We start from the raw sequence: 115,343 nt of genomic DNA on the forward strand, positions 1-115,343 counted from the left end.
GAAACCAAATAGTAAAAAAACTAAAGGATCTGCAAGGAAAAGGCACAATTCAGGAAATAGAACTCGGAAAATATATCCTTACTCCTTCACAAAATTATTACACCGGAAAGGTTGATATTGCCGGTCGTGGGCAGGGTTATATAATTGTGGAGGATTTAGAGGAAGATATTTATGTGAATAGCAAAAACTTGAACAAGGCCTTGAATGGCGATATTGTTGAAGTGTACGTCTTCAAACGTAAAAAGGGCGGGAAAACAGAAGGCGAGGTTACAAAAATTTTGGAGCGAAAACGCACCGAGTTCGTAGGTACCATTCAAGTTCAGGAAAATTTTGCATTTGTGGACGTTAGCGATTATAAAATGTACACCGATATTTTTGTTCCAAAGAATAAAATTAACGGTGCAAAAAACGGCGAAAAAGTTTTGGTGGCAATGGAAGATTGGCCCGAGAAGGCAGACTCCCCCTTGGGCAATGTGCTTAAAGTGCTGGGAATGCCGGGGGAACATAATACCGAAATACATTCAATTTTGGCGCAATATGGACTGCCCTATGAATTTCCAAAAGAAGTGGAGGATTATGCCAACAAACTCGATACCTCAATTAAGGCATCAGAAATTAAAAAACGTCGCGATATGCGACAGGCGCTTACCTTTACCATAGATCCCAAGGACGCAAAGGATTTTGATGACGCCTTATCCTTTGAAAAAATGGAAAATGGCAATTATGAAATCGGGATCCATATTGCAGATGTTTCGCATTATGTAACTCCCGGAAATGAGTTGGACGATGAGGCTTATGAACGTGCAACTTCTGTTTATTTGGTGGATCGCGTGGTACCAATGCTTCCTGAAATTCTTTCCAACAATGCCTGTTCCCTTCGTCCAAATGAAGAAAAATATACTTTTTCAGCAGTTTTTGAAATTACACCAAAAGCAGAAATAAAAAAGCAATGGTTTGGCCGTACCGTTACTTACAGTGACGCCCGTTTTTCTTATGAAGAGGCACAACATATAATAGAAAATCCAAAAGAAGAAATTCATATTATTCCCGCAAATATTTCAATAAAGGATGAATCATACCCCGTTAAAAATGAAATAGCCGCAGCCATTCTTGAAATGGATCGCTTGGCAAAAGTGCTTCGAAACAATCGGATGAGGGCTGGAGCCATATCCTTTGATAAGGTGGAGGTAAAATTTATTTTGGATGAGCAAAATAATCCGGAAGGAGTCTATTTTAAGGAAAGCAAGGATGCCAATAAATTGATAGAGGAATTTATGCTCCTCGCAAACAGAAGTGTGGCGGAGTTTATTGGAAAACAACAGCCAAAAAAAACCTTTGTGTACCGCGTGCATGATGAACCGGATGATGAAAAAATTGCCGCACTCGAGAATATCATTAAACGTTTCGGATATAAATTGAACACAAAGGACAAACATTCCACTGCCACATCAATGAACAAGCTTTTAAAGGATGTGCAAGGAAAAAAGGAGCAAAATTTAATAGATACCCTCGCCATCCGAAGCATGAGTAAAGCCATGTACACCACCCATAACATAGGCCATTATGGGTTGGCCTTTGATTATTATACCCACTTCACCTCGCCCATTCGTCGGTATCCGGATGTGATGGTGCACCGCTTGTTACAGCATTATTTGGATAACGGCAAATCAGCAAAGGAAGAAGAATACGAAGAAAAATGTGGCCACAGTAGCGACATGGAAAATCTTGCCACTAATGCAGAGCGGGACAGCATAAAATACATGCAAATTAAGTATATGCAGGATCATAAGGACCAAGACTTTTTGGGCGTTATTTCCGGCGTTACGGAATGGGGAATTTATGTTGAAATCATTTCCAATAAATGTGAGGGTATGGTGCGTTTACAAGATCTGACTGATGATCGTTATGATTTTGACCGTGAAGAATATGCGGTTATTGGCCAACGAACTAAAAATGTATATCAACTTGGTGATGAAGTTTATGTAAAGGTGAAAAATGCCGATTTGGTAAAGAAACACTTAGATTTTACAATGCTCGGCCATCGGAAGGATTATAAAAACTAAGCGCTATTCTGTTTTTGGGTAAAAGTAATTTGTATTTTTACCAACTATGTTTGACGGGTTACTCTACGCTACATTCTACGGGTTTCTATTGGCATTCGCCGTCGGCCCTGTTTTTTTCACACTCATAGAAACTGCTATAACAAAAGGTATCCGTGCGGCAATATTTTTTGATTTAGGCGCCATGTTTGCTGATGTCATCTTTATTCTGATTGCATTTTTCAGCACCAATCGTATCCTCGAAAAGGTAAAGCATGACCCTGGTTTGTTGATTTTTGGAGGCGCCATTCTTATTGCTTACGGAATCATTTCATATATCCGGACCAACAAATCTATTTTTAAAATTGTCAGGGAACATTATGCGGTGAAAGTGAAAAAGAATTTAGGAGGATTATTCTTAAAGGGCTTCCTTTTAAATTTTGTAAACTTTGGAGTCTTGGCGGGATGGATAGGGACATTGATAATGGCAAACGCACTTACCACTACAGATAACGGCGTGTTTCTTTTTATAGCTACGGTACTTGCCACTTTCTTTTTAACAGATATTTTGAAAATGGTTCTAGCCAAGAAATTAAAAAACAAAATGACCCCCCGATTCATTTTCAAAACAAAAAAATGGGTAAGCATCTTGATTTTGGGTTTTGGAATCTTACTTCTAATACAGGGCATTTTTCCCAAGGGAGTAGAGGCCGGACTTGAAAAAATTCCGGGCCACCAACCTGAAAAACCCATACCACCGGTTGAGGTACCGCAAGAAAAAAACCTTCAACTGTTACATTGAAGGTTTGGAGGTATCGAGCGGATTCGAACCGCTGTAGCAGCTTTTGCAGAGCTGAGCCTAGCCACTCGGCCACGATACCTTATTAGGCTTGCAAATGTAAAAAAATTAAACTTAAAATTCCTACTTAAAAAACATTTTACCGTTTCTGCTTCATTGTAACACTCACTTCGGCAACATCGCCACCAATTGGAGGGTTCCTTTTTGCCACGCTAACTTTCACTTCATTTACCATTTCAATTTTTGCAAAAATGGAATTTATAATCCGCTTTGCCACGTGTTCTAAAAGTTTCGCGCGCACCCCCATTTCTTCCCGAATAATCTGTTGCAATAAAACATAATCTACCGTATTTATTAGTTCATCAGTTTCCGCAGCCTGCTGTAAATCTGCCTTTACCGAAAGATTTACTATATAATCTGAACCAATTTGTCCTTCCTCAATTAGACAGCCGTGGAATGCGTAAATCCTTATATTTTTCAATCGAATGGTTCCCATAGAAAGTTTTTGGTAAAGATAGAAGAAGAACTTCGGTTGGCATTCCTGGAATCCTATTTTTGGCGAACATCCTTTTCAGTTAATTAATTACCTTTGTCCTTCTTAAAAAGAATTATATGACAAACGAAGCAGCGCCGCTGAATTTTATAGAACATATTATTGAAGATGATCTTTCCAATGGATATAAAACGGATCATTTGTGTTTCCGTTTTCCACCAGAGCCCAATGGATATTTGCACATTGGCCACGCGTCTTCAATATGCTTGAATTTCGGTTTGGGCGAGCGTTACAATGCTCCTGTAAACCTTCGTTTTGATGATACCAATCCCGCCAAGGAAGAACAGGAATTTGTAGATGCAATAAAACGTGATATTTCCTGGCTGGGCTACGACTGGGCTTCGGAATGTTATGCATCCGATTATTTTCAGCAATTGTATGATTGGGCCGTGCAAATGGTTAAGGATTGCAAAGCTTATGTCGATTCCCAAACTTCTGAAGCAATTGCGGAACAAAAAGGTACGCCAACTACACCCGGCCAACCAAGTCCCTTCAGAGATCGTTCGATTGAGGAAAATCTGGATTTGCTAGAAAAAATGAAAAATGGCGAAACAAAAGAAGGCGAGCATGTGCTTCGCGCCAAAATAAATATGGCATCGCCAAATATGTTGATGCGCGATCCCGTGATGTATCGCGTGTTGCACAAAAACCACCACCGCACGGGCGACGAATGGAAAATATTCCCAATGTATGATTGGGCCCACGGTGAAAGTGATTACATCGAACAAGTTTCGCATTCCTTCTGCACGCTTGAATTTTTACCCCACAGAGAGCTTTACGATTGGTTCTTGGACCAAGTGTATGATTCTGAAAAATTGCGTCCAAAGCAGCGTGAATTTGCCCGTAGAAATTTAAGTCACACTGTGGTTAGCAAACGTAAACTTGCACAATTGGTGAGCAGCGGGGTGGTTACGGGATGGGATGACCCGCGAATGCCTACAATTTCTGGCCTACGCCGAAGAGGTTATACACCAGAATCCATCAAAAATTTTGCCGATAGTATTGGGGTGGGAAAGCGTGAAAACTTAATTGATGTTTCCCATTTGGAATTTAACGTGCGGGAAGATCTAAACAAAAAGGCACCACGAATAATGGTTGTATTGGATCCTGTAAAGTTAATAATTGATAATTATCCGCATGGGCAAGCTGAAATGTTGGAGGCCGAAAATAATCCCGAGGATGAAAATGCCGGAAATCGTGAAATTCCTTTTTCAAAAGAACTCTATATTGAAAGGGAAGATTTTCTTGAATCAGCAAACAGTAAATTTTTCCGTTTGACGCTTGGCAAAGAGGTTCGCTTAAAGAATGCTTACATCATTAAAGGTGAAAGTGTAGTGAAAGATTCTGAAGGAAATATTACGGAAATTCATTGCACCTATGATCCTGAAAGTAAAAGCGGAAGCGGCACCGAAGCTTCTTTACGAAAAGTTAAGGGAACGCTTCATTGGGTTTCTGCGCAGCACGCGCTTCCTGTAGAGGTGCGTCTTTACGACCGCTTGTTTACCGAGGCATCGCCAGATACTAACAAGGAGAAGGATTTTATGGAGTTCATTAATCCCAATTCTTTGGAAGTAATTACTGGATATGCGGAACCGAGCATAAAAAGCACAAAAGTAGAGGACAAATTCCAGTTTCAACGATTGGGTTATTTCGTGGTGGATAGGGATTCAACTTCTGAGAAAATTGTTTTTAATAGAACCGTGCCTCTGCGCGACTCCTGGGCCAAGGTGAGTGAATAATTAACAGTATTTATTTCAAAAGGATGAATTTTTATGAAATTTTAGTAACTAATTTTTCCTTTTAAGAGAAATTTAAGTATTGAAATTTAACTATTAACCGGTTGTTAACAGCAAATGGAAAGACCCCTACCTACCTTTGAAATTATTAACTAATAAAACTCAAAGAAAATGGCATCAAATACAGGTCAAACATTATTTGCATTATTAACCGGAGCCGCCATCGGAGCGGGCTTGGGAATTCTTTATGCACCGGACAAAGGTTCGAAAACAAGAGAAAAACTTAGCAAAGATGCTAAGAATGCCCAAAGAAATTTAAGCAAACAGATTCAAGAAACCACCAGTTCGCTAAGTGAAAAAGCGCAGCAGGCACGTTTCAGCTTTGAACAAAAATTGAACGAGACACTTTCTTCCGCAAGTTATAAGGCCGATGATATTCTTCTGGCAATGGAAGATAAATTGGAGGCACTTCGGAAGCAGAATGCGAAACTTCAAATTGATAATGCTTTGGATAAAACCAATGCTACTGTCGAAAATGCTAAAACTACTGTTGCCAAAAAAGTAACATCCTAAAATATGGCATTTAAAGCGCTAACAGACAGCCTTCATAAGGTAACCGACAGGATTGAGGATTACGGCTTAAGTATGGCGGAGTATTACAAGCTCCGCCTTTTTAAGTCCGCAATGAAAGGTGCTGTTTCCCTTGTAAAACTATTGGTTTACGGAAGTCTTTTTCTGTTCGTTCTGCTATTTCTTTCTTTTGGAGCCGCCTATTGGTTAGGAACTTTCTTTGAACACAGCTTCGTTGGATTTTTCCTGATCGGTGCATTTTATGGTATAATCCTCATATTTATGTTTGTCTTCGGAAGAAAAATATTGGAGCGTAAGATGCTTTACAAGTTCTCGGGATTGCTTTATGATGAAGATGATTTGGACCCCAAAGTTATGGCCGAGGAGGAATTGAAAGAATATGAAGAAACGCTGGAAGAGGAAGCTCTTCGGAAGGCAGAAATGTGAAAATGGCATATATGAAGCGATATACTACTTTTGAAGAAATCGATAGAGATTTAAAATACCTTCGTCTAAAATCACAAATTGATTTGGAAGAAGTAAAATTGGGTCTCAACGCAGGCAGGGAAACTATTCGTGATACATTTTCGCCTATAAATTTAGTGGCGAGCACAGTGGGTTCCATACTTAAGAAAGCTTTTGTTTTGAAAATGGTGGATAAACTTATAGGAATAAAACCAGTGAAAAAGAAAGAATACTCGGATAAAAAGCATTTGTAAAAATGGATAAACCCCGATTAATTGTATTAAAAAAGCCCGCTGAATTTCAGCGGGCTTTTTATTGTGGAAAAGAAATTTTAATAATTTAGGTCCTCACCTTCCTCGGGGCGTGGGGGCGATTCACGGCGTACCCGTTTTTTTGGGACAATACCTTTTTCCTTGTTTTGTTTTTTCATTTGTTCGCCAATCTGGTTACTTGCAACGAAAGAGGCAATCATATTATTGAGCATATCGCTTCCTGCCTGAGGTGAATTGGGCAGAAGAATTAGGTTAGTATTTGTTTCCTCGCCGATGGATTGTAAGGTATCATAATGCTGTGTTACCACAATTAATGCAGAAGCTTCCTGTGAATTAATACCCACATTGTTTAATACATCCACGCTTTCTTCCAGTCCGCGGGCAATTTCCCGGCGCTGGTCTGCTATTCCTTGTCCTTGCAAACGCTTGCTTTCCGCCTCGGCGCGCGCTTTGGCAACAATTTTTATTCTTTCTGCTTCAGCTTCGAATTCCGCTGCAACTTTCTCCCTTTCGGCGGCGTTTATTCGGTTCATCGCTGCTTTCACTTGAATGTCTGGATCAATATCTGTTACCAATGTTTTAATAATGTCATAACCATAGGTGCTCATGGCTTCGTTAAGTTCGGCCTTTACCGCTATTGCCACGTCATCCTTTCTTTCAAAAACATCGTCTAATTTCATTTTTGGTACTTCGGCGCGAACTACGTCAAAAACATAAGATGTAATTTGGTCGTGCGGATTTTCTAATTTGTAAAATGCATCATAAACCTTTTGGTCCAACACTTGAAATTGTACAGAGATTTTTAGTCGGACAAACACATCATCCTTTGTTTTGGTTTCTACGATTACATCCAATTGTTGAATTTTTAAATTGATCCGGCCGGCAATTCTATCAATCAACGGAATTTTTAATTGAAGACCTGAATGCCTAATGCTATGAAACTTTCCGAAACGCTCTACAATTGCCGCAGTTTGTTGTTTTACAGTAAAAAATCCAGCCAAGAGTATAAAAAATCCAACAATCAGCAGTGGCACAAAAATAAACCCACCCATAATTTTTAATTATTAATGATTAAACGTTGTGGAAGATACAAAAAATTAAACCTATTTTCACGCCTTCAAAATCCCCAAATTATGAGTAATAGGCAATTGCTTACCGTTTCTTTTTTGTTTTTTCTATTTCAGCAAACATATGCCCAGCGCAACTATGAGGGGTATAATTTTCTTGGGATTCAAGGTGGAATTTCATTCTTTGATATTCAAACGGACGATTTGGTTACCGAACAAAGAGAAGGTTTTATTGCAGGATTTACCACTCGTGGCGGTTTTAGGAATAATTTCGATCTGATTTATGGAATAAGTTTTCAAAGTGAATCCGTGGGCGTGGAAGGTAGTGATCCGTTAGGAACGGATACTCAAAAAATCGGATATTCCGTTCAAGGAGTGCAGATTAACTTTATGGGTAGTTATAATATTATAATGAAGCATTTAAGTGTTGAACTCGGCCCCGTTTTCTCAATTAACGGTAAAATGAAACTGGACCGTGAGGAATATGAAGATTATATTTTAGCAGGCTACAACACTTTGACGGCTGCGGAAATTCAAGATATTTCCGTTTTCAACGTAAGGCTTGCAGCGGGTTTGACTACGGGATTGGAGCATTTCCGCATTAGTGCACAATACCAATATGGCCTTACCAATATGTTGGGAAAATTGAATGACCAAGGTTTGGAGAACAATGATTTTAAGGGCAATAGTTCCACCATTATTTTGATGGGGGTGATTTATTTTTAGCCCATAAAATCCATTGCTTTTTCAATTCGGGAAATGCTTTCTTCCCTTCCTAAAATAGAAATAATCTCAAAAACATCCGGTCCCTTCATTTCACCCACAAGCGCCAAGCGCAGCGGCATCATGACCTTTCCGAATCCGATATTCTCTGAAGTAATCCACCCTTTTATTTTTTCCGAAAGATTTTCTGCGGAAAAATCTTCTGCCGTTCTTAAAACAGAAATTACTTTTTGAAGCAATTCGTGTGTCTCAGCTTTAAAAGCTTTTTCAGTGGCTTTTTCGTCATAGCTTTTTGGGGCTTCAAAAAAGAAACTTCCCTGTTCCCATAAATCGCTAACGAAAGTTGCGCGTTCTTTCAAAAGTGAAACAATTTTTTTCAGATTAAGTGAATTGGAAATTCTTTTTTCTTGTAGCAATCTCGAGAAATCTTCTGCAAGCTTTTCATCATCCACTTTTTGAAGATATAGATGCTGAAACCATTTCGTTTTCTCGGGATCGAACTTTGCGCCTGCTTTGTGAACTCTTTCCAATTCAAAAGCGGCAATCAATTCCTCCAAACTGAAAATTTCCTGCTCCGTTCCCGGATTCCACCCTAAAAATGCGAGCATATTTACAACGGCTTCGGGCAAATATCCATCTTCCCGATAGCCTGAAAATAGGTCACCATCGGCCGTTTTCCATTCCAATGGAAATACCGGAAACCCCATTTTATCGCCATCGCGCTTGCTTAACTTTCCGTTGCCGGTGGGTTTCAGAATCAACGGCAAATGTGCAAATTGTGGCGCGTTCCATCCAAAAGCTCGGTACAACAAAACGTGCAGAGCCAATGACGGCAACCATTCCTCGCCACGGATTACATGGGAAATTTTCATCAAGTGGTCATCCACAATATTTGCCAAATGATAGGTTGGCATCCCATCACTTTTGAAGAGAACTTTATCGTCGAGAATATTGGTTTCAACTTGCATTTCGCCTCGAATAATATCGGTCAAATGAAGTGTTTCATTTTCCGGAGATTTGAAGCGAATTACGTATTCTTCGCCATTTTCAATTTTTTGCTGTGTTTCTTCCGCAGAAAAAACAAGTGAATTTTTCAGTTTTAATCGGTTGTGCCAATTATAAATAAAAGTTTTTCCTTTTTCTTCGTGGTCTTTTCGGTGTGCATCAAGCTCTTCTGCAGTATCGAAGGCATAATATGCATTTCCGGATTCAATTAACGTATCGGCGTATTTTCCGTAAAGATTTTTGCGCTCACTCTGGCGGTATGGACCGCAGTCCGCCTCTTTGCTGGGGCCTTCATTATATGGAATGTTTAGCCACTTCAACGCTTCAATTATATATTCTTCAGCGCCTTCCACATAACGGTTTTGGTCGGTATCTTCTATTCGCAAAAGAAAATCGCCACCGTGCTTTTTTGCGAATAAATAATTGAACAAAGCGGTGCGAACACCACCAATATGAAGCGGCCCAGTTGGGCTGGGAGCAAAACGAACCCGAACTTTTTGAGACATAATATGCATTCTTTTTGTGAAGGGGCAAAGGTACAATTATGCGAGCGCATTTTAAAGTTATTCCGAATTGTGGTTTTTTCTTTTTTTGGAGTAATATTTGCGGCGTGGACAGCACAAAATATTTATGTATTTTAGAAGTTTTCTTTATAGGAAGATAAATTTATGAGCACCTTCAAAATTATCCAGCAAAAACTGGAGGAATTTATTAAGAAATACTACACCAATGAGCTGATAAAAGGCGCAATCCTTTTTTTCGCCATTGGGTTGCTTTATTTGTTGGTTACGCTGCTCGTGGAATATTTTCTTTGGTTGAATCCGCTGGGAAGAAGAATTCTATTTTGGTCATTCATTTTTGTTGAATTGGCCTTATTTGTTCGGTTTATCGCCTTTCCGCTTGCAAAACTTTTCAAGCTTCAAAAGGGGATTAATTATGAAGAAGCTTCAAAAATTATCGGGAGCCATTTTCCGCAGGTGAATGACAAACTTTTAAATGTAATTCAGCTAAATCAAAATCAGCGTGAGAGCGAATTGCTTGCCGCAAGTATTGATCAAAAAGCGACCGAGCTACAGCCGATTCCTTTCCAAAGTGCCGTAAATTTTAAGAAAAACGCAAAATATTTGAAATACGCAGCAATTCCCGTTTTGGTTTTTGTGCTTTTCAGTGCTTTGGGCGGAATGGATATTTTTTCGAGCAGCTATAAACGCGTTGTGCAGTACGACACCGCTTTTGAACCGCCCGCACCTTTTTCATTTATTGTAATGAATGATAATTTGAATGCGGTGGAAAACAAGCCTTTCAATTTAAAAATCCGCACCGAGGGAACCGCAATTCCTGAAAATGCGAGCATCAATTACAACGGCGAAACCTATTACCTTCAGCAGACGGCGCCGGGCTTGTTTGAATATACTTTTCAGCAGCCCATGGAATCGATTGATTTTAGTTTGAGGGCGAATAAGGTTTCTTCCCGGAACTATACTCTGGATGTCGTAAAAACGCCTTCGCTGCTCAATTTTGAAATGGTTTTGGATTATCCTTCCTATACGGGAAAAAATGATGAAACGTTGAAAAGCACCGGAAACGCTACCATTCCTGAAGGAACAAAAGTGAGATGGAATGTTGTGACGAAAAATACTGACGCTGTGAGTTTGAAAACTGCCGATACAAGTTTTGTCTTTTCATCGAAGGAGGAAACCTTTAATTTTCAAAAAGGGGTTTACAGTAAATTTGATTACGCAATCACAACTTCGAATGAAAAGCTGAAGGATTATGAAAATCTTGCTTTTACGCTAAATGTGGTAAAAGATCAATTCCCCGAAATTGAAGTGCAGTCAAAACAGGACAGCACGGACAGCCAACGGGTTTTCTTTTTGGGGCAGATTTCGGATGATTACGGGCTTACCAAGCTTCGGGTGGTATATTTTCCCGAGGGCGACGAGAAGCAGCTTAAAACGCAATCCCTGCCGCTTAACAAAACTAATTTTGATCAATTCACTTTTACTTTTCCCGGAAATCTTCCGCTTGAAGAGGGCGCTGCTTATGAATATTATTTTGAGGTTTTTGACAATGACGCAATTCACAATTTCAAATCTTCAAAATCTGGGATTTATTCTTTTAGGAAATTCACAAAGGACGAATTGGAGAAAGAACAGCTTCAAAATCAACAAAATGCAATTAAAGGTTTGGACAAATCTTTGGAAGAATTAAAGGATAGAAAGCAAACTTTAGAAGAACTTTCGCGCACTCAAAAGGAAAAAAACGAACTTAATTATAATGACAAAAAGAAACTTGAAAACTTCATTCAACGCCAGCAGCAGCAGGAGGAAATGATGAAAAATTTTTCCAAAGAACTGAAAGAGGAGCTTGAGAATTTTCAGCCTGAAAATCAGGAAAAGGATCCTTTTAAGGAGCAACTAGAAAAGCGTTTAGACGAGAATGAAGAGCGTTTAAAAGAGAATGAAAAATTGCTGGACGAACTGGAGAAACTTCAAGATAAAATTGAAAAGGAAGAATTGACTGAAAAACTTGAAAAGCTCTCGAAGCAGAACAAGAATCAGGAGAAAAATCTTGAGCAATTGGTAGAGCTTACCAAAAGATATTATGTAGAAAAGAAAGCCGAGAAATTGGCTGAGGAACTTTTCAAATTGGGAGAGAAGCAGGAGAAACTTTCGGAGAAACCTGAGGATGAAAACACGAAAGAGGCACAGGAAGAATTGAATGAAAAATTTGAGGAATTCAAAAAGGAAATGGATGAGCTACAAAAGGAAAACGAGGGTCTAAAAAAGCCATTGGATATTCCGGAAGATAAAGCCACGGAGCAGCAAATTGACCAGGAGCAGGAAAAGGCAACTGATAATTTGGAAAAACAGCAAAAACAGAAAGCGAGTGAGAATCAGAAGAAGGCAGGAGAGAAAATGAAACAAATGGGCAAGGGCATGCAAATGCAGATGCAGTCCGGACAAATGGAATCTATTGAAGAGGATGTAAAAATGCTTCGACAAATTGTGGATAATCTGGTTGTATTTTCCTTTGAACAGGAGGATTTGATGGAAACTTTTAAAACTATTGAATACGGCAATCCAATTTTTGGAAAGAAACTGAATATGCAAAATGATCTCAAAACCAATTTCGAACACATTGACGATAGTATTTTTGCACTGTCGCTTCGCCAACCTATGATTGGCACGCAGATAAATGCATCACTTACTGAAATTCAGTATAATATTGATAAATCTTTGGAGCGATTGGCTGAAAATCAATCTAGACAAGGAATTGGTAATCAACAATATACCATAACTGGTTCTAATGACTTGGCAGTTCTTTTAAGTGATATCTTAAGCAATATGCAGATGCAAATGTCAATGGCTGCAGGTTCTGGATCTGGAAAAGGAAAACCGAGTCCCGGGGCAGGCAGTGGCGGATTTCAACTTCCTGATATTATACAGAAACAGGAAAGTTTAAGCGAAAAAATGAAGGAAGGAATGCAGAAAGGCAAGAAGGGAAAAGAACAGGGTAAGGAGGGCGAGGGTGAAGGTGAAGGAGAGGGTAGTGGTGACGGCAATGGTTCGGATGGTAATAATGGGCGAGATGGGAATAAAGGTAATAAAGATGGAAAGGGAGAGAGGGACGGAAATGGCATGAACGAAGAGATGAATGGCGAAATATTCGAAATTTATAAACAGCAACAACAATTGCGACAGCAACTCAAGGATCGACTGAGTAAAGAAGGCATCAATGGTGATGGAGGAAAACTTTTAAAGAAGATGGAAGGTATTGAGCAACAACTTTTGGATAAAGGGTACAATCAAAATACACTTCAACAAATGATGAACTTGAAATATGAATTATTAAAGCTCGACAAAGCCGATCTTGAACAAGGACAGGAGGAAAAAAGGGAATCACAAAGCAACAAACGAGATTTTCAAAATAGAATGCGCCTTTCTCCCGAAGATATTAGAATCTACTTCAATACCACCGAAATTTTGAATCGTGAGGCATTACCTTTACGCCATGATTATAAAATGAAGGTTCAGGAATATTTCAAGGAAAGCAATGATTGATTTTAATTTTGAAACCGACTTTGAGCTAAAAAATGAAACGAAGTTACAAGCTTGGATCGGCGATGTAATTAATGCGGAAGGTTTTGAGTTAGGGGAAATTTCATATGTGTTTTGTGACGATGAATATTTACACAAATTGAATTTGGAGTTTTTGGATCATGATACACTTACTGATATTATCAGTTTTGATTACGCCGTAGGGAAGCAAATAAATGGCGAAATATATATTTCAGTAGAACGCGTTTCGGATAATGCGGCTGATTTTGAAACAGCGTTCGATGAGGAATTGCATCGGGTTATGATACATGGAATACTTCATTTTTGCGGTTATAAAGACAAAACCGCTGAGGAGGCACAAAAGATGAGGGAGAAGGAAGACGATTGTATAATTACGCTAAGAAATTTCTTTTAAGCAACAATTAAAAGCCCTCCTTGATTTCTAGTTATTTATTGTATTTTTGCATCCCTTAAAATTTTACGATGTTCCACGTGGAACAATAGGTATAAAATATGTTTTTAAAAGAATATGATGTTATAGTCGTTGGTGCTGGTCATGCAGGTTCGGAGGCTGCGGCTGCGGCTGCGAATATGGGCTCCACAACTTTGCTCGTTACGATGAATCTTCAAACAATCGGTCAAATGAGTTGCAATCCAGCTATGGGTGGAATTGCAAAGGGACAGATAGTTAGGGAAATTGACGCTCTTGGAGGCTACAGTGGTATTATTTCGGATAAAACGGCTATTCAGTTTAAAATGCTCAATAAGTCGAAAGGCCCGGCCATGTGGAGTCCCCGTGTACAGAGTGATCGTATGCGCTTCGCGGAATGTTGGAGATTGATGTTGGAGAAAACTCCTAATTTGGATTTTTACCAAGAAATGATTTCGGGGATCCTCGTTGAAGGTGGGGTCATTAAAGGTGTCAGAACTTCCCTCGGATTGGAAATTAAGGGGAAAAGCGTTGTCCTTACTAATGGAACTTTTCTAAATGGATTGATCCATATTGGGGAAAAGCAGTTTGGGGGTGGCCGTGCTGGTGAAAAAGCTTCAACTGGAATCACACAGGATTTGGTGAACCTTGGTTTCGAAGCTGGAAGAATGAAAACCGGAACTCCACCGAGAGTAGATGGCCGTTCCTTGGACTTCTCTAAAATGATCGAACAACCTGGGGACGATATTCCTGAGAAATTTTCCTATTCTGACGAAACACAGTCATTAAAGCATCAACGTTCTTGCCACATGAGCTATACCAGTTTGGAAGTTCACGAGGTTTTGCGAGAAGGATTTGATAGGTCTCCTATGTTCAATGGCGCTATTCAAAGCCTAGGCCCAAGGTACTGTCCATCAATTGAGGATAAGATAAACCGTTTTGCGGATAAAGATCGACATCAACTTTTTGTGGAACCGGAAGGATGGGATACCGTCGAATATTATATTAATGGGTTTTCAACTTCCCTGCCTGAGGATATTCAGTTTAAAGCGTTGCGACAAGTTGCAGGATTTGAAAATGTCAAATTTTTCCGTCCCGGTTATGCTATCGAGTATGATTATTTCCCGCCTACACAGTTGAAACATACTTTGGAAACAAAATTGGTATCAGGATTATACTTTGCTGGACAAATAAATGGAACTACCGGCTACGAAGAAGCAGCATCCCAAGGATTGATGGCGGGAATAAACGCTCATTTAAAAGTTCACGAAAGGGAATCATTTATTTTGCAGCGAAATGAGTCATATATCGGTGTTTTGATTGATGATCTTATCACGAAAGGAACGGAAGAACCATACAGAATGTTTACTTCTCGGGCGGAATATAGAACTCTATTGCGGCAAGATAATGCCGATTTCCGTTTAACCCCAAAATCTTTTGAAATTGGCCTGGCGGGCGAAAAGCGTTTGCGAAAAATGGTAGAAAAGAAAGAAAAGGCACAGGCATTTGTGCAATTTTTCAAAGAAACAAGTGCCGCCCCTGAGGAAATCAATCCCATTTTTGAAACTAGGAATTCTGCATTAGTAGATCAAAGTGATAAAATGTTTAAATTCTTTTCTCGACCTGAGATTATGATGGTGGATATGCGGAAAATTGATTCAGTTGATAATTTTATTAAAGAAAATGAATTGGATGCTGAAATGATTCAACAGGCGGAAATTCAAGTGAAATATGCGGGGTATATTGAAAAGGAAAAGAATAATGCGGACAAACTTAACAGATTGGAAGGGTTAAAAATTCCCGCTTCTTTCGATTATTCCAAGCTCAAATCATTATCCTTCGAGGCACGTGAAAAACTTACGAAAATAAAGCCAGCCACAGTTTCACAAGCATCTCGCATAAGTGGTGTGTCACCTAATGACATATCTGTCCTTCTTGTATATATGGGGCGCTAAGAGAATTGTTTCACGTGGAACGCCCAATTTACGACAATAATTATTTTAATTATTCTAATACAACTTTTCGTCTTTTGAAGAATTCTGAAACCTTTATTACCACGAAGGATTACTTGATTTCTAAGAAATCTTTTGATTTAGTGTACAACGCGAACCTTGAAATGCTAAGAACGAATCCGCAGCCGAACACGGACGAACTTTATAAATATTATGAAAGTAGTGAATACATATCCCATACGGATGAAAGGCGGGATTTTTTTTCTAGAATATATCAGGTTGTAAAACAATGGTCGCTTCATAAAAAGACCAATCTTATTTATGAGTTAAATGGAAGTGCTGGTGATTTATTGGATATTGGTGCTGGAACGGGTGAATTTTTAAAATCTGCGGAAGAAAAAGGCTGGAAGGTTTTTGGGGTAGAACCAAACGAAGGGGCAAAAAAACGAGCAATAAATAAAGGACTGGATTTAAAATCTTCCATAAATGAATTTGAAGGAAAACGATTTGATGTCGTTACTCTATGGCATGTTTTGGAACACATTCCCAATCTTGAAGATACAATATCTCAACTTACGCATTTGGTGAAAACAGATGGCACTTTAATAATTGCCGTTCCAAATTACAGAAGTTTTGATGCCAAATACTACGGAAAATTTTGGGCAGCTTATGATGTTCCTCGGCATCTTTGGCATTTTTCAAAAAAATCGATAGAAAAACTTTTTCAGCCCGCTTTTATATTGAAAGAAATAAAACCAATGATTTTTGATTCGTTTTATGTAAGCCTTCTTTCAGAAAAATATAGAACCGGGAAAAAATTTTCGGTTAAGGGAATTTGGATTGGGCTATTATCAAATTTAAAAGGAATATTCACAAAAGAGTTTTCTTCCCACATTTACTGCTTTAAAAAAGGCGATAATTGATTTAAAGCGTTTTTAAGAGAGTTACACAGCGAAAAGTCCTAAAGCTTCGTTCCTTGGTATTAATTTCTTAAGAACGTTTATTTGGATCCATTTTCTATAACTCGGTGTTATGAATTTGCAGATCTTCATAATAATCTCTTATAACAATTCGGATTTATGAATCAGGCGCGTAAGCTTGATAGAAAGGTCAGTAAATATTATTTTGGCATTTCCATTTCTTTCAATATGATAGGCCGCATCTACCAGTGCCGAGTTTATTTCGAAAATATTATTTTGGTGAACATAAGGCGCAAATTTTGAAAGAGAGAATGATTTATCATTCGCCTCAAAAAATAATAAGGTGTCGGTGCCGTAATTTTTTAATAGGCCCTGTCTAAATATCTCAATGCAATAAATAAGAAACTTTTTTTGAGTTTCACGTCCTTGTGCTGCCAGTTCATCACTCCACTCCAATAAATTGTTGATGGCAATTTTGTTTCCTTTGGCCTTAAAAGCGGTTCGAACCCAATTAATAAACCATTTTTCAAAAACTTCCTCTTCACCGGTTTCTTCCAGTAATTGCAGCGCTTTATTGAAATCACCGCGCGATCTTCGGGCGGTTTGAAATGCCAATGTTTCTTTTATCTGAAACTTTTTAGTAAGTTTTTCGGCAATATCATTTTCGGAAAGCAATGGAAAAACCAATTTTTGACATCGCGATTTTATTGTGGAAATAATTTGTTCTTCTCGCTCAGTCAATAAAAGGAGCACCGTTTTATCTGAAGGCTCCTCAACGAGCTTGAGGATTTTATTGGCACAATCGCTGTTCATATTGTCGGCCATCCAAATTATCATCACCTTATGCCCGCCTTCAAAAGATTTCAGAGCAAGTTTTTTCGAAATATTTTCGGCTTCATGTTTACTAATGTTTCCTTGTTTATTTTCGATACCGATACTCTGAAGCCATTCAAATAGTGAACCATAGGGATTTTTCAAAACAAAATTTCGCCACTCTACAGAATAATCATCCGAGATGGCAACTTTTGCTGATTCCCCTCTTTTATTTACCGGATACACAAAATGTAAATCGGGATGCGAGAGTCTTGCCACCTTGTTTTTACAAGCAAGATATTCCGGACTTCCTTTTACATATGGGCTGCAAAGCAATTCCGAAGCGTAAGCAGTGGCCATTGGTAACAACCCGCTGCCATTAACACCCGTAAACAGCTGCGCGTGCGGAATCCGACCGTTTGCAATTGTCGTGGAAAGATGTGATTTTAAGTGCTGTTGCCCGATTACTTCTGAAAAATCCATTGGCAAATCTAATTAATATTTTTTATGGGAATTGAGAAAAAGGCTATTTAAATCTATTCATTGAAAGGAACAAGTGGAAAGTTTATAAATCTCAAAAAACCTATATTTGCACGATAAAATTTTAGCTATGAAAACTGTAAACGATATAAATTTTAAAGGAAAAAAAGCATTGATCCGTGTTGATTTCAATGTTCCATTGGATGACAATTTCAAGGTGACCGACGATACCCGAATCCGTGCCGCCAAACCTACAATTTTGAAAATTCTGGAAGACGGCGGAAGCTGTATTTTAATGTCGCACCTCGGAAGGCCAAAGAACAACGAAAAGGAATTTTCATTGCAGCATATCGTAAAGTCTTTATCGGATATTCTTGGAATACAAGTGAAATTTCTTGACGACTGCATTGGCACGAAGGTTTCAGAAGCGGTTTCAAATTTAAAATCGGGTGAAATTCTCTTGCTTGAGAATCTTCGTTTCTACAAGGAAGAAGAAAATGGGAATATGGAATTTGCAGAAAAATTATCAAAGCTTGGCGATGTGTATGTGAACGATGCGTTCGGAACCGCTCATCGTGCCCACGCTTCCACCGCTATTATTGCCGATTTTTTTGGGGAGAATAAGTGCTTCGGCTTGCTGCTGGCCTCAGAAATTGAAAACGTAAAAAAAGTTTTGGAGACAAACGAAAAGCCTGTAACAGCAATAATTGGCGGCGCAAAGGTATCCTCAAAAATTACCATAATTGAAAACATTCTCGATAAAATTGACCATCTCATAATTGGAGGCGGAATGGCTTTCACCTTTGTAAAAGCACAAGGTGGAAAGATAGGTAGCTCACTTGTCGAGGAAGACAAACAGGAATTGGCACTTGAAATTTTGGAGATGGCAAAGATGAAAAACGTGTTGGTCCATTTGCCTGTGGATGCCGTTATTGCCGATAGTTTTTCCGAAACCGCCAATACACGAACCGAGGATGTGAACAACATTCCCGATGGATGGATGGGGCTGGATGTGGGTCCAAAAACCAATGAACTTTTTGCAAATGTGATTGCAGCTTCCAAAACTATTCTGTGGAATGGACCTGTCGGTGTTTTCGAAATGGAGAAATTTTCAGAAGGAACAAAAGCATTGGGAAAAAATATTGCGAAGGCTACCGATAATGGGGCCTACTCCTTGGTTGGCGGCGGCGATTCCGTTGCTGCGGTGCAAAAATTTAAGCTTTCCGATAAAGTTAGCTACGTATCAACTGGCGGGGGCGCAATGCTCGAGATGCTTGAAGGAAATACATTGCCGGGAATAAAGGCCCTGATGTAGAAACGTTAAATATCTGTATATTAGTCTTTTGATTGGATTATTTGCATAAATTCGCAAAATCGTTATTTTTGACAAAATTTTATAATTTAAATTGCGTTACAGTTCCATAGAATTTCACTTCTATAAAATATTGAAATATTATTAATCAGGCGAACTTGCCAAAATCCCCACGCAATATATAAGCTGATGAAACTAAACAGAATCCTCCCTCTAATGCTATTGCTGGCCTGCAGTATTAGTTTTGCCCAACAGGGTAAAAAGAAAGTCAAAAAGTTGAATACCAAAAAAGTTCAAATGGTTGACTCTATTAAAGTTTCCAAAATTGCCGAAGAATTGCCTTCTACCGTAATTGCTACAACCATTAAAGACACCTTGATTTATGATTTAAAGGATATGGCCCTGGCCAGAAAAAAGGACAGTCTCTGGTTAAAAGAACTTTATAAATCTGATCTATTTGAAGACATTTACAATAGTGTTGCTAATCAAGATTATGAACCGGTTCAATATGACGAGCTACCGACCGAAGTGTTAAAGCAGCGTCTAAAAGAACTGGATGCGCGCACTCCTTTTAAGGTTGAATACAATACCTCCTTGGAAAGTGTGATAAAGCAATATTTGAAAAACCGACGAGGATCCATAGAGCGTTTGATGGGCTTAAGCGAATATTATTTCCCACTGTTCGAACAGGAACTTGATAAACACAACTTGCCTTTGGAATTGAAATATTTAGCAGTTATTGAGTCCGCCTTAAATCCGCGTGCACAATCCAGAGTAGGTGCTACCGGGTTGTGGCAGTTTATGTATCCAACGGGCAAAATGTTTGGTCTGGATGTAAGCTCTTATGTTGATGAGCGCTCAGATCCAATTATGGCAACAGAGGCAGCCTGCAAATATCTTAAAAGCTTAAATAATAGTTTTAATGATTGGGACTTAGCCCTCGCCGCCTATAATTCTGGCCCGGGCAACGTTTCAAAGGCAATCCGTCGTTCCGGCGGAAAAACCAACTATTGGAGCCTTCGTGACTTTCTTCCACGGGAAACCGCAGGTTACGTACCGGCATTTTTGGCAACGATGTATATTTTTGAATATGCCAAGGAACACGGATTTGCTAAACAAAGTGCACGAATTCCATATGTGGCCACTGATACCATAAAAGTGAAGCAGCAAATAACACTGGATCAAGTTGCAAAACTAACCAACCTTGATAAAGAAGAATTGGAGTTTTTGAATCCTTCTTATAAACTTGGTATAATACCCGTAGTGAAGGATGAAAATTATATGCTTCGTCTCCCACTTACGGCCGTTGGGACATTTGTAAACAACGAAGAGGCCATTTATACATTTGTGCAGGAGCAGCACCAAGAAGCGGAAAAACCAGCGCCGGAATTATATGAGCAACCTGAAAAAATTCGTTACCGTGTTAAAAGAGGGGACTATCTTGGGAGAATTGCCGAAAAATATGGTGTCGGGGTGAGCCAGATTAAATCCTGGAATGGAATGCGGAGCAACACCGTGAATGTTGGCCAAAATTTAATTATTTATCCTAAAAAGAATGCTCAACCGGATATTGCCAGCAATAACGTCCCTCAATCCAGTTCTTCAGAAAAAGTATATACCGTCCGCAATGGTGATTCGCTCTGGAGCATTTCCCAAAAATTTCCAGGAGTTTCGGTTCAAAATATCAAAAAATGGAACGATATTAGTGGCAATAACTTAAAGCCGGGAACTAAACTTAAAATATATAAGGGATAGTTCCAAAAAATATCCTTTTGATGAAACCCATTTACTTTGTACTGTTTTCGCTATTTTTTGCATTTACATCTTGCAACAATAGTGGAAAAAGGGATAAAACCCTTCTTCCAGATTCCGTCGGAAATATTAATGTTCTTCAAATAATTATTCCCAATGATTTATGGAATGGAGCGGTCGGTGAGGCAATTAGAAATAATTTTGCTGCTCCGGTGGATGGTCTTCCACAAGATGAGCCTTTGTTTTCGATGAACCAAATGCCGCCTGAGGCTTTTACTGGTTTTGCACGGAGCAACAGACTTTTTTTATACGTTGTGCTAAGCGAGGAAGATAAGGTAACCATTGCAACCGATGAATATGCAAAACCTCAAAAAGGTGCCGTCATAAAGGCCACTTCCGAAGAGAAACTTGTAGAGTTAATTGACCAAAATTCGCAAAAAATTATTGAGGCGTTCCATGAAACAGAGTTTAAGGAAAGACAGCGCCGCACTGCAGTTTCATTATTGAAAACAGATTCTTTAAGGAAAGTAATGGGCGTAAGTCTGCAAATCCCGAGTGCTTATAGAATTGCTACGGCTACGGATGAATTTTTTTGGATGCGAAAAGATTTAAAGGATGGCACCACAAATATTTTGGTCTATGAAGTACCGTTAACCATGATAGCGAACGATTCCACCGCTGTTGGCGATATTATTAAAATTAGGGACTCTATCGGGAGTAAATTGTTGCCGGTGGAGGACGAAGGACAATTTATTACCGAAGATGCCTACGCGCCATACATTTTTAAGATGGAAGTAGACGGGAAATTTACCTATAAAACAAAAGGAACCTGGGAGGTAAAGGATGCTTGGATGGGCGGTCCATTTATAAATTATGCCATTAAGGACGAAAAAAACAATCGCTTTCTAATTCTCGAAGGGTTTACCTATGCTCCCAGCGCCTCTAAAAGAGATTTACAGTTTGAACTGGAATCTATTTTGAACACCGCCAAGCTGGAATAATAAATATGATAGAAGTAATCTCTCAATAAAAAAATAGCCTTTCATTATGAAAGGCTATTTTTTTATTGAGGTTGAACGAACAACTATTTGTTCTCGTCTGTTTTTTTATCAGTTGTTTCATCTTTGGAAGCATCTTTGAATTCTTTAAGACCGCTGCCCAAACCGCGCATTAGCTCTGGAATTTTCTTTCCTCCAAAAAGTAGTAGCACAATAACTACAATCAAAATAATCTGCCAGGGGCCAATAACGCCTAATGGTAAAAATAATGCGTTCATGATTTATAAATTTAGTTACGCAAAGGTAACAAGAAATGTTTAGATACCACGTTTTCAGAATAACTTTAGCGCGATTGGCTATTCTTTATTTTATATTTGTAAAAACTTAATATACGCTATGTCAAGCAAAGAAAAAGGCGCCAAAAGGTTTAGACGGAAATTACTTCACAAATACCGATTGGTGATTCTCAACGAGGAAACCTTTGAGGAACGATTCTCATTTAAGCTCAATAGGTTAAATGTTTTTGTTTTTAGCACCCTTTTCGCCCTATTTCTTATTTTGGCTACCACTTTTATTATAGCTTTCACCCCCTTGCGGGAATATATTCCAGGATATTCATCCACAACCTTAAAAAAGAAGGCTACTCAATTAGCCTATCAAACTGATTCATTACAAAAAATATTGGACGTAAATGAACAGTATCTCGCTTCCATTAAAAAAGTACTCACTGGCGATGTGAAAACCATAAACTTCAATAAAGATTCCATTATTGAAGTTGCAAAAACAGATCCCTCCGTTCTTATAAGAACGTCAAAAAAAGATTCGCTATTGCGCCAGGCCGTTGCAAAGGAAGATAAATATAACCCACTGATTGCACCCCAAGTCCAGGAATATGCGCTCTTTGCACCAATAAAAGGATCCATTTCAGAGCCCTACAATTCCAAGACCAAGCATTATGCTGTTGATGTGGTAACGGCCAAGGATTCCCCAGTAAAGGCCGTAGCCGATGGGACCGTCATTTTTGCTGAATGGACAACCGCAACAGGCTATGTAATTATTATTAAACACAATAATAATCTTATATCCGCCTATAAGCACAACGCGATGCTAACAAAGGAACAAGGAGAAATTGTAAATGCGGGCGAGGTTATTGCCACAGTGGGCAATACGGGTGAATTGACCACCGGGCCCCACCTTCACTTTGAACTTTGGAGAGATGGATATCCCATAAATCCCACCAGTTTTATAGATTTTGATTGATAGCCTATGTCCATAAAATCAATTGCCGCAAAAATATTTTCGAAAATTGTCGTGTTCCAAATTCAAAGATGGGCTACCAAACCGGTTGAAACACAACGAAAGGTTTTTGAAGCATTGATCGCAAGTGCAAAACAAACTGTCTTTGGAAAGAACCACGACTTTCAAAACATCAGCTCCTATGAAGATTTTGCTGCTCAAGTTCCAGTTCGTGACTATGAGGCGTTAAAACCTTATGTTGAAGAGGTTATCTCTGGCAAGGAAAACATTCTTTGGCCTGGAAAACCGCGCTACTTTGCAAAAACTTCGGGCACAACCTCTGGCGCAAAATACATCCCGCTTACCAAGGAGTCTATGCCCTATCACATTGAAGCCGCCCGCAACGCAATTTTATGCTATATCAACGAAACTGGAAAAGCGGATTTTGTTGACGGTAAAATGATTTTCCTTCAAGGAAGCCCAGAAATGGATGAAAAAAACGGTATCAAAACTGGAAGACTTTCAGGAATTGTTGCTCACTATGTTCCCGCCTACCTCCAAAAAAACCGGTTGCCAAGCTGGGAAACTAACTGTATTGAAGATTGGGAGACCAAGGTAGATGCTATTGTGGGTGAAACCAAGAATGAGAATATGACCGTTATCAGCGGCATCCCTTCCTGGGTGCAAATGTATTTTGAAAAACTTCAGAAAAACACGGGCAAAAAAGTGGGCGATCTCTTCAAAAATTTCAATCTGTTCATTTACGGCGGCGTAAATTTCGAGCCCTATCGCGCTAAATTTGAAAATTTAATAGGAAGAAAAGTAGATAGTATTGAATTATTTCCGGCGAGTGAAGGATTTTTCGCCTTTCAGGATAGTCAAAAGGAAAAAGGAATGTTGCTGCTTTTGAATTCGGGCATTTTTTATGAATTTATTGAAGCCTCTACTTTTTTTGATGAAAATCCAAAACGCTTAACCATTGGTGAAGTGAAAATTGGGGTCAATTACGTAATGATTATTTCTACAAATGCGGGTTTGTGGGCCTATAATTTGGGTGACACCGTGCAATTTACTTCCACCAAGCCATATCGAGTAATTGTATCGGGCAGAATTAAGCATTTTATTTCCGCTTTTGGCGAGCACGTAATTGGCAAAGAGGTGGAAGAGGCAATGAACAAGGCAATTTCAGCATTAAATTTTTCGATTACAGAGTTCACCGTTGCGCCACAAATCACCCCTGCTGATGACAATCTTCCCTACCACGAATGGCTAATTGAATTTGAAACGCCACCCGAAAATTTTCAAAAAATGGCTGAATTTCTTGACGCCGAAATGCAGCTTCAAAATTCTTATTATTTCGATTTGATAAAAGGAAAAGTACTGCAGCCCTTAAAAATAACCGCTTTAAAGAAGGAAAGCTTTCAGCAGTATATGAAATCGCAGGGAAAATTGGGCGGCCAAAATAAGGTGCCACGCCTTGGGAATGACCGGAAGATTGCAGATGCACTTCATCAAATTCAAGCATTAAATTAGTATTATCTTTGCCCCAATGAACAATTTGAAATCACACACTAGAACACGCGCTCAGGAAAGCACCGGCGCCATTGAAAAACTATATATTACTATGCGTCACCTCTTCAACCGTGGGTTTTACAAACCTATGGGAATATCAGGGGAAACGCTCCGAGAATCACTTTTAACCCTTAGGCCGGAAATCTATGGTTCCATAACCGAAGATAAAATAGAACTTCAGGGCCTACTCTACGTTATGGACCGCTTACCTATTGGGATTGAAGAGTGTACTTTCATAAACCTTACTAGTGATGAGGGCTATAATAATTCTCATTTTGAGCCCATTATTCCTCTTAAACGACGAAGGAATTGCTACCGTATCGATTCTGAGCAGATGAATATTGAAATCACCCGGGGAAGATCTGAGATTTATGATATTCTAACCCACCTAACTTTTCTGTTTATAGAATCGCATAAAATAATGAAACAAGTGCTAATCACTGAAAACGGCGAAGTGATACGCGATTGGAAAAAACTGGAACAAGCGGTTCTTAAAAAGGATAAATTAACCCAAGAGGAAAAGGAAGTGGCCCTTACCCACACCGCGAATTTTCTTGGAAGAACTTTTGACGAGGTAAAGAGTGCCTTCCCATATTTTGCTACAGAAAAAAACGAAAATAGGTTTTTCAATATTATCTATTTCCTTGGTAAATTGGCCATAGAAGAAATTCTAGAGGATAAAAAACGCATTATTACGTTTAGTCCAGTGCTCCGGGAACGATTGGGACATCACATTCATGGCGAGCAGTGGGCATATCGCATCAAAAATTCATTGAAGGAGCATGGGTTGATTGAGCGTCCACTTCATATTATAAGCGCCAATATGCATAGCGTAATGAACAGTCTTTATGCATCAAAAGCATTGCCAGCAGAGTTCTCTAAAAAAAGATCTCTGGAAGTTTTCGAAGCTTTAAGTAGTCCCACGAATATGAAACTGCGGGAGAAAGTAACCAAAACAGCACTCTCTGAAGGAATGATTTTTATTGATGACACTAGTGGCACAAACATAGATGTCCAAATTATTGACACCGCCAAAATAACCAAGAACCCTTTCACGGCGGGATTGAAAGGGCTGGAGGATTCTAAAAAACCTGTCATCATAGTTATGGATTATGCCTTCGGCGAACAAGCATACGAAACTATGGACGAGCTGTTGAAACCTTTGGTTAACGCCGATAAAAGCCGACAATTCTTAAATGTAGTTTCCATTTCAATTATGGGAAAGGCTGGCATTCTTGAAGGCGGGAAAGGCGATATTATGATTCCCTCTGCCCACGTTTTTGAGGGCACGGCAGACAATTATCCTTTCAAGAACCAAATGGACAAATCCCTTTTTAAGGACGATGATGTAAAAGTTTTTACGGGAACAATGATTTCGGTACTTGGAACCTCGCTTCAAAACAGGGACGTGCTTAAATTCTTCCACAATTCCACGTGGAATGTAATTGGTCTTGAAATGGAAGGGGCGCATTACCAAAAGGCAATCCAGGCGGCGTCCAAGATTCGCAGAAGTATTAGCCCAAAAGTAAAAGTTCGTTATGCCTATTATGCCTCAGATAATCCCTTAGAAACAGGAAGCACATTAGCGTCCGGGGGCTTGGGCACAACTGGGGTAAAACCAACCTATTTGATTACTGAAAAGATGTTAAAACAGATATTAGACGCTTCTAAAAATTAATTTTGAAAAACGATAAAGTACTGATTACCGGTGGCGCAGGGTTTATAGGTTCCAATTATGTGGAATACGCCCTAAAAAATTCAGACGATGAAATTTTCGTGCTGGATAAGCTAACTTATGCTGGGAATTTAAAGAATTTGGAAACAGTTTCCCACAAAATTACATTTATAAGAGGGGATATTTGCGATGCCGATTTTATTCAGGATTTGTTCTCAAAATATGCTTTTCAAAAGGTGGTTCATTTCGCTGCGGAAAGCCATGTGGACAACTCTATTTCCGGACCTTCGGAATTTATTCAAACGAATATCGTGGGCACGTTTAACCTGCTTCAAAGTGCCTATACAACTTGGATGCATGGCCCCAATGACCTCAAATCCGAATTCAAATATGCACGTTTTCTGCACATTTCAACTGATGAGGTGTACGGAACATTGGGAGAAACAGGACTTTTTACGGAAGAAACATCTTACGCCCCAAACAGTCCGTACAGCGCTTCAAAGGCATCTTCAGATTTTATCGTGCGCAGTTATTTTCATACCTATGGTCTGCCCGTTGTAACCACTAACTGTTCCAACAATTACGGCCCAAATCAGCATAAGGAAAAATTGATTCCCACCATTATTCGGAAAGCAATTTCCGGACAGCCTATTCCTATTTATGGCGATGGGAAAAACGTGCGTGACTGGCTTTATGTCATGGACCATTGCAGCGGCATATATTTGGCTTTGGAAAAAGGAAAGTTGGGCGAAACCTACAATATTGGTGGCCGCAACGAACGTGAAAATCTTTATATTGCAAATGTTATCTGTGAATTGTTAAATGAAATGCTTCCGAAGAATTCATCTTACAAAGAGCAAATAACTTTTGTGAAAGACCGTCCCGGCCACGATTTTAGATATGCCATTAATGCGTCAAAAATTGAAAAGGAACTGGGTTGGAAAGCAAAAGAGAATTTTGAGACAGGCATACAAAAAACAATTGCTTGGTATTTAGAAAATAAAGAAAGATTATGAAGGGAATCATTTTAGCCGGAGGCTCTGGCACGCGGTTGCACCCAATTACTTTGGCAGTAAGCAAGCAATTAATGCCCGTATATGACAAACCCATGATCTATTATCCGCTGTCAACGCTAATGTATGCGGGCATAAAGGAAATCTTGATTATTTCAACCCCACAAGACCTTCCACTTTTTAGGCAACTTTTGGGAGATGGCGAAAAATTAGGATGTAACTTTCAATATGCGGAACAGGCCCATCCCAACGGTCTTGCGGAAGCTTTTATAATTGGAAGGAAATTTATTGGCAACGATAAAGTAGCGTTAATTCTGGGCGATAATATTTTTTATGGTTCGGGGTTAAAAGAATCATTGCAATCCAATAATAATCCCGATGGCGGGGTTATTTATGCTTATCACGTCTTGGATCCCGAACGATATGGGGTTGTGGAGTTTGACAAATCCGGTAAAGCACTTTCAATTGAGGAAAAGCCCAAGAATCCTAAATCAAATTACGCCGTTCCCGGCATCTATTTTTACGATAACAGCGTAGTAGATATTGCCGCAAATATAAAACCCAGTGCTCGCGGTGAACTAGAAATAACCGATGTAAACAATGTGTACTTAAAACAGGGAAAACTTAATGTTAGTATTCTCGATAAAGGCACGGCGTGGTTAGATACCGGAACATTTGCTTCCTTAATGCAAGCGGCACAATTTGTAGAGGTTATTGAGGAAAGACAAGGCCTGAAAATTGGCGCTATTGAAGAAGCAGCTTATGAAATGGGCTACATTTCAAAAGAAAAATTAATTGCTTTGGCCGAGCCTTTATTGAAAAGTGGTTATGGAAAACATTTACTTCAACTTGATTAAAATTAATTTTGGAACTACTAAAATCTCCATTAAAAGATTGTTTTATACTGAAACCTACTGTATTTAGGGATGAACGGGGAATTTTTTATGAAACCTACAATCAAAATGCTTTTGAAAAAGCCACAGGGCTTAAAATTGATTTTGTACAGGACAACCAATCTATTTCCTCAAGAGGTGTGTTGCGCGGACTTCATTTTCAAAAGGGCGCAATGGCGCAGGCAAAGCTGGTAAGGGTTGTAAGTGGAAGGGTGTTGGATATTGTTGTAGATATTCGAAAAGAGTCAGAAACCTTTGGGCAATCCTTTTCAGTTGTTTTGGATGATGTGAACCATCTCCAACTTTTCGTTCCCCGCGGGTTTGCTCACGGATTTATCACGCTCTCAGATCAATCGGTGTTTTCGTATAAATGTGATAATTATTACGATAAAGTTTCGGAAGGCGGTATTATATATAATGACGCAACCTTGGCGCTGGATTGGCATCTTCCGAAGGAAGAATTTATTATTTCAGAAAAAGATTTGCAACTTCCCAATTTCAGGGAAGCAATTACATGAAAAAAATATTGGTTACAGGGGCGAACGGACAATTGGCGAAATGCATAAAAAATGCGGCTCCCCATTTTCCCGACCTTCAATTTATCTTTGTTTCAAAAGAAGAGCTAGATATTCAAGATGCCGGTCTATTAAGGGAGTTTTTCCAAAAGAATAATTATTCACACTGTATTAATACGGCGGCATATACAAATGTGGAGAAGGCGGAAAGTGAACCGGAAATAGCTTTCACAATCAATGCCGAAGCAGTAAAAATCCTGGCAACCGTTTGCAAGGAAATGAATGTTATATTGTTTCATATTTCCACAGATTATGTTTTTGACGGGATTAAAAATTCTCCATACATTGAAACTGATCCCACAAATCCTATCAATGTTTATGGGGCTTCCAAATTAAAGGGGGAACAATACATCCAAGAAATTTTGGATAAATTCTTCATTTTCCGAACGTCGTGGCTCTATTCACAATATGGGCATAATTTTTTGAGAACGATCATCAAATACGCCGACGAAGGAAAACCACTAACCATAACCACGGAACAAACGGGAACGCCTACAAATGCAAATGATTTGGCAAATGCATTATTACAGCTAATTGAGCAAGATTCAATAAATTATGGCGTTTATCATTTCAGCAATGAGGGTGAAACCACATGGTATGGCTTTGCGGAAGAGATACTCCGGCAGAGAGGAAAATTAAAAGATACAAACCTTGCAAAAACCAACCATTACCGTACTTTTGCCGCTCGGCCGGAGTACAGTGTATTGGATAATGCAAAATTTAAAAATACATTTACAGTTCCTGCCGTAAATTGGTTGGAAAGTTTAGATATAGTAATTAAAAACCTATTGGATAACAAATAGTTTCATTATGGCACAGAACAATCACGACGAGATAGATTTAGGATACGTTTTCAAAAAGATTTCAGCTTTTTTTAGATCTTTTGTTAAGCTTATCTTCTTAGTTGTAGCCTTTTTTGTAAAATATATTATTGTATTGATTATATTAATTCTTATCGGCGTAGGAATCGGATATTATGTTGACAAAAATGCAGTTAAAGTATACGATAACCATCTAATCGTAATCCCAAATTTTGAGAGTACGCAGTATCTATATGAGAAAGTGGAGGCCCTTTCATCTAAACTCAAAGATCGCGATCTTGATTTTCTTAAAACAACAATTGGCACCCACTACACAGAGCTTGTAAATTTAGAAGCGAAACCTATTGTGGATCTCTTCAACTTTGCCGCAACAAGTCGTGAACGCGTGGATCTATTCAAGGTTTTAACGGACAAACAGGATATACCTGACTATGTAAAAGATCCCCAAAACTTTCAGTATTTCAAATACCATCATATAACAGTTAAAATAAAAGGGAAAGCACATTCTAAAGAAATTGTTGCAGCTATAGAAAAGTACCTTAATGACAATGAACACTTTGGTGAATATATGAAAGTGAACAGAGAAAGCACCCAGTTTAGGATAGAAACTTCCAAAAAAACAATTTCACAAATCGATAGCATATTGAATTCCGCTGCTTCGATAGATAAAGGCAATAGCAATCTTCCATCTGTAATGGTAAGTGATAATAGCCAACTCAACGACGTAATTCAGTCCAAAGACCGTATGCTGTACAATCTTTTAAAATTGAATATGCAAAAGGTTGATGAGCAGAGTATAATAAAAATTGCAGCTATTAATTATAATGTTTCAGATTTTTCACGGTTTCGTTTAAATAATAAAGTTTTCTATCCACTGATGCTGGTTCTCCTCTTTTCCGGTTTTTTCTTTTTAAGACATCTTTATAGAAAAATGAAGCAAATTGCTGAAACCGATGAGAATTAGCAGCCATGAAGAAAAAAAATCTCATTGTCTTTGGAACAAGACCTGAAGCCATAAAAATGGCACCACTGGTGCGAGAATTTTTGAGAAATGAAAATTTCGACACTAAAGTTTGCGTGACTGCGCAACACCGCGAAATGCTCGATCAAGTTTTGAATTTCTTTGAAATTGTACCGGATTATGATTTAAATCTAATGCGGCCAAATCAAAACTTATTCAGCCTTACCGCCACAATCATCGAAAATATGAAACCGGTTTTAGATGAGGTAAAACCAGATTATGTGTATGTTCACGGAGATACCACTACATCTATGGCTGTTGGTATTGCAGCGTTTTACAGCGGCGCCAAAATATGCCACGTGGAAGCTGGCTTACGTACTTTTAATAGGCAATACCCTTTCCCTGAAGAATTCAACCGTCAACTCACCGGCAAAATTGCCGATTATCATTTTTCGCCAACAGAACTTTCCAGGAAAAATCTTTTGGCCGAAAACACCAAAGAAGAAAATATTTTGGTAACCGGAAACACTGTTATCGATGCCCTTCTTTATGGCATTGAAAAGGTAAACGCAGAAGATTTTGTGGATGCAGAAATTGAAAAGTTGAAAACTGTTCTAAATTTTCAGAAAAATGTAATACTTGTTACAGGTCATCGAAGAGAAAATCACGGAGAAGGACTTATAAATATATGTTCAGCACTGAAAACTATCGCAATGAACAATTCAGACGTGGATATAATATATCCCGTTCACCTCAATCCAAATGTAATAGGGCCTGTTAATGAACTGCTTGATAGTATTGCAAATATATATTTGGTGCCACCACTAGCATATCCAGCATTTATCTGGTTGATGGAAAAATCATATTTAATCATTACGGACAGTGGCGGGATTCAGGAGGAAGCGCCAAGTTTAGGAAAACCGGTCCTTGTAACTAGAACAACTACCGAACGCCCAGAGGCAGTTCAAGAGGGCACTGTAATTTTATTGGGAACTGATACTGATAGAATAATTAAGGAAACCGAAAAGCTATTAGAAAACACCGACTATTATAAAGGAATGAGCATGTTGCATAATCCATACGGTGATGGTAAAGCAACAAAACGGATCGTAAATTTTATAGAAGCTTTATAAAATGGAAAATAAACCCACAGTGGTAATGATGGGATTGGGCTACATAGGCTTGCCCACCTCAGCCCTGATAGCTAGTAAGGGAATAAATGTAACAGGAATAGATATTTCCCAACATGTAGTTAATACTATAAATGAAGGTAAAATCCATATAGTAGAGCCCGATCTGGATGGTTTAGTCCATCACGTGGTAAAGCAAGGCTATTTGAAAGCTTCTACACTGCCAGTAGTTGCCGATGTTTATTTAATAGCTGTTCCAACGCCTTTCAAGGAAAATTATCAGCCGGACCTCTTTTATGTGGAAAGCGCGGTTAAAAACATTATTCCTACTCTTCGAAAAGGAGCACTGGTTATTCTGGAATCAACCAGCCCCGTTGGAACAACGCATAAAATCCAAGAGATTATTTTCAAGGAACGGCCGGACATAAAGGACGAAATCTTCATTGCTTACTGTCCTGAGCGTGTACTACCGGGAAATGTAATTTATGAATTGGAGCAAAATGACCGTGCCATTGGCGGAATAGACGAAGAGTCCACAGAAAAGGCAGTTTGGTTTTATAAACATTTTGTGAAAGGGGAACTGCATAAAACAAATTCACAAACCGCAGAAATGTGCAAATTGGTCGAAAACTCTTCCCGGGACGTTCAAATTGCCTTTGCAAACGAACTTTCCATTATTTGTGATAAAGCTAATATAAACGTTTGGGAATTGATTCGACTGGCCAACAAACATCCCCGAGTAAACATATTACAACCTGGAACTGGAGTTGGCGGTCATTGTATTGCGGTAGATCCATGGTTTATTGTTTCCGAATTTCCAAAAGAATCAAGAATAATTCGTGCTGCTCGTGAAATAAATAATTATAAGACAGAATGGGTTATTGAAAAGGTAAAAAACGCAGCGCTACAGTTTAAAATAAATAGTGGAAGGGAGGCTGTAATAGCTTGTATGGGCCTAGCGTTTAAACCCAATATTGATGATCTACGTGAATCACCTGCCCTAGTGGTATCTGAGGCATTAAAAAGTGACGGATTCAAGACGCTGGATGTGGAACCGAACCTTAAGAATGAAACGGATCACGTATTTATACATATCGATAAAGCCATAGAGAAAGCTGACATCTTAGTGTTTTTGGTAGCTCACAACGAATTTAAGAATCTTACGTTACCCCAAAATAAAAAAATCCTGGATTTCTGCGGGGTTCTAAATTAATCGCGTTGTGGAAAGGCTCACGCTACTTTTTTTAAAACTAAAAGAAAGAGGTTTTTTCCATCTTATAATTTCAAATTATTCGGTTCAGTTCATCGTTTTTGGTTCCAGTTTGCTAATAGCAAAAATAATGTCACCCACTGATGTGGGAATTATAAAAACCATCGAAACTTTTGCCAATATGGCCATAGTCTTGGGTAGTGGGGGAGTTATTTTTGCAATCCTAAAAGTTATTCCGGAACATAAAGACAGCGCAATTAGGCGGCTTTCTTTAATTTTTTCTTTGAAATATGCACTAATTTTTTCATTTGCGGTTTTTTTGTTTTTCAATCTGCTGGCTTACTCTGGCTTTGTCTCAGAGGACCAGGCGCTTGTGTACTGGTTTCAGCAATATTCCTTTCTTATTATTCCTTCCGTTTTGACAATGGTTTTGATAAGATATTATCAAGCCATTGATAGGTTTAAGAGAATCAGTACCGTGGTATTTTATCTGAAGTTACTTTCCGCAGTCTTCGTTCTTTCCTTCACCTACTTTTTTTTTATACGAGGATATGTGCTTTCAATGGTTATCTCAACCGTACTGGCAACGCTTATACTACTTTATGATCTTCGTAAAGAAATTGGTGATAAATCTATCAGTGAACGACATTTAGAAATTCGTCAAAAAATTATCGCCCTGTCCAAAACTGCATTTATGGCACAGGTCATCGATCAGCTTAAACTGCAATCCGGATTCCTGATTGCAAATTATGTTATATTGGACCGGGAAATATTTGGTTTCTATGCGTTTGCACTTATTTTAACGCAGGGCATAAATATAGTTGCATCCAGCGTTCAGCAATTTATAATCCCTAAAATGTCTGAAACCTCGGGAAATCTTACTGTCTTTTTTCAAAAATATAAGATGTTCGAAAAGCGTTTCAATATTATAGCTGTGATAATATTTATTGGTGCACAAGTGTTTTTGCCAATAGCAGTTAACTTAGTTTTTGGGGATAAATATGACGGAGCAATACTAATTTTAAGAATCATGCTCGTTGGTTGGCTTATAGAAGCATTGTATGCCCTCAAAGGGGTTATCTTTCTTAGTTTGGGGAAAATGAAATATATAAGCTATGCCTCACTCACCATCTTTTCAATCTCCGTGCCTGTGATTTATTATTTGGATGTTAAATATGCAGCTATTGGTGCCGCCTGCGCCTATGTTTTCCAAAATTTGGTAAGTTTGGGAGTACTGAATTATTTTGTACGTAAAGTTTCAAAACATACGTGATAGCATAAAATTTTGAATTAGAATATGAAAATCTTTAATTTAAGGACTCAGGTAAATGAAATTCTAACGAATAGCCTCATCCTGTTCCCTTTTATCCTCATCTTTCTTTCAGAGATTTTGCTTCCTATTGTTCCAATGGTCTCGTCCGTTTTTAAGGTCGGAGCTGTGCTTTATATGTTTCTATTCGCCATTATAAGCTTAAAATTTCATGCAAGTTTTTTAATACTCCTTGGATTGTTTATTCCTTTATTTATCTACGGAATTTTACACTCCTTTAATATTTACGCAGCAATTTCCGAAGGAATCAGGTATCTTTTTCCTATTTCGGTTTTAATGTATGGATACGCCATAAGACGCCATTTTAAATTTCTTCTTATGGCATTTATCGTTTTTGTGATTATAAATGATCTATGGCAAATTGTGAACTATGTAAATTGGTATCGCGGGGTAACACAATGGTTTTATAATACGGACATATATGGAAATCGGTATTTTAACGCTTCTTCTGGAATTATACGGGCTACCGGCATCGTTGGGTTTTTTGGATTATTTGGATTTATCAATCTCATTGCTTTTTTCTTGACGCGACGCTATTATACCGGCAAATGGAAGACCCTGCTTCTCTCTAGTTTTCTAATTTCACTGTTTTTAAGCTTTTCCTATAAAACCATTGGCGCATTATTAGTGCTGCTTTTTTTACAGTATAAAAACAAACTAAAATTTTTTCAAATCGTTGGAATATTGTTTGTAATAGCACTAATCGCCATCCCCAAGGTTGTTGCAAGTATGGGGGAAAGTATTATTCTTCGATTGGAGCAATACGTAACAGAAGGCGATTCTGCTAGAGCGGAATCCTATCGGGTAATGTTTGCCGAAATATCCAACTTTAATCTTTTTGGTCGAGGAGTAGGTTCTTTTGGCGGGCCGGCTTCGGTAACTTACAACTCCCCCATTTATAGTGAACATCATTTTAATTGGTTCTATACAATTGATTTAACAACAACAGATACTTTTTTCCCCCATTTATTTGTTGAGATGGGCCTAATTGGCGGTCTACTCTATTTGTTGGTTCTTTTGGCGCCCTTAACGCTATCGTGGAAACGGGATAAGTTCAAACTCGTCTTCGCAGTCTATTTCGCCCTCTTTTTTGACGCTCTATTTTCGTACTCATTAAATAATATTGCCTTTTTAATAGTTTCAATAGGCTTTCTATATCCACTGTATTTTTATCGGGAAGAGGAACCAATATTAACAGAAGATGTATATAACCCTATTGATTCGTGAATTATGAATCAAATGCCACCACATAGAGCCGTTGTAATAATTTGGGGATTTTTATTGGTGTTTCTTGTGATTGATTTTATGAGAAAAGCAAATGTCAATTACGTCCAGTTCAATTATGAATGGGATATTTCGAAAGTTATAGGTACATTGGGCGTGGTTGAGGTGGATTCTCTTGCAAATGATTATATTTCCATTGAAAATAAATTTGGGCTACCACTAAACTTTACCCGAAATAATACCTTTTTGTTAAAAAATGGGCAAGAAAGTTATTTCAGGGCATCCGAAATACTCTCCGATAGTTCCAAGATTGTTTTTTCAGGAGTTAAATGGATTAACCAAATTCCAAAAAAAACAAGTGAACAAAACAGTATTGACATTATTGATTTGCCGCTCATACAACCCGAAGGCAAAACGACAGTTACAATTGGCGATTCACAAATAATATGGCGCGAGGCTCGCGAACTTCGTAAAAATTTACTGCAAAAAGAAAAACTGTTTTTTATGGGAACCGAGACCGATGCCTACGGCTATCCATATGAAGGGGGTACATTTGATACTTCGTCAGAAATTTTGCTAAAATCAAAAAACGCACCAACCGCGGCCTATTATATATTGTTTTTCGGTGCTCAGGATAAACGAACGGATATACATCTGTTGCATCAAAACATTTGTGATATTTTAGAAACTCTTCAAAATAAACCAACAACTGAGAACATTTTTGCCGTTACCTTACCGCCTTCAACAAATCCAATATTTGACGCTTATAATAACCTATTCAATACCCATTTGCAGGAATGTGTAACCCAATTTAAGAATGTTCAAATAGTGGACTTGCATCATTTCTTAATGGATAAAACAGACTATTTAGCCCAAGATGAAGTACATTTAAATACCAAAGGATATCTATATCTAAATAAACTTTTAATTCAAGAAATTCCGTGAGCAAATTGAACAATATACGCGAACAGTTTTTCTTTGGTTCCCTCATTTTAGTGGTTATAAGCTTGTCATTACCAAAGTATAGTCTTAACTCCCAAAGCATCATTGCCTGTGTATTTTGCTGGTTGTTTTATAGCCCGTTAAGGGAAAAATATAATAATCTAAGGAAGAATATTTGGCCTTTTTTGCTTCTCAGTTCCTTTTTTTGGATTTCGCTATTGGGGTTCCTTTATACCGAAAACATGAAGGAAGGCATCAGAAATTTTGAGATGCAACTTCCTTTTTTGGTATTCCCCCTGATATTTTTTTCGGTGAAGCTAACTGAAAAAACGAAATTGACATTACTAAAATATTTTTCCTACGGGATAGTTGTTTCAGCAATTTTCGCCCTTTTGAAGGCCGGTTATTTCAAAATGAATAATTTCGGCGACTATTTCTATTACGACAAGCTGGGTCAGTTGTTGGAAATACACACAACCTATTTCGCTATGTATGTAATAATTGCCTTGCTTTATTTTGTCAGTTTTATTTCCCGCAATACATTTAAAAAACGCTTGATATATGGATTGTGTATTGTCTTACTTTTATTTTTCCTCTACCTTTTGAGCGTTCGAATAAGCATCCTATCCTTGATGGTGAGCGGGTTAATATTGATTTACGGGAATAGAAAGGCAATAAATCCCAAAACTGTATTTTTGCTTGTTGTGGGCGCTTTGTTAACAATGCTATTCTACTTTACACCAAATTTCCAGAAAAGATTTAATGCAAAAACGCCTGAAGGCATCGCTATTTCTGATGTGGATGCTCGAACACGGCATTGGATTTCGGCGCTAGAGGTGATTGGACAGCACAATTTATTTTTTGGTGCCGGAACCGGAGATGGCCACGCACTTTTATATGACCAGTATCTAGAAAATGGGTTTGAGACGGGTTATATTTATCAATACAACGCTCACAACCAATTTTTGGAAACAACCTTATATTATGGTCTACTCGGGCTCGTATTTTTAATTACAATAATCCTTAGCATACTAAAAAAATGCTATTGTCTTAAAAATTATCTTGGAGGTGCAATAATACTTACCCAAGTCGTTTTTATGATTACCGAATCCACATTGGAAAGTCATAGCGGCATAGTTCTTTTTGCTTTCTTTACCGCTATGTTGGCTTCCCGAACCATTTCAGGGAATGAAAAACTAATTGATTTGAGCTATTAAAAAATGAAGAAGAATATATTAGTAATAGGGCCGTATTCTGCAATTGGAGGCGTAAGTATTCATATAAAGAGACTTGCCGCACTATTAAGCGAGAAGCATACTTTTACGTTTATCGATGAATCGCCCAGAACTAATACAGAAACAAATGTATTTAATTTAAGAAGTAAAAACTTGGCTGAATATTTCAGGTTATTAAAGGCAGCCGATATCGTTCACATACATACTGGAATTTTGTGGCTTCTGTACATACATGTTTTTTTGGCTTTTGTCTTTAGAAAAAAAATTATAGTCACAATTCATTCGTTAAGCAACCTTAACAAAAAAATGTCCATATTGATAGCGCAATTATTTTTATCCTTGGCCTCTAAAACAATAATCGTCAGTGAAGAAATTTCCAATAAATTTAAATTAAAAAATAAGATTGTTCTTCCCGCCTTCATCCCCCCGGATATATCACAGGAGGCTGATTTGCCGCCAGCGATTTTAAATATTTTAGAAAAAAACAGGAATAAAAAAATAATAGTAAATAATGCTTTTAAGCTAGTTTTATTCAAGCAACAGGATTTATATGGATTAGATTTACTAATAGATGTTGCGCGGATGATAAAAGGAAATAATAAGAACTATAAAATAATTTTTGTGATAGCTTCAATGGATGAAAAACTAAATCTTTATGACCATTATGCGCGTGTAATTCGAGAAGAAAACCTGGAGGAAGTAATTTCATTGATACCATATTCCATTTCCTTCGTAAAATTAATGTTGGAAAGCGATTTAGTAGTACGTGCAACAAATACGGATGGTGATGCAATAACAGTTAGGGAAGCGCTATATTTAAATAGGCCCATCATAGCATCTGATGTTACCTTCAGGCCTGAAGGGACAATTTTATTTGCAAATAGGGATAGTAAAGATTTATATTTAAAAATTAATGAAGTTTTGAATGAACCAACTAAGGAACCTAAAAGCTTTTTAAATAATCCGGTTTCAAATTATCTGGATAAGTATGAAAATATTTATTGATTTTGCTTTTTCGATTGCCTCAACCAAAAAAAGGCTCCCGGACAATACGTATGCTATGTATATAAATTTAAATGGCAAAAATGGGCACATGTTATTAAGCAAATTGACATATCGTTGTTTAGGATATTTCTCAACTTAAAATCAATTGGAGTACTACAAAATTTAATAAATTTTATTGATATACTCTTAATCAAATACATTAATGACCACTATTGTAAAATTTAAAGATATCGAATTTGACGAGATTGTTTCAATTGAGCAAGAAGATATTTTCATTCCAGATAGGCCAGAGTTTACCAATAAATACAGAAAAATGTTGTTTTTTGCTCTTCATGAGGGAATCTTTAGGTCCTACCATAAAATTAAATCTAAAACCGATAAGCGAGTAAATCTAAATAAACGATATACCTTGATCGTTATAAAACATAATAATTCTTTATATACTAATCTTAGTATCCAAACTTCAACCAGAACCGATGATTTCATAATCAATAATAAATTTAGACTAGTTTCTGTTCCACCAAAAATCAGTGATTTAATTCCCACACAAAAGTTTAATCAATTTGTTGAAGATGAGCAGACCCCAATGGATATATCCTTCAATCTTAAACCTACCCAAGATGATCCTAAAACTGTAAGATCGAAAAAAGGGGTGTTTCTATATGGGTTGGGAGATTACGCCCGGGTATATATAGCCCCAAATATTAAAAAGCTTTCTAAGGTTTTTTGTGTAGATTATAGCCACCGACTTGCGGAATATTATGCTACTACCTTCAAGTATCAAAACTTCGGAATAATTCCGGAAGATAGTTATTTATACCTTCAAGCAATAGAAAAACCCCTGGCCATTATTGCCACATATCATTCCGATCATACAAGAATTGCGGAAGAAATATTTAACATCAATCCCAACACATTGATTTTTATCGAAAAGCCGCCATGCGTTACGCTGCAGGACATAAAAAACTTGGCGGCCCTATATGATAAAAATGCATTAATTGAAGTTGGATATAATCGAAGATTTATAGCTGTGAATCAAGAAATTAAAGCAGCGACATTTCATCAACAAAAGGTTATTAATATATCGGTGAAGGAAATTTTAATAAATGAAAGCCACTGGTATTTCTGGAAAAATCAAGGTACCCGCATTACTGGAAACCTTTCTCATTGGATTGACTTAGCAGTATATTGGATTGACGGTTTTCCCGAGGAGATTACCTTACTAAGTAGTCCGTCAAAAGATGAGACCTTGACTGTCTCCATCCTGTTTTCTGAGGGATCTTTGGTGAACATAATAGTTTCCGATAAAGGAAATTCTTTGCGTGGTGTTCAAGAACAAATCGAGATTAGAACCAGGAATGAAACATTTTTTATCGAGGACTATCTAAGATATACCAGAATTAATGGCGATGGCTCCAAAGTCATCAAAAAAACCCTCAACAGAGATAAAGGTCATAATGCCATGTATGAACATCTAACCAAGATTTATATTAATGGTTCCGCAACATCGTATACCAAGACAGAATTAATGAAATCTGCATTAACAACATACCATATAGCGAGAATGTTCCAAGAAAATGAGCGAAATTTTAAATTAAACCCGTCGCTCTTTCAAATGGAGTAAATCGTATTTTCACAATTCATACGAACCGTGTGTGCGTTCCCAGGACAGTTTCGGAACGTTCCGTTGTATGGGAAAGAACATTTCTCAAATAAGCTATTTTTCAGCCACGATTCTAATTTGAGTAATGTCAGATTTATAGAATCTTTGAAATGTAGAGCGAAAAATGTGGTAAATATACCCAGACACATGAAACAGATTGCTGCCCAGGACCTTACGAAGGAATGTATAGCCTGGTGGGTTGGTAAACTTTAAATCTTTAACTTCTAAAACTGTAAATCCTGCATGATTAAAAAGATTGCCTAAGTTTATTTCTGCCCAAGTAAAAAAATGATTGTGAATATTCCCCTCCACATACTTTTTGCGCCGTTCATGGGGTACAACAAATACAATTTTTCCTCCACGTTTTAATTTCCTATTTAAATATTTAATTTCTTCGAGGGGATTCTCCACATGCTCTAAGGCGTGGTTCGAAATTATTACATCGGCCCAGCCGTCTTCAATAGCATCTGCATTTTTAAAGGAAGTTATACCAATTGTTTTGGCGAATTCACGGGCCGTATCGTTAATTTCTATCCCTATTTTATTTTTACATTTTAAATTTTTAAGTAAATACCCCCCTCCAGAACCAAAATCTATAACGTTATCGGTTTCTTTAATATAATCCTTGAATTTGAATATATTAGAAATTCCACCGAATTCACCTCGCGCTTTTTGCCATCTAAAATAATCTTCATTATAATGTTCCATTATTTAATATGTATAAGTATGTATGATTTGCAAATATAGCAAAGCGCATTATCCTAAGCTCTTGTGATGGTTAATAAAATCTTCAATTCTATTATATTCCTTACCAACAGGTTGTTTTCTTAACTTCATTTTCTTACAAAGCCTCACCTCAATACTCAAAAAACCTTACTTTTGCACAAAATCCGCAAAAATGAAACAAGTAATCCAAAACTTTAAAACGGGAGAATTATATGTCGATGAGGTACCAAATCCTTCAATTTCGGAAAACATGGTACTTGTAGAAAACAAATTTTCCCTTATAAGCGCAGGAACTGAAAGAGGAACCGTAAAAGTTGGGAAAGCAAGTCTTATTGGCAAAGCCAAGCAACGCCCTGATCTGGTGGCTCAAGTGCTTCAAAATATAAAAAAGGAAGGCTTAAAAGCCACGATTGATAAAGTTAAAACAAAACTTGATTCTCTAAAAGCATTAGGTTACAGTACGTCGGGGATTGTTGCCGCTTCAATGGACGGCAATAGCAAATTCAAACCCGGCGATCGTGTTGCCTGTGCTGGGCAAGATTACGCCTCTCACGCCGAGATGGTTTCCATTCCACAGAACTTGGTAGTTAAAATTCCTAACAATGTTTCTTTCGAAGAAGCCAGCTTTACAACTTTGGGAGCTATTGCCTTGCAAGGCGTTCGCCAAGCAGAGCCCCGATTGGGAGATAAAATTTGTGTAATTGGGCTTGGCCTCTTGGGTCAACTAACAGTGCAATTGTTAAAGGCAAATGGTTGCCGTGTTTTTGGGGTAGATCTATCCAAAAATTTGGTAGACCTCGCTATCAAAAGTGGTGCGGATGGGGCAATGTTACGAAGCGATTCAAATTTAAATACAGCCATAGACAATTTTACAGAAGGTCACGGTTTTGATAGTGTAATCATCACCGCCGCTGCCCCCAGTAATGACCCTATTGAACTTTCCGCAGTAATAAGTCGTAAAAAAGGCAAAGTAATAGTTGTAGGTGCCGTAAAAATGGATATTCCCCGAGATCCTGATTTTTACAGAAAGGAATTAGAGCTTAAAATGTCCACATCATATGGCCCTGGCAGATATGATAATTCATATGAAGAAGATGGCATTGATTATCCTTTTGCATACGTTCGTTATACCGAACAACGGAACATGGAAACCTTTTTGGACCTCATTTCTCAGGGAACTGTAAAATTGAAGAACCTTATAACCCACACATTTGATATTTCAGAAGCAGAAAAGGCATATGATATCGTTTTGGGAAAAGTAGAAGAACCCCACATTGGTATTCTGCTATCCTATCCGGAAAGTGAATCTAAAAAAACAACATTTGTTTCCGTTCAGTCCAATGCCGTTTCGGCTGTAAATATTGGATTTATTGGCGCGGGTAGTTTTGCCCAGAGTTATTTGATACCCTATACCAAAAAAGAGGGGGCTTCTCTGGATACCGTTGTTACCACCAAAGGGATTACTGCGAAAAACGTTGCTTCAAAGTTTGGTTTTAACAATGCCTCTTCCAATGCTCAGGACGTAATTAACAATACAAAAATAAACACGGTCTTCATTGCCACGCCTCACAATAGTCACGCCTCCTACACTATGGAGGCCTTAAAAGCAGGAAAAAATGTTTTTGTTGAGAAACCCTTGGCGATGAATTATGAAGAATTGGAGGAAGTTAAAAAGGTTTATTCGGAAAACAACCAAAAATTAATGGTAGGTTTTAACCGAAGGTTTTCCCCAATTTCGGAAAAAATTAAGGCTGAATTCAAAGGAAACGGTGAGCCAAAAGTGGTGAACATACGTGTAAATGCCGGCTTCATTCCAAAGGACCATTGGACCCAAAATAAAAATATTGGTGGAGGAAGAATCATTGGCGAAATGTGCCACTTTATAGATTTGATGCAATATTTCACGGAAGCGAAACCTGTGAAGGTGTATGCTGCAGCTATCAAAACCGACAACCAAAACCTAACTTCTGAAGATAATATTTCCATTACCATATCATTTAGCGACGGCTCAATAGGTAATCTACTGTATTTAGGGAATGGTGATAAATCCCTTCCAAAGGAATTGATTGAAGTTTTTTCCGGCGGAAAAGTGGGCAGGATTCACGATTTCAGGAAAGGTGATTTACATAAAGGGAACAAACAAATAAAACTGAAGTTGGACGGAAAAGGCCACAAACAGGAAGTTGAAGCCTTTTTGAAATCCTTAAAACAAAACATTGATGCGCCTATTCCTTTTGAGTCTATTTATCTTACAACACTAACCACCTTTAAAGTTTTGGATTCATTGGCAACAGGATTGCCGCAGGATATCTAGCACATAATATTATTCCAATCTAGACCTTTCAGGTTACAAAAACCTGTGAGGTCTTTTTCATTATATTGCTTTACTTTTGCAACTCCTAAAAATATATTGCAAAGGAACAAATGACAGATTTTAAAAACAGTTTCCAAAAACTGAAAACCTATTGTGAAAATGAAGGTTTTAAAGGTTGGGATCCTTATGATGGCCTTAACAGCAAGCTTTTTAATGCCCTTCCATTAATTTCCAAAACTCGTTTTTTCAGACTTGCTTGGATTCAAGTATTTAAGAGAAGTCCGATTAATTTTAGAAGAATCACTTCCGTAGAAAAGGGTTATAATGCTAAGGGATTGGGACTTTTTATAACCGGCTATTGTAATCTTTATAAAAATGACCCTAAGCCCGAATACTTAGAAAAAATAATTCAACTGTCAGATCAAGTTATAAAAATGCAAACCAATGGCTATTCTGGAGCTTGTTGGGGGTATAACTTTGACTGGCAGGCTCGCGCTTTCTTTCAGCCTAAAGGGACGCCAACAGTTGTTGCAACTACATTCATTGCGGAAGCTTTATTGGGGGCGTATAAAATCACCCAAAACAAATACTATCTGGAAGTGGCAATAAGTGCAACACAATTTGTTCTAAAGGATTTAAATAGAACCTATGATGAAAATGGCAATTTTTCCTTTTCCTATTCACCTTTAGATCAAACCCAAGTTTTTAATGCTTCGTTGCTCGGTGCGAAACTATTGAGTATGGTTTATGAATTCACCCAAGAAGAAAACTTATTGATCGAAGCAAGAAAGGCGGTTCAATACGCCGCTGATTTTCAACAGGAAAATGGAGCATGGGCTTATGGTACATTGCCATATCATCAATGGGTAGATAACTTTCATACGGGCTATAATCTTGAGTGTATTTATACATATCAAAAAATTTCAGGCGATACTTCATTTCGAAAAAATATTGAAAAAGGTCTCGATTATTATCTAAAAACCTTTTTTACCGAAGAAGGAATTTCAAAATATTATAACAACTCAATTTTTCCTATTGATATTCACGCACCCGCACAATTGATAGTAACTTTGAGTAAATTGGAAGTCTTTAATGAAAACAAGGAATTAATTGATCGGGTTTTGAAATGGACCGTTGATAACATGCAAGCCGAAAATGGTTTTTTTCAATACCAAAAGAATAAACACTTCAATTCAAATATCCCATATATGCGGTGGGCTCAGGCTTGGATGTTTTATGCCTTTAGTTTCTACTTTCTAAAGAAATAGGATATAAGGCTTATATTTTCTTATCTTAAAATGATATGCACTATGTCATTCATTATTTAACAATAGTCTTTACATTCTCAGCATAATATTGGAAACTATAAAAATACACTTTTCAAAAAGGTTTGGTATGTAGTGATGAAACTGCTTCTGGTAGCTTTGTATTGGTCGAAGATCCTAATTTAGATATTGAAGATTTTAAATCGAAAAATACAGTTTTAGGTCCCGATCTAAAAATGGGACTATTAAAATTAAACTCATCACAGGCACTATCATAAATTGATGTTTATAACATTATTGGTCTATTAAAAAGGGTGAAACCTGTTTTTATAGTTATTTATTTAGAATTTTTACCTCTTGGTGGTTATAGATCCTATAGGCCATTAATCGTACAACATGACAACCTTGCGCCAGTATTGTTAATGGTATAATTTATATGGTCTTCCAGCATTATTTTATTTTTTAGGATAATTAAAAAGTACCGGGAGGATTTTTTACACAGTTCTCCTGTTGCCCATTTTAATTTTTTATATCAATATAGTTCAGAAGATGAAACAAACAATGAATGTAAAAGAGTTGAAGCTTCCTCAACACTTCTTGTATATTACAATATCTTCCTCTAAAAGTTCTCTATAAGATGGAATTATGGAGATATAGTTATCTTATAATTTTTTCAGCAATCAAATATCGTGGACGGTTCTTTACCTGTAAGAAAATCTTACCAATATATTCCCCAATTATTCCAATAGCAAAAGTTTGTATTCCCCCAAAAAACATTATAGTTGCGATGACGGAGAACCATCCTTGTATAACATTGCCCAATAAAAGCTGTATCAACGCCCAAGAAAAAAATAGGATTGATAGCAAAGTGGAGAATAAACCGGTTATCAAAATAAAACGCAAGGGTTTTACTGAAAAAGAGGTAATGCCATCCCCTGCAAAGGAAGCCATTTTTTTAAGCGGATACTTACTTTCCCCTTCTTCTCGCTTCAACCTTTTGTAATATACTAAGGCATACTCCAAACCAATTGCAGGAAATATTGCGCGTAAAAAGAGATGGGTTTCCTGGAAGTTAAGGAAGGAATTCAAGGCCTTATTATTTATTAATCTGAAATCAGCGTGATTTACTATGGTTTTAACCCCTAAAAATTCCATAAATGAATAAAACTTTTGAGCCGATTTACGTTTAAAAAAACTGTCTGATGAGCGGTCATCACGAACCCCATAAACAATATCACAACCCTGTTGATATTTTTCGAGCATGTCAATAATTACCCTAAAATCATCTTGTAGGTCCACATCTAGGGTAACATACGCATCAAACTGATTATTAAAGGTTTCCATACCCGCAAGAAGAGCCTTTTGGTGTCCAAAGTTATTTGAAAGTTTTATTGCATTTACCCTATAATCATCTAAACTAGATATGATTTTCCAAGTGTTATCTGAACTTCCATCATCTACAAAGCAAATTCTACTTTCCTTAGCAATATAATTGCCAGCTAAAAGTGAATCAAAGAAATCGAAGAATTTTTGAATTGAATTGGTCAATATTTTCTCTTCATTATAACAAGGAAATATGACTAATAATTTTGGTATATTTTGATTAACCATGATTGCCAATTTGAGTGTTTCAAAGATATAAGACTTTTCTCAGGGAGAATCAATATGATTCTTTTTGTTAAAACCTGTATAGCATTTATAAGCTTCAAGCCGATATATGGAATTGTTTTATATTTGCTGGCTCTTTATAAACTGATTTTGGACAAAAAAAGAATTGCAATCCTAAATACAACCATAGACAACCTCTCCATGCAAGAAACCCTTGCTCTGGTGCAGCAAAAAATACGGGATGGAGAACAGCTACACCACGTGGTTGTAAATGCAGGAAAAGTTGTAGCCATGCAAAAGGATATGGAACTTCGCCATAGTGTAAATCAATGCCACATTATCAATGCGGACGGACAAGCGGTTGTGTGGGCTTCTCGTTTCTTAGGAAAACCTTTGAAGGAACGTGTGGCTGGAATAGATTTGATGGCCAATCTTGTGGAAATGGCACATAAAAACAATAACAAAATCTTCCTTTTTGGCGCCAAGGAAGAAGTTGTAAAGGAAGTGGTTGAAAAATATTCTGAAAATTACAGCCCAGAAATTATAGCGGGATACCGCAACGGTTATTTCACACCTGCAGAAGAAGAAGAAATTGCAAAACAAATTGCTAACAGCGGAACACAAATGCTTTTCGTGGCAATATCTTCCCCAATCAAAGAAAATTTTCTTTACAAATATCGCGACCTCCTTAAAAATGTGAATCTCATTATGGGCGTTGGCGGCAGTTTTGATGTAGTTGCCGGAAAAACCAAACGTGCCCCTTCCTGGATGCAAAAGGCTGGCCTGGAATGGTTCTATCGTTTTGCCCAAGAACCAAGACGCATGTGGAAGCGCTATCTGGTTGGAAATTCCAAGTTTATCTATTTAGTTCTAAGGGAACGTTTTTCTCATTAGGGTATAAGTGCCTCGACCTGAAAATAAGTCCCATCAGCGCACCCCTTATCATTACTATTTCAATCTAACATTCAACCATCTGATAATCCAACCATCTAAAAATCCAAAATCCTTTTCTCACAGATACTCAATAGCAAAGCCATAGCAAAGCCATAGCAAAGTCATTAAAACGTAAGAAAATCGCTCTTTTTTCTTACAAAATTAATTTCTCTTTAATTTGGTTCAAACTCTTCTAAAATAAGGCGTTCGAATTATTTACAAATATTGACGAATGGCCAGATATTGTATTATTCTAAATCTCTAGCTATCTCACCCTAAAATCTCCTTGCTATAATCTGATATCTCATAAGAGTTTTTTATCTTCCCCTGAAATTTATTAAACAAATCCTAATCCATGAGGATACTGCTTGCCGCCATATATCCCTATGCTTTTTTGTTGCTTTATCTAATAATTCCTTTTGATAATTACATCCGGGCCCTCCCGAATATTCTTTTGGCAATTTTACTGGTTGCTTTTCCATTTATCGTAAAAAAGGAAGATTTCAAAAAATTAAAACCGCTTCCCATTGCTATTTTCCTAATATTTTTTGTTTATCTCTGTGCAGATTCATTACTTAGCGGGCGATTGCCGGAAGACTTCTACATAATTAAGAAAGTGTTGATAGCGGTTGGCCTCGCTATTCTTTATATCCCCGTTGCCGATGTAAAAAAAATAAACAGTGCAATCATATTTTCTTCACTGGCGGCAATCATCTTTACGGTTTACAATTTTGTGCTTATTACTGACCAGGTCGGAAATTTTGCGTTGGGTGATTCTCCGCAAGTTATCGAGTCATTATTGATTGATAGGCTGTATCTCGGTTTGTTGAGTACTCTCAGCATACTCATTTCCGTTCAGGCCATCAATAAAAAGTACCATCCCAACAATAACTATTATTTAGCAAATATTTTGGTGAATGCCCTATTCATTATTCTCATTGCTTCAAAAATAGCGGTCATTTCGCTATTTGCCCTCCTGTTGCTAAGGCAATTCTACGGACAACGTCGTTGGGGTAAAACAATACTGGCTAGTATAGCGATAGTGGCCGTGTTGGGGCTTTTCTATGTTCTTAAAAACGAAGGTAAGATTCACTCCAGCCAACGAGCGGATAGTAGTAATGCCCACACTTTTATTGAAAATTCAATGACCTATGAATTAAGGGCAGTAGTATGGTCATGTGCCCAAAAAATAATAAGTACTGAGGGATTCAGCATGACGGGTATGGGTTTTGGGACAACCAAGGATAAACTCGTTTCCTGTTATCAAACTAACATTTCAAATCCGTTGAAAAAGGAAAGGTTTGTCCAAGAACGCTACAACACGCACAATCAATTTTTAGATTTTTACTTAAGTGCCGGCTTCATAGCATTGCTACTTTTTTTGGCATTTATCGTTTTCACATTTATTACAAACCGAAAACGGTTTTTTCCAACCGCAATATTGGCAACATTGTTAATGTATTGTTTGGTTGAAAATCTATTTCACAGACAGATTGGCGCATATTATATTGGGTTCATTTTAATTGTATTAATGACAAGCGCCAGGGCCCCACAAAACAACAGTATAAAAAAGTTATAAAAAGATTTGCAAATTGTACTTTTGCGCTTGAAAAAATTAAAGGGAAACATTTTCAGCCTTTGTTATATAGGAAAAGATAGATGAAAATTTCAGTAATAGGAACGGGATATGTAGGATTGGTAACAGGAACCTGTTTGGCCGAAACAGGAAATGAGGTGATCTGCGTGGATATAGACAAGGCGAAAGTTGAAAAAATGCGTAACGGCGAAGTACCCATCTATGAACCGCATCTAGACGTTATTTTTGAAAGAAACATAAAGGCAAATCGTTTGCGTTTCACCACCTCCCTTGAGGAAGGGCTTGACCATGGCGAAATAATTTTTCTTGCCCTGCCAACGCCCGAGGACGAGGACGGCTCTGCAGATTTATCCTATGTTTTAAACGTTTCCGAAGAAATCGGTAAAAAAATAAAAGGCTATAAAGTAATCGTGGATAAAAGCACCGTACCGGTGGGTACAGCAGAAAAAGTCCAAGAAATAATTGCAAAAAATGCTACCTGTGAATTTGATGTGGTCTCAAATCCTGAGTTTTTAAGAGAAGGTTTTGCGGTAGACGATTTTTTAAAGCCCGAGCGCATCATCGTGGGCTCAAGCAGCGAAAAGGCTACCGATTTAATGAAAAAACTATACGCACCGTTCGTGCGCTCCGGCAATCCAATAATCGTAATGGATGAAAAGTCGGCTGAACTTACTAAATATGCCGCAAACTCATTCCTAGCCACGAAAATTACCTTTATGAACGAAATAGCCAACTATTGTGAAAAGGTTGGCGCTGATGTTGACTTGGTTCGGGCAGGTATGGGTAGCGATAGCCGAATTGGCAAACGCTTTCTTTTCCCTGGAATTGGTTATGGCGGCTCTTGCTTTCCGAAGGATGTAAAAGCTCTTCGAAAGGCTGGAAAGGACAGGGATTACGATTTCAAGATTTTGAGTTCGGTAATCGAGATAAATTCCGCCCAAAAAACAATTCTACTTCCAAAAATAGAAGAATATTTCAACAACAATTTATACGGAAAAACAATAGCCGTTTGGGGATTGGCCTTTAAACCGGAAACGGATGACATTCGCGAGGCCCCATCAATTGATATGATGGAAGGACTGCTGTCCAAAGGAGCCAAACTTCAGGTTTTTGATCCTGAGGCAATTCCGAATATTCAAAAACGTTTTGGTGATAAATTGATTTATGCAGAATCCATGTACGCTGCCACTGAAAATGCCGACGCACTATTAATCTGTACCGAATGGAGCATATTCCGAACTCCAGATTATGAAAAGCTAAAAAAACAGTTGATAAATCCAGTGGTTTTCGATGGAAGAAATTTATACAATGTAAATGATATGGAAGCGGAGGGATTTACCTATGTTTCTGTGGGTAGAAAGTCAGTAAACTTATGAAACAGCGTGTTTTAATAACAGGTGCGGCTGGTTTTTTAGGTTCCCACCTCTGCGATAAATTTATAGCCGAAGATTTCCATGTAATTGCAATGGACAACCTCATTACGGGCGATCTTAAAAATATTGCCCATCTTTTTAAATTGGAATCCTTTGAATTCTATCATCACGACGTAACAAAATTTGTGCACGTTCCGGGAAAAGTAGATTATATTCTACATTTCGCCTCGCCTGCAAGTCCCATTGATTATTTAAAGATTCCCATTCAAACATTGAAAGTGGGTTCGTTGGGGACACACAATTTGTTGGGCCTCGCACGGGAAAAAAATGCACGCATCCTTATTGCCTCCACTTCGGAAGTATACGGCGATCCATTGGTGCATCCGCAAACGGAGGAATATTATGGCAATGTAAACACCATCGGGCCACGAGGGGTTTACGATGAAGCCAAACGTTTTCAAGAATCCATTACTATGGCCTATCATCGGTTCCACGGTTTGGAAACCCGAATTGCGCGAATCTTTAACACTTATGGACCAAGAATGCGGCTTAATGATGGCCGTGTTATACCCGCATTTATAGGGCAATCCCTTCGTGGCGAAGATTTAACCGTGTTTGGCGATGGCTTGCAAACCCGCTCCTTTTGTTATGTAGACGATGAGGTTGAAGGCTTGTATCGCTTGTTGCTCAGCGATTATCCATTGCCCATAAACATTGGTAATCCGGAGGAAATAACCATCCTCGATTTTGCAAATGAAATATTAAAACTAACCGGGACAGAGCAAAAAATAGTTTTCAAACCACTGCCACAAGATGACCCATTGCAGCGGGAACCAGATATAGCAAAAGCCAAGGAAATATTGGGCTGGGAACCAAAGGTTTCAAGACAGGAAGGAATGAAAAAAACTTTTGATTATTTTAAAAATCTTTCAAAAGAAGAGCTGTTTAAAAGTGAACACAAAGATTTTTCAAAACACAATAGATAAAAATGTTTAAAAGCGGAAGATATTCTGGTTGGTTGCGGCCCATTTCTTATGGAGTGGACCTCTTCTTTATCCATTATATTGCTTTTAAATTCTTTGGCTCACATTTTCCTTATTTTAACTATCTAGTCTTTTTGACCGTTGCGTGGCTGGTGCTCTCATTGCGTTCGGGTTTTTACGAAATCTACCGCTTCACCCATCTTTCAAAAATAATGTCATTGGTCGGGAAGCAGGGAGTTATTTTTATTTTGATCGTTTTTTCTTTTTTCGGTTTTTACAATGAATTGCCCACTTCTGCCTCAACCATATTTAAATATATTTTTTGGGTGATGCTCTGCATTTCTATAGTGAAACTGGGTATTTTCTTCCTTCTTAAAAAATATAGACTCCACCTTGGCGGAAATGTCCGAAAGGTGGTAATTATTGGGTTGAACCAAAAGACGGACCAGCTTCGTAAATTTTTCACCCACAATCCTGTTTACGGTTATAAACTCTATAAAACATTTGATCTAAAGGGCCCCGAAAAGGTTTCGATAGAAGCTTGTATGGATTATATTCTGAAAAATGACATTGATGAAGTCTATTCCTCCGTTGCGGAAATTGGGAACAAAGATCTAATTAAACTGATGGATTTTGTAGACAATAATCTAAAAATCCTAAAGTTCCTTCCCGACAATAAAGAAATTTATAGCAAGAAATTGGATTTTACGTATTATGGCGTTCTTCCCATCCTTTCCATGCGGAAAATCCCGATGGACGAACCTTTGAATAAATTTTTAAAGCGCAGCTTTGACGTGCTTCTTTCCTTGTTTGTTATTATTGGGCTTCTTTCTTGGTTAACGCCTTTACTTGGCCTGTTAATAAAGCTCGAATCAAACGGCCCCGTCTTCTTTAAGCAAAAGAGAAATGGCCTCGATTATAAGGAATTTTATTGCTATAAGTTTCGTTCGATGAAGCCGAACCCGATGGCGCATTTGGAACAGATAAAAAAAGGTGACGAACGCGTAACCAGAGTAGGAAGGATTATCCGTAAAACAAGTATTGACGAACTGCCGCAGTTCATAAACGTACTCAAGGGGGAGATGAGTGTCGTGGGTCCGCGCCCCCATATGGTTAGCCACACTCATATGTATGCTGAAAGAATTGACAAATTTATGGTGCGCCATTTTATCAAGCCTGGCATAACCGGGTTAGCCCAAGTAAGCGGTTTCCGAGGCGAAGTGGAAAGCGAGAGCCATATCATAAAAAGAGTTAAGTACGATATTTTCTATCTTGAAAACTGGAGTCTTTTTCTCGACATAAAAATTGTATTCCAAACCATTTACAATGCCCTTCGCGGTGAGGAAAAAGCATATTAAACATTTTCTATTGAAGTTATTAATGCCGCAAACTGCTTCTTAAAGTTAAAAGTGTGCATTGAATTTTGACTGACAGTTGCTTTTGGAAATCGTGTCAATTCCAATTCAGATATATTGTTTATAAAATCCTGTAAAGCCTCAAAATCGTTTACGGGAATAACCCATCCCAAGGATTCCGTTTTCACTATCTCGCCACCTTCCCCCCCAGCAAAGTAAAGTATTGGTATTCCCAAGCGGGAATATTCAAAAATTTTTGATGGAACGGAACCGTAGATTCTTTTGACCAACGGCACAAAAGCAATATCATATTTTTGAAGCTCAATGTGTAACCTTTCCCTCTCAAATTCCCCATAAAAGAAAATATTATTTTTTTGAAAAACTTTAAATTTTTCAGCTTCCGGTCCCGCACCGTAAATATGGAGACTTACACTTTTTGGGAAGGATAACCTTTGGCAGATTCCCAACAGTCCCTGTGCCATACCCAACAAGCCGGCGTAAACTATCTTTATTTCTGCGAATGGCGACCTTTCCCCTAAAGAATAAACTTCAAAATCTGGAATGTTTCGATATAAAAACAAAGCTTTTTCATTTTCGATATTCGATATATGTTGCAGAATTTCTTCCGATTGCCCCAGAATCAAATCTGCATTTCTATAACAGAACTTTTCCATTTTCTGTAATAGGTTATAATATGTTCCTTCCTGTAGAAGCCCCATTTCCAGTCCGGCCAATGGCCAAAGATCTGAAACGTTCAGAATTATTTTTTTCGATAAAACACGTCCTATCCACACCGCCGTAAATCCTACAAAAACAGGGGAATATTGAATAACTACTTTTTTGGGAGTTTTGGCAAAAAGGAAGTATAAAATCAAACTAAAGGAAAAGGAAACCATAGCCAATAACCTTACAAATTTATTTGCGGAATTGCTGGGCCATATCCACAGTCGTTTTATTTTTCCGAAAGATGCAGATTCAACAGCTGAAAGTTTACCCCTATATTCCCGAAAAACTTGCCCCGTGGGGTAATTGGGCAAAGGGCAAACAACTGTCACATTAAAACCGGCAGCGCCCATGGCTTCCGCCAGACTGGAAATACGATTGGCTGCTGCGCCCTTTTCAGGAGGGAAATAGTTGCTTATTATAAGAATTTCCTTTTGCACGTTTTGTGTGATTAATTTTCAACCAACGAAACAAACTGTTTCAATTTCCCACTTTCACTTCTATCCAATTGTACTTTTCGTTGGAATTTAAAAGTCAATCCTGGCTCCAAAAATTGCTCAAGAGTTTTTAAAATAACAGTCTTTTTTTCTTCCGTCAATTCTTCCAAACTCACATAATTGATTTCGAAAGTATCAATCTCTGTTTGAACCACTTTAAATTCCTGTATGTTTCCGCTCTCCTCCATTATCTTTTTGGTAATTACGTAAAAGGTCATTCCAGCAGCTTTCTTTCCGCTTGGCAGTATTGCGAAGTCATTTGTTCTCCCAACCAAGGTTTTAAGAATAGGTTTTTTAAAAGTGCTTCCTTCGCTTAAAGCGCCGTAATCGCCAATTTCATAACGGATAAATGTATGCGCTTTGTTGTGAAGTGAAGTTATCACAATTCGCCCTTTTTCTCCCAATGGAAGTGGCTTATCCGCTTGGTCCAAAATTTCAACAAATAGCGTTTTGGAATCTACCTGCCATTCTCCCTGAGGATTTGTAAAGGCAATGACCCCGGCTTCCGAGCAGCCATACTCGTTTACAATTGGAACTCCCAATTGGTTTTCAAGCAGTTTTTTGTCATCCTCAAATAGCATTTCAGAAGTAACAATGCACACCTTCAACGTTGGGCAGACATTTTTTAAAATTATATTTTTTCCCTTCAAATATTTCGCAAACAGTACAATACTGCTGGTGTACCCGTTTATATACTCAAAAGGTCTTTGTTTGTATATATTCAACATTCCATCCAGTGCCTTTTCCGAAAGATCATTTATTGAAAACCGATACCTTTTTGCTAAAAAATCTTTTAAGCGAACCGTTTTATTCTCCACCGAATCCAAAGGAATTCCGTAATAACGTGCCTGCAATGAGCTGTTGAAGTCAATGCCGTACCAGCCAAACCTTTCCATATGGTACGCCCAGGTAATGGCGTGGCTAAACTTATCTTTTGCAAACCGAATGGGATTTCCGCTTGAGCCCGAAGTTTTGTTGGTATAAATATTTTTATCTGAAAATCCTTTTGAAAGCCTTTCCCTCAACGGAATTTGGAAATCCTGTTTTGTCAAAATTGGAAGCGATTCCCAATCTGAAAAACCATTCGTCACTTTATTTTTATAAAACGGATTATTCCTTAAATGATACGCGACGATCTCGGTTTTTTTAGAATTCAAAAATGCCTCATAATCTGCGTCTTTTACTTCGGAAATTTGCCGCAATTCCTCCTTGGCTTCTTTTATGGGGAAGCGTTTTAAAAACAGTGAAAAATCGAAAAGTCTCAAAAGATAGTTTTTAATTTAAAATGAATCCCATAATGGCCAAAAGCCAAATTCGCATTAAATAAATTAGCGGTTCAAGGTACAAACAATTATTTTTGACTCCGAAAACAAAACATTCCAATCTTCCTCCAAGGTTGTCATAACTTATATAGATTTAAATAATTTAACTATGAATATCCTCATCCTAGGTTCCGGCGGTCGCGAGCATACATTTGCCTATAAAATTGCTCAGAGCAATCGCTGCGAAAAACTTTTTGTGGCCCCCGGAAATGCCGGTACTGCTTCCATCGCAACAAATGTGGAACTAAAGGTAACCGATTTTGAAGCGGTGAAGAAATGCGTTTTGGAAAACCTAATCGCTATGGTTATCGTCGGTCCCGAGGATCCCTTGGTCCACGGAATTGCCGATTATTTTTCAGATGATGCCGAATTGCAAAAGGTGATGCTAATTGGCCCTTCAAAACGTGGCGCATTGCTGGAAGGCAGCAAACAGCGCGCAAAGGAATTTATGGTGCTGCACAACATTCCCACCGCCGCCTATGAAACTTTTACGGCGAAATCCTTGGAAGCGGGAAAAATATTTTTGGAAAACCTGAAACCGCCCTACGTTTTAAAAGCGGATGGTCTTGCCGCCGGAAAAGGCGTTTTGATTTTAAACGATTTGAACGAGGCAAAACAAGAACTTGAAAATATGCTCGCCCACAGCAAGTTTGGCGAGGCAAGTTCCAAAGTAGTGATTGAGGAATTTTTGGACGGCATTGAACTCAGCGTTTTTGTGCTTACCGATGGCAAAAATTATAAAATCCTTCCCACGGCGAAAGATTACAAACGAATTGGGGAAGGCGATACCGGTCTAAATACTGGCGGAATGGGCGCCATCTCCCCAGTACCATTTGCCGATGAGGTTTTGATGGAAAAAATTGAAGAACGAATTGTAAAACCAACGGTAAAAGGTCTTTCCAAAGAAAAAATTGATTACAAAGGTTTTATTTTCATAGGCTTGATAAAAGTGGGCAACGAGCCCTACGTAATTGAATACAACGTACGCATGGGCGATCCGGAAACCGAAGTGGTGTTGCCCAGAATTAAAACGGATTTGGTGGATGTATTGGAAGCCACCTACCACCAAAAGTTGAATTCACTTTCAATTGAAATTGACCAAAGGGCTGCTGCCACGGTCATGCTAGTTTCCGGCGGATATCCCGAAGATTACGAAAAAGGAAAGGAAATTTCTGGATTGGAAAATGTGGAAGGATCACTAGTTTTTCACGCGGGTACAAAAACTGAAAATGGAAGAATCTTAAGCAATGGAGGGCGTGTTTTGGCGGTCACATCTTTGGATGATGATTTCAGAAAGGCACTAAAAAAATCCTATCAAAATATAGAAAAACTATCTTTTGACAGGATGAAGTATCGTAGTGATATTGGTTTTGACCTTTAAGCTATTTTGGATTTTCGTTGTAAGTATAAGTGCTCTCTTCGTTTTCATCAAATTTTTTCAATTGGATCATCCAATAAACGAAAGCAACCGACCCGATAATCAAAAATACCCAAGAGAAAAAATTGGCAAGCCACCAACTGTCCAATTCTAGGCTTCTTAAAGCATCATACGGGATAAACAGAACATTTTCAAAAAGGAAGGCGATTCCTTCCCAAATACCTTTCCAAGTCATATCTTTAATCTTTAGCCCACAAAAATATAAAATAACCACCTATGCTTACAAGCTTTTTTGGAAAATCTAGCCCGGTAAATTATTTGATTCTCGGTGTTTTTATTGTGGTTGGTTATCTTTTTGGTTCCATCTCGGGTTCTTCATTAGTAATTACACCCTATCTCCTCTTTGTTCATGGCGCTTTCATTTTGCTTAGTGTATTGATGCTGTTGCTCTTGGATTTTATAATTCGTAAAAATCATTTAACGAAGTCGAACACCTTCGCCATTTTCTTTTTTACCTGCTTTATTTCCATGTTACCGGTTATCTTTCTTCAGCACAACATTCTTTTGGCAAATGCTTTTCTAATATTGGCCCTGCGCCGGATTATGAGCCTGCGGAGCGATAGAAATTCATCAAAAAAAATTCTAGATGCAAGTGTTTGGATAACGATTGCTTCATTATTCTATTTCTGGAGTCTTTTGTTTTTTGTTCCATTGTGGTTCGCCATTATTCAAAAACCAAATTCCAACTATAAACAGATGTTGATTCCGTTTACGGGATTTTTGGCTATTTTTATGATGAATACAGCCTATCAACTTTTGATGTCAAATTCATTTGACTGGTTTTTTAACTGGAATAAACCCATAAGCTTTGACTTTTCAAAATACAATGCCGCGTCGGTATTAGTGCCTGCAACTGTAATTCTAGGTTTTTACATTTGGACCGGCGCCTATCGGATTATAAGGCTGTCCGCAGTATCTCTTAAGGAAAAATCCAATTATCTTTTAATGCTTTACCTGAGCATAACCAGTTTATTGGTGGCGCTGTTCGGGCCCCAAAAAACAGGCGCCGAATTACTTTTTGTCTTAGCACCCGTCTCCATTATTGCTGCCAATTATATTGAAGGTTTTGATACGGACCGATTTATGGAAAAAGACATGTCGGAATTTTGGTTTAAGGAAATTATGCTTTGGCTAATATTAATTTTACCCTTCGTATTTTTGTTTTTATGAGCCTACCGAATCTTTCAGAAATTGAACAAGAGTTAAAAAAGCGCCATCAATATCCGTATAAATGGTTTCAAAAGCAGAATGATTTATGGGACAATCGCACCAATTTTATATATAGCACGCCCTATTGGGAAGCGCTAATTCCCCAAATTGCCAACTTGGTAAAAACCCATAATTTTAACAAACAGCATATTTTTCAATATGCCGCAAACCGATGGTACAACTTCTGGAGCGCACAGGCCGTGGAACAGATTTTTGCAGAAATGGAAAACGTTGAAACACTTGCAGACCGAAAGGATTCCGAAAAGGATTTCTACCTATTTGGAATTCCCTTTGACCATAAAACTTCGGTGTTTCCTAGGCAATTTAATAAAAGGTTTGAATATGCCCAAACACACAAAGCTGAATTGATTACCTGGCTTTACGAAAATCAAAGCTCCCAAAAGCGGCATCATTCCAAAAACCGCCTTTTCATTGTGGTATATAATCACAACGGTGAACATTGGAAAATGAAGGCTGAAATTTCATTGCTGAAAAAAGCCATTAAGAAGTATGTGCAATCTTTCGATGAAGAACTATTATCAACCTTTACTTTTGCCGAAAATCAAATAACTTTGAGCGACATAATCTGGGTTTCAGAATGAATTACATTGGCAGCAAACATAAACTCTCTAACTTCATTTTTACAGCGGTGGCCAAAACCTGCGGAAATGGACTTTCACAAAAAATATTTTGCGACCTTTTTGCAGGAACCGGAATTGTGGGACGAAACTTTAAACCCCACGTCAAACAAGTAATCGCAAACGATGTTGAATATTATAGTTTTGTGCTGAACCGAAATTACATCGGCAATCACGTTTCTTTTGATTATGAAGATTTCTTAAAAGAATTGAATGCCCTTAGCGGAAAAAAGGGTTTCATCTTTCAGAATTATTCTCAAAGCGGAAAAGCTGGACGAAATTATTTCACCTCAGAAAATGGGCAGAAAATAGATGCCATCCGACTTCAAATTGAGCATTGGAAAAATGCTTCAACAATTACTGAAGACCAATATTTCTTTTTACTCGCTTCCCTTTTGGAGAGCGCCGATAAAGTTGCCAACACCGCTTCGGTTTATGGTGCATATTTAAAGCACGTAAAAGCTTCCGCGGCAAAAACATTGGTCATTAAACCCGCCATTTTTCAAACAACGGAAAATTCCCATCGGGTTTTTCAGCAAGACAGTAACGAATTGATAAAGAAAATTGAAGGTGACATCCTCTATTTGGACCCGCCTTACAATGCGCGCCAATACGGCGCCAACTACCATTTGTTAAATACTATCGCAAAATATGATACCTTTGTGCCACAGGGGAAAACCGGGCTGCGCGATTATTATAAAAGTGATTGGTGTCGCAAGGGTGAAGTGTTAAAAAGTTTTGGGGAATTGATTGAAAATGCCCAATTTCAGTACATCTTCCTGAGTTATAACAACGAAGGATTAATGGATCAAATGGAAGTGCAAACGATCATGGAACGTTTTGGAAATTACACTTTGGAAACAAAGAAATACCAAAGATTTAAAGCCGACAAAACCGAAAACCGAAACCACAAAGCCTCGGAAACTTTTGAATATTTGCACATTTTAGAAAAATTTTGAATAATAATAGCGTCACCTATTCCCCATTGTAGGGAGCAAGGGGGATGTTTACGAATAAAAAATAAAAGTATGTTCTCAGACAAAGCAAATAAAATCTTCGCAGAAGTAATTGAAAAATACCACGAAATCAACACCGTGGACCAATCCTTCGGCAATCCGTATGATAACGAAAGCAATTTAATTGAACATTTGCTTTACCGAAAATGCTGGATAGATACGGTGCAGTGGCATTATGAGGATATAATTCGCGACCCAAATATTGACCCAGTTGCCGCTTTAAAATTGAAACGCCAAATTGATGCTTCGAACCAAGATAGGACCGATATGGTTGAGTACATCGATAGCTATTTTCTCGAAAAATTTAAGGATGTAAAAGTAAGTGAAGAGGCAACCATAAACACCGAAAGTCCGGCGTGGGGCATTGACCGCCTTTCCATTTTGGCGTTAAAAGTTTTTCATATGAATGAAGAGGCAAACCGCACCGATGCTTCGCAGGAACACCAAATGGCTTGCCAAGCGAAACTTGATATTCTGTTGGAACAACGGGTGGATTTAAGTACCGCCATCAACCAATTGCTTGATGATATTGCGCACGGCAGAAAATATATGAAAGTATACAAGCAAATGAAAATGTACAATGACGATGAGTTAAATCCAGTTCTTCGCGGAAATAAAGCTCCTTAACCAACCCTAATGGGACAATTTCACAATGCCCAAAATTAATCACATATTAGTAATTCGCCTTTCCGCAATGGGCGATGTCGCTATGGCGGTGCCAGTGCTTCGGGTTTTTTCACAAACCTATCCCGATGTAAAAATCACAGTACTTTCGCGCCCGTTTTTCAAACCTTTATTTGAAGGAATTCCCAACATCAATTTTTTGGAAGCCGATTTGAAAGGAAGGCACAAACGCTTCGGGATTATTAAATTGGCAAATGAGGCGAAGGATTTGGGAATTGATGCTGTTGCTGATCTTCACAATGTTATCCGTTCCAAAATAATTACGAATTATCTGAAATTTAAAGATGTGAAAATCGCCACTGTCGATAAGGGGAGAGCCGAAAAGAAAGCATTGGTTTCTGCTAAGGGCGGGGCGATTACCCAATTAAAAACCACCCATCAGCGCTATGCCGAGGTGTTTGGAAAACTCGGTTTTCCCATAAATTTAAAGGAACATATCGCGCCAGCGAAGAAAAAATTGTCACCCAAACTTAACGCACTTTTGGGGGTTGAAAACAAAAAACTTATCGGCATCGCTCCTTTTGCTGCCCATCAGAGCAAAATGTATCCTCTCGCTTTAATGGCCGAGGTAATCCGTGAACTTGACAGAACTGAAAAATACCGAATCTTCCTCTTCGGTGGGGGGAAAAAGGAACTGGAGCTACTTAAAAAACTTGAGCATCCATTCGCAAACGTATTGAATGTTGCCGGAAAACTCACTTTTGAGGAAGAGCTCACCCTGATTTCGAATCTGGATTTAATGTTTTCCATGGACAGTGGCAACGGGCATCTGGCTGCAATATTTGGCGTTCCCGTACTTACGCTTTGGGGCGTGACGCATCCTTTTGCGGGTTTTGCACCTTTTAATCAGCCGGAAACCAACCAGCTACTTTCTAACCGCGAAAAGTTTCCGCTAATTCCTACTTCAATTTACGGGAATAAATTTCCCAGCGGTTATGAGGAAGTTATGAAGACTATTGCTCCTGAAACTGTAGTGCATAAAATTCGGGAACTTACTTACACATCATCATAATCCACAACAACCGTCGGCGTCGTGGGGTGCGCTTGACAGGTAAGTATCAATCCATCGGCAATTTCCGCTTCGGTAAGGATTTGGTTTTTGCGCATTTCAGCCTTTCCTTCTTTTAAGCGGGCGATGCATGTACTGCAAATTCCGCCCTGGCATGAATATGGTGGATCTAAACCTTCGTCCAATGCAGCTTCAAGAATGCTTTTGGTCTGCGGCATTTCAAACGTTTCCTCGTCATTGTCCAGAATAACTCTTACGGTTGTGTTGCCATCGTGTTTTTCAACCAAAAGCCCTTTTTCCGCTGTGGAAAATAATTCGTGGTGTACTTGTTTTGAATTGATGCCGTTGTGTTTCAAAGTTGCTGAAACTTCGTCAATCATTTCTTCTGGGCCGCATAAGTAGAACGCTTCAAAGGTAGTTTCGGCATATTTATTCTTTAGGAAAAAATTTACCATGGCACGGTCAATTCTTCCAAATCTGGCATTCTCCTCTTCCTTTCTGCTGAACACAAATTCGGCAAAAAACCGTTTGGGAAATTGTTTTTGAAGTTCTAGAATATCGTTGTAAAACATGGTTTCCGCAATATTCTGATTCCCATAAACCAACAAGAATTTACTTTGGGGCATATCTTCCAAAGTAGATTTTATCAAAGAAAGCACCGGCGTTATGCCACTTCCGGCGGCAAAGGCGGCATAATTTTTCAGATTTGGTTCAAGTATGAACTTTCCCGTGGGGGGCATCACTCGTAACGTATCGCCAGCTTTTAATTGATTATTGGCATACATTGAAAAAGCGCCCTTGTCCACTTTTTTTACTCCTACTTTCAAAATACCACTTTTGGGGGAGGAACAGATGGAATAGGCGCGGCGAATTTCCTTACCGCCGTCTAGATATTTTATGGTAATGTATTGTCCCGCCTTGAAGGCAAAGGTATTTTTTAAATTTTCGGGAAGGTCAAAACTGATGGAAACCGAATTGGGGGTTTCACTTTTTACTTCGGAAACGGTAAGCGTATGAAACTCGCTCATAATCTTAAATTTTTTTCGCAAAAATACAAAGGAATTCAGGGAAACAAAGTTTTATGGGCTTTTAATGCGTTCCAATTTTTCAGTATTTCAATTAGTAGATATTAAAAAGAAGTGTATTTTTACCGCTCTTTAGCGATTCTACATACTAAAAAAGAACCTTTTAAGTTACAATACTATATAAACTGAAACCATTTTGAAAGGCATATATAAAATTACCCTATTCACACTCGCTGTTGTTTTTTTGGCAGCCTGTTCCCGCAAAAAAAATACCTTTTTAAACAGAAATGTCCACGCCGTAACAACGGAATTTAATACCCTTTACAACGGCGATTTGGCCTTTGAGGATGGCAAGGAACAATTGGCTTATGGCTTTCGCGATAATTTCTGGGAAATTCTTCCGGTAGAGCGTATCAATATTGAGGAAGCTGATGCAAAAGCTCCCAACAACTCCAAAAATGCCGATTTTAATCGTGCTGAGGAAAAGGCCGCAAAGGCCATACAAAAACATAGCATGTATATCGACGGAAAGGAATATAATCCGCAGATTGACGAGGCGTATATGCTTTTGGGAAAGGCGCGATATTATGACGGTCGTTTTATTCCCGCGATGGATGCTTTCAATTTTATTCTGGACCGATATCCCACAAGTAACAACATCAATGTAGCAAAGGTTTGGAAGGCAAAAACAAATATTCGTTTAAAGAATGAGGAATTTGCCATTGAAAATCTTAAGAAAATGTTTGAGACCGCAGAATTAACTGAAGAAGAACTAGCCGATGGCTCAGCAATGATGGCGCAAGCATTTATCAATCTGGATTCGCTGCCCCCTGCTCTCGATTATATTAAAATTGCCGAAGAAAATGTAAAGGATAAAGAACTTAAAGGAAGATACACCTTTATAAAAGGCCAACTTTACAATCGCCTGGGCGAGAGAGACAGTGCCAACATTGCCTTTGATGAGGTTATAGCTATGAACCGCAAAACTTCGCGTACGTATTTGATTAGCGCATATTTGGAGAAGGGAAAAAATTTCGATTATGATAAGGGAGACCGTACTGCCTTTCTGGAATTGTTGCAGGATCTTGAAGCAAACCGTGAGAACCGTCCATTTTTGGACAGAATCTATAATCAATTTGGAGATTACTATCTGAATAGCGACAGTACCGAAACAGCGATTAAATATTATAACAAATCAATTAAAGCCTTTAAACAGGATAGAGTCCTTCAATCCGTGAATTACCAAACGTTGGCGGAAATAACTTTCAACAATGCCGAATATAAAAATGCCGGAGCGTATTATGACAGTACCTTAACCTTTTTAGAGGATAACAGCCGTCAATGGCGACGGATAACCAAAAAACGTGAAAATCTGGACGATGTTATAAAATATGAGGACATAGCAGCCACCAACGATAGCATTCTTAGAATAGCAAATATGACGGAGGCTGAGCAGTTGGCTTTTTTTACCAATTACACTTCAAGACTGAAAGAACAGGCCGTAAAGGATTCTTTGGAAGCCATTAAAGTGGAGCAAAAAATTGCCAACAAGGAATTTTATGAAAAAAGCACCGCTTCCGGCCCTAACAAAGGAAACAGCACTTTCTATTTTTACAATTCCTCCACGGTGGCCTACGGAAAAGGGGAATTCAGAAAAGTTTGGGGAGACCGAAAACTAGAGGATAATTGGAGACTTTCGAACAAACAAACCTCCTTAATAAATTCTGATGAACAAGCGGTGGCAATAACCCCAATAGCCACAAACGAGTTGTTCAAGCCGGAAACTTATATTGCGCGTATCCCGACGGACGAAAAGGTTATTGACAGTTTAGCCAAGGACAGAAATTTTGCGTATTATCAACTGGGATTGATTTACAAAGAAAAATTTAAAGAATATAATCTTGCTGCCAACAGGCTGGAAACATTGCTAACATACAATCCGGAAGAACGTTTGATTGTTCCCGCGAAATACAATTTGGTTAAGATTTATGAAGTTTTGGAAAATCCTTCCGAAGCCACTAAATACAAAAATGATATTTTGAATAATCATGGGGACACGCGTTACGCTGAAATTCTGCGCAATCCGAATTCACAATTGCCCACGGATGAGTCGAGTCCCGAATTTAAGTACAAAGAACTCTACAAGGAATTTGAAGCCGCCAAATATGCCGAAGTTATCCAAAAAGCTGAGGACTATATGATGGTGTATAATGGTAACGATATTGTGCCCAAATTCGAATTGCTAAAAGCAACCGCTATTGGCCGCCAACAAGGTTTTGAGGCATATAAAAAAGCATTGAACTTTGTTTCTTTGAATTATCCAAGTACTGAGGAAGGCAAACAGGCACAGTTAATATACAGCAATGTATTGCCTGTGGTTGCAGTGAAGGAATTTGTGCCTGATGAAAAGTCCGATAGTTGGAAACTGGTTTATAAATTCACAAAGGAAGAGGACGAAGCAGCTCAAAAATTGAAAGATCTTTTGGACAAGGCCATAGCGGACTACTATTACACCGATATGCAAACCTCGATAGATTATTATGATCCACAAAACCAATTGGTAATTGTTCATGGTTTAAAAACCAAACTTGGTGCCCGCGGCTTCGGTGAGGTTTTAAAGGAAAATAAGAAATATCTGATCAAAAATCCATTCTTTGAAATTTCCTCTCCAAATTACAAAATCATCCAAATCCATAAAAACCTGGATGAATATTTACAGAAGGAAGTAGTCCAGCAATAGTCCCATCAACAAAACGAATAACAGAATAGTAACCTTAAACCCCACTGCTATGTTTTCAGAAAAAAAGGAAAAGAAAATAACCGCCGAGCCAGGATCTGCCCAAAATCGAATTAACGAAGGCACAAATTTAAAGGGAGACATTACCTCCACAGGCTTTTTCAGAATAGATGGCACTGTTGAAGGCAATGTAAAAACTCCATCAAAAGTAGTTTTGGGAAAAACCGGGGTTATTATTGGTACACTTTCCTGTGAAAACGCGGATATTGAAGGAAGGTTTGAAGGCAATCTTCAAGTTTCTGGCACATTATCCCTTAAATCCACAGCCGTGATAGATGGTGATGTAATTGTCGGTAAACTAGCTGTGGAAACAGGTGCCACGATGAATGCCTCCTGCGTGATGCACAGTGGTACCTTCAAAAGCAATTCCGAAAAGGATCAAACCCACCTGGACAACACAAAACCTCATCCTTATGACCGTCAGCAGCGAGTTAAAAAAATAACCAGCCAACCCGAAACCGAATAATCAACGTCTTTCTTTAATGGCTAACAATAAAAAAAATGGCGGGAACAAATGGGTAGCGCTTTCAGGCATTGGAATACAAATGGGGCTTACCATTTTTCTGGGGAATTTGCTCGGCAAATGGCTGGACGCAACTTTCGATAAAAATTTCTTAGAACCCACTATAACCATTCTCGCTATTTTCATTTCAATTTTCAGTGTTATTAAGGGAGTAAACAATATCAATAAGTAAAATGCTTGCAAAAAAGGTTCTTCACTACACATTACTCAGCCTCCTAGTTCTAATAGTTGGATATTCCTTCCATTTTTTTATCCTCAATTATTTTGAAGTAATACACCCTTTTCAAATTTGGAAAATTTATATATTTCAATTTTTTGCAACGTTGATACTTTGTATTTCATTTGAAATAATTGCGAGAACCTCTGAAAAATATCGTGAACAGTTGGGTTTTCTTTACCTGGGCGCCATGGTTTTAAAAATCGCAGTTTTTTGCCTGTTTTTCAGCGACATACTTTTTTCTTCTCACGAACTCTCTAAAGTGGACAGTTTTTCTTTATTGGTTCCTATCTTCCTTTTCTTGTTTTTAGAGGTTATAATAATTGTAAGAATCCTAAATAATAAGCTTTAAAATATAAAAATCATTTTATAACAGGTTTTTATTGAGAAATTCCCTATTTTTGCGCCCGAATTAGAGAGGCGTTATTTTTTCAAGAAAAGCAATGGAAAGAGCATTATATTCAATTAAATTTTTTGGGTTATTATTTAGTTTGCTATTTACAATCAGCAGTGTTGCCAATGAGGTCAATGGCAACGAAGCTCAAAACGATGAGCGCATTAACACTGAGGGTGAAATAAGGGATTACATACAGCACCATATTAAAGATGCACATGATTTCCATTTGGTTTCCTATACAAATGATGCAGGTGAACGTGTTCACGTAGGCTTTCCGCTTCCGGTAATTTTGGTTGGGGAAAATGGCATCACAACTTTTATGTCTTCCGAATTCCATCACGACACAAACGGTGAAGTTGTGGTAGAGAAAAATGGCAGCCGTTTTGTGAACTTCCATGGTAAAATATATGAGTTGGAAAATGGCGCCGCATCAATGATTTTTGACGCCGAGCACCATCCAACAAATGCCTCGCGACCTTTGGATCTATCAATAACAAAAAGTGTTTTCGGAATTTTAGTAATAGGTTTGTTAATGTTATGGTGGTTTTCCTCATTGGCAAGACAGTATAAAAATAGACGTATTCCAAAAGGTTTCGGTCGTGTTTTGGAACCTTTGGTAATCTACGTTCGAGACGAAATAGCAAAACCAAACATTGGCGAAAAAAAGTACAGAAAGTTCACGGGCTATCTAATGACTGTGTTCTTCTTTATTTGGATATTGAACCTTTTGGGTTTAACACCCCTAGGTTTTAACGTTACAGGTCAAATTGCAGTAACTGCCGCATTGGCCATTTTCACCCTAATAATATATACGGCAAGTGGAAATAGGGATTATTGGATGCACATGCTTTGGATGCCTGGCGTGCCCATTTTAATTCGTCCCGTTTTGGCCGTAATAGAATTGGTGGGAGCCTTTATCATCAAACCATTTTCGCTGCTTGTTCGTTTGTTCGCAAACATTTCCGCAGGACATATTATTGTAATGAGCCTTGTGGCCATTATGATAACCTTAAAAGCCGAAATCACCCCGGTAGGATCAACCGCTCTTTCGTTTGTATTGGCGCTGTTTATATCGGTAATTGAAATTTTAGTTGCGTTCTTACAGGCGTATATTTTTACAATGCTTTCGGCCTTATTTATCGGTATGGCAGTAGCGGAACACGATCATGAACACGATTCTGACGGCACGCCTGAGCACACAGATGCCGAGGATGTTCGTGCCGATTTTATATAGTAGTTTAATTTTTTTGTTTAATTAATATTTATACATTTTTTTATGGAAGCAATGGTTCCAAATTTAGTAGGTGCAGGTCTAATCGTTATTGGAGCTGGTATTGGTTTAGGTAAAATTGGTGGTAGCGCAATGGAAGCTATTGCTCGTCAGCCAGAAGCAACCGGTAAAATCCAAACAGCAATGATTATTATTGCTGCCCTTTTAGAAGGTCTGGCATTTGGTGCACTTTTCTTAGGAAAGTAATCCAACCAAAACCTAATTCACTTTCCTGTAACGGTTGGTTGCAGGAAGTGGATTTTTTAAGACAATAAATAACAATCTTATTTTCCCTTTGGGTAATATTCATAGATATGGATCAATTATTAAATGATTTTTCTCCCGGACTGTTTATAATGCAAACGGTCATTTTATTAGTGCTTATTTTCTTAATGGTGAAATTTGCTTGGAAACCGATCCTGAATTCCTTAAACGAAAGAGAAGAAGGAATCCAAGGTGCATTGGATGCCGCTGAAAAAGCCAAGCTCGAAATGCAGAATCTTCAGGCAGACAATGAAAAACTGTTGCAGGAAGCCCGTTCGGAGCGTGAGGCAATGCTAAAGGATGCTCGCGAAATCAAAACAAAAATGATCGCGGACGCCAAAGAAGAAGCAAAGTCAGAAGCTGATAAAATGATAGTTCAAGCGCAAACTGCTATTGAAAGCGAAAAGAAAGCTGCAATTGCAGAAATGAAGCAAACAGTAGCAAGCCTTTCCCTTGAAATTGCCGAAAAAGTAGTAAAACACGAACTTTCCGACAAAGACAAGCAATTGGAATTGGTTGACCAAATGTTGGGCGACGCCAAATTAAACTAATACCTCAATGAGCAGAGCAGCGATACGTTACGCAAAGGCAATTTTGCAGAAAGCAAACGAGAACAATACGGAAGCGGTTGTTTTTGGCGAGATGCAATCTGTGCACAGCACCATTGAAAACAGCCGCGAATTACAAACCGTGCTTCAGAGTCCGGTTATAAAGGCAAATGATAAAAAGAACGCGTTGTTGAAAATTTTCAGCGGCCAGTCAGAAGCTACCCATTCACTTATTAAAATACTGGTGGATAACAAACGTATTTCCTTATTGGGAAATGTGGCCAAAAGCTACGTGGATTTATATAATGACCAACAAGGTGTAAAAGTAGCAACCGTTACCACTGCCGTCCCACTTTCTTCAGAATTGGAAGAAAAAGTAATGGCCAAAGTGAAGGAATTGACCGGAAGCGAAAAAGTAACGCTAAAAAATGATATCAACCCAGCAATTATTGGAGGTTTTATCCTCCGCGTGGGCGATATCCAATACAACGCGAGCATCGCAAACCAATTAGGAAATTTAAAAAGAGAATTTAGTAAATCAATATAATTTTTGTGTCACCCTAAGCGCAGTCAAAGGGTAAAATCATAAATAGAAATAAAAATGGCAGAAGTAAAACCAGCTGAAGTATCAGCAATATTGAAGCAACAACTCACAGGCTTTGAAGCTAGCGCTTCCCTGGATGAAGTAGGAACTGTGTTGACCGTGGGTGACGGTATTGTGCGTGCATACGGACTTTCAAACGCACAATATGGCGAATTGGTAGCCTTTGAAAGCGGCCTTGAAGGTATTGTATTGAACCTTGAAGAAGACAACGTAGGTATCGTACTTTTGGGTCCTTCAAAAGAAATTAAGGAAGGTTCAACCGTAAAACGTACCCAACGAATCGCCTCTCTTCAAGTAGGTGAAGGCATCGTTGGCCGTGTGGTAAACACATTGGGTCAGCCTATCGACGGTAAAGGTCCAATCACTGGTGAAACTTACGAAATGCCTTTGGAACGTAAAGCTCCTGGTGTAATTTACCGTCAGCCGGTAACTGAGCCACTTCAAACAGGTATTAAGTCAATCGATGCAATGATTCCCGTGGGCCGTGGCCAGCGTGAACTTGTAATTGGTGACCGCCAAACAGGTAAATCTACCGTTTGTATCGATACCATTTTGAACCAAAAAGAATTTTATGACGCAGGCCAACCGGTGTATTGTATATATGTTGCGGTAGGTCAAAAAGCATCCACCGTTGCGAACATTGCCCAAGTTCTTGAGGACAAAGGTGCAATGGCCTACACTACAATTGTTGCTGCAAACGCTTCAGATCCGGCGCCTATGCAGGTTTATGCTCCCTTCGCAGGAGCTGCAATTGGGGAATATTTCCGTGATACAGGCCGACCAGCTTTAATTATTTATGATGATCTTTCAAAACAAGCGGTTGCATACCGGGAGGTTTCCCTTTTGCTTCGTCGTCCACCGGGACGTGAGGCTTATCCTGGAGACGTTTTCTTCCTTCACTCCCGTTTGTTGGAGCGTGCAGCTAAGGTTATTGCAGATGATGATATCGCAAAGGAAATGAACGACCTTCCGGAATCATTGAAGGGAATCGTAAAGGGTGGAGGTTCTTTAACTGCACTTCCTATTATTGAAACACAGGCAGGCGACGTTTCGGCGTATATCCCAACCAATGTAATTTCGATTACCGATGGGCAGATTTTCCTTGACGGAGATTTGTTCAACGCGGGGGTTCGTCCAGCTATTAACGTAGGTATTTCGGTATCGCGTGTGGGTGGTAACGCACAGATTAAGTCGATGAAAAAGGTGGCAGGTACCTTGAAACTGGATCAAGCAGCTTTCCGTGAATTGGAAGCGTTTGCGAAATTCGGTTCAGATTTGGATGCCGCAACTCTTAACGTAATTGAAAAAGGAAAACGAAACGTTGAAATTCTTAAACAAGCACAAAACGATCCATACACAGTTGAAGATCAAATTGCGGTTATTTATGCGGGTTCAAAAAACTTAATGCGTAACGTTCCTGTTGATAAGATTAAAGAATTTGAAAGAGATTATCTTGAAATGTTGAACGTAAAGCACAGAGACACGCTTAATGATCTAAAAGCAGGTAAACTGACTGATGAAGCGATTGACGTAATGGCATCTGTTGCTGCAGATCTTTCGGCGAAATATAAAAAGTAGTTAGGAATTCAGAGTTCAGAGTTATGAGTTATGAGCGATTTGTATAAAAGCCAAATTCGAATTAAAAGTTTTGAGTTTGCTTGTGAAATTGTTCAGTTCTCCAGAATTCTGAAAGAAAAACGAGAGTTTGAAATTGCTTCCCAATTACTTAGAAGTGGAACAAGTATTGGCGCCAACGTTCGCGAAGCACAACGTGGAGTTAGCACCAAAGATTTTAAAAATAAATTTGGAATTGCTTTAAAAGAGGCAGACGAAACGGAATATTGGTTAGAGCTTATTGAGGCTACGACTATGGAAATTCCAAACAATTTGAAAGTAAAATGTGATGAGCTAATACGGATTTTGGTTTCAATAATCAAAAACTCATAACTCATAACTCATAACTCATAACTTGAGAAATGGCTAACTTAAAAGAAATACGTAACAGAATATCATCCGTAGGTTCTACGATGCAGATTACCAGCGCCATGAAAATGGTTTCTGCCGCAAAGTTGAAAAAGGCCCAGGATGCCATTACGGCAATGCGTCCCTATTCTGAAAAGCTTACCGAACTTTTGCAAAACCTAAGCGCCACGCTTGATGCCGATACCGGAAGCAAGTATTCAGACCAGCGCGAGGCGAATAAAATTTTGGTTGTTGCAATTACCAGTAATCGTGGTCTGGCTGGAGCTTTTAATACAAATATTATAAAGGAAGCGCGTAGTCTTGCAGCAAACACCTACGCCGGAAAGCAGGTGGATTTTATGACACTCGGAAAAAAAGGAAATGATATTCTGAAAAAATCCGGGACTATTCTAGAAAATAACAACGGCATTTTTGATGATCTTTCCTTTGAAAACACTTCTGAAATCGCTGAAAAGCTGATGAATCTTTTTTCCGAAGGAAAATATGATAGGATTATTTTAGTGTACAACCATTTCAAAAATGCGGCCATACAACTTGTGATGACCGAGCAGCTTTTGCCAATTATGCCTCCAAAACCAATTGAAGGCCAAGAAGCAAAAACTACTGAAACCTTCTACATTTTTGAACCTTCAAAAGAAGAAATTGTTGAGGCGCTGATCCCAAAAAGCTTGAAAACACAATTGTTCAAAGCGCTTCGCGATAGTGTTGCGAGTGAGCACGGAGCACGTATGACGGCGATGCACAAAGCAACCGACAACGCAAAAGAGCTTCGCGATTCATTGAAGCTTCAATACAACAAAGCGCGCCAAGCTGCCATTACAAACGAAATTCTCGAGATTGTGGGCGGTGCTGAGGCATTGGCTGGATAAAATTTATTAAACTTTTTTCAATGGAGCCTTTCGTTTTTTTGGAAGGCTTTTTTATTGGTTTAAATTTGTAATTTTAATGAATGAAAAATGCAAAAATATTTATATCGCTATTAATTGTTCCAATACTTTTACTCAGCTTTTCAAACTGTGGTGGCGCTCAGAATTCAGGTGAAAAGATTGTTTTGGAAAAAAATCCGCCTTTTAAAATTGCTGAGGCATATTATCAAAAATGGGTTGCCGGCGTAAAGGAGGGCGGTCGCGGCACAAATGTTTATATAAATTTCACTGATTTGGACACAGAAGTGTCTATTCAAGAAATCTATTTTCGCGATAAAGCGGCACCAGCCAAGGAAAATCAACCGTTGCAATATGTTGCCTATTTTAAAGACGCTAACAGCACGGATTACATTATGGACAGTGACCCAATGAAAGAGGCGCAAAATACGCCACAGATTCCATTCAAATTGGAAGAAAATGAGGCTGTAATCGGTTTTATGCGGAACGGCAAAAAGCATTTTTATAAAATATCAAATCTTTCCGAAAGGGAAATGACTGCCTATCCGCAGCAGAATCCAAATTCACACGAATAATTTTTGAAGATGAAAATCCTTCATATTGATAGCAACCATCCATTATTGCTGAAAATGCTTGAGGATGCCGGATTTTCAAATGATGAAAACTATAAAGCTTCAAAATCTGAAATTGAGGAAATCATTGTAAATTACGATGGAATTGTTATCCGAAGCCGTTTCAATATTGATAAGCAATTTCTCAAGGCTGCCAAAAACTTGAAGTTCATCGCTCGCGTGGGTGCCGGATTGGAAAGCATTGATGCGGAATATGCTGAAAAACGCGGCATCCAATTAATCGCCGCGCCGGAAGGCAATAGGAATGCCGTAGGCGAGCATACATTAGGAATGCTGCTATCGCTGTTTAACAATTTAAATAAGGCCGACAGCGAGGTTAAAAACGGTTTATGGAACCGTGAAGCAAACCGTGGCGTGGAGCTGGACCGAAAAACAGTTGGAATAATTGGCTACGGCAATATGGGCAAAGCCTTCGCTAGAAAATTGCGTGGCTTTGATTGCGAAGTTATCTGTTTCGACATAAAAGAAAACATTGGCGATCAAAAGGCCAAACAGGTTTCTTTAAAAGAATTGCAGCAAAAAGCCGATGTTTTAAGCCTTCACACGCCGTGGACCCCATTGACGGACAAAATGGTAAATGCTAATTTTATCAATTCATTTTCAAAACCATTTTGGCTTATAAACACCGCCCGTGGAAAAAGCGTTGTTACTGCCGATTTGGTGGCAGCTCTGAAATCTCAAAAAATTCTCGGAGCAGGGCTAGACGTGTTGGAATTTGAAAAAGGTTCCTTCGAGACCCTTTTCGATTCTGATAATCTGCCCATTTCACTAAAGGAACTTTTTGCGATGGATAATGTAATTTTAAGCCCACATATTGCTGGATGGACTCTTGAAAGCAAGGAAAAATTGGCGAAAGTAATTGCTGAAAAAATTATTCAAAACTTTACCGAACGATAAATAGTAAAAACTACTTTGATCGCATTAAATAGTATGAAACATTTACCCACGGACGGTCTTCCCTATTATCTGGAATTTGTGGAAAATTCAGATCTTTTATCACTTTTCACCTCTGAATCGATTTCAGATTTTTTGAATTCAATCGACGAGGAAAAGGCCGGCTTTAGATATCGGAGCGATAAATGGAGTATCAAACAAATTGTCGGCCACATAACTGACCACGAGAGGATAAAGATTTATCGCGCCTTTTTAACGAGCAGAAACCAGAAGGTGGAACTTTGGGGTTACGACCAAAATTTATTGGTGAACAACAGTCGCTTTGAAGAGTTAACGTTCAGTGAACTTTTGGATGATTACAATAATTTAAGGAAAGCTAGCATTAGTTTTATAAAAGGCTTATCTGAAAATCAATTGAATATAAAAGGATGGGCTGGGCGCGATGAAGTTACACTTGAAAATTTTTTAAAAACTATTGTTGGACACGAAATCCATCACATTAATATTATTAAAGAGAAATATCTTTACTAGATTAATATTAAAATAAAAAAATAAAAGTATGGAAAAGAGAGTAACAGGTATAGGCGGTGTTTTCTTCAAATCAAAAAATCCCGATGCAACTAAGGAATGGTACAAAAACCACCTCGGATTGAATACCGATAATTATGGCTGTACCTTTTGGTGGCAAAATGAAAAAGGCGAAAAATGTTCAACGCAGTGGAGCCCCTTTAAAGCCGATACAAGTTATTTTTCGCCAAGCGAAAAGGATTTTATGTTCAATTATAGGGTTGAAAATCTTGAGGAATTATTGAAAATTTTGAAAGAGGAAGGCGTAACAATTGTGGGTGAAATGGAGACTTATGATTACGGAAAATTCGGTTGGATTCTTGACCCCGAGGGAAATAAAATTGAACTTTGGGAACCTGTGGACAGCGCTTTTCTTTAAATTTTTATACTTTTAGGATCACTTAAACCAACTTTTAAATTATGGAAGAACATCAAAACTCTGGATATGACAGTACCAGAAAAGAAACGGGCGAGGCCGGTGAAAACTATGAGCAGCAGGCAAGGCACAGTGCCAATGAATTTAAGGAAGGATGGAATCAAGTCACCCGCACCGAGGAAAACAAGAAAATATTGGCTGGAATTTTGGCAATTGTCATTGGTTCATTGGGCATTCACAAATTCGTTCTTGGTTATACACAGGAAGGCATCATCCAAATTGTAATAACTATTGTTACTTGCGGAATTGGGGGTATTATTCCATTTATTGAAGGAATAATTTACCTTACAAAAAGCGATGAGGAATTTTACCAAACCTATCAAGTAGGCAAAAAAGGTTGGTTTTGATAAATCCCTATTTTAAAAGATAAAATCTAAAAAGGAAAATTATGAAAATCCCCTTTTCCATTATTGCCATATTAATGCTTTGCTTAAGCTGCAACAATGCTAAAAAGGATGAAACATCCACTGTTAATTCGGTAGTGGAAGAATTGTGTTTTCGCAATGAATATCCTTTTCCGGACAGCACGGAAAATATTGATGTCCTAAATCTTGACCTTAAAATAGAGGGAGATTCGGTAACGGGCAATTACAATTGGCTTCGGGCATTGAAGGACCAACGTAATGGAAAATTGAACGGGACAATTCAAAATAAAACCATTCATGCTACCTATCGTTATATGCAGGAAGGAATTGAGGAAACAGCGGAAATAACCATTGTACTTGAAGATGACAGGGCTATTGTAACGGGAGATAGCCCAGATTCTGGCTTAGATACGAAAGTTGCAAAAATTCCCTGTGATTAAAAATTTATAGCGGTGTTTGTCATATTATCAGTTCTCTTTTTTTAGTACCGCTACAATCTGCGGCACATTTTTATTTTCAAAAAAATAGATAGTTTTCACCAAATATTTCAACACCCAACTTTTGTGGGTTATCAATTTCTGCGCAAGGATTCCGATAGCAACATCCCTGTTATTTAAACATTCATTTTTGTTTCGTGAAAAGTGATATTCATTAGCAAAAAGCCACGCGCCGTCCCGTGCTATATTAATACTGAAGCTCACCAATTTGTCCTCTCGCCCTTTTCCAAATCTATCGAGTAATCCAAACAAAGGTGAAACTGAGATAATTTTCGCTTCAACATTCGCAATCATCGCGGCCAGAATTCCATTTATTTTGTTGAAATCGTTTTCAAAATCCATCAATTCGCCATCCTCGCCCACCGTTTCCGCAGCGGCAATCCCGAGATCGAGATTTATATGTGCGTTGATTCCCAAAAGCAAATGCTGCATGATTAAATACTTTCCATTTTGCGCGGCATCGAAGGCATTTCTCCAACTCTGCGTATAATGTTTTTTATTGCCCAAACACTCATATGCATCAATGTATCGGTTGGCAAAAAGAACATCCAGTTTTTCCATGCGCTGGTTGTTTTCAAATTCGTTTTTCAGAATTCCCTCTTTTATACGAACTGTTACTTTTCTGTAAAGAATTGGAAAATAAGCCATGCAGGAATTTTTGGCACATTCAGATTCTATTATCTGGTCCAAGCGAGCAATGACCTCATCAATAGTTGTTGCAGCCATAATCAAAATGTTTTTTGAAATGAATTAATCCGGAATTACCGCATCCTTTAAATTCTCGGTATCGCCATTTTTATCTGAATATTTTTTTTCCAATTCCGCCTGAAATTCCTCCATTACAGGTTTTACGGTACTTTCGGGTAAATCTGCAATGCGAATGTACATCAACCCATCCACAGCATTGTTGAAAAGCGGATCCACATTGAAGGCCACCACTTTTGCATTTTGTTTAATGTATTTTTTAATCAGCACCGGCAAACGTAGGCTTCCCGGCTCCACCTCGTCTATTATTTTATCGAATTTGTTGAGGTCGGCCTCGCTTTCGTCAAAAATAAAGTCCTTATCGGCATCCTTCAATTTTACTTTATATTCCTTCTTCGGATTGATGTATTGCGCCACATACGGATCGTAATAATTGGATTTCATAAATTCAATCATCAACCCTTTCGAAAATTCCGAAAACTTATTGCTGATGCTAACGCCACCAATTAAATAGCGATGTTCGGGGTAGCGAAGTGTGGTGTGTACAATTCCTTTCCAAAGAAGGAAAAGTGGCATCGGCCGCAATTGGTATTCCTTAATTATGAAAGCTCGGCCCATTTCTATGGATTTGCTCATCATTTCATATAGTTCGGGCTCAAAACGAAACAAATCCTGCAAATAAAAACCGTCTATCCCAAAGCGCGGAAATATTTCGGAACCAAGCCCCATTCGGTAGGCCCCAGCCATTTTTTGGGCGTCATTGTCCCATAAAAACATGTGGTGGTAATAACTATCAAACTTATCTAAATCCGTGCTATTGTTGGTGCCTTCGCCCACTTCGCGAAAAGTAATTTCACGCAATCTGCCAATTTCCTGCAGAATATAGGGAACGGAATTTGCCTCTGCCAAAAACACTTCGTAATTTTTACTTATAAGCAGTCGTTTATCGTTTTCGCGCAACAATTGAATTTCCGCCTCCATGGCCTTCAACGGAATGGGCCCAGCGATTTTCTTGGGAGGTTTTGGAAACTTGAGCGTTTTGGGAATATTGTCCAACAACTTTTTCTTTTGGAATGCATTGGAAAGCATATAGGTTTTCTTCCGAAGAAAATCTGTGAAAACGGGTAGCGATTCGTGTTCCTTTTGGTCTTCCACTGAAATGGCATTGCCAATTCTCACTTTTATCAAGCGCTCTTTTTGGGTCAATAATTCCGATGGCAATTTGGCGGTTCGCAGGGTATCGCTCATCTTAGCCAAACGGTAAAACAACTTGCTATTTTTTGCGTGAAAATAAATGGGAACGACGGGCACCTCAGCTTTCTTTACAAGTTTCATGGCCGCTTCTTCCCAAGGTTTATCCACTAAAAGTTTTCCGTCGCGATAGGTGGACACTTCCCCGGCGGGAAAAATTCCCAACGGATGTCCTTCCCGCAAATGCATAATGGCCGCTTTAAATCCCAAAACGCTGGACTTTACATCCTTCCGCTCCTCAAAAGGATTTACGGGCATTACGTAGGGCTTTAGAGGTTCTATTCTGTGCAGAAGAAAGTTGGCAACTATCTTGAAATCGGGACGATGCTCCAACAGTAATTTCAGCAATAAAATACCATCAATGCCGCCGAGCGGATGATTTGAAATTGTAATAAAAGCGCCTGTTTTTGGGATTCGGCGAAGGTCTTCCTCGGGAATTTCAAACTTTATCTCAAATTCCTCGATTAACGCATTTATAAATTCCAGTTCCTTCAGATGTTTTTGGCGGTCATAGATTTTATTGAGCGTGGTGATATTTAAAACCTTCATTAAGGACCATCCCATAAAAGTTCCAAAAACGCCGAATTTATCGACGTTTATTGCTTTTGCAACTTCCTTTGCATTAACGAGGCCCATTGAATTGTTTGGTTGTTTATGTGAACAAATATAACTAAAGCAATTGATTCTATTCCTTAATAACCAATTGCACAGTTTCCTTGCTTTCTTGCTTCAAAAGCACGTTTTTGTTTTCCGCAAGTGCCTTTACTTCAGTTGGGTTGAAATGCCGAATGGTGTAAAGCGTTACATTTTCGTTCCATTTCACACTGAATTTTTCCCGAAGTTTTGCCAAGAGCGGCTCCAAATTCTTGAATTTATCATTCACGCAAACCGAAAAACTGATGGCCGAATTTTGAATCAATTCCACTTTCATTTTGTATTTGTGAAGCCATTTAAAGACGTCGCCAATATTGTCTTCCATCATAAACGAAAAATCTAATGAGGAAAGGGAGATTAGCACTTGGTCTTTCTTTAAAATGAAACAGGAGGTCAATGGATCCAAATGTTTTCCCTTGCCCACGCAGGTTCCCGGGGCGGTGGGATTTAAAAATGATTTTACATAAAGCGGAATTTCCTTCCGTTGCAAAGGCTGTAGCGTTTTGGGGTGAATCACCGAAGCGCCATAAAATGCAAGTTCAATTGCCTCGCGATAGCTAATATGGTTTAACAATGTTGTTTGGGCAAAATAGCGCGGATCTGCATTGAGCACTCCGGGGACGTCCTTCCAAATGGTTACACTTTCTGCATTCAGACAGTAGGCAAAAATTGCCGCGGTATAATCACTGCCCTCACGACCCAATGTGGTTGTAAAGTTGTTTGTGGTTTCTGAACCTAGAAATCCCTGGGTTACCGTTATACCCGTAACGCTTGTTTTTTTCTGGATTTTCTTCTGTGTGGCATCCCAATCCACATTCGCATCGCGGTGATTGGCGTCCGTTTTTATGCATTTGCGTACATCCAACAATTCATTTTTTAGTCCAATTTCTGAAAGAAAAGTAGAAACTATCGCGCTGGAAACCAATTCGCCATAACTTACCACCTGGTCATAAACAAATGCATGGTTTTTTGATTTGTTGACATCCAAAAATGAATTCATTTTGTCGAACAATTTGTTTATTACCTGATAGATGGGATGGTTGTTGGCCTGAAAAAGACCGTTGACAATTTCGAGGTGATATTGCTTGAATTCGGAAACAATTTGCTTGCATTTTGTACTGTCATCCTTTAAATATTCCAACACCACATTTTCCAGCAAATTGGTTGTTTTGCCCATTGCCGAAACCACAATAACCAAATTTTTGTCATTGGTTATTTTAAGTACTTCGGCCACATTTTTTACGCCGTCGGCATCTTTAATCGAGGCACCCCCGAATTTGAAGATTTTCATTCAGATTTTATTTTTTATGAGTTGATATAATTTTTCAGGGCTTGTTCATCCATATGTACCACGCGCCAAGTTTTCAAAACACTCGCGCCGCTTCGTTCATAAAAGCGGATAGCGCCGGTATTCCAATCCAGCACATCCCACGCTACGCGTTTTAATCCACGATCAAATGCAAATTGCATTACCTTTTTGTAAAGGGCCTCTCCAATTCCTTGGCCGCGTTCGGCTTCTTTCACAATTAAATCCTCTAGGTGAAGTGTTCGGCCCTTCCAAGTTGAAAATCTGAAATAAACCAGCGCGGCGCCAACAATGTTTGTCCCAACACCCGTTTCAGAGGAATTTTCGGCAACGAAACAATGGAACAGCGGATTTTCGCCAAATCCTTCCCGTTCTAAATCTGCCACGGTAATTTCCACTGCGTGCGGTTCCTTTTCAAAAACGGCAAGTTCTTTTATAAGTTCCAAAACTTGCGGCATATCGTTTTTTTCGGCTTCTCTCACAATCATAGCTTTCTGTTTAAGTGGAAAAATTTGGATTTCCCTTTCAATTTCCTTTTCGATTTCCCCCCACAAATATCGGTTCAATTTCTTAAAAATCCCGATATTTGCGTCAAATTCAGGATACCACCCAATGGCAAAAATAAATCAATCCCTCGGCGAATTCATTATTGAAAACCAAAGCGAATTCAAATACTCTTCGGGAGAACTGTCGCGGCTCATCAATTCCATCCGTTTGGCGGCAAAGGTGGTAAACCATAAAGTGAACAAGGCAGGGTTGGTGGATATTTTGGGAACTGCCGGAAACAGTAACATTCAAGGGGAAGACCAACAGAAATTGGATGTTTTTGCCAATGAAGTTTTTATCAATACGCTTACCAATCGCGAAATTGTATGCGGAATCGCAAGCGAAGAGGAAGATGAGTTTATAACCATTAAAGGCCGAAACGAGCAAAATGACAATAAATACGTGGTGTTGATAGATCCGCTTGATGGCTCTTCCAATATAGACGTGAATGTTTCGGTGGGCACCATTTTTTCCATTTATCGAAGAATTACTCCGGAAGGAACCCCCGTTTCCATTAATGACTTTCTTCAGTCGGGCATCAATCAAGTGGCCGCCGGTTATATAGTTTACGGTACTTCAACTATGATTGTTTATACAACGGGCCATGGCGTAAACGGGTTTACTTTAAATCCGGCTATCGGAACCTATTATCTGTCGCACCCAAACATGAAATTTCCCGAATCGGGAAAAATATATTCAGTTAATGAAGGCAATTATGTCCATTTTCCGCAGGGCGTAAAGGATTATATAAAATATTGTCAAAAGGAAGAGGATGATCGCCCGTATACTTCGCGCTATATTGGATCGCTGGTTTCAGATTTTCACAGAAATATGATAAAAGGCGGAATTTATATTTATCCGAATACTTCAAAGGATCCCAACGGTAAACTCCGCCTTCTTTACGAATGTAACCCTATGGCAATGATTGCCGAACAGGCCGGAGGCAAAGCAAGCAATGGTTTTGAAAGAATTTTGGAAATCCAGCCCACTTCACTGCATCAAAGAGTTCCCTTTTTCTGCGGAAGCAAAATGATGGTTCAAAAGGCGGAAGAGTTTATGGCCCACGCGAAATAAAAAAACCCGAAGCTTAGCTTCAGGTTTATGTTTTTAAATATTGTGATTCTTGGCTCTTGGTTCCGGTTTCTATTTCTTATTCAAAAGATACCGATAATCCTCCAAATCAAGGCCGCCGCTGTAAATTTCAATGGATCGTTTTATTAAATGACGCGCAGTTTCAACATCATATCCCAAACCAATGGCGTATTTCTCAATTAAAAAACGTTCGTGGTCATCAATTTCATTATCGGCGAAAACCATTTCGAATAAATCGTGAATACGTTCCAAACGCCCTTCGGCATCATTCGGGGGATTGATGGGGTAGTTGCCCGGATTTTTTAAAATTGCTTCATATTCCTCTTCAACAATATCAAGTTTGCGCGCAAATCGCTTTAACAATTTTTCCTCCTCAGCATTAATTGAACCTTTTATTGAAGCAATGTTGGCAATAGATGCAAAATGCCCAATATTTCGCGAATGTTCCCCGCTTTCAAATAAATCTGTAAATGACATACACTTTGTTTTTTAGTATCCAGCAAATATAAAGCTTGTAATTGAATTGCGAGCAATGCCGAAAAAAGTGTTGCGGTTTTCTCACACATTCTTTTTGAAATTCCTTCACCCTAAACTTTTCTTAATTGTAAATGTTGAAAACCACGCTTTGAGTATTTTTAAACTGCTACTGAAAAAATTAAAATGAACCCACCGTTATTAGCCTTCAACGACAAAGGAATTTACTGTGAAAAAGCCGATGTGTACATTGATGCGTGGCGCCCGGTGGATAAGTGCATAGTCACCCACGGCCACGCAGACCATAGTCGGTGGGGGCATAAGCAGTATATTACGCATTACAATAATGTTCCAATTATTAGACATCGTTTGGGTGAAATTTCCGTTACCGGAAAAAACTGGAACGAAACCTTTTCAATAAATGGTGTAAAATTTTCATTGCATCCGGCCGGCCATATTATGGCTTCCTCCCAAGTTCGGGTTGAGTATAAGGGAGAAGTTTGGGTATTTACGGGCGATTTCAAAACTGAAGACGACGGCCTCGCCGAGATTTACGAACCCGTAAAATGTCACACCTTTATTACGGAATGCACTTTCGGTTTACCGGCTTTTAAATGGGAACCACAAGCCGATGTTTTTAGGGATATAAATGAATGGTGGGCAACCAACAAAAGTGAAGGAAGAACTTCGATTCTCTTCGGTTACAGTTTGGGAAAAGCCCAGCGTTTGCTGAAACATCTCGACACTTCCATCGGAAAAATCTACACCCACGGCGCGGTTGAAAATATGACGGATGTTGTTCGGGCCAATTACAATTTACCCGAAACTACGTTGATAACGCGCGATACTTCAAAAGAAGAAATAAAGGGTAATATTATAGTTGCCCCGCCAAGTGCCCACGGCAGCACGTGGATTCGCAGGTTTGTACCTTATGTAACCGCATCCGCAAGTGGGTGGATGACGTTTCGTGGCGCTCGAAGACGGCGCGCAATTGACCGTGGATTTGTACTAAGCGACCACGCAGATTGGGAAGGTTTGCTCTCAGCAATTGAGGCAACGGGTTGTGAAAAAGTAATAGCAACCCACGGATACACGGATATTTTTGCGCGCTATTTAAGGGAAGAATTGAGTTATGACGCAAGAACAGAAAAGACGCAATACGAGGAAGAAAATGCAGAAATCGATAAAAAAATCGAAAATGAAGATTAAGAATATAAAAGGTATAAAATCCCCCCTTCGGGGGCTAGGGGGCTTATGAAGGATTTCGCCCAACTCATCAAAAAGCTCGACAGCACCAACAAAACCAATGAAAAGGTTGCGGCGCTCACCGAGTATTTCCAAAATGCGAACGATGCCGACAAGCTTTGGACAATCGCAATTCTTTCGCACCGGCGTCCAAAACGTCCGGTGAATACTACGCTTCTCCGACTTTGGGCTACGGAAATCAGCGGGATTCCGCTTTGGCTTTTTGAGGAAAGTTATCACATTGTTGGCGATTTGGCGGAAACGATTGCTTTGGTTTTGCCAACTTCCGAAGAACATTCCGAGAAATCCCTTTCCCAATTTGTTTCGGAAATTATTGAACTTCGAACCCTTCCCGAAGAAGAAAAAAAGAAATACCTGCACGACAATTGGTTGGCGCTAAATTATTTTGAACGTTTCGTTTTCAATAAAATATTGACCGGAAGTTTCCGCATCGGCGTAAGCCAAAAATTGATGACGCGCGCACTTTCAAAGGCTACGGGAATTGATGAGGATATTTTGGCCTACAAATTAATGGGCGATTGGACTCCGGAAAAAACGACTTACAAAAAGCTGATTTTAGAACAAAATGAGGAAGATTACCTCAGCAAACCCTATCCATTTTATTTGGCGTATGCTGTGGAGGATAATTTTCAAGAGGATTTGGGTCCGATTACGGATTGGAGTTTTGAGCATAAATGGGATGGCATCCGCAGCCAGGTCATCATTAGAAATGATGAGGTTTTTGTGTGGTCGCGGGGCGAGGAATTGGTGACCGATAAATATCCCGAATTTCAAAATTTTCTGAAAGTAATTCCCAACGGAACCGTGATTGATGGTGAAATTCTTCCTTTTGGAGAAAATGAAATCGGCAACTTCAATGCACTCCAAACACGGATTGGGCGAAAAAATATTTCAAAAGCACTGCTGAAAAAAACGCCGGTAATTCTGAATACGTATGATTTATTGGAATGGCAGGGCGAGGATATTCGGCAAAAACCTTTTTCGGAAAGAAGAAATATTTTGGACGCAATGATTCAGAAAATCAATTCTGAAGAAATCGGTCTGTATTTAAGCGAAACAATGGGTTTTGAAACCTGGGAAGAAGCCGCTGCAGAGCGAAACCTTTCCCGAGAAAAACGCAGCGAAGGATTGATGTTGAAACGAAAGGATTCACCCTATTTAGTGGGAAGAAAAAAAGGCGATTGGTGGAAGTGGAAAATCGATCCGTTTACCATAGACGCGGTCTTAACATACGCCATGCGCGGCCACGGAAGGCGAGCAAATCTTTACACAGACTACACATTTGCGCTTTGGGACGAAGGTGAGTTGGTAACATTTGCAAAGGCATATTCCGGTTTGACTGATGCGGAATTTCGGCAAGTGGATGCGTGGATAAAACGAAATACCTTGGAACGTTTCGGCCCGGTGCGTAGCGTCACCCCACATCACGTTTTCGAAATTGCTTTCGAAGGAATCGCGGAAAGCAGTCGCCATAAAAGCGGTATTGCGACCCGTTTTCCTCGGATTTTACGCTGGCGGAAAGATAAACCTATTGAAGAAGCCAATACACTTTCAGACTTAAAAGCACTAATCCCAAAATGAAGCAGTCCGAACTTATTTCCGTTGCTGAGGATTGGTTTCAATCAAAAAATTGGAAGTCATTTCCATTCCAAAAAAATACTTGGAAAGCTTTCCTAGAAGGTAAACACGGACTTTTAAACGCACCAACGGGAAGCGGAAAAACCTATGCGCTTTGGGTGCCGATTGTACTTCAATATTTAAAGGAAAATCCAGATTATAAAACGAAACATCAAAAGGGATTAAAAGCAATTTGGATTACCCCACTGCGGGCACTTTCAGTAGAAATAAGTCAAGCAGCCCAACGTTTTGCCGATGATTTGGAAACAGGTTTAACCGTAGGCATCCGCACCGGCGATACTCCGCAAAGCGAACGGGCAAAACAAAAACGCCAAATGCCCGATTTGTTGATTACCACGCCCGAAAGTCTGATGCTTTTGCTGGCTTCAAAAGGATATGACAAAATTTTCAAAAATCTTACGGCGATTGTTGTGGACGAATGGCACGAACTTTTGGGCAGCAAACGCGGCGTGCAAATGGAGCTCGCACTTTCACGATTAAAAACAGTTTCGCCTCAATTGCGCATTTGGGGAATTTCAGCAACTATAGGAAATCTTGAAGAAGCGCAAGATGTGTTGTTGGGAATGGATTCAGAATTCAGAAAAAATGCCGTTTTAATAAAAGCGAACCAAAAAAAGAAAATTGAAGTGCGCTCCATTATTCCCAAAAAAATGGAAACTTTTCCGTGGCGGGGGCATTTGGGATTGCATCTTTTAGAGGAAATTATTCCCATTATAAAAGCGAGTAAAACTACGCTAATTTTCACAAATACGCGCGGGCAGTGCGAAGTTTGGTTTCAGAAAATACTTGAAAAACATCCTGAATTTGCGGGTGAAATCGCAATGCACCACGGCAGCATCGGGAAAGATACACGGCTGTGGGTGGAACAAGCAATCCGAAACGAATCGCTGACTGCGGTTGTAGCCACTTCGAGTTTGGATTTGGGGGTGGATTTTGCGCCGGTGGAAACGGTTATTCAAATTGGTGGACCGAAAGGAGTCGCAAAATTTCTGCAACGCGCGGGGCGAAGCAACCACAGGCCCGGCGAACCGTCGGTAATTTATTTTCTGCCCACCCACGCTTTGGAATTATTGGAAGCTTCGGCGTTGAAAAGAGCAGTGAAAGAAGAAGTGGTTGAAGATAGAATGCCATACTTGCTGAGTTTCGATGTACTGATCCAATATTTGGTGACTCTCGCGGTTGGCGACGGATTTTTTCCGAAGGAAATTTTCCCCGCAATACAAAAAACCTTCTGTTTTCAAGGAATTACGGAAGAACAATGGAAATGGTGTTTAAATTTTATAACCCTAGGAAGCCAAAGCTTGCAAGCCTATGACGAATATAAAAAAGTGGAAGTTACGCCCGAAGGTCTTTTTAAAGTTGAAAGTCGGCAGATTGCAATGATGCACCGGCTGAGCATCGGCACGATTGTAAGTGACTCAATGATGCACGTAAAATATGTGACCGGTGGCTTTATCGGGACGATTGAGGAATGGTTTATCAGCAAACTGAAAATTGGGGATAGCTTTGTGTTTGCCGGCCGCACTTTGGAATTGGTCCGACTTCGGCAAATGCAGGCACAGGTTCGAAAATCGACTAAAAAATCTGGAAAGGTCGCGAGTTTTTTGGGGGGCCGATTGCCGCTTTCTTCACAGATGAGTAAAATTCTTCGGGAAGAAATGCAAAGCGAAGCCGATCACAAACGAAACACTCCGGAATTAAAGGCACTCAGCGATATTTTTAATAGACAGGAGAAGGATAGTATTGTTCCCGGCGAAAATGATTTTTTGATCGAAACCTTTAAAACACGGGACGGCTATCACGCACTGTTTTATCCGTTCGAAGGGCGGTTTGTGCACGAGGCGATGAGCAGTTTGCTGGCGTATCGCATCAGTTTGCTGTCGCCCATTTCCTTTTCGTTGGCCTATAACGACTATGGTTTTGAATTGTTGAGCGACCAATATTTGGATATTCAAACGGTTTTGGACAACAACCTTTTTTCGGCGGAATATCTTTATGACGATCTTCAAAAAAGCTTGAATTCCACCGAATTGGCACGCCGGAAATTTCGCGATATCGCCGTTATCAGCGGAATGGTTTTTCAGGGTTATCCGAATAAAATTATCAAAACGAAACATCTGCAAAGCAACAGCCAATTGCTGTTTGACGTGTTTCGGGATTACGAACCCAACAATCTTTTATACCTTCAGGCCTATCGCGAAACTTTCGAGCATCAATTGGAGGAAGGCCGATTGCGATTGGCTTTGGAACGTATCAATTCACAAAAAATAATTTGGAAACAATGCGAAAAAGCCACCCCTTTCAGCTTCCCAATAATTACCGACGGACTCCGCGCGAAACTTTCTTCGGAAAAATTGGCGGACCGCATTAAAAGAATGACGTTGCAGTTGGAAAGGAATTAAAGATCGGTGCATCTTTCAAGTCTTTCGGTTGTTTTATCTTTGCAACCCATGAAAGAAATCCAAATCAATTCCCACCATTTTACCCTTCACCCAAGTGGCGCCATTTTCTGGAAAGACAAGGAAATGCTTTTGATAGCCGATGTCCATTTGGGAAAAGTGGCTCATTTCAGAAAGCACGGCGCGCCCGTTCCCGCAAATGCGGCATTTCAAAATTTGGAAAAACTCACCGAAATTTCAAATTACTTTGAGCCAAAAATCATCTGCTTTTTGGGCGATCTTTTCCACAGCAAATTAAATGAGGAATGGCAAGATTTTGAAAAATGGGTGGAATACACCAAAGCGGAAGTGATACTAATTTCGGGCAATCACGACATAATTCCACAGTATTTATACGAAGATTTGGGCGTAAAGGTTTATGATGAATTGTTGCTGGAAGGCTTTCATTTAACGCATCATCCTTCCGAAATTAAGGGAACTTTCAACTTTTCCGGCCACGTGCATCCGGGAATTAGAATGCGGGGAGTTGGCAGGCAATATTTACGGTTCGCGTGTTTTTATAAAACCCTTAACGGTTTAATTCTTCCCGCTTTTGGTAACTTTACGGGGAAGCACGTTTTAAAACCTTCAGTGAACGATGAGGTTTTTGCCATTGTGGAAGGGGAGGTGATTTGTGTTTCGAAGAAGATTCAGAATTAATTTAAAGAGATGGCTTCCATTATGAAAAAAACACTTCAAATAGCCAATATAATTATGTTCATAACCATGATTGTTGTGAACTATGCCGCCAGCAGTGGCGTAATAAACGGGACTACCATAGGTGAAGTTTCAGATTCCATGAAAAATCTTTTCACGCCGGCCGGGTATGCCTTTTCAATTTGGGGATTCATTTATTTGTTGCTGCTTGGTTTCATTGTTTACCAAAGCCGAAGTCTATTCACAAAAGTGCGCGATGACGCCTTTATCCTGCAAACTGGGTGGTGGTTTGCGCTTTCCTGTTTTGCGAATATTATGTGGGTTATATTTTGGATTTATGGATACATTGAATTTTCAATCCTTGCAATTTTCGTTCTGCTTTTTTCACTTTTGAGAATCGTATTAAAAAACCGAATGGAACTTTGGGATGCGCCCATTTCAGTAATCGCATTTCTTTGGTGGCCTTTCGTTTTTTATAGCGGATGGATTACGGTGGCCAGTATTACCAACGTCTCAGCATATCTTAAGAACATTGGGTGGGACGCTTGGGGCTATAGCGAAAGTTCGTGGGCGATAACCATGATTATCATTGCCGGAATTATAAATATGGTGGTAACATGGCGCAGAAATATGCGCGAATTTGCCTTGGTTGGCACTTGGGCTTTGGTTGCAATTGCAGTGGCAGATTGGGATGTAAGCCGAAGTGTGTCATATGCAGCAATCGCCGTGGCAGCAGTATTGTTCATCAGTAGCGGATATCACGCATTTAAAAATATGGCCACAAGCCCAGTGAATAAATGCAAGGAGTATTTAGGAAAAAAATAGTTTAAAATTGTTTCGTTCCCCGCAATTTAAACCATTCCTTTAATGTCATTTCCCCAGGTTGGGTACGCAAAAATCATTGCTTTTAAATTTTCCGTAGTTAGTTTTCCGCACATTGCAAGGACGAAAAGATTGATCATTTCGCCCGCTGCGGGAGCAATTATGTGTGCGCCCAAAATGATATTTCGTTTTTTGTCCACCAAGGTTTTATAGGCATACACTTCCGCATTCATCCGTTTTGCGTTGAACCAATGGGGCACGCTTTTATATTCCACCACAAAATCGTATCCTTTTTCCTTCGCCTCTTCCTCGGTCAAGCCAATGGAAGCAAGCTGTGGAATGGTAAAAACCACGGAAGGAATTGGCGGAAAATTGAGTTTTGTATGATTTCCATTTCTGATATTTTGTGAAACAATCCGCGCTTCCTGTGAAGAAGTAGGCGTTAATGGCAACGCACCACTCGCCGAAACATCACCACAGGCGTAGACATTTTTATTGGTTGTATTTTGCAGAAATTCATTTACGGAAACTCCCTTTTTTTCAAAGGCAACATTTCCCTTTTCCAAATCTAATTCGTCGATTGAGGGCACACGGCCTGTGGTGTTGAAAACCATTCGAGCCGTAACGCTTTCTGTTTTTGAATTTTTCTGAAAGGAAACCCGATAGTTTTTCTGAAGTTTTTCAACCTCGGACACCATAGCGTTGAAAATAAAATTTATACCCAAATCCTCCGAAACTTTTGTGAGGTGCGAAACAATATCCGCATCAAATTGCCCCAGCGGTCTTGGCTCCGTTTCAATCACGGTAACATTTGCTCCGCAGCGCGCTGCGATGTGTGCAAACTCCATCCCGATATATCCACCGCCAACAAATACGATGGTTTCGGGCAGTTCTTCCATTTCCAAAAAATCATCGCTTATTCTTAAATGTTCCCTTCCCGGTATTTTCAACTCCATTGATTTGTGGCCGGTGGCGATCACGATTTTCTTCGCCTTCACCGTTTTTCCCTCCACGGAAAGTGTATTTTCATCCAAAAATTTAGGGGATTGATGGTACATTTCGATACCGGCATCCTTCAATTTTTTTTCTGTTGAAAACGGTATCGCATCCGTAAAAGTCGATTTAAATTTTTGAAGATCTTTCCAACTTATTTCGGGAACTGAAACAATTCCTTTTCCCTTTAAATTCTGCGAAAGTTGCATTGCCTCCGTAATTCCGTACATCACTTTTTTCGGGTCGCAACCTCGAAGGGCGCAGGTTCCGCCAAATTTCTGGTTGTCCGCAATCGCCACTTTCATTCCTTCCGCCGCACAATCGTACGCCACACTTTTACCGGCAGTTCCGGTTCCAATTACGAAAACATCATACTCTTTTATTGCCATAACAATATCCGCGAAGGCCGGTAACTTTTGATTAAACCAAAGTTTTAAAAGTACCTAAAGCAATAGGGTTTCTATGTTAGTAAAATGATAAAGTTAAGTTTTGCGGTTTGAAAATTAAATCTGCGTATTATCTTTGCCGCTCGATGAGCAAAACACTCGTTACTTCACTTTATTCACAGTCTTCGCAAGCGCGAAAACTGGGGGAAACTATTGCCCAATCGCAACCAAATATTACTGTTTCAGGCCTTGTTGGGTCTTCGGTTTCGTTGGTTTTGGCTGAGGTTTTTACCAATTCGGAATTGCCTTTTCTTTTAATTTTGAATGACAAAGAAGAAGCCGCCTATCATTTAAACGATCTCGAAAATTTATTGGGCGATCAAAATGTGCTTTTCTATCCGGGAAGTTACCGCCGCCCGTATCAAATTGAAGAGACCGACAACGCGAATGTTTTGTTGCGAAGCGAGGTTTTAAACCGAATAAATTCCCGAAAAAAACCGGCGCTAATTGTTACGTATCCGGAAGCACTTTTTGAAAAAGTGGTCACGCGAAAGGAATTGGAGCGAAACACTTTGAAAATAAAGGTGAACGATCAACTTTCAATCGATTTTGTAAATGAGGTTTTGTTTGAATATCATTTCAAAAGAACTGATTTCGTTACCGAACCGGGCGAATTTTCAGTGCGTGGGGGAATCTTGGATGTGTTCAGTTTCAGCAATGATGAACCTTATCGAATTGAATTTTTCGGCGATGAGGTTGACAGTATTCGCACCTTCGACGTAGAAACCCAGCTTTCGTTGGAACAGGTAAAAAAAATCGCCATTATTCCGAATGTTGAAAACAAAATGGTCGATGAAAACCGCGAAAGTTTTCTGAAATATATCAATTCCAAAACTGTGGTTTTTCTTAAAAATGAAGAACTTTTCAGCAGCGCGATCGACAATCTTTTCAAAAAAGCAACTGAAGCTTTCAATGCAATTGATTCAGAAATAAAGCGAGCAAAGCCTTCGGAGTTGTTCTGTTCTTCGGAGTTGTTGAAAGAGCAATTGAAAGATTTTACAAAAGTTCAATTAAAGAATAACCCCACAAAAACTCCCCTCCCTTCGGAAGGGGCCGGGGGTGGGCTTTCTTTTACAACCAAACCGCAGCCGTCTTTCAACAAACAATTCAATTTACTGATTGAAAACTTGAATGATAATTCAAAAAAAGGCTATAAAAACTATATTTTCTGCAGCAGCGCACAGCAGGCAAAACGTTTTCATGATATTTTTGAGGATGCGCAACAAAATGTGGAACAGTTTGAAACCATTGTATTTCCGCTATTTCAAGGGTTTATTGATGACGATTTAAAACTTGTTTGCTACACTGATCATCAAATTTTTGAACGATACCATAAATTTCAATTGAAAAATGGTTATGCCAAAAAACAGGCGATCACTTTAAAGGAAATTACCAATCTTGAAGTGGGCGATTACGTAACGCACATTGACCACGGAATTGGGAAATTTGGTGGTTTGCAAAAGATTGATGTAGAAGGAAAAATGCAGGAAGCCATCAAACTTTTTTATGGCGACCGCGATATTTTGTACCTCAGCATCCATTCGCTTCACAAGATTTCAAAATTCAACGGCAAGGACGGAAAAGAGCCCAAAATCTACAAATTGGGCAGCGATGCATGGAAAAAATTAAAGCAAAAAACCAAGACGAGAGTAAAGGAAATTGCTTTCAATTTAATTGAATTGTACGCCAAACGCCGCACGCTGAAAGGTTTTGCTTTCGATCCGGACAGTTATTTGCAAGCAGAATTGGAATCTTCCTTCATTTACGAAGACACGCCGGATCAAAGCACCGCAACGGAAGATGTAAAAAAAGATATGGAAAACGAGCGTCCCATGGACCGTTTGGTCTGCGGCGACGTAGGTTTTGGAAAGACGGAGGTTGCAATTCGAGCTGCTTTTAAAGCGGTGGACAATGGAAAACAGGTAGCTGTTTTGGTGCCGACAACAATTTTGGCATTTCAACATTTTAAAACTTTTACCGAACGACTTTCGGAAATGCCCGTAAAAGTTGATTATCTCAACCGTTTTCGAAACACAAAGGAGCGAAAAACCGTTTTGGAAGAATTGAAAAATGGCAAACTCGATATTGTTATTGGCACGCATCAATTGGTCAATAAATCGGTTGAATTTAAGGATTTGGGTCTTTTGATAATTGACGAAGAACAGAAATTTGGAGTGGCCGTAAAAGATAAATTAAAGACAATCAAAGAAAATGTGGATACGCTCACGCTAACGGCGACGCCCATTCCGCGTACGTTGCAGTTTAGTTTGATGGCTGCGCGCGATCTTTCGGTTATCACAACGCCGCCGCCAAATCGTTATCCGGTGGAAACGCATGTGATTCGTTTCGGGGAAGAAAGTATTCGGGATGCAATTCGTTATGAAATTTCGCGCGGCGGACAGGTTTTCTTTGTTCACAATAGAATTGAGAACATAAAGGAAGTCGCCGGCATGATTCAGCGTTTGGTACCTGATGCGAAAATTGGTATCGGTCACGGCCAAATGGACGGAAAAAAATTGGAAGATTTGATGCTTCGGTTTATGAATAATGAATTCGACGTTTTGGTTTCCACAACCATTATTGAAAGCGGTCTCGACGTGCCGAATGCGAATACGATATTCATCAACAACGCCAATAATTTTGGACTTTCAGATTTGCACCAAATGCGCGGTCGTGTAGGCCGAAGCAATAAAAAAGCGTTCTGTTATTTCATAACTCCCGATTATTCCGCAATGACGGATGAAGCTCGAAAACGGATTACCGCATTGGAACAGTTTTCAGAACTGGGCAGCGGGATAAATATTGCGATGAAGGATTTGGAAATCCGCGGTGCGGGCGATTTGCTGGGCGGCGAACAGAGCGGATTCATAAACGAAATCGGTTTTGAAACCTATCAAAAAATTCTCGCGGAAGCTATTGAGGAATTAAAAGACAAAGAGTTCAAAAATCTATACGAAGAAACTGAAGGTCCGAAGAAAAATTTTGTAAAGGAAATGACAATCGACACCGATTTCGAATTGCTTTTCCCCGATGATTATGTGAACAATATTACGGAAAGGCTCAATCTGTACACCAAACTGAACGAGTTAAAAAATGAAGCCGAACTTCAAAAATTTGAAAGGGAATTGCTCGATCGTTTCGGCGAAATGCCAAAACAGGCAGAAGATTTGCTGAACAGCGTCCGCATAAAATGGATTGCAATTTCAATGGGCTTGGAACGCGTGGTAATGAAGCAGAAAAAGTTGGTCGGCTATTTTGTAGCGGATCAACAGAGTGCTTTTTATCAGAGTCCCGCTTTTATAAAAGTACTTCAATACGTACAAACCCACCCACAAAAAGTAACGATGAAGGAGAAGCAGACCCGCAACGGCCTGCGGTTGTTATTGACTTTTGAAGGCATTTCTTCCGTGGAAAAAGCGCTTCGGGCTTTGGAACCTTTTTCGGAATAAAAAAGCATTTCATTTTGTATATTTGAGTTATGTCCACAACAAATAATTTTACTGTTGAACAACTTGCCGAGGCTTTTCAGGAATTGACTATTTCTGAAAGGGCACAACTTGCATCACTTCTTCCAGAAAATTGGTTTAAAAATTCAAATGATTTGTCTGAAATTCAGAAACAAGCTTTGGATTTGGCATCAGAAAAAGAAAATGAAGGAAAAGCTCTTTTTCACACTTGGGAAGAAGTTGAAAATTATGTGAAACATCGCTCTTAATGAGTATCTATCGTATTTTGACAGAATAAGATGCTAAGTTTGACATCGCTGAAGGATATGATTGGTATTCAAAAATTTCAGAAAAAATAAGCGCTTCATTTCTTTTCGAAATAAAGAAAACATTCAATTTCTTGGCAGAAAATCCTTTTCTTTTTCAATTGGTTTATAAAGATTTTAGACAAGTTCCTGTCAAAAAATTTCCTTTCGTTATTCTATATAAAATTGACGTGGATAACGTAAAAGTGTATCGAGTTTTTCCAACAAATATGAATCCTAAAAGTAAATTTACAATTCTTCGAAAATAAAGCAATTCCTTTAAAATCAATAAATGTCGGGCAAATGTCGGGTGAAATTCCCTCCAAAATATTGCACTATATTTACTGCCATCGTACTATTGCTTCATAAATTTTTATAAAAATGAAACAACCGGAACTCGGCCGAAAAATTTTGGAACTCAGAAAGCAAAAAGGCTTTACGCAGGAGGAACTTGTGGAGCAGTGCAATATAAATGTGCGAACCATTCAGCGGATTGAAGCGGGGGAAGTGACCCCGCGCAGTTTTACGTTGAAAACCATTTTGGATGCGTTGGGCGAAGATTTAGCAAATCTGAAAGAAACAGAAGCCAATCCTTTTGCAAATTTCAATTTAAAGGAAATGGCATTCTCCGCATTTTATATAAAACTTGCGTGGATTTGCGGAATCATTTATTTCCTTTCAGGTTTTGTGGAATTTGCTGTGGATTATGCCCGATTCTATGAAAATGAACTTATAATTTCGAATGGTGCCTACATCAGTATGAAATTTATTGTGATGCTGAGTTATATTTATTTTTTATGGGGATTTGTTTTAAGCGGGAAAATATTCAATAATTATTTACTGAAAATCGGTGCGTTCTTTTTAATCGGAACGACTATTTTATTTTATGGGTATGATATGCTTTCGCTTTATTTTGAGCCATTTTACACCGAATACGTTTTAGTAACGCAATCTATTTTCTGCGGGATTGGAAGCTTTATTTTCGGTTTTGCAATTTTAAGATTGGACAAACCAATGGGTGTAATCGCCAAAGTTGCGGGGGGATTGGAAATCGTGTGCGGCGTGTTTTTTATCCTGGTTTTTATGGCTTGGTTGGGACTTATGTTTTTAATTCCCGCTGTATTTTTACAAATTATTCTCCTTTATAAAATTGGGGAATTAGCGAAAAAGGAAACTGCCTAAAAATGATAGAAGGCATTTTCGAAATGCTCCAGCTTTTCCATTTTTTGATTTTTTAAAACGGAAATAATATCGAATCGAACTTCAACATTCAGTTCGTTTGAAACAATATATTCATTGGCGGCTTTCACCAAAAGCTTGATTTTATTCTTAGTTACAAATTCTTGCGGATCGCCGAAAAACGCACTGTTTCGGGTTTTTACCTCTACCATTACAATTGTATTTTCTTCTTTTTGGGCGATGATATCGATCTCTGCCTTATCGAAAAAGAAATTTCTGCGAAGTATTTTATAGCCGTTTCGCAGCAAATATTGTTCTGCTATTTCTTCCCCAATTTTCCCGAGTTCGTTATGACTTGCCATTTTTCAAAAAGTGAAAAGCTTACGGCTTAAAGCTTAAAGCAATTTTGTTTTCTGTTATATCTAATTCAATTTTTCTTCCGAAAATTAAAGCCCTATTATCGTCAATATGTCCCGCGGGAAAGTTGAAACAAACGGGGTAATTATATTCTGAAACTATTTCGAAAACAATCTCTTCCGCAGTTTTTCCGAAAGGAATTTTACTGTCGTGCATATCCGTCATCCCACCCACAATCAAGCCTGCGAGATTTTTCAGCATTCCGTTGCGTTTCAAATTCATCATCATTCTATCAATGTGGTACAGATATTCGTCTAAATCTTCAATAAATAGAATTTTGTCATCTGTTTTAATCGCAGAATTACTTCCGCAAAGTGAATATAAAAGTGACAGATTTCCGCCCACCAAATGGCCTTTTCCGGTTCCCGGCCTATTTAATATTTCATTGTTTGCAACCTCGATTTCGTAACTGTTTCCAAATAGAATTCCTTTAATTGAAGCTGAAGTTTCCTCTGATTTATTTTCAAGATTTTGCAGGATTTGTGCGTGCAAAGTTTCAATCTCCAAAGTGTGAATGTGTGAATGCAGCGCTGTTACGTCGCTATAACCGATAACCCATTTCGGGGTTTTTTTAAATGCTGAAAAATTCAATTTGTCCAAAATCCGTACGGTTCCGTAACCCCCTTTGGCGCACCAAATGGCCTTTATTTTTGGATTATCCATCATTTGTTGAAAATCTTTCGCCCGCACAACGTCACTTCCCGCAAATTGATTTTCCTCAGCGCCGATGGTTTTTCCCAATACATATTTTAAACCCCATTTTTCCAATAATTGAAGCCCACCTTCAATTTCTTCTTTTGAAATTTTTCGCGCTGTGGAGACGACACCCACCAAATCACCTTTTTTTAAATATTCGGGAGCAATCAAAGTTTGGTGGATTTTGATGGTTCAAAAATTATTTTGTGAACGTAAAGCTCCAGTTTTGCTGCTTTTGCTTCCTCGAAAGTGTGGGGCGTGTCACCTATAAATTGATTGCCGTAATTTTTATCGGTTTTTACATAAACGCGGATTTTTTCGTTTTCCAATTGTCCATTATTAAATTTTACGGCACCACTAAAATCCCACTCAAAACCATAAAAATCCACAGGTTTTCTGTTTGCTGAATTCAGCTCATCTATCGTCATTCCTAATTTTACTCCCGTTTCGGAATGAAATTTATTTGCTTTTCCTTCCACCGCAACACGAAAAACTTTAGTGGAATCCTTTGGCATAAAATCAATTCGAACCTCATTTTGGGTATTTCGGTTTAGCCAAATTACTTTCACGCGGTCCATTCCTTCATTGATTGAAGCGATTTCCATTTCAATCTCCGAATTTGAAAATTCGTCGGAAAGATGCCCGCTATTGGCGAGTTGGGCTATTTTTTCAATGGTTGGGAATTCCTCTTTTTCAAGATCTTCGGAAGTTTCGTTCTCTACATTTTCAACTTCGGAACCTGGCTCCGTTATCTTTTTCATTTGATCGTTACAGCTCGAAAAAACACTGAGAACCAGCAAAATTAAAAGTGAATTTACTCTCATAATTTTTATTTTTTTTAAAGATATAAATCTTCGCTCTTTACCGAAACCCGATTTAAAAATTTCTTTCTGAAAACAGTACCTTTGCGCTTTAAAATTCTATTATGAATTCACCCGAAAGATATACTATTACCGCCGCATTGCCCTACACAAACGGCCCGGTTCACATTGGCCATTTAGCGGGTGTTTACGTGCCGGCAGATATTTATGCGCGTTACCAACGACTTCAAAACACAGATGTTGCCTTTATCTGCGGAAGCGATGAACACGGCGTTGCCATTACATTGAAGGCAAAAAAGGAAGGAATTTCACCCCAGGAAGTGGTCGATAAATATCACGCGATCATCAAAAAAAGTTTTGAGGATTTCGGGATTTCCTTTGATAATTATTCGCGCACTTCGGCCGAAATTCATCATAAAACGGCTTCCGAATTTTTCAAGAAAATGTACGATGCCGGTCAGTTTATTGAAGAAGTCACCGAGCAGTTGTTTGATGAAGAAGCCAATCAATTTTTAGCCGATCGTTTTGTTGTGGGAACGTGTCCAAAATGTGGTTTTGAGGAAGCTTATGGTGACCAATGTGAAAAATGTGGGTCCAGTTTAAACGCAACCGATTTGATAAACCCCCGTAGCGTGATTTCTGGGAATAAACCTGTGATGAAAGAAACAAAACATTGGTTTTTGCCATTGGATCGGTACGAAGATTTTTTAAGGGAATGGATTCTCGTTGACCATAAAAAAGATTGGAAAACCAATGTGCTCGGCCAATGCAAAAGCTGGATTGACGATGGTTTACGGCCACGCGCCGTTACCCGCGATTTGGATTGGGGCATTCCCGTACCCGTAAAAGGTGCGGACGGAAAAGTGCTTTACGTGTGGTTTGATGCGCCCATCGGTTATATCTCTTCAACTAAGGAATGGGCGGAGCGAGAAGGTAAAAATTGGGAGGATTATTGGAAGGACGAAAACACCAAACTCCTTCATTTTATTGGAAAGGACAACATTGTTTTCCATTGCATTATTTTTCCGGCGATGTTGAAAGCGGAGGGAAGCTATATACTGCCGAACAACGTTCCCGCAAACGAATTTTTAAATCTTGAAGGAAATAAAATTTCAACAAGCAAAAATTGGGCGGTGTGGTTACACGAATATTTGGAGGATTTTCCAAACCAGCAAGACGTTTTGCGTTACGCGCTAACGGCAAACGCACCGGAAACAAAGGATAACGATTTTACGTGGGCAGATTTTCAAGCCCGGAATAATAATGAATTGGTAGCAATTTTCGGAAATTTCATAAACCGAGTAATGGTTTTGACCGCTAAATATTACGAAGGAATTATTCCCGAACCAGCAACTTTTTCAGAAATTGATGAACAGGTTTTAAGCGAATTGAAAGCATATCCGGCCGTAATCGCAAGTTCATTGGAGCGTTACCGTTTCCGTGAAGCGCAGGCAGAATTAATGAACGTCGCCCGTTTGGGAAACAAATATTTAGCCGACGAAGAACCGTGGAAAACAATTAAAACCGATGAAGCGCGCACCAAAACTGTGATGTATGTTGCATTGCAGATCGCTTCAGCTTTGGCTATTTTAAGCGAACCGTTTTTGCCTTTTACAAGTCAAAAGCTAAAGCAAATGCTCGGTCACGCTGAGCTTGTCGAAGCGCTTTCTTGGAACGACGCTTCTTCAAAATCCGAATTGCTGAAACCCGGACATAAAGTAAATACCGCGGAATTGCTTTTCAGCAAAATTGAGGATGAACAAATTGAAAACCAATTGAATAAATTGAAACAAACTAAAATGGATAATACAGAAAATAAAGAGCAGATTGCTTCGGCGGAAGCCTCGCAATTAACTCCGCAGAAAGAAACCATTCAATACGACGATTTTGCAAAACTTGATATGCGCGTGGGAACAATTTTGGAAGCTGAAAAAATGCCGAAAGCCGATAAACTTTTGGTGTTAAAAATTGATACGGGAATTGACATTCGTACCATAGTTTCGGGCATCGCCGAAAGTTTCAAACCTGAGGAAATTATCGGCAAAAAAGTAACCGTTTTGGCAAATCTTGCGCCGCGGGCGCTTCGGGGCGTGGAAAGTCAGGGAATGATTTTGATGACTGAAAATGCCGACGGGAAACTTGTTTTTGTGAATCCGGATACTGATGGGGTTGAAAATGGGGTGACGATAAATTAATTCTTTTTTATAATTATAAATCCTTCGAGTTTGAGCAAATTTTGCAAAATCGAGGGATTTAATTTTTCTGCCAATGGATGCTATTTTAAAATACATAACCGCCCAAACCCAACTCCCCCAAAAAAGTGTTGAAAACACGGTGAAACTTTTGAATGAAGACTGCACCATTCCTTTCATTTCCCGCTATCGGAAGGAATTGACGGGAAATCTGGATGAGGTTCAAATTGGTGAAATCGTAAAATTCAAAGAGCAATTCGAAGCCTTGGAAAAGCGGAAAATTACCATTCTAAAATCTTTGGAAGAGCAGGAAGTTTTGACGTCGGAACTACGGAAAAAAATTGAGGAAACTACCGATTTATTCGCTTTGGAAGATTTGTATTTGCCGTACAAAAAGAAGCGAAAAACAAAGGCAGATACAGCTCGTGAAAACGGTTTGGAACCATTGGCGAAAATTATTATGGCGCAGTCCCGAAGTATGTCCAGTTCAGAAATATCTTCACTTGCTTCAAAATATATCAAAGGCGACGTGAATTCCGAAGAGGAAGCTTTGGAAGGCGCGCGCCACATTATTGCCGATTGGATCAACGAACGCACCGATATCCGAAATATGCTGCGAAATCAATTGGAGCGTTTTGCCATGATTTCAACTAAGGTTGTAAAAAAGTTCGAAGACGACGAAAAAGCACAGAAATTCCGGGATTATTTTGATTGGAATGAGGCATTGAATAAAATTCCTTCGCATAGATTATTGGCAATTCTTCGGGCAACTACGGAGGGATTTATTCGCCAAAAGATTGAAATTGATGATGAAAAAGCTCTTTTTAAAATTGAAGAACGCATCATAAAATCATTCGATTCCGCTTCAACACAAATAAAACTTGCTATTGAAGATAGTTACAAACGTCTTTTGTTTCCGGCCCTTTCAAATGAAACACTTTCCGCAGCAAAGGAGAAAGCTGATGAGACCGCAATACATGTTTTCGCAAAAAATTTGAAACAGCTTTTGCTTGGTTCGCCATTGGGCGAAAAGCGCGTTTTGGCAATTGACCCAGGTTTTAGAAGCGGTTGCAAAGTTGTTTGCCTCGATGCCCAAGGAAATTTGCAACACAATGAAACCATTTATCCGCACGCCCCAAAAAACGATACGAAAGGGGCGATGAAAAAAATAAGTTCGCTCGCCGATGCCCATAAAATTGAGGCTATTGCGATTGGAAACGGAACGGCTTCCCGCGAAACGGAACAGTTTATAAAACGAATCCAGTTTAAAAATTCAATTCAGGTTTTTGTGGTCAGCGAGGCTGGCGCATCTATTTATTCGGCTTCAAAAATTGCACGCGATGAATTCCCAAATTATGATGTTACCGTTCGTGGCGCGGTTTCCATCGGTCGCCGTTTGCAGGATCCGTTGGCGGAATTGGTAAAAATTGATGCAAAATCCATCGGTGTTGGGCAATATCAGCACGATGTTGATCAAACGAAATTGAAAAGTTCGCTGGACACTTCGGTGGAATTGTGTGTGAATTCCGTGGGCGTAAATATAAATACCGCAAGCGTTCCGCTGTTGAGTTATGTTTCCGGAATCGGTCCAAAATTGGCTGAAAATGTCGTAAACTATCGCGAGGAAAACGGTGCTTTTTCTTCACGGGAAGCAATAAAAAAAGTCCCACGTTTGGGTGGAAAGGCTTTTGAACAGGCAGCTGGATTTTTAAGAATTAAAAACGGTGAAAATCCGCTTGACGATTCTTCGGTGCATCCGGAAAGTTATGCGGTTGTTTCAAAAATGGCTAAGGATGAAAAAGTAAAAGTTTCGGAATTGATTGGAAATAAACCACTTCTTCAAAAAATAAATCTGGAAAATTACATTTCGGAAAAGATTGGGCTTCCAACTTTACAGGATATTTTAAAGGAATTGGAAAAACCGGGATTGGACATTCGCGAAGCCGCTAAAGTTTTCACATTCAATCAAAATATCAAAACCATTGCTGATTTACAGGAAGGCCAACTGCTGCCCGGCATTGTCAATAATATTACCAATTTTGGCGCTTTTGTGGATATTGGAATTAAGGAAAGTGGATTGATTCACGTTTCAAATCTTTCCGATTCGTTTGTTTCAGATGTTAATGAGTACGTGCATCTTCATCAACAAATTGTTGTAAAAGTTTTGGACGTGGATGTACCTCGGAAGCGTATTCAACTGAAGCTTCATAAACTGTAGCGCACGTTAATTATTTCCAAATGTTGCAATTTGTAATCGGCCAACGATTATTAAAGCCTAATTTCGCGGTTTTATTTTAATCTGCTCAATTTCAGTTTTATGACAAAGCCCAGAATTGCCCTTGTCATTGGAATAATTTGTATTTCCATTTTCCCAATTTTAGTAAAACTCAACTTGTCGCCGGGTGTTATTTCGGCATTTTATAGAATGGCGATTGCGGCGGCGTTGCTGGTTCCATTCACAGTTTTGGCTGGAAAACTGAAAATTCCATCTTTAAAAATCTTACTGCTCACAATTTTGTGCGGTGCCATTTTCGCGGGTGATGTTGCTGTTTGGAATATATCAATTCAGGAATCTACAGCTACGCAAGCAACATTACTTACCAACCTTTCACCCGTTTGGGTTGGGGTTGGCGCGTTTTTATTTTTAAAAAATAAACCTACTCTTAATTTTTGGATTGGTACTGCAATTGCCATTTTTGGAATGATTATGCTAGTAGGTTTTCACTTTTTTATGGAATTGGATTTCGACCTCGCCTTTGTGTTTGCAATACTTTCGGGTATTTTTTACGCTATTTATATGCTGTTGAGCAAATACGTGCTTTACGATGTTGAGGTGCTTCCATTTATAACAGTTAGCACCCTTTCTTCGGCTTTCTTTTTAGCGATTTTGAGTTATTTTCTTGGGGAACCTTTTTCGGGTTTTAGCGATATGGGGTGGATTGTTTTGGTTATTCAAGGCGTTGTTTGCCAATTATTGGCGTGGCTGCTTTTGGGGTATGCAACCAAACACATGCGGGCAACGAGGGTTTCCGTTAGTTTGTTGGGACAAGCCGTTTTGACAGCTATTTTGGCGTGGCTTTTTATTGGGGAAGAAATAAGTTTGCAGATGATTTTGGGTGGGGTAATTCTCTTATTCGGAATTCGAATTACTTTTTATTCGAAGAAATTGGGGTTTAATGCACTATTTAAAAAGCTGCCAAATTCTCAATGAGTAAAAATAAAAAAGAAAAGTCGGAAAAGAAGAAACACTTTAAAACCGAATGCTGCGAAAAATATCTGAAAAAAGGAGAACACAAACGTTGCAAGCGTTGCCCGTCATTTGATCTTTCGGAAGCAATACGGTTGCAGCGACTTCAAAAACTGCAGCTTGATATCAATACCGACGATTAAAAATTAAAGATAAAGTCCCAATTTAATTTTCCAATACGGAATTTTCCCGTCAAAATATTCGAAATAGGGTTTGAGCGCTTCCGGTTTCTCAAGGGTTTTTTCGGCCTTTTTTACTTGCTGAATTTCTTCGGAAGTAATGAATTGTGAAAAGTCGAAATCACTTCCCAATTGATGCATTTTGATGAAATGCCCATAAACTGAATCTTCGGAAAGTCCACGTTTTTCAGCAATTTCTAAAGGGGAATAGTTTTCTTCAACAAACATTCTAAAGCTTCTTTCGTGAGTGGGAATATTGGTATCCAAGCTATCCAAATGCCGATTGATTACTTTTAGAAAATCATCGGCATATTTTTCAAGCTTTGCTGCACCAACACCCGAAATAGCTGCAAACTCCTCTCGGGTTCGCGGTTGTTTATGTTCCATGTCCTCCAGAGTTGCATCGCTGAAAACCACAAATGCGGGCTTATTTATTTCCTGTGCAAGTTTTAAGCGAAGTTGCCGAAGTTTATGAAAAAGTTCGGCCCGTTTTCTTTTTACTTTTTCTATAGCGGGCTGTTCTTTTTCCTGAAGTAGATTTGCAAGCCTTACTTTTTTTTCTTCAAATAAAACTTTTTTTGCAAGTGGCGTGAGCAGTAGCCTGCCGTTTTCGTGAAAATAGATTTGCAAAACGCCTTGGTTTAAAAGTTGGATAGCATATTGTTGAAGGTCCCGCCACGGAATATCCTTCGCTGCGCCAAAGGTTTTGAGACGCTGATATCCTTTGTCAAAAACCTGCGCATTTTGCGAACCGCGGAGCACGTCCAACACCATCCCCAAAGCTTCCTGTTCCTGTAATCGGGCTACGGCAGAGCAAACTTTTTGGGCGATTAGTGTGCCGTCAAAATATTTGGGCGGGGTTTTGCAGATGTCACAATTGCCGCAGTCTTCGGTTATGTGTTCGCCAAAATATCCAAGCAGGGCTTTTCGGCGGCAACTCAATGCTTCGGCATATTGCTGCATACGTTCCAATTTCGCCAATTGATAAGTTTCGGTTTCGGAACCTTCAGCAAATTTCCGAAGCATAATTACATCGGCAAAACTGTAGAAGAGAATAGTGTCCGCCGGCGAACCGTCGCGACCGCTTCGGCCAATTTCTTGATAATATCCGTCAATATTTTTCGGCATATTATAATGGATCACCCAGCGAACATTGCTCTTGTCAATCCCCATCCCAAACGCAATAGTAGCAACGATTATAGGAGTGCTATCATTGAGGAAATTTTCTTGTATTTGGGTTCGCTCTTCGGAAGTCAATCCGGCGTGATAGGCTTCAGTTCTATATCCGTTTGCGGAAAGGGTCGCCGCAAGTTTTTCCGTGCTTTTTCGGCTCAGACAATAAATGATTCCATTTTCGTCGCGATGTCTTTTTAGAAAATCAAGTATCTGTTTATTGCGGTTTTGTCCGGGGCGAACATCCAAATATAAATTTGGGCGATCAAAGGAAGCAATGAAAATTTTTGCGTTTGGAATTGTAAGTTGGTTGGCAATATCTTCACGGGTGGCCCTATCTGCCGTAGCCGTCAAAGCGATTAAAGGAATCTTTGGAAATTGCTCTTTTAAACTTTTCAGTTGCGTATAGGCAGGGCGAAAATCGTGTCCCCAAGTGGAAATGCAATGCGCTTCATCAATGGCAAAAAGGCTGATTTTTATTGAATTCAGAATAAAATTCAATTGCGGTAGGCTTTCGGGCGCGACGTACAAAAGTTTTAATTCCCCGTTTTGAAGATTTTTTAAAATCTGTTGTTGTGCCTCGTAAGGTTGTGAACTATTGAAAAATGCAGCTGAAATTCCGTTGGCCTTCAATGCATCCACTTGATCTTTCATTAAAGCGATGAGTGGTGAAATAACAATCGCGGTTCCATCCAACGCCAAGGCTGGCAATTGATAACACAACGATTTTCCACCGCCTGTGGGCATAATGGCAATGGTGTCTTTTTGGTCTAATACATTATTTATTATTTCTTCCTGGTTTGGAAGAAATTGGTCGTAACCGAAATGCGTTTTAAGCAAATCGAAAATAGGGTGCTGGGTAGTTGTTTCCATTTTTGTAAAAATAACGATTCAAACTATAAATAAAATAAACCCCCGCCAAAAGCGGGGGTTTGGTTGGCCAGTCATTTATTTACTCCCCAGCATGACTAGCTCATTGCATACTACCTCGGTTATATATCTTTTATTTCCGTCTTTGTCATCATAGGAACGCGAAGTTAGTTTTCCTTCCACTGCCACTTCTTTTCCTTTGGTTACATAATTTTCAATAATTTCTGCGGTTTTCCCCCAGGCCACGATATTGTGCCATTGGGTATCCGTAACCTTTTCACCTTTTTGGTTTTTGTAGGTTTCATTTGTGGCGATGCTGAACTTTGCAAGTTTTCTCCCGCCATCAAGATTTGTAATTTCAGGATCCTTTCCTAAGTTTCCAATCAACTGTACTTTGTTTCTAAGTGTGCTCATGATTTCTAAATTTTACTGTTAAACAATTGATACTATCGAACTTCAAATTATTCGACAGGGCAAACTTACTTACAGCTTTAAATTTTAATCGGTAGTTACTTATTTACTTTCGTTTATAGTTGTTTGTAACCGTTTGTAAATAAATAAATGTCTGGAAATCAAAGTATAAAATTTATTCTTTTTAGGATTTGAAAATGGAAAATATTATCAATTGAAATAAAAAAATCCCGGCTTTACCGGGATTTTGTAAAATAATAATTGAAATAATTTGATTTAAGACACAATAAAAACGCCGGCAATGGCATTAACTTCAGCCATGGTTAATGGCTCATCGAACGCTTCAGTTACGGCATTATCTCCGCCGGCACTTCCAAACAACCCGGCAAGATCTACCCCACCTTGGATGAGATTTTGTTCCCCAGCGTAAATTCCGCTAAACGCATCGGGTAATGTGTTATTATTACGGGTAATCCAGCCCTTTTCTCCTCTCATTCTTCTTACCTGTGAAGCATGCCGTGCTTCCACGGAATGGATTTGAAGTGCATAGGTCAATAAGGTATTGTCATTTGCAAGTGCTCCGGCCTGTCCTTTGTAAGCGCGAACTCCGGTATCCTCAAAGCCTTGGGCAAGGGCCATAAAAGTTGGATAATCGTTGAAAGGGTCGAGCGACAATCCGCCGGGGGTGCCCGTAAAATCGAAATTTGGTTTATCAATGGCATCATCACCCAATGCGGCCAATAAAAATTGCACATGTGAATCCTCATGTTTTGAAATGGTGCTAAAAACTGTTTGATCTGCAGGGTCAATCACGCCGCTATCGAGACCCAATTGATAAAATTCCTGTTCCAAATATTCCAACGTAAGTGCAAAATTCAATACATCAATGTTTGAGGCTTGAAATGCCGCACCGGCCATAGTAGTGGTTGCAGCTTTTGTCTTTGAGCTTGTGGCCGCCAATCCGAAAGGAATTGAGGCCAAGGCTACTCCCTTTCCAACAGTTTTAAATTGTTGAAAGGAATCTCTTCGGGATCCTTTTTCATTTAAAAGATCCTTATTCGAAAGTATATCTAAGATTTTTATAAAATTCATGATTATGTTTTTTAGTTGATAATTAATTATTCAGTCGGCAAATTGTTGGCAGTGAATGGGGTTACCACAAAACCGGTTGCAATAACTGCAGCCAAGATTTCGGGCGGAAGTTGTGCTTTGTCATATGCTTTTTGCGTACCTCCGAGGCCGACTAGAATATCGTCACCTGCGAAATCCATGGAACCGGGATTTAATAAATCTCTAATTGCCGAGGCATGTCTGGCCTCAACCGAAACAATTTTACCCGCAAGTCCTAAATAGGTTAGACCCGCAGCGTCACCCACGTTTATCAACTGGCCAGCACCGTTATAAGCGCTTACGCCGGTATCTTCCAAAACTTTTGAAATTCCAAGTACGGAAGCTCTATCATCAAAATTTACGGAGGAGAAATCAAATTCTAGGGTGGGGAGCACCTGACTTGCATCAACAACAGAGCTGATTGCTGTTTTGAAAAATTCTCTGTGAATGACCTCGTGGTTATATAAATCCAACATTATTTGTTTTTCATTGGCGTTCGCCCCTGCATAATATCCACCGTCAAGAACCCTGGTATAAAAAGCCGCCTCAAGCTGCTCAAGCGCGTAGGCATAATTAAGAATTCCTAAATTTCCCGAACCCAGATCAAATACATCCGGATTTGGTTCAAAACCTGGGCCGTCGTCGTCATCACTACATCCGGTCATAAATAAAAGCCCGGAACCAACGATAGCCGCGCCACTTAGTTTAAGGAATCTTCTTCGATCATTATTGATCAAAGTTTGTAAATTGTTCTGTTTTAATTTTTTCATAGCGGGTTTTTTATGGGTTAATTATCAATATTTACGAATATTGGTGCGAACCGGTTTTTAATGAAAAGTTAAAGTTTTGTTAGTAGTTTTGAGAAAGTAATAAGAACAAAGCTTTTGATATGAAGAAAATTGAATTTTAGTTTTATTAGTTAGCGAAAACTATATTTGACATTATTCGTTTTAAATTTATTGTCGAGAATCTATACTCTAAAAATTTAATGATTATGAACAGTAACAGATTGGAAGCATTTAGTGATGGTGTTCTTGCCATTATTATTACTATAATGGTTTTGGAACTAAAAATTCCACACGGCACCGATATTGAATCGCTTTTGCCGGTGTTGCCTGTTTTCCTCAGCTATATTCTAAGTTTTATTTATGTGGGGATTTATTGGAACAACCACCACCACATGATGCACACCGTCAACACGGTGAGTGGCGGGATGCTTTGGGCGAATTTACATCTGTTGTTTTGGCTTTCTCTGATACCTTTTGTTACTGGTTGGATAGGCGAAAACCATTTCGCTGAACTGCCCATGGCAATGTACGGCGGAGTACTATTGATGGCTGCCATTGCTTACTTTATTTTGCAGAATAGAATTTTAGCAACGCAAGCAAAAGATTCACTGTTGGCAAAGGCTGTGGGAAAGGATTTGAAAGGAAAGGTTTCTCCAATTATTTATAGCGTGGCAATCTTATTCGCCTTTTACAGTCCGTTAGTTGCAGGTTCGCTTTATATTTTGGTGGCCTTGATGTGGTTAATACCCGACAAAAGAATTGAAATAATATTAAAATCAAAGGAATAACTACCAGGTTTGGCCCTTCAACTTCATTGCAGCACGCAAAACGTCACTTTGACTGATTTGCCCTACCAATTTTCCTTTTTCCAATATAGGAAAACGGCGGTGTTTTGATTCCAGAAATTTATTGGCAGCGTCCAATACGTTCATATCCCCATCAATAGTATCAACGTTCCTTATCATATGGTGCTCCACCTTTACATCTTCCATGGGATGATTGTGGTAGCGGGAGTCACTGAGTTGTTTCATACAGTCCCCCTCGGAAATAATCCCGACCAATTCATTTTTTTCATTTATAACGGGTCCACCTGAAATTCTCTTTTGCAAGAGTACTTCCATAACCTCCAAAATGGACTGTTCCGGCCTAAAGGTTATAAGTTTACGGGTCATATAATCTGAAACCTTTATTTTTTCCGAAGAACCTTTTTTGGGCTTCGCCCTTCTGCCAATAAAACTTTTAATTCCCATAGTTTCCAATTTTTGCGAACTTCTAATATAAACATTTTTATCAAATTAAAATCCTCGGCCTCCCACCTTCTTGGATTTAAGGGCTTGGCAAATGTTTTCTCCTATATTCAAAAAGCACCTAGCATTACTCAATTTATATTGTATTTTTAAACCCCTAAACTTTCCAACCATGAATAAATTCGGCGGTATTCTTTCGCTCTTGGTTATAGTTGCTATAATTTTTTACAGTTTTCACAGCTTGACTCCCCATTATGATGAGGATGAAACTGTACCTACCACAAAGTTTTCCGTTGAAAGAGCATTAAAGCCATTAATTGAAATTTCTAAAAGGCCGCATTATCTGGGTTCGCAAGGGCACGAAGAAGTAAGAAATTTTTTAATATCGGAATTACGAAATTTAGGCCTCAATCCACATATTCAAGAAGGCTTCAGCATAAATCCCGAATCCAAAACATTAACGAAGCCTATCAATATTATAGGACGCATAAAGGGTTCAGGTAATGGAAAAGCGCTATTGCTGCTCGCTCATTATGATAGTGCCCTTGTGCCTTCTTTTGGCGCGAGTGATGCCGGAAGTGGATTGGTCAGCATTCTTGAAAGCGTTCGCGCCTTTCGCGAATCCAAAAAAATACCGAAAAACGATATTATCATTCTCTTTTCCGATGCCGAAGAAATTGGGCTGGACGGGGCAAAACTATTTGTGAACGAACATCCGTGGGCAAAAAATGTTGGATTGGTTCTAAATTTTGAAGCACGTGGCACCAGCGGTCCCAGCAATATGATTCTCGAAACCAATGGCGGGAACGCAAATTTGGTAAGGGAATTCATCAACGCCAACCCAGATTTTCCGGTGGCGTCCTCGTTGATGTACAGCGTTTACAAAATGTTGCCGAACGATACCGATTCCACTGTTTTTAGGGAAGATGGCGATATCCCCAGTTTTTTCTTCGCCTTTATTGACAGCCATTTCAACTATCACACCGCCAACGACACTTATGAAAATTTAAGCCGAAACAGTCTTGCCCATCAAGGAAGTTATCTGCTTCCGCTGCTTCATTATTTTGCGAATGCTGATCTTTCAGATTTGAAGGCCGAAACAGACGATGTGTATGTAAATTTTCCGCTCTTAAAAATGATAAGCTATCCATTTTCGTGGATTTTGCCAATGCTGGTTTTAGCCGTATTGTTATTGATGGCGCTAATTGTTTATGGACTTTACCGAAGTAAATTAAATGGTAAAGCTATGGCTTTGGGTTTTGTTCCTTTTTTATTATCGCTTATTATTAGTGGCCTATTTGGTTTTTTTGGTTGGAAATTGCTTCTTACCCTGTATCCGCAATACGTCGAAATTCATCAAGGATTCACTTATAATGGTCATTGGTACATTGCTTTTTTCGTGTTGCTATCCTTGGCCATTACCTTTGGGATTTACAAAAAATTTTCAAAAAAATTCAGCGAGCCATCCTTTTATGTGGCACCGTTGGTATTTTGGCTATTGCTGAATACCGCTGTTTTTGTAGTGTTGAAGGGCGCGGCTTTCTTTATAGTTCCGGTATTTTTTGGATTAATTTCCTTTTTTATAATGCTTCGGCAGGAAAAACCGAATCTTTTGGCGATGGCACTTTTGGCAGCGCCTGCATTATTTCTTTGCGCCCCACTAATTCAGTTTTTTCCCGTTGGGCTTGGCTTAAAGATGTTGGTGATTAGTTGTGTTTTTGCGGTTATACTTTTTGCCCTACTCTGGCCAGTTTTTGGGTTTTATAAGAAAAAGGGGTTGCTTTCAGCTTTGTGTTTGCTGTTGGCAATTTTCTGCTTCATTCGGGCCCATTCAAAAAGTGATTTTTCAGAAGAAAGAAGAAAACCTAATAGTTTGGTTTATTACAAGGATGCGGATGCCAACAAGACCTATTGGCTGACCTATGATAAAAAAATTGATGAATGGACACAGCTTTATTTGGACAAGAATCCCGAGGTCGCTTCCAATGTTTTGGGTGATGCCGCCTATAATAAATATGGAGCCAATTTTAGTTTTGCCCAAGCTGCACCGGAAATAAATATCCCAGATTTTGAAGTTATCCTTGAAATGGACACCATAATTGAACCATATAGAAAAGTGAAGTTTACTATTGTTCCGAAAAGAAGCGTAAACAAAATAGATCTATACAACTTAGAAGAAACCAATTTTAAATATCTGGAATTTAATGGAAAGAATGCTTCAGGTTTGGATACGATTAAAGGCTATAGAGGCACCAAAAATAATGCGCTCATAAATTATTATGTCTCTAAAAATGACTCTCTTAAGGTGTATTTCACTGTTCAAAAGGACGCCCCCGTAACCTTTAAAGTGATGGAATATTCCTTTGATTTATTGAGCAATAATCATTTTGAAGTTAAAAGAAGACCGGCATACACCATGCCCAAACCTTTTGTGATTACTGATGCTGTTGCCGTAAAACGAACTTTTTCATTAGATTCGCTTAATATTAGAAAACAAGACACTTTAGAAGTCAATCCTCAAATTCCTCAAAAAAATGAATAAAACTATCGCCATTGCTGGCTTGGGCTGGCTTGGCCAACCATTGGCGTATCGTTTGGCATCTATGGGTTATATTGTTAAAGGTTCCGTCACAACAGTGGACAAGGCAACCTTATTGCAACAAAGCGGTTTTGATGCCTATCCTGTGGAAATATCTGAAAACGGAATAGCTGGTGAATACAAATCGCTGCTTAACAATACGGATTATTTAATTATAATGATACCACCCGGCCTTCGCAAAAACACCGGCGCAGATTACGTTTTAAAAATGGCGCATTTACTTATGGCTATAACCGAGTCCGATGTTTCGAAAATAATTTTGGTGAGCAGTACATCAGTTTACGATGATCTGCAGGGAAGAGTGACTGAAATGGACGATCCAAAACCGGCAACCATTGCGGGTAAACAATTGCGGCAAGTGGAAGAATTATTTATGAACTCTGATGAAATTGAGACCACCATTGTGCGTTTTGGAGGCTTGATGGGTGGCAATCGAAATCCTGCAAAATATTTAGCAGGCAGAAATGATTTGGCGGATGGCAATGCAGCTGTGAATCTTATTCACAGGGACGATTGCATCCAAATTTTGATTGAAATAATAAAACAGAATGCCTTCGGAAAAGTGTTCAATGCGGTAAATCCGAACCATCCCAAAAAAGCACCTTACTATATTCAAAAGGCAAAGGAACTTGGATTAAAGCCCCCAACATTTGCAGCGGCAAATCCGAACGAAACTTTCAAACAGGTTGATTCTGAGAATTTGGAATCGATATTAAAATATTCCTTTAAAACTTCCATATAAAAAAAAGGAGCTGTTAAAAGCTCCTTTTTCTTTTTATACAATAGAGTTCACTACCAAATACGAACCCTGTCCTCAGGAGCTAAATACATTGGGTCACCCTCTTTAATGTCAAAAGCTTCATAAAATGCATCAACATTCAATAATGGCTGTGTGGCACGTACCATTCCCGGGGAATGGGGATCCGTTTTCACTTGGTTGCGCAAGGCTTCGTCGCGTGATTTGGTGCGCCAAACTGTAGCCCAACTCATAAAAAATCTTTGTTCCGGTGTAAAACCGTCAATGTTTTCTGGGCGGCCATTTTCTTTGTAAAAACGTTGCAGTCCATCATATGCGCCAAGTAAGCCGCCAAGGTCGCCTATATTTTCGCCAAGAGTAAATTTCCCATTGATGAAAACGCTATCTAAAACTTCAACTTTACTGTATTGCTCTGCCAGTTTATTGCCGCGCTCTGTAAAGTTTTTAAGATCAGTCTCTGTCCACCAATTTACCAAATTTCCGTTGGCGTCAAATCGCGAACCACTGTCATCAAAAGCGTGGGAGATCTCGTGGCCGATCACGGCACCAATTCCGCCATAGTTTACTGCTTCATCTGCTTTGTAATCATAAAATGGGGGTTGGAGAATGGCCGCAGGGAAAACTATTTCATTATTGAACGGGTTGAAATAGGCATTTACCGTTTGCGGGCTCATGCCCCATTCTGTGCGGTCCACAGGTTCATCTATTTTTGAAAGATTGTCGTTAAAATTCCAGGTTTGTACTGCCACCATATTGTCATAAAATGTATTGCCAGACTTAACTTCCATTGCGGAATAGTCCTTCCATTTGTCTGGATAGCCAACCTTTACGGTAAACTTATCCAATTTTTCAATGGCTTTCACTTTGGTGCTGTCGCTCATCCATTCCAACGCATTTATACGGTCCTTATAGGCTGCGATAACGTTGGCAATCATTTTTTCGGCTTTTTGCTTTGCTTCCGGTGGAAACATTTCATCAACATACAATTTTCCCAAAGCTTCCCCAAGACTACCGTTAACAGTGGCAAGGGCTCGTTCATTTGCGGGTTTTTGTTTTTTGGTTCCGTTCAAGGTTTGACTGTAAAAATCCCAATTTGCTTTGTCAATTTCAGTAGTCAACATACTTGAGGAATTGTTTAAGGTGGACCAACGCATAACGGTTTTCCAGGTTTCAAAATCTGGCTTTGCAAACATCTGGTTTAAGGTTGCCATGTATTTTGGCTGCATCACGATAACGGTATCCATTTTTTTGGTAACGCCCATATCTTTAAATGTTGCTTCCCAATCTAGCTGTGGAAGCATTTTCTGTAATTCGTCAATGCTGCGTGGATTGTTGAAATTTCTAAAATCTCGGCTCGCAACTTTGTCCAATCTTGGGGTGGCAAGTTTTGTTTCGAATGCCAAAATAGTCTCGGCCTGTTTTCTGGCAGATTCCTCCGAATCGCCTAAAAACTGCAACATCCGTGCAATATGATCTACATATTGTTGTCTGATTTTTACAGAAGCCGGATCGGTATTAGTATAGAAATCGCGATCAGGAAGGCCCAAACCACCGGGTGTAATGTAAGCGGAATTGATTGCACTATTGTTGGGGTTGGAAAATGCTGCAAGGCCCAAAAAGGGTTGGGAAACGGCCACCGCGTCCTCGGAAAGAAGTTTTTGAAAGTCCTCCATGGAATTCATGGCTGCAATTTTCTCAAGTGTTGGTTTCAATGGGTCAATCCCTGCCTTATTTCTTGCAACAGTATCCATTTTGGATTCATAAATCATTAAAGCCTTGGCTTGATCTGTTTCGGGAGCGTATTTACCGTTTTCCTTGGCTTTTGCCAAAATGTTCAACATATCGGCATCGGTCTTTTTTCGTAAAATGGTGAATCCGGCCCAACTGGTTTGATCATCCGGAATTTCATTATTTTTCATCCAATTCCCGTTCACATAGTTGTAAAAATCTACTTTTGGACTAACTGTCGTGTCCATGTTTGCAAGAATAATCCCGTGGGGTTCGGTGTCCGCTACGGCCAAATCTGTTTTTTCCTTACAAGCGTTTGCCGCTACTACGATAACTGCTAGGGCCAACGCAGGTTTTAAAAAATTAGTTTTCATTATAAAAGTGATTGTTTAAGGTAATTATTTTGTGAAGTTTGTTTTGAATACTATAAGTTGTTCGTTCCAGTAATTTGTTACACTTTTTTGTTCTTTTTGTCCTGAAGTTCCAAGTTCAAAATGGAATCTTTATATCGCTGCTGATTTTTCAGTTCGTTTTGCTCATCTTCCTTTCTCAAAAAATCAATATTGTCCTTTTGGAATTTCTCGTTCAATTGAACAATTAAATTGGTTACGGCAAGATTCAATTCATCCATAGAATTTTGAACTTTCGAAGAATCAATACTCGGAAGATGCGCGGCCTGAAACAATAATGCAGAACGGGTTTTAAGAACCAAAAGGCGGCTATTTATGGGTTTGGTGTCCAACGTATCTGGAATGTTTTTGGTGAGCGAGTCGGAATATTGCTTGAGCAGTTCCGATCGGTTTCGTAAATCTTGATAGTTGCTTCCGTTCAAATTTTTAGCTTCAGATAAAAAATCCTCCAAAACACCCCAATGTACAGCTTGTTCCTTTGCCGGCGGGGAAAGAGGGGGAAATTGGTAATCTTCGCTACCAAAAATAATGGAGGAGTCAATGGAAGATGCAGGTTTTTGGTTTTCTTCGGAAGATTCTCCGCACGAAAAAGTGAAACCAATAATTATTATAACGGGAATTACAAATTTCATAAAAATCAAAAGTGGCACAAAGATACTGGTAATTAAACAAATGATGCACAAAATTTTTAGGCGCCCAAAGAACGCATAATATGTATATTTACACTTCCTTTTTGAAAAAACAAACGAATGAAAAAGCGGATTTTAATTATTGGTGCTTGCGGGCAAATTGGCACAGAATTGACAGTTTACTTACGGAACAAATTCGGGAAAACCAAAGTGATAGCGAGTGATATTCGCGAAGGCGATGATGCGCTTATGGCCAGCGGCCCTTTTGAAATTTTGGATGCAACAGATTATAATGCCGTAGAAGAAGTGGTGATGCGCCACGAAATTACGGATGTATATTTAATGGCGGCAATGCTTTCCGCAACGGCGGAAAAATTCCCCATGAAGGGGTGGAACCTCAATATGGATTCCTTATTTCATGTTTTGAATTTGGCAAAGGATAAAAAAATAGATAAAGTTTTCTGGCCTTCAAGCATTGCCGTTTTTGGCCCTTCAACCCCTAAAGTTGATACGCCGCAGCGAACCGTTATGGAGCCAAGTACGGTTTATGGAATTAGTAAACAAACAGGAGAACGGTGGTGCGAATATTATTACAACCGTTATGGGGTGGATGTTCGCAGCGTTCGCTATCCTGGGCTCATAAGCTATAAAACCCTTCCCGGCGGCGGCACTACGGACTATGCCGTGGATATTTACCATAAGGCCTTAAAGCATAAAAAATATATTTGTTTTTTAAAAGCCGAAACAACTTTACCCATGATGTTTATGGATGATGCCATTCAAGCCACCGTAAGCATTATGGAATCTGAAAGTGAAAAGATAAAAATTCGCAATTCCTATAATCTATCGGCAATTAGTTTCAATCCGAAGGAAATTACGGCAAGTATCCAAAAACATATACCGGAATTTACAATCAGTTATGAACCGGACTTTAGACAAGCCATTGCCGATAGCTGGCCGCAGAGCATTGATGATAGCGAAGCCCAAACCGATTGGGGCTGGAAAAGTAAAATATCACTGGATGAAATGACGAAAATAATGCTTGATAATCTACGAGATAAATATTGATTATAAGGGAACTTCTTAATTTGCTCAGTAGCCTCACCAAGAATCGAACTTGGATCTAAAGTTTAGGAAACTTCTATTCTATCCATTGAACTATGAGGCCTTATTAACTGGGCCAAATTTAAATATTTTTGAAGTTTTAAATAATTTTCTAAAGGAATATATTGATTAGAACGAAACGAAAAAAAAGGATAGGCGCCAATTTTCTCTTGGGTCTATCCTTTTTTTGTTTTGAATATCGTTGCTTTAATACAGTGTGATTCCGCATTTATGCCTCACAACTTGCACAGTCCTTTTTCTGCGCAAATTTTTGGGCCGCATTCATGCTATGCTGATAATAAAGCGATTTTAATCCGAGTTTCCACGCGGTCACATGTATTTTATTTATTTCTTTAACAGGCATTTCCGGATGCACGATAATATTTACCGATTGCCCTTGATCAATATGGTTTTGGCGATTTGCTGCCTGATAGATTAAATCTATTTGGTCTATTTCAGAATAGGTTTTAAAAACATCCTTTTCTTCATCGGTTAAAAAATCCAAATGTTGTACAGACCCGTCATAATCGCGAATATTTCGCCAAACCTCTAAAGTGTTCATTCCTTTCTCTTCCAGCAGTTGCTCTAAAAAAGGATTTTTTATGGTAGTTTTTATTTTCGCAATATCCTTTACGTAAACATTGGACCAAATAGGTTCAATTCCTTGCGAAACCTGCCCTAAAATAAAGGCTGATGAGGTGGTGGGGGCAATGGCATTTAGG

Annotated in this window: 106 protein-coding genes and 2 tRNA genes (2 of these 108 running past the window's edge); 78 read left to right on the forward strand and 30 right to left on the reverse strand. The window is 39.0% G+C overall.

Annotated elements, in window-relative coordinates; all coding sequences use genetic code 11:
- Both rnr and QRD02_RS01645 read left to right on the forward strand, forming a co-directional pair.
- A protein-coding gene (gene rnr / locus QRD02_RS01640) for a ribonuclease R (RefSeq protein WP_290253149.1) crosses the window boundary here: on the forward strand, positions 1 to 2,063 show its 3' portion. 145 nt of this gene lie to the left of the window's left edge; only the last 2,063 of its 2,208 coding nucleotides appear in the window; its start codon lies beyond the left edge, outside the window; the stop codon is at positions 2,061 to 2,063.
- A gap of 46 nt (positions 2,064 to 2,109) precedes the next feature.
- Positions 2,110 to 2,841: a LysE family translocator gene (locus QRD02_RS01645; protein ID WP_290253150.1), complete on the forward strand. Its 732-nt coding sequence runs from the start codon at positions 2,110 to 2,112 to the stop codon at positions 2,839 to 2,841.
- Positions 2,842 to 2,846: 5 nt separating this feature from the next.
- On the opposite strand, the gene QRD02_RS01650 is transcribed toward QRD02_RS01645, so the two are convergent.
- Both QRD02_RS01650 and folB read right to left on the reverse strand, forming a co-directional pair.
- A tRNA-Cys gene (locus tag QRD02_RS01650) sits at positions 2,847 to 2,920 on the reverse strand.
- A 57-nt stretch (positions 2,921 to 2,977) separates the two neighbouring features.
- Positions 2,978 to 3,334, reverse strand: coding sequence for a dihydroneopterin aldolase (folB, locus tag QRD02_RS01655; protein WP_290253151.1), 357 nt, complete (start codon positions 3,332 to 3,334; stop codon positions 2,978 to 2,980).
- Between the two features lie 116 nt (positions 3,335 to 3,450).
- Between folB and QRD02_RS01660 the strand changes: the two genes are divergently transcribed.
- The 4 genes from QRD02_RS01660 to QRD02_RS01675 all read left to right on the forward strand — a co-directional run bounded on the left by QRD02_RS01660 (position 3,451) and on the right by QRD02_RS01675 (position 6,416).
- Entirely contained in the window at positions 3,451 to 5,130 is a 1,680-nt protein-coding gene (locus QRD02_RS01660; protein WP_290253152.1) for a glutamine--tRNA ligase/YqeY domain fusion protein, read from the forward strand.
- A 168-nt stretch (positions 5,131 to 5,298) separates the two neighbouring features.
- The gene (locus QRD02_RS01665; protein WP_290253153.1) at positions 5,299 to 5,700 is read left to right on the forward strand and encodes a YtxH domain-containing protein; all 402 of its coding nucleotides are present in this window, start codon (positions 5,299 to 5,301) and stop codon (positions 5,698 to 5,700) included.
- A 3-nt stretch (positions 5,701 to 5,703) separates the two neighbouring features.
- Positions 5,704 to 6,144 carry a hypothetical protein gene (locus QRD02_RS01670; protein WP_290253154.1) on the forward strand — a complete coding sequence of 147 codons (441 nt, stop codon included), beginning with the start codon at positions 5,704 to 5,706 and terminating at the stop codon, positions 6,142 to 6,144.
- Between the two features lie 11 nt (positions 6,145 to 6,155).
- On the forward strand, positions 6,156 to 6,416 hold the full coding sequence (locus tag QRD02_RS01675) for a hypothetical protein (RefSeq protein WP_290253155.1): 261 nt from the start codon (positions 6,156 to 6,158) through the stop codon (positions 6,414 to 6,416).
- A 77-nt stretch (positions 6,417 to 6,493) separates the two neighbouring features.
- Here QRD02_RS01675 and QRD02_RS01680 read toward each other — a convergent pair whose 3' ends face one another.
- Positions 6,494 to 7,486: an SPFH domain-containing protein gene (locus QRD02_RS01680; protein ID WP_290253156.1), complete on the reverse strand. Its 993-nt coding sequence runs from the start codon at positions 7,484 to 7,486 to the stop codon at positions 6,494 to 6,496.
- An 81-nt stretch (positions 7,487 to 7,567) separates the two neighbouring features.
- On the opposite strand from QRD02_RS01680, the gene QRD02_RS01685 reads away from it, so the two are divergent.
- Positions 7,568 to 8,227 (forward strand): outer membrane beta-barrel protein, encoded by a 660-nt coding sequence (locus QRD02_RS01685; RefSeq protein WP_290253157.1) that lies wholly within the window; start codon positions 7,568 to 7,570, stop codon positions 8,225 to 8,227.
- Here QRD02_RS01685 and gltX read toward each other — a convergent pair.
- Positions 8,224 to 9,735 (reverse strand): glutamate--tRNA ligase, encoded by a 1,512-nt coding sequence (gene gltX, locus QRD02_RS01690; protein WP_290253158.1) that lies wholly within the window; start codon positions 9,733 to 9,735, stop codon positions 8,224 to 8,226. The two genes, QRD02_RS01685 and gltX, sit on opposite strands and share 4 nt — an antisense overlap.
- Before the next feature lie 162 nt (positions 9,736 to 9,897).
- Between gltX and QRD02_RS01695 the strand changes: the two genes are divergently transcribed.
- The 4 genes from QRD02_RS01695 to QRD02_RS01710 all read left to right on the forward strand — a co-directional run bounded on the left by QRD02_RS01695 (position 9,898) and on the right by QRD02_RS01710 (position 16,595).
- Complete coding sequence (locus QRD02_RS01695) at positions 9,898 to 13,293, forward strand: coiled-coil domain-containing protein (RefSeq protein WP_290253159.1); 3,396 nt, start codon at positions 9,898 to 9,900, stop codon at positions 13,291 to 13,293.
- Positions 13,286 to 13,705: an rRNA maturation RNase YbeY gene (gene ybeY / locus QRD02_RS01700; protein WP_290253160.1), complete on the forward strand. Its 420-nt coding sequence runs from the start codon at positions 13,286 to 13,288 to the stop codon at positions 13,703 to 13,705. The genes QRD02_RS01695 and ybeY overlap by 8 nt, the downstream gene beginning before the upstream one ends.
- A 98-nt stretch (positions 13,706 to 13,803) precedes the next feature.
- Positions 13,804 to 15,675 (forward strand): tRNA uridine-5-carboxymethylaminomethyl(34) synthesis enzyme MnmG, encoded by a 1,872-nt coding sequence (mnmG, locus tag QRD02_RS01705; protein ID WP_290253161.1) that lies wholly within the window; start codon positions 13,804 to 13,806, stop codon positions 15,673 to 15,675.
- 74 nt (positions 15,676 to 15,749) lie between these two features.
- On the forward strand, positions 15,750 to 16,595 hold the full coding sequence (locus QRD02_RS01710) for a class I SAM-dependent methyltransferase (protein ID WP_290253162.1): 846 nt from the start codon (positions 15,750 to 15,752) through the stop codon (positions 16,593 to 16,595).
- Positions 16,596 to 16,733: 138 nt separating this feature from the next.
- Here the strand turns inward: QRD02_RS01710 and QRD02_RS01715 are convergent, their stop codons facing one another.
- A complete protein-coding gene (locus tag QRD02_RS01715) occupies positions 16,734 to 17,888 on the reverse strand; it encodes a DNA polymerase III subunit (RefSeq protein ID WP_290253163.1) in 1,155 nt (384 codons plus the stop codon).
- 127 nt (positions 17,889 to 18,015) lie between these two features.
- On the opposite strand from QRD02_RS01715, the gene QRD02_RS01720 reads away from it, so the two are divergent.
- From QRD02_RS01720 to QRD02_RS01730, 3 genes are all read left to right on the forward strand, one after another.
- Entirely contained in the window at positions 18,016 to 19,200 is a 1,185-nt protein-coding gene (locus tag QRD02_RS01720; protein ID WP_290253164.1) for a phosphoglycerate kinase, read from the forward strand.
- A gap of 186 nt (positions 19,201 to 19,386) precedes the next feature.
- A complete protein-coding gene (locus QRD02_RS01725) occupies positions 19,387 to 20,952 on the forward strand; it encodes a lytic transglycosylase domain-containing protein (protein ID WP_290253165.1) in 1,566 nt (521 codons plus the stop codon).
- Between the two features lie 20 nt (positions 20,953 to 20,972).
- Positions 20,973 to 21,950 carry a DUF4837 family protein gene (locus tag QRD02_RS01730; RefSeq protein WP_290253166.1) on the forward strand — a complete coding sequence of 326 codons (978 nt, stop codon included), beginning with the start codon at positions 20,973 to 20,975 and terminating at the stop codon, positions 21,948 to 21,950.
- An 83-nt stretch (positions 21,951 to 22,033) separates the two neighbouring features.
- Here the strand turns inward: QRD02_RS01730 and tatA are convergent, their stop codons facing one another.
- Entirely contained in the window at positions 22,034 to 22,225 is a 192-nt protein-coding gene (gene tatA, locus QRD02_RS01735) for a twin-arginine translocase TatA/TatE family subunit (RefSeq protein WP_290253167.1), read from the reverse strand.
- A 118-nt stretch (positions 22,226 to 22,343) separates the two neighbouring features.
- On the opposite strand from tatA, the gene QRD02_RS01740 reads away from it, so the two are divergent.
- From QRD02_RS01740 to QRD02_RS01815, 16 genes are all read left to right on the forward strand, one after another.
- Positions 22,344 to 23,207, forward strand: a complete 864-nt coding sequence (locus tag QRD02_RS01740; RefSeq protein ID WP_290253168.1) for a M23 family metallopeptidase — start codon at positions 22,344 to 22,346, stop codon at positions 23,205 to 23,207.
- 6 nt (positions 23,208 to 23,213) lie between these two features.
- The gene (locus QRD02_RS01745) at positions 23,214 to 24,716 is read left to right on the forward strand and encodes a GH3 auxin-responsive promoter family protein (RefSeq protein ID WP_290253169.1); all 1,503 of its coding nucleotides are present in this window, start codon (positions 23,214 to 23,216) and stop codon (positions 24,714 to 24,716) included.
- A 16-nt stretch (positions 24,717 to 24,732) separates the two neighbouring features.
- Positions 24,733 to 26,433: a DUF6909 family protein gene (locus QRD02_RS01750; protein ID WP_290253170.1), complete on the forward strand. Its 1,701-nt coding sequence runs from the start codon at positions 24,733 to 24,735 to the stop codon at positions 26,431 to 26,433.
- 2 nt (positions 26,434 to 26,435) lie between these two features.
- Entirely contained in the window at positions 26,436 to 27,446 is a 1,011-nt protein-coding gene (rfbB, locus tag QRD02_RS01755; RefSeq protein WP_290253171.1) for a dTDP-glucose 4,6-dehydratase, read from the forward strand.
- Complete coding sequence (rfbA, locus tag QRD02_RS01760; protein WP_290253172.1) at positions 27,443 to 28,300, forward strand: glucose-1-phosphate thymidylyltransferase RfbA; 858 nt, start codon at positions 27,443 to 27,445, stop codon at positions 28,298 to 28,300. The genes rfbB and rfbA overlap by 4 nt, the downstream gene beginning before the upstream one ends.
- An 8-nt stretch (positions 28,301 to 28,308) precedes the next feature.
- Positions 28,309 to 28,854, forward strand: a complete 546-nt coding sequence (gene rfbC, locus QRD02_RS01765) for a dTDP-4-dehydrorhamnose 3,5-epimerase (protein WP_290253173.1) — start codon at positions 28,309 to 28,311, stop codon at positions 28,852 to 28,854.
- Entirely contained in the window at positions 28,851 to 29,714 is an 864-nt protein-coding gene (rfbD, locus tag QRD02_RS01770; RefSeq protein WP_290253174.1) for a dTDP-4-dehydrorhamnose reductase, read from the forward strand. Before rfbC ends, rfbD begins: the two co-directional genes overlap by 4 nt.
- Positions 29,715 to 29,721: 7 nt before the next feature.
- Positions 29,722 to 30,696, forward strand: coding sequence for a hypothetical protein (locus QRD02_RS01775; protein ID WP_290253175.1), 975 nt, complete (start codon positions 29,722 to 29,724; stop codon positions 30,694 to 30,696).
- Positions 30,697 to 30,701: 5 nt separating this feature from the next.
- Entirely contained in the window at positions 30,702 to 31,826 is a 1,125-nt protein-coding gene (gene wecB, locus QRD02_RS01780) for a non-hydrolyzing UDP-N-acetylglucosamine 2-epimerase (RefSeq protein ID WP_290253176.1), read from the forward strand.
- A 1-nt stretch (position 31,827) separates the two neighbouring features.
- The gene (gene wecC, locus QRD02_RS01785) at positions 31,828 to 33,036 is read left to right on the forward strand and encodes a UDP-N-acetyl-D-mannosamine dehydrogenase (protein WP_290253177.1); all 1,209 of its coding nucleotides are present in this window, start codon (positions 31,828 to 31,830) and stop codon (positions 33,034 to 33,036) included.
- 7 nt (positions 33,037 to 33,043) lie between these two features.
- Complete coding sequence (locus QRD02_RS01790) at positions 33,044 to 34,306, forward strand: oligosaccharide flippase family protein (protein ID WP_290253178.1); 1,263 nt, start codon at positions 33,044 to 33,046, stop codon at positions 34,304 to 34,306.
- A 375-nt stretch (positions 34,307 to 34,681) separates the two neighbouring features.
- Positions 34,682 to 35,590, forward strand: coding sequence for a hypothetical protein (locus QRD02_RS01795; protein WP_290253179.1), 909 nt, complete (start codon positions 34,682 to 34,684; stop codon positions 35,588 to 35,590).
- Between the two features lie 12 nt (positions 35,591 to 35,602).
- Positions 35,603 to 36,532 carry an SGNH/GDSL hydrolase family protein gene (locus tag QRD02_RS01800; RefSeq protein WP_290253180.1) on the forward strand — a complete coding sequence of 310 codons (930 nt, stop codon included), beginning with the start codon at positions 35,603 to 35,605 and terminating at the stop codon, positions 36,530 to 36,532.
- A gap of 332 nt (positions 36,533 to 36,864) precedes the next feature.
- Positions 36,865 to 37,746, forward strand: a complete 882-nt coding sequence (locus QRD02_RS01805) for an O-antigen ligase family protein (protein ID WP_290253181.1) — start codon at positions 36,865 to 36,867, stop codon at positions 37,744 to 37,746.
- Between the two features lie 3 nt (positions 37,747 to 37,749).
- On the forward strand, positions 37,750 to 38,769 hold the full coding sequence (locus tag QRD02_RS01810; RefSeq protein ID WP_290253182.1) for a glycosyltransferase: 1,020 nt from the start codon (positions 37,750 to 37,752) through the stop codon (positions 38,767 to 38,769).
- 202 nt (positions 38,770 to 38,971) lie between these two features.
- Positions 38,972 to 40,393 (forward strand): Gfo/Idh/MocA family oxidoreductase, encoded by a 1,422-nt coding sequence (locus tag QRD02_RS01815; protein WP_290253183.1) that lies wholly within the window; start codon positions 38,972 to 38,974, stop codon positions 40,391 to 40,393.
- 93 nt (positions 40,394 to 40,486) lie between these two features.
- On the opposite strand, the gene QRD02_RS01820 is transcribed toward QRD02_RS01815, so the two are convergent.
- On the reverse strand, positions 40,487 to 41,140 hold the full coding sequence (locus QRD02_RS01820; RefSeq protein WP_290253184.1) for a class I SAM-dependent methyltransferase: 654 nt from the start codon (positions 41,138 to 41,140) through the stop codon (positions 40,487 to 40,489).
- Positions 41,141 to 41,330: 190 nt separating this feature from the next.
- Between QRD02_RS01820 and QRD02_RS01825 the strand changes: the two genes are divergently transcribed.
- The gene (locus QRD02_RS01825; RefSeq protein WP_290253185.1) at positions 41,331 to 43,472 is read left to right on the forward strand and encodes a bi-domain-containing oxidoreductase; all 2,142 of its coding nucleotides are present in this window, start codon (positions 41,331 to 41,333) and stop codon (positions 43,470 to 43,472) included.
- A 110-nt stretch (positions 43,473 to 43,582) separates the two neighbouring features.
- Complete coding sequence (locus tag QRD02_RS01830) at positions 43,583 to 44,740, forward strand: delta-aminolevulinic acid dehydratase (RefSeq protein WP_290253186.1); 1,158 nt, start codon at positions 43,583 to 43,585, stop codon at positions 44,738 to 44,740.
- Between the two features lie 654 nt (positions 44,741 to 45,394).
- Here QRD02_RS01830 and QRD02_RS01835 read toward each other — a convergent pair.
- Entirely contained in the window at positions 45,395 to 46,348 is a 954-nt protein-coding gene (locus QRD02_RS01835) for a glycosyltransferase family 2 protein (RefSeq protein ID WP_290253188.1), read from the reverse strand.
- A 54-nt stretch (positions 46,349 to 46,402) separates the two neighbouring features.
- On the opposite strand from QRD02_RS01835, the gene QRD02_RS01840 reads away from it, so the two are divergent.
- The 5 genes from QRD02_RS01840 (at position 46,403) to QRD02_RS01860 (ending at position 52,589) form a co-directional block, all read left to right on the forward strand.
- On the forward strand, positions 46,403 to 47,239 hold the full coding sequence (locus tag QRD02_RS01840; protein ID WP_290253190.1) for a WecB/TagA/CpsF family glycosyltransferase: 837 nt from the start codon (positions 46,403 to 46,405) through the stop codon (positions 47,237 to 47,239).
- Positions 47,240 to 47,633: 394 nt separating this feature from the next.
- Positions 47,634 to 48,857, forward strand: a complete 1,224-nt coding sequence (locus QRD02_RS01845; protein WP_290253191.1) for an O-antigen ligase family protein — start codon at positions 47,634 to 47,636, stop codon at positions 48,855 to 48,857.
- Positions 48,858 to 48,937: 80 nt separating this feature from the next.
- Complete coding sequence (locus QRD02_RS01850) at positions 48,938 to 50,251, forward strand: UDP-glucose dehydrogenase family protein (RefSeq protein ID WP_290253192.1); 1,314 nt, start codon at positions 48,938 to 48,940, stop codon at positions 50,249 to 50,251.
- The gene (locus tag QRD02_RS01855; protein ID WP_290253193.1) at positions 50,248 to 51,234 is read left to right on the forward strand and encodes a UDP-glucuronic acid decarboxylase family protein; all 987 of its coding nucleotides are present in this window, start codon (positions 50,248 to 50,250) and stop codon (positions 51,232 to 51,234) included. Before QRD02_RS01850 ends, QRD02_RS01855 begins: the two co-directional genes overlap by 4 nt.
- Before the next feature lie 2 nt (positions 51,235 to 51,236).
- Positions 51,237 to 52,589, forward strand: coding sequence for an exopolysaccharide biosynthesis polyprenyl glycosylphosphotransferase (locus QRD02_RS01860; protein ID WP_290253194.1), 1,353 nt, complete (start codon positions 51,237 to 51,239; stop codon positions 52,587 to 52,589).
- On the opposite strand, the gene QRD02_RS01865 is transcribed toward QRD02_RS01860, so the two are convergent.
- Both QRD02_RS01865 and QRD02_RS01870 read right to left on the reverse strand, forming a co-directional pair.
- Positions 52,586 to 53,749: a glycosyltransferase family 4 protein gene (locus tag QRD02_RS01865; RefSeq protein WP_290253195.1), complete on the reverse strand. Its 1,164-nt coding sequence runs from the start codon at positions 53,747 to 53,749 to the stop codon at positions 52,586 to 52,588. The two genes, QRD02_RS01860 and QRD02_RS01865, sit on opposite strands and share 4 nt — an antisense overlap.
- A gap of 11 nt (positions 53,750 to 53,760) precedes the next feature.
- Positions 53,761 to 55,071 (reverse strand): phenylacetate--CoA ligase family protein, encoded by a 1,311-nt coding sequence (locus QRD02_RS01870; RefSeq protein WP_290253196.1) that lies wholly within the window; start codon positions 55,069 to 55,071, stop codon positions 53,761 to 53,763.
- Between the two features lie 166 nt (positions 55,072 to 55,237).
- Here QRD02_RS01870 and purD point away from each other — a divergent pair, with 166 nt between their 5' ends.
- The gene (gene purD, locus QRD02_RS01875; RefSeq protein ID WP_290253197.1) at positions 55,238 to 56,509 is read left to right on the forward strand and encodes a phosphoribosylamine--glycine ligase; all 1,272 of its coding nucleotides are present in this window, start codon (positions 55,238 to 55,240) and stop codon (positions 56,507 to 56,509) included.
- Between the two features lies 1 nt (position 56,510).
- On the opposite strand, the gene QRD02_RS01880 is transcribed toward purD, so the two are convergent.
- Positions 56,511 to 56,741, reverse strand: a complete 231-nt coding sequence (locus tag QRD02_RS01880) for a DUF6341 family protein (protein ID WP_290253198.1) — start codon at positions 56,739 to 56,741, stop codon at positions 56,511 to 56,513.
- Between the two features lie 41 nt (positions 56,742 to 56,782).
- On the opposite strand from QRD02_RS01880, the gene QRD02_RS01885 reads away from it, so the two are divergent.
- From QRD02_RS01885 to QRD02_RS01905, 5 genes are all read left to right on the forward strand, one after another.
- Positions 56,783 to 57,736, forward strand: a complete 954-nt coding sequence (locus tag QRD02_RS01885) for a DUF6427 family protein (protein WP_290253199.1) — start codon at positions 56,783 to 56,785, stop codon at positions 57,734 to 57,736.
- Positions 57,733 to 58,377: a hypothetical protein gene (locus QRD02_RS01890; protein WP_290253200.1), complete on the forward strand. Its 645-nt coding sequence runs from the start codon at positions 57,733 to 57,735 to the stop codon at positions 58,375 to 58,377. The genes QRD02_RS01885 and QRD02_RS01890 overlap by 4 nt, the downstream gene beginning before the upstream one ends.
- The gene (locus tag QRD02_RS01895; protein WP_290253201.1) at positions 58,374 to 59,372 is read left to right on the forward strand and encodes a DNA adenine methylase; all 999 of its coding nucleotides are present in this window, start codon (positions 58,374 to 58,376) and stop codon (positions 59,370 to 59,372) included. The genes QRD02_RS01890 and QRD02_RS01895 overlap by 4 nt, the downstream gene beginning before the upstream one ends.
- Before the next feature lie 69 nt (positions 59,373 to 59,441).
- Positions 59,442 to 60,056, forward strand: a complete 615-nt coding sequence (locus tag QRD02_RS01900; protein WP_290253202.1) for a DUF4254 domain-containing protein — start codon at positions 59,442 to 59,444, stop codon at positions 60,054 to 60,056.
- Positions 60,057 to 60,081: 25 nt separating this feature from the next.
- Complete coding sequence (locus tag QRD02_RS01905; RefSeq protein ID WP_290253203.1) at positions 60,082 to 61,125, forward strand: glycosyltransferase family 9 protein; 1,044 nt, start codon at positions 60,082 to 60,084, stop codon at positions 61,123 to 61,125.
- Here the strand turns inward: QRD02_RS01905 and QRD02_RS01910 are convergent.
- Complete coding sequence (locus QRD02_RS01910; RefSeq protein ID WP_290253204.1) at positions 61,110 to 62,150, reverse strand: ferredoxin--NADP reductase; 1,041 nt, start codon at positions 62,148 to 62,150, stop codon at positions 61,110 to 61,112. The two genes, QRD02_RS01905 and QRD02_RS01910, sit on opposite strands and share 16 nt — an antisense overlap.
- 193 nt (positions 62,151 to 62,343) lie before the next feature.
- On the opposite strand from QRD02_RS01910, the gene porW reads away from it, so the two are divergent.
- The 17 genes from porW (at position 62,344) to QRD02_RS01990 (ending at position 74,968) form a co-directional block, all read left to right on the forward strand.
- Positions 62,344 to 64,887, forward strand: coding sequence for a type IX secretion system periplasmic lipoprotein PorW/SprE (gene porW, locus QRD02_RS01915; protein WP_290253205.1), 2,544 nt, complete (start codon positions 62,344 to 62,346; stop codon positions 64,885 to 64,887).
- A gap of 49 nt (positions 64,888 to 64,936) precedes the next feature.
- The gene (locus QRD02_RS01920) at positions 64,937 to 65,410 is read left to right on the forward strand and encodes a bactofilin family protein (RefSeq protein WP_290253206.1); all 474 of its coding nucleotides are present in this window, start codon (positions 64,937 to 64,939) and stop codon (positions 65,408 to 65,410) included.
- Positions 65,411 to 65,426: 16 nt separating this feature from the next.
- The gene (locus QRD02_RS01925) at positions 65,427 to 65,639 is read left to right on the forward strand and encodes an AtpZ/AtpI family protein (RefSeq protein ID WP_290253207.1); all 213 of its coding nucleotides are present in this window, start codon (positions 65,427 to 65,429) and stop codon (positions 65,637 to 65,639) included.
- Position 65,640: 1 nt separating this feature from the next.
- Positions 65,641 to 66,036: a DUF6168 family protein gene (locus QRD02_RS14390; protein ID WP_353959561.1), complete on the forward strand. Its 396-nt coding sequence runs from the start codon at positions 65,641 to 65,643 to the stop codon at positions 66,034 to 66,036.
- Between the two features lie 91 nt (positions 66,037 to 66,127).
- Positions 66,128 to 67,315 carry a F0F1 ATP synthase subunit A gene (atpB, locus tag QRD02_RS01930; RefSeq protein ID WP_290253208.1) on the forward strand — a complete coding sequence of 396 codons (1,188 nt, stop codon included), beginning with the start codon at positions 66,128 to 66,130 and terminating at the stop codon, positions 67,313 to 67,315.
- Between the two features lie 42 nt (positions 67,316 to 67,357).
- Positions 67,358 to 67,558: an ATP synthase F0 subunit C gene (gene atpE, locus QRD02_RS01935; RefSeq protein ID WP_290253209.1), complete on the forward strand. Its 201-nt coding sequence runs from the start codon at positions 67,358 to 67,360 to the stop codon at positions 67,556 to 67,558.
- 107 nt (positions 67,559 to 67,665) lie between these two features.
- Positions 67,666 to 68,166 carry a F0F1 ATP synthase subunit B gene (locus QRD02_RS01940; protein WP_290253210.1) on the forward strand — a complete coding sequence of 167 codons (501 nt, stop codon included), beginning with the start codon at positions 67,666 to 67,668 and terminating at the stop codon, positions 68,164 to 68,166.
- A gap of 7 nt (positions 68,167 to 68,173) precedes the next feature.
- Positions 68,174 to 68,710: an ATP synthase F1 subunit delta gene (gene atpH / locus QRD02_RS01945; protein WP_290253211.1), complete on the forward strand. Its 537-nt coding sequence runs from the start codon at positions 68,174 to 68,176 to the stop codon at positions 68,708 to 68,710.
- Positions 68,711 to 68,764: 54 nt separating this feature from the next.
- Entirely contained in the window at positions 68,765 to 70,345 is a 1,581-nt protein-coding gene (gene atpA, locus QRD02_RS01950; RefSeq protein ID WP_290253213.1) for a F0F1 ATP synthase subunit alpha, read from the forward strand.
- Between the two features lie 30 nt (positions 70,346 to 70,375).
- Entirely contained in the window at positions 70,376 to 70,714 is a 339-nt protein-coding gene (locus tag QRD02_RS01955; protein ID WP_290253214.1) for a four helix bundle protein, read from the forward strand.
- Between the two features lie 29 nt (positions 70,715 to 70,743).
- Positions 70,744 to 71,619: an ATP synthase F1 subunit gamma gene (gene atpG / locus QRD02_RS01960; protein WP_290253215.1), complete on the forward strand. Its 876-nt coding sequence runs from the start codon at positions 70,744 to 70,746 to the stop codon at positions 71,617 to 71,619.
- A gap of 80 nt (positions 71,620 to 71,699) precedes the next feature.
- Positions 71,700 to 72,209, forward strand: coding sequence for a hypothetical protein (locus QRD02_RS01965; protein WP_290253216.1), 510 nt, complete (start codon positions 71,700 to 71,702; stop codon positions 72,207 to 72,209).
- A 9-nt stretch (positions 72,210 to 72,218) separates the two neighbouring features.
- A complete protein-coding gene (locus QRD02_RS01970; RefSeq protein WP_290253217.1) occupies positions 72,219 to 73,163 on the forward strand; it encodes a 2-hydroxyacid dehydrogenase in 945 nt (314 codons plus the stop codon).
- 33 nt (positions 73,164 to 73,196) lie between these two features.
- Positions 73,197 to 73,691, forward strand: a complete 495-nt coding sequence (locus QRD02_RS01975; RefSeq protein ID WP_290253218.1) for a DinB family protein — start codon at positions 73,197 to 73,199, stop codon at positions 73,689 to 73,691.
- Between the two features lie 28 nt (positions 73,692 to 73,719).
- Positions 73,720 to 74,106 (forward strand): VOC family protein, encoded by a 387-nt coding sequence (locus tag QRD02_RS01980; protein WP_290253219.1) that lies wholly within the window; start codon positions 73,720 to 73,722, stop codon positions 74,104 to 74,106.
- Between the two features lie 41 nt (positions 74,107 to 74,147).
- Positions 74,148 to 74,510, forward strand: coding sequence for a TM2 domain-containing protein (locus QRD02_RS01985; RefSeq protein ID WP_290253220.1), 363 nt, complete (start codon positions 74,148 to 74,150; stop codon positions 74,508 to 74,510).
- Positions 74,511 to 74,551: 41 nt separating this feature from the next.
- Positions 74,552 to 74,968 carry a hypothetical protein gene (locus QRD02_RS01990; RefSeq protein WP_290253221.1) on the forward strand — a complete coding sequence of 139 codons (417 nt, stop codon included), beginning with the start codon at positions 74,552 to 74,554 and terminating at the stop codon, positions 74,966 to 74,968.
- Between the two features lie 27 nt (positions 74,969 to 74,995).
- Here QRD02_RS01990 and QRD02_RS01995 read toward each other — a convergent pair whose 3' ends face one another.
- The 4 genes from QRD02_RS01995 to QRD02_RS02010 are packed head-to-tail and all read right to left on the reverse strand — an operon-like array spanning position 74,996 to position 79,429.
- Positions 74,996 to 75,751 (reverse strand): DUF5995 family protein, encoded by a 756-nt coding sequence (locus QRD02_RS01995; RefSeq protein ID WP_290253222.1) that lies wholly within the window; start codon positions 75,749 to 75,751, stop codon positions 74,996 to 74,998.
- A 24-nt stretch (positions 75,752 to 75,775) separates the two neighbouring features.
- Complete coding sequence (locus QRD02_RS02000) at positions 75,776 to 77,617, reverse strand: GNAT family N-acyltransferase (protein ID WP_290253223.1); 1,842 nt, start codon at positions 77,615 to 77,617, stop codon at positions 75,776 to 75,778.
- 49 nt (positions 77,618 to 77,666) lie between these two features.
- Positions 77,667 to 78,926 carry an aspartate kinase gene (locus tag QRD02_RS02005; RefSeq protein WP_290253224.1) on the reverse strand — a complete coding sequence of 420 codons (1,260 nt, stop codon included), beginning with the start codon at positions 78,924 to 78,926 and terminating at the stop codon, positions 77,667 to 77,669.
- Positions 78,927 to 78,940: 14 nt separating this feature from the next.
- Positions 78,941 to 79,429, reverse strand: a complete 489-nt coding sequence (locus QRD02_RS02010) for a GNAT family N-acetyltransferase (protein WP_290253225.1) — start codon at positions 79,427 to 79,429, stop codon at positions 78,941 to 78,943.
- Between the two features lie 124 nt (positions 79,430 to 79,553).
- Between QRD02_RS02010 and fbp the strand changes: the two genes are divergently transcribed.
- The gene (gene fbp / locus QRD02_RS02015; protein WP_290253226.1) at positions 79,554 to 80,561 is read left to right on the forward strand and encodes a class 1 fructose-bisphosphatase; all 1,008 of its coding nucleotides are present in this window, start codon (positions 79,554 to 79,556) and stop codon (positions 80,559 to 80,561) included.
- A gap of 69 nt (positions 80,562 to 80,630) precedes the next feature.
- Here the strand turns inward: fbp and QRD02_RS02020 are convergent, their stop codons facing one another.
- Complete coding sequence (locus tag QRD02_RS02020; RefSeq protein ID WP_290253227.1) at positions 80,631 to 81,056, reverse strand: TerB family tellurite resistance protein; 426 nt, start codon at positions 81,054 to 81,056, stop codon at positions 80,631 to 80,633.
- Positions 81,057 to 81,239: 183 nt separating this feature from the next.
- On the opposite strand from QRD02_RS02020, the gene QRD02_RS02025 reads away from it, so the two are divergent.
- Genes QRD02_RS02025 through QRD02_RS02045 form a run of 5 tightly spaced genes read left to right on the forward strand, consistent with a single transcriptional unit; the run spans position 81,240 to position 87,877 of the window.
- The gene (locus QRD02_RS02025; protein ID WP_290253228.1) at positions 81,240 to 82,262 is read left to right on the forward strand and encodes a ligase-associated DNA damage response exonuclease; all 1,023 of its coding nucleotides are present in this window, start codon (positions 81,240 to 81,242) and stop codon (positions 82,260 to 82,262) included.
- 45 nt (positions 82,263 to 82,307) lie between these two features.
- Complete coding sequence (locus QRD02_RS02030; protein WP_290253229.1) at positions 82,308 to 83,900, forward strand: ATP-dependent DNA ligase; 1,593 nt, start codon at positions 82,308 to 82,310, stop codon at positions 83,898 to 83,900.
- Positions 83,897 to 86,359: a ligase-associated DNA damage response DEXH box helicase gene (locus QRD02_RS02035; RefSeq protein WP_290253230.1), complete on the forward strand. Its 2,463-nt coding sequence runs from the start codon at positions 83,897 to 83,899 to the stop codon at positions 86,357 to 86,359. The genes QRD02_RS02030 and QRD02_RS02035 overlap by 4 nt, the downstream gene beginning before the upstream one ends.
- Before the next feature lie 48 nt (positions 86,360 to 86,407).
- Positions 86,408 to 87,055, forward strand: a complete 648-nt coding sequence (pdeM, locus tag QRD02_RS02040) for a ligase-associated DNA damage response endonuclease PdeM (RefSeq protein ID WP_290253231.1) — start codon at positions 86,408 to 86,410, stop codon at positions 87,053 to 87,055.
- 21 nt (positions 87,056 to 87,076) lie between these two features.
- Positions 87,077 to 87,877 carry a TspO-related membrane protein gene (locus QRD02_RS02045; protein ID WP_290253232.1) on the forward strand — a complete coding sequence of 267 codons (801 nt, stop codon included), beginning with the start codon at positions 87,077 to 87,079 and terminating at the stop codon, positions 87,875 to 87,877.
- Between the two features lie 26 nt (positions 87,878 to 87,903).
- Here QRD02_RS02045 and QRD02_RS02050 read toward each other — a convergent pair whose 3' ends face one another.
- Positions 87,904 to 89,256 carry a dihydrolipoyl dehydrogenase family protein gene (locus tag QRD02_RS02050; RefSeq protein WP_290253233.1) on the reverse strand — a complete coding sequence of 451 codons (1,353 nt, stop codon included), beginning with the start codon at positions 89,254 to 89,256 and terminating at the stop codon, positions 87,904 to 87,906.
- A gap of 143 nt (positions 89,257 to 89,399) precedes the next feature.
- Between QRD02_RS02050 and mfd the strand changes: the two genes are divergently transcribed.
- From mfd to QRD02_RS02065, 4 genes are all read left to right on the forward strand, one after another.
- Entirely contained in the window at positions 89,400 to 92,762 is a 3,363-nt protein-coding gene (gene mfd / locus QRD02_RS02055; RefSeq protein WP_290253234.1) for a transcription-repair coupling factor, read from the forward strand.
- A 29-nt stretch (positions 92,763 to 92,791) separates the two neighbouring features.
- Complete coding sequence (locus QRD02_RS02060) at positions 92,792 to 93,028, forward strand: hypothetical protein (RefSeq protein ID WP_290253235.1); 237 nt, start codon at positions 92,792 to 92,794, stop codon at positions 93,026 to 93,028.
- A gap of 44 nt (positions 93,029 to 93,072) precedes the next feature.
- On the forward strand, positions 93,073 to 93,333 hold the full coding sequence (locus QRD02_RS14395) for a type II toxin-antitoxin system RelE/ParE family toxin (RefSeq protein WP_353959563.1): 261 nt from the start codon (positions 93,073 to 93,075) through the stop codon (positions 93,331 to 93,333).
- A gap of 112 nt (positions 93,334 to 93,445) precedes the next feature.
- The gene (locus tag QRD02_RS02065; protein WP_290253236.1) at positions 93,446 to 94,246 is read left to right on the forward strand and encodes a helix-turn-helix domain-containing protein; all 801 of its coding nucleotides are present in this window, start codon (positions 93,446 to 93,448) and stop codon (positions 94,244 to 94,246) included.
- Here QRD02_RS02065 and QRD02_RS02070 read toward each other — a convergent pair.
- Genes QRD02_RS02070 through QRD02_RS02080 form a run of 3 tightly spaced genes read right to left on the reverse strand, consistent with a single transcriptional unit; the run spans position 94,243 to position 96,117 of the window.
- Entirely contained in the window at positions 94,243 to 94,605 is a 363-nt protein-coding gene (locus tag QRD02_RS02070; RefSeq protein WP_290253237.1) for a YraN family protein, read from the reverse strand. The genes QRD02_RS02065 and QRD02_RS02070 overlap by 4 nt on opposite strands.
- A 19-nt stretch (positions 94,606 to 94,624) precedes the next feature.
- The gene (locus tag QRD02_RS02075) at positions 94,625 to 95,527 is read right to left on the reverse strand and encodes a S66 peptidase family protein (RefSeq protein WP_290253238.1); all 903 of its coding nucleotides are present in this window, start codon (positions 95,525 to 95,527) and stop codon (positions 94,625 to 94,627) included.
- A complete protein-coding gene (locus QRD02_RS02080) occupies positions 95,524 to 96,117 on the reverse strand; it encodes a hypothetical protein (protein WP_290253239.1) in 594 nt (197 codons plus the stop codon). Before QRD02_RS02080 ends, QRD02_RS02075 begins: the two co-directional genes overlap by 4 nt.
- Before the next feature lie 164 nt (positions 96,118 to 96,281).
- Here QRD02_RS02080 and metG point away from each other — a divergent pair, with 164 nt between their 5' ends.
- From metG to QRD02_RS02100, 4 genes are all read left to right on the forward strand, one after another.
- Positions 96,282 to 98,372 (forward strand): methionine--tRNA ligase, encoded by a 2,091-nt coding sequence (gene metG / locus QRD02_RS02085; RefSeq protein ID WP_290253240.1) that lies wholly within the window; start codon positions 96,282 to 96,284, stop codon positions 98,370 to 98,372.
- 73 nt (positions 98,373 to 98,445) lie between these two features.
- Positions 98,446 to 100,587, forward strand: coding sequence for a Tex family protein (locus QRD02_RS02090; protein ID WP_290253241.1), 2,142 nt, complete (start codon positions 98,446 to 98,448; stop codon positions 100,585 to 100,587).
- Between the two features lie 99 nt (positions 100,588 to 100,686).
- Positions 100,687 to 101,580, forward strand: coding sequence for a DMT family transporter (locus QRD02_RS02095; protein WP_290253242.1), 894 nt, complete (start codon positions 100,687 to 100,689; stop codon positions 101,578 to 101,580).
- Positions 101,577 to 101,759: a hypothetical protein gene (locus tag QRD02_RS02100; RefSeq protein WP_290253243.1), complete on the forward strand. Its 183-nt coding sequence runs from the start codon at positions 101,577 to 101,579 to the stop codon at positions 101,757 to 101,759. Before QRD02_RS02095 ends, QRD02_RS02100 begins: the two co-directional genes overlap by 4 nt.
- Positions 101,760 to 101,762: 3 nt before the next feature.
- Here the strand turns inward: QRD02_RS02100 and recQ are convergent, their stop codons facing one another.
- From recQ to QRD02_RS02120, 4 genes are all read right to left on the reverse strand, one after another.
- Positions 101,763 to 103,841 carry a DNA helicase RecQ gene (recQ, locus tag QRD02_RS02105; RefSeq protein ID WP_290253244.1) on the reverse strand — a complete coding sequence of 693 codons (2,079 nt, stop codon included), beginning with the start codon at positions 103,839 to 103,841 and terminating at the stop codon, positions 101,763 to 101,765.
- 75 nt (positions 103,842 to 103,916) lie between these two features.
- Positions 103,917 to 104,252 (reverse strand): single-stranded DNA-binding protein, encoded by a 336-nt coding sequence (locus QRD02_RS02110; protein WP_290253245.1) that lies wholly within the window; start codon positions 104,250 to 104,252, stop codon positions 103,917 to 103,919.
- Positions 104,253 to 104,525: 273 nt separating this feature from the next.
- Complete coding sequence (locus tag QRD02_RS02115; protein ID WP_290253246.1) at positions 104,526 to 105,341, reverse strand: ferritin-like domain-containing protein; 816 nt, start codon at positions 105,339 to 105,341, stop codon at positions 104,526 to 104,528.
- 26 nt (positions 105,342 to 105,367) lie between these two features.
- Positions 105,368 to 106,129 (reverse strand): ferritin-like domain-containing protein, encoded by a 762-nt coding sequence (locus QRD02_RS02120; RefSeq protein ID WP_290253247.1) that lies wholly within the window; start codon positions 106,127 to 106,129, stop codon positions 105,368 to 105,370.
- A 224-nt stretch (positions 106,130 to 106,353) separates the two neighbouring features.
- Here QRD02_RS02120 and QRD02_RS02125 point away from each other — a divergent pair, with 224 nt between their 5' ends.
- Entirely contained in the window at positions 106,354 to 106,935 is a 582-nt protein-coding gene (locus QRD02_RS02125; RefSeq protein WP_290253248.1) for a TMEM175 family protein, read from the forward strand.
- On the opposite strand, the gene QRD02_RS02130 is transcribed toward QRD02_RS02125, so the two are convergent.
- Positions 106,936 to 107,397, reverse strand: coding sequence for a CBS domain-containing protein (locus QRD02_RS02130; protein WP_290253249.1), 462 nt, complete (start codon positions 107,395 to 107,397; stop codon positions 106,936 to 106,938).
- Positions 107,398 to 107,566: 169 nt separating this feature from the next.
- Between QRD02_RS02130 and QRD02_RS02135 the strand changes: the two genes are divergently transcribed.
- Positions 107,567 to 109,936 carry a M28 family peptidase gene (locus QRD02_RS02135; RefSeq protein ID WP_290253250.1) on the forward strand — a complete coding sequence of 790 codons (2,370 nt, stop codon included), beginning with the start codon at positions 107,567 to 107,569 and terminating at the stop codon, positions 109,934 to 109,936.
- Positions 109,929 to 110,735 (forward strand): NAD(P)H-binding protein, encoded by an 807-nt coding sequence (locus QRD02_RS02140; RefSeq protein ID WP_290253251.1) that lies wholly within the window; start codon positions 109,929 to 109,931, stop codon positions 110,733 to 110,735. Before QRD02_RS02135 ends, QRD02_RS02140 begins: the two co-directional genes overlap by 8 nt.
- Before the next feature lie 50 nt (positions 110,736 to 110,785).
- Here the strand turns inward: QRD02_RS02140 and QRD02_RS02145 are convergent, their stop codons facing one another.
- Together QRD02_RS02145 and QRD02_RS02150 are read right to left on the reverse strand one after the other, a co-directional pair.
- Positions 110,786 to 112,852, reverse strand: a complete 2,067-nt coding sequence (locus QRD02_RS02145) for a M13 family metallopeptidase (RefSeq protein ID WP_290253252.1) — start codon at positions 112,850 to 112,852, stop codon at positions 110,786 to 110,788.
- A gap of 77 nt (positions 112,853 to 112,929) precedes the next feature.
- Positions 112,930 to 113,520 carry a hypothetical protein gene (locus tag QRD02_RS02150; RefSeq protein ID WP_290253253.1) on the reverse strand — a complete coding sequence of 197 codons (591 nt, stop codon included), beginning with the start codon at positions 113,518 to 113,520 and terminating at the stop codon, positions 112,930 to 112,932.
- 117 nt (positions 113,521 to 113,637) lie between these two features.
- Between QRD02_RS02150 and QRD02_RS02155 the strand changes: the two genes are divergently transcribed.
- A complete protein-coding gene (locus QRD02_RS02155; protein WP_290253254.1) occupies positions 113,638 to 114,585 on the forward strand; it encodes an NAD-dependent epimerase/dehydratase family protein in 948 nt (315 codons plus the stop codon).
- 28 nt (positions 114,586 to 114,613) lie between these two features.
- Here the strand turns inward: QRD02_RS02155 and QRD02_RS02160 are convergent.
- Positions 114,614 to 114,685 (reverse strand) — tRNA-Arg (locus QRD02_RS02160).
- Between the two features lie 165 nt (positions 114,686 to 114,850).
- Positions 114,851 to 115,343, reverse strand: partial view of a ribonucleoside-diphosphate reductase subunit alpha gene (locus QRD02_RS02165; protein ID WP_290253255.1) — the 3' portion only. It continues 1,298 nt past the right edge of the window; only the last 493 of its 1,791 coding nucleotides appear in the window; its start codon lies off the right edge, out of view; its stop codon occupies positions 114,851 to 114,853.

Origin of the sequence: Aequorivita aurantiaca, from assembly GCF_030410135.1 — a bacterium.
In the GTDB taxonomy this organism is placed as follows: domain Bacteria; phylum Bacteroidota; class Bacteroidia; order Flavobacteriales; family Flavobacteriaceae; genus Aequorivita; species Aequorivita aurantiaca.

Excerpts from the sequence above, each read along its gene's own strand:
- QRD02_RS01645 (WP_290253150.1), top strand. The coding sequence starts at position 2,110 with ATGTTTGACGGGTTACTCTACGCTACATTCTACGGGTTTCTATTGGCA.
- folB (WP_290253151.1), bottom strand. The coding sequence starts at position 3,334 with ATGGGAACCATTCGATTGAAAAATATAAGGATTTACGCATTCCACGGC.
- QRD02_RS01660 (WP_290253152.1), top strand. The coding sequence starts at position 3,451 with ATGACAAACGAAGCAGCGCCGCTGAATTTTATAGAACATATTATTGAA.
- QRD02_RS01665 (WP_290253153.1), top strand. The coding sequence starts at position 5,299 with ATGGCATCAAATACAGGTCAAACATTATTTGCATTATTAACCGGAGCC.
- QRD02_RS01670 (WP_290253154.1), top strand. The coding sequence starts at position 5,704 with ATGGCATTTAAAGCGCTAACAGACAGCCTTCATAAGGTAACCGACAGG.
- QRD02_RS01675 (WP_290253155.1), top strand. The coding sequence starts at position 6,156 with ATGAAGCGATATACTACTTTTGAAGAAATCGATAGAGATTTAAAATAC.
- QRD02_RS01680 (WP_290253156.1), bottom strand. The coding sequence starts at position 7,486 with ATGGGTGGGTTTATTTTTGTGCCACTGCTGATTGTTGGATTTTTTATA.
- QRD02_RS01685 (WP_290253157.1), top strand. The coding sequence starts at position 7,568 with ATGAGTAATAGGCAATTGCTTACCGTTTCTTTTTTGTTTTTTCTATTT.
- gltX (WP_290253158.1), bottom strand. The coding sequence starts at position 9,735 with ATGTCTCAAAAAGTTCGGGTTCGTTTTGCTCCCAGCCCAACTGGGCCG.
- QRD02_RS01695 (WP_290253159.1), top strand. The coding sequence starts at position 9,898 with ATGAGCACCTTCAAAATTATCCAGCAAAAACTGGAGGAATTTATTAAG.
- ybeY (WP_290253160.1), top strand. The coding sequence starts at position 13,286 with ATGATTGATTTTAATTTTGAAACCGACTTTGAGCTAAAAAATGAAACG.
- mnmG (WP_290253161.1), top strand. The coding sequence starts at position 13,804 with ATGTTTTTAAAAGAATATGATGTTATAGTCGTTGGTGCTGGTCATGCA.
- QRD02_RS01715 (WP_290253163.1), bottom strand. The coding sequence starts at position 17,888 with ATGGATTTTTCAGAAGTAATCGGGCAACAGCACTTAAAATCACATCTT.
- QRD02_RS01720 (WP_290253164.1), top strand. The coding sequence starts at position 18,016 with ATGAAAACTGTAAACGATATAAATTTTAAAGGAAAAAAAGCATTGATC.
- QRD02_RS01725 (WP_290253165.1), top strand. The coding sequence starts at position 19,387 with ATGAAACTAAACAGAATCCTCCCTCTAATGCTATTGCTGGCCTGCAGT.
- QRD02_RS01730 (WP_290253166.1), top strand. The coding sequence starts at position 20,973 with ATGAAACCCATTTACTTTGTACTGTTTTCGCTATTTTTTGCATTTACA.
- tatA (WP_290253167.1), bottom strand. The coding sequence starts at position 22,225 with ATGAACGCATTATTTTTACCATTAGGCGTTATTGGCCCCTGGCAGATT.
- QRD02_RS01740 (WP_290253168.1), top strand. The coding sequence starts at position 22,344 with ATGTCAAGCAAAGAAAAAGGCGCCAAAAGGTTTAGACGGAAATTACTT.
- QRD02_RS01745 (WP_290253169.1), top strand. The coding sequence starts at position 23,214 with ATGTCCATAAAATCAATTGCCGCAAAAATATTTTCGAAAATTGTCGTG.
- QRD02_RS01750 (WP_290253170.1), top strand. The coding sequence starts at position 24,733 with ATGAACAATTTGAAATCACACACTAGAACACGCGCTCAGGAAAGCACC.
- rfbA (WP_290253172.1), top strand. The coding sequence starts at position 27,443 with ATGAAGGGAATCATTTTAGCCGGAGGCTCTGGCACGCGGTTGCACCCA.
- rfbD (WP_290253174.1), top strand. The coding sequence starts at position 28,851 with ATGAAAAAAATATTGGTTACAGGGGCGAACGGACAATTGGCGAAATGC.
- QRD02_RS01775 (WP_290253175.1), top strand. The coding sequence starts at position 29,722 with ATGGCACAGAACAATCACGACGAGATAGATTTAGGATACGTTTTCAAA.
- wecB (WP_290253176.1), top strand. The coding sequence starts at position 30,702 with ATGAAGAAAAAAAATCTCATTGTCTTTGGAACAAGACCTGAAGCCATA.
- wecC (WP_290253177.1), top strand. The coding sequence starts at position 31,828 with ATGGAAAATAAACCCACAGTGGTAATGATGGGATTGGGCTACATAGGC.
- QRD02_RS01795 (WP_290253179.1), top strand. The coding sequence starts at position 34,682 with ATGGCATTTATCGTTTTTGTGATTATAAATGATCTATGGCAAATTGTG.
- QRD02_RS01800 (WP_290253180.1), top strand. The coding sequence starts at position 35,603 with ATGCCACCACATAGAGCCGTTGTAATAATTTGGGGATTTTTATTGGTG.
- QRD02_RS01810 (WP_290253182.1), top strand. The coding sequence starts at position 37,750 with ATGAAGAAGAATATATTAGTAATAGGGCCGTATTCTGCAATTGGAGGC.
- QRD02_RS01815 (WP_290253183.1), top strand. The coding sequence starts at position 38,972 with ATGACCACTATTGTAAAATTTAAAGATATCGAATTTGACGAGATTGTT.
- QRD02_RS01820 (WP_290253184.1), bottom strand. The coding sequence starts at position 41,140 with ATGGAACATTATAATGAAGATTATTTTAGATGGCAAAAAGCGCGAGGT.
- QRD02_RS01825 (WP_290253185.1), top strand. The coding sequence starts at position 41,331 with ATGAAACAAGTAATCCAAAACTTTAAAACGGGAGAATTATATGTCGAT.
- QRD02_RS01830 (WP_290253186.1), top strand. The coding sequence starts at position 43,583 with ATGACAGATTTTAAAAACAGTTTCCAAAAACTGAAAACCTATTGTGAA.
- QRD02_RS01835 (WP_290253188.1), bottom strand. The coding sequence starts at position 46,348 with ATGGTTAATCAAAATATACCAAAATTATTAGTCATATTTCCTTGTTAT.
- QRD02_RS01840 (WP_290253190.1), top strand. The coding sequence starts at position 46,403 with ATGATTCTTTTTGTTAAAACCTGTATAGCATTTATAAGCTTCAAGCCG.
- QRD02_RS01845 (WP_290253191.1), top strand. The coding sequence starts at position 47,634 with ATGAGGATACTGCTTGCCGCCATATATCCCTATGCTTTTTTGTTGCTT.
- QRD02_RS01850 (WP_290253192.1), top strand. The coding sequence starts at position 48,938 with ATGAAAATTTCAGTAATAGGAACGGGATATGTAGGATTGGTAACAGGA.
- QRD02_RS01855 (WP_290253193.1), top strand. The coding sequence starts at position 50,248 with ATGAAACAGCGTGTTTTAATAACAGGTGCGGCTGGTTTTTTAGGTTCC.
- QRD02_RS01860 (WP_290253194.1), top strand. The coding sequence starts at position 51,237 with ATGTTTAAAAGCGGAAGATATTCTGGTTGGTTGCGGCCCATTTCTTAT.
- purD (WP_290253197.1), top strand. The coding sequence starts at position 55,238 with ATGAATATCCTCATCCTAGGTTCCGGCGGTCGCGAGCATACATTTGCC.
- QRD02_RS01880 (WP_290253198.1), bottom strand. The coding sequence starts at position 56,741 with ATGACTTGGAAAGGTATTTGGGAAGGAATCGCCTTCCTTTTTGAAAAT.
- QRD02_RS01885 (WP_290253199.1), top strand. The coding sequence starts at position 56,783 with ATGCTTACAAGCTTTTTTGGAAAATCTAGCCCGGTAAATTATTTGATT.
- QRD02_RS01890 (WP_290253200.1), top strand. The coding sequence starts at position 57,733 with ATGAGCCTACCGAATCTTTCAGAAATTGAACAAGAGTTAAAAAAGCGC.
- QRD02_RS01895 (WP_290253201.1), top strand. The coding sequence starts at position 58,374 with ATGAATTACATTGGCAGCAAACATAAACTCTCTAACTTCATTTTTACA.
- QRD02_RS01900 (WP_290253202.1), top strand. The coding sequence starts at position 59,442 with ATGTTCTCAGACAAAGCAAATAAAATCTTCGCAGAAGTAATTGAAAAA.
- QRD02_RS01905 (WP_290253203.1), top strand. The coding sequence starts at position 60,082 with ATGCCCAAAATTAATCACATATTAGTAATTCGCCTTTCCGCAATGGGC.
- QRD02_RS01910 (WP_290253204.1), bottom strand. The coding sequence starts at position 62,150 with ATGAGCGAGTTTCATACGCTTACCGTTTCCGAAGTAAAAAGTGAAACC.
- QRD02_RS01920 (WP_290253206.1), top strand. The coding sequence starts at position 64,937 with ATGTTTTCAGAAAAAAAGGAAAAGAAAATAACCGCCGAGCCAGGATCT.
- QRD02_RS01925 (WP_290253207.1), top strand. The coding sequence starts at position 65,427 with ATGGCTAACAATAAAAAAAATGGCGGGAACAAATGGGTAGCGCTTTCA.
- QRD02_RS14390 (WP_353959561.1), top strand. The coding sequence starts at position 65,641 with ATGCTTGCAAAAAAGGTTCTTCACTACACATTACTCAGCCTCCTAGTT.
- atpB (WP_290253208.1), top strand. The coding sequence starts at position 66,128 with ATGGAAAGAGCATTATATTCAATTAAATTTTTTGGGTTATTATTTAGT.
- atpE (WP_290253209.1), top strand. The coding sequence starts at position 67,358 with ATGGAAGCAATGGTTCCAAATTTAGTAGGTGCAGGTCTAATCGTTATT.
- QRD02_RS01940 (WP_290253210.1), top strand. The coding sequence starts at position 67,666 with ATGGATCAATTATTAAATGATTTTTCTCCCGGACTGTTTATAATGCAA.
- atpH (WP_290253211.1), top strand. The coding sequence starts at position 68,174 with ATGAGCAGAGCAGCGATACGTTACGCAAAGGCAATTTTGCAGAAAGCA.
- atpA (WP_290253213.1), top strand. The coding sequence starts at position 68,765 with ATGGCAGAAGTAAAACCAGCTGAAGTATCAGCAATATTGAAGCAACAA.
- QRD02_RS01955 (WP_290253214.1), top strand. The coding sequence starts at position 70,376 with ATGAGCGATTTGTATAAAAGCCAAATTCGAATTAAAAGTTTTGAGTTT.
- atpG (WP_290253215.1), top strand. The coding sequence starts at position 70,744 with ATGGCTAACTTAAAAGAAATACGTAACAGAATATCATCCGTAGGTTCT.
- QRD02_RS01965 (WP_290253216.1), top strand. The coding sequence starts at position 71,700 with ATGAAAAATGCAAAAATATTTATATCGCTATTAATTGTTCCAATACTT.
- QRD02_RS01970 (WP_290253217.1), top strand. The coding sequence starts at position 72,219 with ATGAAAATCCTTCATATTGATAGCAACCATCCATTATTGCTGAAAATG.
- QRD02_RS01975 (WP_290253218.1), top strand. The coding sequence starts at position 73,197 with ATGAAACATTTACCCACGGACGGTCTTCCCTATTATCTGGAATTTGTG.
- QRD02_RS01980 (WP_290253219.1), top strand. The coding sequence starts at position 73,720 with ATGGAAAAGAGAGTAACAGGTATAGGCGGTGTTTTCTTCAAATCAAAA.
- QRD02_RS01985 (WP_290253220.1), top strand. The coding sequence starts at position 74,148 with ATGGAAGAACATCAAAACTCTGGATATGACAGTACCAGAAAAGAAACG.
- QRD02_RS01990 (WP_290253221.1), top strand. The coding sequence starts at position 74,552 with ATGAAAATCCCCTTTTCCATTATTGCCATATTAATGCTTTGCTTAAGC.
- QRD02_RS01995 (WP_290253222.1), bottom strand. The coding sequence starts at position 75,751 with ATGGCTGCAACAACTATTGATGAGGTCATTGCTCGCTTGGACCAGATA.
- QRD02_RS02000 (WP_290253223.1), bottom strand. The coding sequence starts at position 77,617 with ATGGGCCTCGTTAATGCAAAGGAAGTTGCAAAAGCAATAAACGTCGAT.
- QRD02_RS02005 (WP_290253224.1), bottom strand. The coding sequence starts at position 78,926 with ATGAAAATCTTCAAATTCGGGGGTGCCTCGATTAAAGATGCCGACGGC.
- QRD02_RS02010 (WP_290253225.1), bottom strand. The coding sequence starts at position 79,429 with ATGATTGTGAGAGAAGCCGAAAAAAACGATATGCCGCAAGTTTTGGAA.
- fbp (WP_290253226.1), top strand. The coding sequence starts at position 79,554 with ATGGCAAAAATAAATCAATCCCTCGGCGAATTCATTATTGAAAACCAA.
- QRD02_RS02020 (WP_290253227.1), bottom strand. The coding sequence starts at position 81,056 with ATGTCATTTACAGATTTATTTGAAAGCGGGGAACATTCGCGAAATATT.
- QRD02_RS02025 (WP_290253228.1), top strand. The coding sequence starts at position 81,240 with ATGAACCCACCGTTATTAGCCTTCAACGACAAAGGAATTTACTGTGAA.
- QRD02_RS02030 (WP_290253229.1), top strand. The coding sequence starts at position 82,308 with ATGAAGGATTTCGCCCAACTCATCAAAAAGCTCGACAGCACCAACAAA.
- QRD02_RS02035 (WP_290253230.1), top strand. The coding sequence starts at position 83,897 with ATGAAGCAGTCCGAACTTATTTCCGTTGCTGAGGATTGGTTTCAATCA.
- pdeM (WP_290253231.1), top strand. The coding sequence starts at position 86,408 with ATGAAAGAAATCCAAATCAATTCCCACCATTTTACCCTTCACCCAAGT.
- QRD02_RS02045 (WP_290253232.1), top strand. The coding sequence starts at position 87,077 with ATGAAAAAAACACTTCAAATAGCCAATATAATTATGTTCATAACCATG.
- QRD02_RS02050 (WP_290253233.1), bottom strand. The coding sequence starts at position 89,256 with ATGGCAATAAAAGAGTATGATGTTTTCGTAATTGGAACCGGAACTGCC.
- mfd (WP_290253234.1), top strand. The coding sequence starts at position 89,400 with ATGAGCAAAACACTCGTTACTTCACTTTATTCACAGTCTTCGCAAGCG.
- QRD02_RS02060 (WP_290253235.1), top strand. The coding sequence starts at position 92,792 with ATGTCCACAACAAATAATTTTACTGTTGAACAACTTGCCGAGGCTTTT.
- QRD02_RS02065 (WP_290253236.1), top strand. The coding sequence starts at position 93,446 with ATGAAACAACCGGAACTCGGCCGAAAAATTTTGGAACTCAGAAAGCAA.
- QRD02_RS02070 (WP_290253237.1), bottom strand. The coding sequence starts at position 94,605 with ATGGCAAGTCATAACGAACTCGGGAAAATTGGGGAAGAAATAGCAGAA.
- QRD02_RS02080 (WP_290253239.1), bottom strand. The coding sequence starts at position 96,117 with ATGAAAAAGATAACGGAGCCAGGTTCCGAAGTTGAAAATGTAGAGAAC.
- metG (WP_290253240.1), top strand. The coding sequence starts at position 96,282 with ATGAATTCACCCGAAAGATATACTATTACCGCCGCATTGCCCTACACA.
- QRD02_RS02090 (WP_290253241.1), top strand. The coding sequence starts at position 98,446 with ATGGATGCTATTTTAAAATACATAACCGCCCAAACCCAACTCCCCCAA.
- QRD02_RS02095 (WP_290253242.1), top strand. The coding sequence starts at position 100,687 with ATGACAAAGCCCAGAATTGCCCTTGTCATTGGAATAATTTGTATTTCC.
- QRD02_RS02100 (WP_290253243.1), top strand. The coding sequence starts at position 101,577 with ATGAGTAAAAATAAAAAAGAAAAGTCGGAAAAGAAGAAACACTTTAAA.
- recQ (WP_290253244.1), bottom strand. The coding sequence starts at position 103,841 with ATGGAAACAACTACCCAGCACCCTATTTTCGATTTGCTTAAAACGCAT.
- QRD02_RS02110 (WP_290253245.1), bottom strand. The coding sequence starts at position 104,252 with ATGAGCACACTTAGAAACAAAGTACAGTTGATTGGAAACTTAGGAAAG.
- QRD02_RS02115 (WP_290253246.1), bottom strand. The coding sequence starts at position 105,341 with ATGAATTTTATAAAAATCTTAGATATACTTTCGAATAAGGATCTTTTA.
- QRD02_RS02120 (WP_290253247.1), bottom strand. The coding sequence starts at position 106,129 with ATGAAAAAATTAAAACAGAACAATTTACAAACTTTGATCAATAATGAT.
- QRD02_RS02125 (WP_290253248.1), top strand. The coding sequence starts at position 106,354 with ATGAACAGTAACAGATTGGAAGCATTTAGTGATGGTGTTCTTGCCATT.
- QRD02_RS02130 (WP_290253249.1), bottom strand. The coding sequence starts at position 107,397 with ATGGGAATTAAAAGTTTTATTGGCAGAAGGGCGAAGCCCAAAAAAGGT.
- QRD02_RS02135 (WP_290253250.1), top strand. The coding sequence starts at position 107,567 with ATGAATAAATTCGGCGGTATTCTTTCGCTCTTGGTTATAGTTGCTATA.
- QRD02_RS02140 (WP_290253251.1), top strand. The coding sequence starts at position 109,929 with ATGAATAAAACTATCGCCATTGCTGGCTTGGGCTGGCTTGGCCAACCA.
- QRD02_RS02145 (WP_290253252.1), bottom strand. The coding sequence starts at position 112,852 with ATGAAAACTAATTTTTTAAAACCTGCGTTGGCCCTAGCAGTTATCGTA.
- QRD02_RS02150 (WP_290253253.1), bottom strand. The coding sequence starts at position 113,520 with ATGAAATTTGTAATTCCCGTTATAATAATTATTGGTTTCACTTTTTCG.
- QRD02_RS02155 (WP_290253254.1), top strand. The coding sequence starts at position 113,638 with ATGAAAAAGCGGATTTTAATTATTGGTGCTTGCGGGCAAATTGGCACA.